The following is a 115343-nucleotide window of genomic DNA, read 5'->3' as shown; positions in this document are numbered from 1 at the left end:
GTCGCGGTGCGGGGAGTCCCACACACCGAGAAGGGCGGTCGTGAGGGCACGGCCGAGATTTTCGGGTTCGGCCGCGTAGACGGGGGCGAGGACGTCGCGCGGATCGACCGGCAGCGCGATGGACGCGGTGAACAGCTGCAGCTTGGTGCCGAAGTAGTGGTGCACGAGCGCCGGGTCCACCCCTGCACGGGCCGCTACCGCACGCACCGTCGTCTTGTCGAAACCGTTGGCGGCAAACAGTTCCCGGGCGCTCGCGAGGATGTCGCCGCGCGCGCCCGAGTTCCCGGGACGGCGGCCGGGGCGCCGCGTCCCGGCCTCGCTCGTCACGGGGTGCGACGGCGCAGCGTCGCCGCACCGAGTGTGAGGGCCGCGGCGGCGAACGCCGCGACGACGATCAGATCCCGCACCATGACGGCGGTGACCCCCGGATTCACGGTGATCTCCTGCAGCGCCTCCACCGCGTAGCTCAACGGCAGTGCGTTGCTGATCCAGCGCAGCCAGTCGGGCAGATCGTCCCGGGCGACGAGCAACCCGCACAGCAGGAACTGCGGAATGACGATCACCGGCATGAACTGCACGGCCTGGAACTCGGTGCGGGCGAAGGCGCTGCACAGCAGCCCCAGGGAGACCCCGAGGACGGCGACGAGAACCGCGACGACCAGCACCCACAGCACGGATCCGGCGCTGGTGACGTCGAGCAGCCAGAAGGCCACCACGCATGCGAGACCGGCTTGGACGGCCGCCGCGAGCGAGAAGGCGCTGCCGTAACCGGCGAGCAGGTCGAGTTTCGTCAGCGGTGTGGTGAGAAGCCGTTCGAGGGTGCCCGAACTGCGTTCGCGTTGCATCGCGATGGAGGTGACCAGGAACATCACGACGAACGGGAGGATCCCGAGCATCGTGACGGCGATCCGGTCGAACAGCGAGACTCCGCCCGGGCCGGTGGGCGCGTTCTGGTACATGAAGTACAGCAGCGTCATCAACAGGCTCGGGACGAGCACGATCATCGCGACGGTGCGATGGTCGGCTCGCAGTTGACGCAGGATGCGGGTGGTCGTGGTGGCATAGATGACGGCGCTCACGGTCGTGCTCCCGTCCGGTTCCGGATGAGTCGGAGAAAGGCGTTCTCGAGGCCCGTTTCCCCTGTCTGTTCGCGCAGCTCGGCCGGGGTCAGCTGGGCCACCAGTCGGCCTTCGCGCAGGAGGACGAGCTCGTCGCAGTGGCCGGCCTCGTCCATGACGTGGCTCGACACGAGCAGGGTGGTGCCGCGGTCGGCGAGTGCGCGGAAGTGTTCCCACAGTTCGGCGCGCAGCAGTGGATCGAGTCCGACGGTGGGTTCGTCGAGCACGAGCAGTTCGGGATCGCCCACCAGCGCACACGCGAGCGACACCCGGCCCATTTGACCGCCGGAGAGGGCCGCCGTCCGGTTGCCGGCGTGGTCGGTGAGCCCGACCGCCGCGAGGGTGTCGGCGACCGCGGCGCCCTTCCGCCCGTAGAGGGAGGCGAAATAGGAGACGTTCTCGGTGACGGTCAGGTCGGGGTAGACGCTCGGCGACTGGGTGACGTAACCGATGCGGCGGCGCAGTTCGGCGCTGCCCGCGCGCAGGCCCAGCACCGTGACCGTGCCGGATTCGACGATCTGGGTGCCGACGATCGTGCGCATCAGGGTGGTCTTCCCGCAGCCCGAGGGGCCGAGCAGTCCGGTGATCGCCCCGCGCGGGACGCGCACGCTCACGTCCTCGAGAGCTCGATGGGTGCCACGCCGAACGTGCAGATCGCGGATGTCGACAGCGTCGGAGATGTGGTCGATGGCCATGATCCACTCAATTCATCGAGTGTTGAAATCATCCTTGGATGAATTGTGCGCCTCACGTCTCGATCCGGTCAACCCCCGCGAGCGTCGCCAGTGGCCGACGGGAGCTCCGACGTACCATGAGTCCCATGAAGCACACGCGTCTCGCCCTGGCCGTCACCGCAACATCACTGGTCCTGGCGGGATGCTCCGCCGGTGCCGACGAGCCCGCACCCTCCCCCGCCGTCTCGGTCGACACGCCGACGTCCTCGGCTCCCGAGACCACCACCTCCGACGAGGTCCCGCGCGACGCGCGCGAGAAGGTCTCCCCGGCCGGAGAGGGCGCAAAACTCACGGTCGTCGACATCCGCACCGGACGTCACGAGGGCTTCGACCGCGTGGTCTACGAACTCGGCGGCGAGGGCACACCGGGGTGGCGGGTCGGCTACGTCGACGAGGCACTCCAGCAGGGCAGCGGCAACGAGGTCCCCGTCGCCGGCGACGCCGTGCTGCAGGTGCTCATCGACGGCTCGGCCTATCCGTTCGACAGCGGTGTCGAGCAGTACGCCGGCCCGGATCCCGTGCTCGCCGATGCCGGCGGATCCGTGGTGGAGGTCAGCGGGTCCGGCGTCTTCGAAGGTGTCACCCAGTCGTTCATCGGCGTCGCCGCGCACGGCACGCCGTTCTCGGTGTACTCCCTCACCGGACCGACCCGCGTGGTGATCGACGTGGCTCGCTGACGCCTCGTCCTGTCGTGGTGCGAGCCTAGGCTTGACCTCGAGCGCACTCGAGGTCCTAGCCTCGGCTGCGACCCGAGGAGGCCGACACCATGAGCATGGAAGTCACCGCGTGGAACGCGATGTACAACGCGATGCACGCCGAGAGCGACCGCAGGCCGTTCTCCCGAGCGAGCCTACGGCGGATCGCCGAGTTCGCCCGGCCGCACCGCCGTAACATCACCTTCTATCTCGTCCTGAGCGTGACCATCGCGGCGCTCGGCGTCGCGACACCGGTACTCGCGGGCCGGGTGATCGACGCGATCGTCGACGGCGCCGCGGTCTCGGTCGTGGTGCTGCTCGCGGTGATCATCGCCGCGATCGCACTGATCGAGGCCGGCCTCGGGATCGCGAACCGCTGGTTGTCGGCGAGCATCGGCGAGGATCTCATCCTCGATCTGCGCACCACGGTCTTCGACCACGTGCAGCGCATGCCGGTCGCCTTCTTCACGAGAACTCGTACGGGCGCGCTCGTCTCGCGCCTGAACAACGACGTCATCGGTGCGCAGCGTGCCTTCAGCGACACCCTGTCCGGCGTGGTCGGCAACATCGTCACCCTCGCGATCACCCTGGTGGTGATGATCGGGATATCCTGGCAGATCACCCTTCTCGCACTGTTGCTGCTCCCGATCTTCGTGATTCCCGCCCGGCACATGGGCGCCCGGCTCGCGCAGCTCAGCCGGGAGGCCGCCAACCACAACTCGGTGATGAACACGCAGATGACCGAACGGTTCTCGGCTCCAGGCGCCACCCTGGTCAAGCTGTTCGGCCGTCCGGCACAGGAGTCGAGGGAGTTCGCCGTCCGGGCGACGCGGGTCCGCGACATCGGCGTGCGCACCGCGATGCTGCAGAGCGTGTTCGTCACCGCTCTGACACTCGTGTCCGCACTCGCGCTCGCGCTCGTCTACGGCCTCGGCGGTTTCTATGCCCTGCGCGACCAGCTCGATCCCGGTTCGGTGGTCGCGATGGCGATGCTCCTCACGCGCCTGTACTCGCCGCTGACGGCGCTGGCCAGTGCCCGCATGGACGTCATGAGTGCGATGGTGAGCTTCGAGCGGGTCTTCGAGATCCTCGATCTGAAGCCGCTGATCGAGCAGTCGCCCGATGCCCGGCCGGTGCCCGACGGTCCGGTCTCGGTGGAACTCCGGGATGTCACCTTCGCGTATCCGTCCGCCGACAAGGTCTCGCTCGCCTCCCTCGAGGAGGTCGCGGTGCTCGATTCGCGGGGCGGCGAAGAGGTGCTGCGCGACGTGTCGTTCCGCGTGGAACCGGGCCGGATGGTCGCACTGGTCGGATCGTCCGGCGCGGGCAAATCGACCATCGCACAACTGATCCCGCGATTGCACGATGTCGATTCCGGCGCCGTGCTGCTCGGCGGAGCGGACGTCCGCGAACTGACCGCCGACTCGATCCGCGCGACAGTCGGGCTGGTCACCCAGGACGGTCACCTGTTCCACGACACGGTCCGCAACAACCTGCTGCTCGCCCGCCCCGAAGCCGGCGAGGACGAACTGTGGGACGCCCTACGTCGCGCACGCCTCGAGCCCCTGATCGCGTCGTTGCCGAACGGACTCGACACGGTCGTCGGCGAACGCGGCTACCGGCTCTCGGGTGGTGAGCGTCAGCGGCTGACGATCGCGCGACTGCTGCTCGCCCATCCGCGGGTGGTGATCCTGGACGAGGCCACCGCCCATCTCGATTCGACCTCGGAGGCCGCTGTGCAGGAGGCGTTGACCGAGGCGCTCGAGGGTCGCACGTCGGTGGTCATCGCGCACCGCCTGTCGACCATCCGCGCCGCCGACGAGATCCTGGTCGTCGAGGCCGGGCGCATCGTCGAACGCGGCAACCACGACGATCTCCTGGCGGCGGGCGGCCGCTACGCGGAGCTGTACCGCACGCAGTTCGCCGATTCGGGACCGAAGGTATCGGTGGGAACCCCCATACTCGACGCATGAGCGCCGGGACGTCGACGGTGCCACCGCCGACGTCCCGGCCGAGTGGATCGGCCGGCGGTCTCAGTCGCGGTATCCGCCGCGACCACCACGATCGTTGCGGTCGCTGCGGTGCGTGAAGTCGCCGGAGCGGCCGCCACGGCTGTCGCCGTACTCGCGCTTGCCGCCACGATCGCGCTTGCCGTGATCGCGACGGTCTCCCCCGCGTCGATCGTCGCCGCGACGGTCGTCGCGTCCGCGATACGAGCTGGGACGTCCGGACGGTGCGCCGGAGTCGGGCTGCAGCTGGATGAGCACGCCCGAGATTCGGGTGGAGCGCAGCGCGTCGAGGGTCTGCGGCGACAGATCCTTCGGCAGCTCGACGAGGCTGTGATCGGCACGGATGCTGATGTGCCCGAAATCGCCGCGGCGCAGTCCGCCCTCGTTGGCGATGGCACCGACGATCGCACCGGGCTGCACGCGGTGACGCTTGCCTACGGCGATGCGGTAGGTGGTCATCTCCTGGCCGTCGCGACCGACCTTCGGCCCGTCGTCGAAGCGACGCGGCGGACGCTCGCGCGGTTCGCGCTCGCGGCGCGGCGGTGCGACCGGCTCGGGTTCGGCCTCCATGAGGAACGACTCGCCGTCGCGAGACAGCACCGCCAGCGCGGCCGCGATGTCGGCGAGCGGCACGTCGTGCTCACGCTCGTAGTCCTCGATGAAGGTGCGGAACAGCTGCAGGTGATCGGAGGCGAGCGCCTCGGTGATCGAGTCGTTGAACTTCGATACGCGCTGGGCGTTGACGTCCTCGACGGTGGGCAGCTGCATCTCGGCGAGCGGCTGGCGGGTGGCCCGCTCGATCGCCTTGAGCAGGTGACGCTCGCGCGGAGCGACGAACAGCAGCGCGTCGCCGGTGCGGCCGGCGCGGCCTGTGCGGCCGATGCGGTGGACGTACGACTCGGTGTCGTGCGGGATGTCGTAGTTCACGACGTGGCTGATGCGCTCGACGTCGAGACCACGCGCGGCGACGTCCGTCGCGACGAGGATGTCGAGGGCGCCGCTCTTGAGCTGGCCGATGGTGCGCTCACGCTGGGCCTGCACGATGTCGCCGTTGATCGCGGCGGCCGAGAAGCCGCGGGCACGCAACCGCTCGGCGAGGTCTTCGGTGGCCTGCTTGGTCCGGACGAAGATGATCATCGCCTCGAACGACTCGACCTCGAGGATGCGGGTCAGGGCGTCGAGCTTGCGCTGGTGCGACACCAGCACCCAGCGCTGGGAGATGTTCGAGGAGGTCGTGGTCTTCGACTTGACCGTGATCTCTTCGGGGTCGTTGAGGTACTGCTTCGACAGCCGGCGGATCGCGCCGGGCATCGTCGCGGAGAACAGCGCCACCTGCTTGGTGTCCGGGGTGTCGGCGAGGATCCGCTCGACGTCCTCCTGGAAGCCCATGGTGAGCATCTCGTCGGCCTCGTCGAGCACGAGGAATTCGAGCTCCGAGATGTCGAGGGTGCCCTTGGAAAGGTGATCGATCACACGTCCGGGGGTGCCGACGATGACCTGGGCGCCGCGACGCAGCCCCGACAGCTGCACCCCGTACGCCTGGCCACCGTAGATGGGCAGCACGTGCAACCCGGGGATGTGCGCCGAATACTTGCCGAAAGCCTCTGCGACCTGCAGCGCGAGCTCGCGCGTGGGCGCAAGGATCAGCGCCTGCGGACGCTTCTTCGAGGTGTCGATGCGGGACAGGATCGGCACCGCGAACGCGGCGGTCTTGCCGGTGCCGGTCTGAGCGAGACCGACGACGTCCCGTCCCTCCAGCAGCGGCGGGATGGTCGCCGCCTGGATCGGCGACGGGGACTCGTAGCCCACATCCGAAAGCGCTTGCAGCACACGGGCATCGATGTCGAGATCGGCGAACGTGGGGGTGGCGTTTTCGGCGTCGGGGTCTTGCACAGTATCACTCATTTGACCTGCAGTTTATCGGATGAGCGTCGCTGACCTCGAATCATCGGCGCCCCGACCTCCCTCCGGCACCCTCGAGTCGCCGGTCCGGAGCCGTCGCGGCGAGGTGTTTCGCCCAGCGTCGCAGCGCGGGCCGCACCGGTGGATATTCGAGCCCGTGCCTGCGCGCGAACGCAGTGGCCGACGCCGTCGGGTACGTGTCGGTACTGACGAAGCTCAGCGTTTCCTTCTGCGCCCCGGTGAGCCACGCCGGCAGGATCCGCAGCGCGACGACGGGAACGAGACGACGCGGCGCGGGCACACCCAGCTCCCCCGCGACCAGGGCGACGAGTTCGGGCAGCGCCGGCGTCGCGTCGTCGAGAACCCAGTACGCCTGCCCCGCGGCCTGCGGGTCCCGCGGCACGAGCGCCAGGAACCGTGCGAGGTGGTCGACGGTGACGACGGGCACCACGGTGCCCCGGGAGCCGGGCACCGCCCGCAGCTGCCCGCGGGACAGTTGCAGCACGAGTTCCGCCAGGCCCAGGTACTGGTCGGCCTCCCCCGTCCGGGAGTCGCCGATCACGGTGCCGGGATTGACGACGGTGAGCGGGACGTTCAGCGCGGCCGCGAGCGCGCGCACCACCGCGTCGGCTTCGATCTTGGACGCTTCGTAGGCGCCGAGCCTGCCGTAGATCCGGCGCCGGTGACGCGGCGGCCACGGCACCGGCATCGTCGGATGCGCACCGACGCGATACCCGCTGACGTGGATCAGCCGGCGCGCCCCGGACGCGGCGGCGAAGCGGGTGATCTTCTCGGCCAGAACGACATTCACCGCGCGCGCCGCCTGCGGTGTCATGCCGAAGGCGAACGCGGCCGCGAGGTTGTGGACGTCGCGCACCTCCGGCACCGCCGGTTCGAGGGAGATCTCCGCGGCGTCGGGATCGAAGAGGTGAACCGAGAGCCGGTCGATCGGCACGCCGTCGCCCGCGAGCCGCTCCCGGAGCCGGGCCCCGGATTCCGCCGAGCGCACGACCGCGACGATCCGGCCGTCGTCCGGTCCGGTGAGCAGTTCGCGCAGCAGCCCGCGGCCGATGAAGCCCGTCGCGCCGAACACCACGGTTGCCCCGTTCGTCGCTGCCCCGTTCATCGTGAGGCTCCGATCAGGTCGAGCACGACGGCCTTCGCCTCGTGCAGCGGGGCGGTGTCGCGTCGCGCCCGCGCAACGACGGTCGCGCCTTCGACGAGACCGACGATCGCACCCGCGAGCGCTGCCGGGTTCGGCACGCCGTCCCGGACGAGGAGCTGCTCGAGGACGACCCGCCACGACTCGTACACCCGGGCGCAGCTCTCCTGCAGCGCGGGGTTCTCGGCGGCGGCGTCGACGGCGACGGACGCGACCGCGCAGCCGGCCGCGAAATCGGAGCGTTCGAGCCGGGCAGCGAGGTCGTCGAACACGGCCGAGACGACGGCGCCGGCGCCCCGGCCGTCGGCGATCAGCGACTCGAGCAGGCCGGTGAACTCCGCGCCGACCCGGTCGAGGGCGGCGACGACGAGCTCGTCCTTGCCGCCGGGGAAATGGAAGTAGAGCGAGCCGCGCGGTGCCGCGGCGCCGGCGGTGATGTGTGCGAGCCCGGTGCCGTGGTAGCCGCGGGTCTGGATGAGTTCGAGCGCGGTGTCGATCATGCGCGTCCTGGTTCGCGCTCCCTTGGTGGTCACGCCAAAATAATAGACCGGTCTACATATTTTAGGTAGGGGCCACACCGCCGACGGGCGTCGATGTGTGCGTTGGCACACTGAACGAGTTCTCGTTGCAGACCGAAAGGACGACCCGGTGTCGGAGCCCGTCAGCATTCCCACCCACTGGTACAACATCGCCGGCGACCTGCCTGTCGCTCCGCCGCCGCACCTGCACCCCGGCACGAAGGAACCGATCACGGCGGACGACCTCGCCCCGCTGTTCGCGAAGGGCCTGATCGAACAGGAACTGTCCACCGAGACGGACATCGAGATCCCCGAACCCGTCCGCGATGCCTACCGCAACTACCGCACCACCCCGCTGATCCGGGCGCGGTCGTTCGAGAAGGCCCTCGGCACCCCGGCCCACATCTACGTCAAGTACGAGGGCGTGAGCCCGGTCGGCAGCCACAAGGTCAACTCCGCGGTCGCGCAGGCGTACTACAACTCGATCGACGGTGTCACCCGGCTGACCACCGAGACCGGTGCCGGGCAGTGGGGTTCGGCCCTGTCGTTCGCGTGCGCGAAGTTCGGTATCGATCTCGAGGTGTGGCAGGTCCGCGCCTCCTACGACTCGAAGCCCTACCGCCGCTTCCTCATCGAGACCTACGGCGGCACAGTACATCCCAGCCCGTCCGACCTGACGGAGGCCGGTCGCGCCGTCCTTGCCGAGCACCCGGACACACCCGGCTCGCTCGGCATCGCGGTCTCGGAGGCCGTGGAGGTCGCAGTGAAGGACGCCGCCGCCCGCTACACCCTCGGCAGCGTGCTCAACCACGTGGTGCTGCACCAGACCGTCATCGGCCTCGAGGCCGTGGAGCAACTGCGGGCCGCGGGTGAGGACCAGGCCGACGTCGTCTTCGGTTGCGCGGGCGGCGGTTCGAACCTCGCCGGCCTGTCGTTCCCGTTCCTGCGCGAGGTCATCCACGAGCGGGCGACCACGCGTGTCGTCGCCGTCGAGCCCGCGGCGTGCCCGTCGATCACCCGCGGCGAGTACCGCTACGACCACGGTGACATCGCGGGTCTGACCCCGCTGCTGAAGATGCACACCCTCGGCCAGTACTTCATCCCGGATCCGATCCACGCCGGCGGGCTGCGATATCACGGCATGGCGCCGTTGCTCAGCCACACCGTCGAGCTCGGCTACGTGCAGGGACAGTCCGTGGCACAGACCGATGCCTTCTCCGCGGCGGTGCTCTTCGCCCGGAACGAGGGCATCGTGCCGGCGCCGGAGTCGTCGCACGCGATCGCCGCGGCCGCGGAGTACGCGCGGGGCCTCACCGAACCCGAGGTCATCGTGATCGGCCTGTCCGGCCACGGCCAGCTCGATCTGCCCGCCTACCACTCGTACCTGTCGGGCGAGCTCGACCGAGATCCCCCCGGTCCGTCCGGGCGGTGAGTGCTCGCCCGCCCGGGCGGACCGTCCCATACTGGAGGTGTGGGGTACGCCACACGCGAGGAGGCAGGCCGGCGACTCGCCCGGTCGGCCGGGCACCTGCGCGACGCCGACCCGGTGGTCCTCGCACTACCTCGCGGCGGCATTCCCGTCGCCCGTGAACTCGCCGCAGCCCTCGATGCGCCCCTGGACGTCCTCGTGGTGCGCAAACTGGGCGTGCCCTGGCATCCCGAACTCGCGATGGGCGCGATCGCCGAAGGACCGGGTCCCGGAACCGCCGGGGAATCGACCACGCAGGACGCCGTCTTCCGGGTCCTCAACGACGACGTGATCCGGCGCGGGCGGATCGCCCCCGAATCCGTGGCGGCCGTCGAGCGACGCGAGCTGGCCGAACTGGCTCGACGTGCCGATTGCCTGCGTGCCGGTCGCACCCGGGTGCCGCTGGAGGGCCGCACGGCGATCGTCGTCGACGACGGCATCGCCACAGGTGCGACGGCCGCGGTGGCATGCCTCGCCGCGCGCGCCTCCGGAGCGACCCGGGTCGTCCTCGCGGTGCCGGTGGCCTCCCCCGACGCACTGCGCCGGGCCGGCCGGACGGCCGACGAGGTGATCTGCCCGTGGACGCCGGTGGACACCGACAGCGTCGGCGCCGCCTACGACGACTTCCATCAGCTCGGCGACGACGAAGCGATTCTCCTTCTCCGAAATACTGGTACTTCCGGTACCGGGAAATCCGACGAGACGATCCGATAGTGGCAATCCTCGTTACCGGCGGGTAGCATTGTTACCTGGATCACTGCCTATCGGACTGTAAAAAGGGGGCAAAGCGGTCCGAGGGTAATGCATTTCCCAACGACGTGTGATGCAATGCACACCGACAGCACCTAACGATGGAGGGGTCACAGTGAGTGAGATTGCCGTACCACAGTCGTTCTCGATTCCCGAGAACACGTCGATGGCCGACAGCGTCTTCCGGCACGAGAAGGAGTCGCCTGAGTTCGTGCCGTTTGAGCGACTGGTCGACGGCAAGTGGGTTCCCGTCACCGCCCGCCAGTTCGCATCCGAGGTGCGCGCCGTGGCGAAGGGCCTGATCGCGTCGGGTATCGAGCTCGGCGACCGCGTCGCGGTCCTGTCGGCGACGCGCTACGAATGGGTCCTGCTCGACTACGCCATCTGGGCCGCGGGCGGTGCCACCGTGGCGATCTACGAGACGTCGTCGGCCGACCAGGCCCAGTGGATCCTCGAGGACTCCGGGACCAAGCTGCTCATCGTCGAGAACTCCGGTCACGTCGACACCGTCCGCGAGGTCGCCGAGAACGCCCCGACCGTGCGCGAGATCCTGCAGATCGAGCCGGCGCCGGGCGGCAAGAGCGCGGTCGACGAGCTCATCGCACGCGGCGCAGCGGTCACCGACGAGCAGGTCGAGGAACGGCGCAACTCGGTCACGGCCGAATCCGCGGCGACCCTCATCTACACCTCCGGCACCACGGGCCGGCCGAAGGGCGTCCAGCTCAAGCACCGCCACTTCGCCTCGGAGTCCGCAGCCTGCGGCCTGGCCCTGCCCGACTCGATGCACGAGGGCCAGCGCACCCTGTTGTTCATCCCGATGGCACACGTCTTCGCGCGCCTGATCTCGTTCGCGGCATTCGACAGCAAGGTCACCGTCGGTCATACCTCCGACCTGACGACGCTGCTCGACCAGTTCGCGGTCTTCAAGCCGAACTTCATCCTCTCGGTGCCCCGCGTGTTCGAGAAGGTCTACAACTCGGCGAAGCAGAAGGCCTACGACGGCGGCAAGGGCAAGATCTTCGAGAAGGCCTCGGAGGTCGCGATCGAGTACAGCAAGGCCCTCGAGAACGGCGGCCCCGGCCTCGGCCTGAAGATCCAGCACTTCGTCTTCGACAAGCTGGTCTACGGCAAGCTCAAGGCCGCGCTCGGCGGCAACGTCACCCGGGCCGTCTCGGGCGGCGCCGCACTCGGCGCACGTCTCGGCCACTTCTTCCGCGGTGTCGGCGTCACCATCTACGAGGGTTACGGCCTGACGGAGACCACCGGCGGCATCATCATGAACACCCCGGCCGCCCAGAAGATCGGCACCGTCGGCACGCCGTTCAACGGCTGCGCCGCGAAGATCGCCGAGGACGGCGAGCTCCTCCTCAGGGGCCCCCAGGTGTTCGACGGCTACTGGCAGAACGACAAGGCCACCGACGAAGCCATCCGCGACGGCTGGTTCCACACCGGCGACATCGGTGCGATCGACGAGGACGGCTTCATCTCGATCACCGGCCGCAAGAAGGAACTCATCGTCACCGCGGGCGGCAAGAACGTCGCCCCGGCCGTCCTCGAGGATTCGCTGCGCGCCCACCCGCTGATCAGCCAGGTCATCGTGGTCGGTGATTCCAAGCCATTCGTCGGCGCGCTGATCACCCTCGATCCGGAGGCGCTGCCGGGCTGGCTCGAGCGACACGGTCTGCCGGCGGAAACCACGGTCGCCGATCTGATCAAGAACCCCGACCTGATCGCCGAGATCGACGAGGCGGTTGCCGAGACCAACAAGAAGGTCTCGAAGGCCGAGGCGATCCGCAAGTACCGCCTCCTCGAGACCGATTTCAGCGTCGAGAGCGGCGAGCTGACCCCGACGCTCAAGCTCAAGAGGAACATCATCCACGACAAGCACGGCGCCGAGATCGCAGCGATCTACAACTGAGGTTCCACACCGTCGACCGGGCCCCTCGTCACCGCGAGGGGCCCGGTCGTTTCTCGGGGAATCTGGGAATCCGGCCGGCCACGTCGCCCACGAACGCGGCAATATCCGAAGTCACCCTGCGATGTACGGGTTCGTGCAACAGGTCGTGCCCGGCATCGGAATACTCGCACCACTGTGCCCCGGGCAGCGACGACGCCCACTCGCGTACCGGGTCGATGGGGGCCAGTCGGTCGTCGACGCCGTGGACCAGCAGGACCGGCAGGTCGCTCGCGCCGAGCGCTTCGGCCGTCTCCGGCAGGGCCGCGGTGCGCGGCGTACCGCACAGCACGACGCCCGCGAGGCGGCTACCACCGGAGGGATCGGCATCCAGCGCCGTCAGGACCGTCGCCGCCCCCAGCGAATGGCCCATCACCACCAGCGGCAGACCGGACTCGGCGGCGAGGCCGGTGAGCACGCCGAAGTCCTCGGCGTGGAACTCGACGTTGCCCGGTGAGCCGGGTTCTCCTTCGGAGAGCCCGTGTCCGGCGAGGTCGAGTCCCCACCACGCGATGCCGTGGGCGGCGAGGCCGGAGGCGAAACGGTGGTAGTGCCCGGTGTGCTGCCCGAAGCCGTGCGCGAACACCACACCGGCTCTCGCGTCGTCGACGGTCCGGCACCGCCAGTGGACCCGGCCGACCGACCCGGGGAAGAACGTCAACGGCATGGCCTCATTGTGGCCGGAGCCGGAAGGTCACCAGCAGCCGCCCTCACCGCGATAGGTGGGAACCTCGGTGCGTCCGTTCTCGTCGACGAGGTACACCCGGTCGAACCTCTCGCACAGTTCGCCGGCCTTCGCGTGGCGGAACCACACCCGTCCCCCGACGGGGATCGACGCCGCAGCGCGACCGCGCACCGGGGTCTGCACCTCGCCGGCACCTTCCGTCCCCAGCAACTTCAATCCCGCAGGACGGACCGGGCGCGGCACCCGCGAGGCGCCGGTCGGGCCGGACGCGATGTACCCGCCGCCGAACAACGTCGTGACCGACGGTGACGGTTTGCGTACGGCAGGCAGCGCGAAGAACATCGACGGGTTCGGGGTGAACGCCCGGTAGCCGTCGAACAGTGTGGGCACGTACAGCCCCGATCCCGCGGTGGCCTCGGTGACGACACGATCGGCGGTGGTCACCTCGAGCGAGCCGGTTCCGCCACCGTTGACCAGTTCGAGGTCACCCACGACCGCACGCACGGCCTCCACCACGGCGCGGCGGCGCGAGGAGAGATCCCGCGCCGACAGTCCCTTGACGAGCCGTACCGGCAGCGACGAGTCGGGCAGGCCCGCGATCTGGGCCTCGTAGAACATCACTCCGACGACGTCGAATCCGGCGGCGTCGGCGCGACGGGCCAGGCCGGAGGCTGCCTCCGGGTCGCGCAGCGGAGAACGGCGCACACCGAGATGGAGCGGACCCACCCGCAACGACGCATCGATGTCCAGGCAGACCTTCGTCCGGAAAGTGTTCTTCCCCAAAGCCGTACGGATGATGTCGAGGTGCTCGGCCGAATCGACCATGAGCGTGATCGCCTGCACCGCGTCCGGCGACACCGCGAGTTTCCCGAGCGCCGCCCGGTCGACCGTGGGGTAGCCCATCAGGATGTCGCGCGCTCCGTGCTCGACGAGCCACAGCGCCTCCCGTAGCGAGTACGCCATGATGCCGCGAAAACCGCCGCGGGTGGTCAGTTCCGGGCCGAGGACCTCGGCGAGGACGGCACGACAGCGCACCGATTTGCTCGCGACCCGCACGGGCACACCGTTCGCGCGGCGGATCAGGTCGTCGGCGTTGCGCCGCAGGGTGGGCAGATCGACGGCGGCGAACGGCGGGTCGAGGTCGGCCGTCGCCGCGTGCACCCGGTCGAGGGCGGCGTCGTGAACGGAAGCAGCACGGAGCACGGGCGATCCTTTCGAAAAGGTCGGGTCGGGTCAGGAACGTTCTACGGCACGGGTCGCGATGATGTCGGCGACGACTCCCAGTTCGGCCGTGGCCGCCTCGCCGTCGCGATCGACGAGCCACCGGAGCACGACGCCGTCGAGCACGGACAACGACAGTCGTGCGAGCGTCGAAGTGGGCAGCGACCATTCGACGCCGCACCGCTCGGCGCAGGTGTCGAGGAACAACTGGGCCTGCTTGTCCATCAGGCGGTACTGCTCCACGGCGATGTCGCCGCCGGCGGGACTGCCATCGGTGCGCTGCCGGAGCGAGTAGGCGGTGATCTCGTAGGTGAGGGTCTGCAGCCCCGGCGTGGATTCGATCGTCGACCACATGGAGCGAAGGCCGGTGTGGAGCATCGAGCGGAGACAGTCGACGCCGCCGGTCTGCTGCGCGTCCTCGGGCACATCGAAGGCCGCGTGCATGGCTCCGGCGAGTTCGCCGACGACGGCGTTCGCCATGGCGACGACGAGGGCTTCCTTGCTGTCGAAACAGTAGTGGACAACGCCCAGTGACACTCCGGCCTTCTCGGCGACGGCGCGGACCGTGACGGCTCCGACTCCCCCGCCCTCCGCCAGTTCCAGTGCTGCTGCCACGAGTTGGGCGCGGCGCTCGTCAGCAGGCAACCGATTCGGCATGACCCTGATGGTAGAGGTCGGGAAAGGTTCACGAGCAGGTGTTGACTTGGACGCTTGTCCAGGTCGAAGATGAGGCATGGCCACCTGGCACAATTGGGCTCGCACCGAGAGTGCGGCACCTCGCCGTTTCGAGACCCCCGGCAGCACCGACGACCTCGCGCGCGTCGTCGTCCGCGCCTCCGAGCAGGGCGAACATGTCAAGGCCGTGGGCGCCGGGCACTCGTTCACCGGCGCGGCCGTCACCGACGGCACGCTCATCTCGCTCGACCGGATGTCCGGTCTCGTCGCGGTGGAACCGTCGGCCACCGGCGCGCGCGTCACCGTGCGGGCGGGGACGCGACTGCGCGGCCTGGGCGACCTGCTGTGGGCACAGGGCCTCGCCGTACCGAATCTCGGCGACATCGACGTGCAGTCCGTCGCCGGCGCGATCTCGACCGGCACCCACGGCACCGGCGCGACCTTCCGCGGACTGGCAGCAGCCGTGTGCGGCGCGACGATCGTGCTCGCCGACGGCCGGATCGTCGACTGCTCCCCCGAGCACGAGCCCGACCTGTTCGAGGCCGCCCGACTCGGCCTCGGCGCCCTCGGCGTGCTCGCGACCGTGACGCTCGATTGTGTCCCCGCATTCCGCCTGCGCGCAGAAGAAGCCCCCTCGTCGCTCCGCACCACACTCGATGTCCTCGACGAACTGCGAAGCGGTGTCGACCATTTCGAGTTCTACTGGTTCCCACACACCGACGGCGTGCTCATCAAACGCAACACCCGCCTCCCCGGTGAGGCACCGGTGCAGCCGGTCGGGCGGGTGCGCACCCTCCTCGACGACGAACTGCTCTCCAACGGCGCCTTCGCACTCCTCCAGCAGGTCGGGACGCGGGTTCCCGCCACCATCCCGGCGCTGAACCGGGTCGCGTCCCGGGCGTTGTCCCCGCGCACCTTCGTCGACCGCAGTTACCGGGTGTTCGCCTCCACCCGCCGGGTGCGGTTCCGGGAGATGGAGTACGCGCTCCCCGCCGAGCACCTTCCAGCGGTTCTGCGCGAGATCGATGCGTGGCTGCAGCGCACGGACGTTCGTGTCGGTTTTCCGGTGGAGGTGCGGTTCGCGCAGGGCGACGATGTCTGGTTGTCCACGGCGCAGGGCCGCGATACCGCCTATGTGGCCGTGCACCAGTACCATCGGCGCGACCACACGCCCTACTTCGACGGTGTCGAGCCGATCCTGCGCGCCGCGCAGGGACGCCCGCACTGGGGCAAGCTCCATTCCCTGACCGCGGACGCTCTACGCGAGCTCTACCCTCGGTTCGACGACTTCCTCGCCGTGCGCGACCGCGTGGATCCGCACCGCACCTTCACGAACCCGTATCTGCGCCGCGTCCTGGGCGAATGACGCCCGAGCCGACTCACCCGGACGGACTCAGAGGAAGGCGGCGTCCCACGAATTGCGCCGGAGCACATCCCGTTCGGCATCGGTCAGACCGAGCTGATCCTTCAGCCCTGCGAGGTTGTCGTCGACGTAACCACCGAAATAGGCGGGATCGTCCGAGTGCACGCTCACCGACAGGCCCGCCTCGAGCATGCGGCGCAGCGGATGGTCGGCGAGCGTATCCACCACGCGGAGGCGGACATTCGAGAACGGGCAGACGGTGAGGGGAATGCTCTCGTCGACCAGGCGCGCGACGAGTTCGGGATCCTCGAGCGAGCGGATGCCGTGGTCGATGCGCTCGGCGCCGAGCAGATCGAGCGCCTGCCGAACATACTCCGGAGGTCCCTCCTCCCCCGCGTGCGCGGTGATGTGCAGCCCTTCGGCCCGCGCCCGCGCGAAGACGTCCTCGAACAGTGACGGCGGGTGACCGACCTCCGCCGAGTCCAGGCCGAGAGCGATGATCGGCGCACCGAGGCGCAGCAGTTCGCCGAACACCTCATGCGCTTCGGGCACGGGGCGATCGCGCACGATCGACGCGATCATCGCCGCATCGACCCCGAACTCCCGGTGTGCCCCGGCGACCGCGTCGGAGAGCCCGGCTACGACCTCTGGCAGCGGGACACCGCGCGAGGTGTGGGCCTGCGGATCGAAGAAGAACTCCGCGTGGGTGACACCCGCCCGCGCCGCACGAGCGAAATAGGCGCGGGCGAGGTCGGCGAAGTCCTGCGCGGTGCGCAGGACCTCCATGTTCGCGTAGTACAGGTCGAGGAACGACTGCAGATCGGTGAACTCGTAGCGGCTGCGCAGATCGTCGAGATCGCGATAGGGCAACTCGATGCGGTTCCGCTCGGCGAGGGCGAGGATCAGCTCGGGTTCGAGCGTGCCCTCGATGTGTACGTGCAGTTCTGCGAACCCGTCGGTCACCTGATCCTCGTCATCTCTCGTTCGGTCTTTCAGCGACCCTTCCACACCGGAGCTCAGCGACCCTTCCACACCGGAGCTCAGCGACCCTTCCACACAGGGGGTCGCTTCTCGGCGAATGCGGTGGCGCCTTCACGCGCGTCCTCCGAGGTGAACACGGGCGCCATGATCTCCATCTGCTTCGCGAATGCTTCGTCGCTCGACCAGTCGGCCGAGCGGACGATGATCTCCTTGGTCGCCGCCACGGCGAGCGGTCCGTTCGCTGTGATGCGCTCGGCCAGTTCGAATGCACCCTCGAGTGCCCCACCGGGTTCGGTGAGACGATTGACGAAACCGTATCCGTAGCCTTCCTCGGCGGTGAACGCGTCCCCGGTGAGGGCGAGTTCGAGGGCCTTCTGGTAAGGGATGCGCGACGGCAGGCGCAGCAGGCCACCGCCACCGGCGACGAGGCCGCGCTTGACCTCCGGGATGCCGAACTTCGCGTCCTTCGCGGCGACGACGAGGTCGGTGGCCAGGACGAGTTCGGTTCCGCCGGCGAGGGCGAATCCTTCGACGGCGGAGATGAGCGGCTTGCGCGGCGGCGCCTCCGTGAAGCCGAGACCCTTACCGGGCACGACCACGTTCTCGCCTGCGACGAACGCCTTGAGGTCCATGCCCGCGCAGAAGTTGCCGCCGGCGCCGGTGAGCACACCGACCGACAGGGAGTCGTCGCTGTCGAGCTGGTCGACCGCCTCGGCGAGCGCGTGGCTCACGGCGGCGTTGACGGCGTTGCGCGCCTCGGGTCGGTTGATGGTGATGACGAGAACGCGATCGCGTCGTTCGAGCAGGACTACGTCGGACATGGACACACCTCTCCACTACGAAAAATGCCGGTTCATCGGGTTACAGGCTGTATACCGGACGGGAACCCGTTGCAGGGTTCACGACACCCGGACGGCGATCTGATCGACGAAGCCCTCGTCGTCGATGCGCACCTGATCGCCCGTGCGGAACCAGCCGTCCTCCGTGAACGTCTCGTCCGTGGCGCACGGATCGCGCCAATAGCGGCGGGCCACGCTCGGTCCGCGACAGAGCAGTTCGCCGACACCGTGTTCGGCATCGGGCCCGAGCAGCGCGATCTCGATCCCTCCGAACGGCACTCCGACACTGCGGGGATGGCGGGAGCGGTGTTCCGAAGGCAGCAGCAGACCGATCCCTCCCGTCTCGGCGACTCCCCAGCCCCGCACACACCGCGAGGTGGGGAAAGCTGCGCGGAGGTGCCGCCACGGTGCGCGGATCACGCGCGATCCCGAGACCACGACGGTTCCCCCGGAGGCGAGGGTGGGCAGCAACTGGACGCTGCATCCGACCGCCGTGGACAGCGGCGCCGTCAGCACGGTCCGTACGCCGTCGCCGACGAGATCCATTGCGTGGGCGACGGCCTCGATCGTCGACAGCACGTTGGTGTTCGTCAGTTCGACGCCGCGCAGTCCACCACCGGCGACGCGCACGTAGTAGAGCACCGCGAGCTCGTCCGGTGACGCACCTCCGTCGAGGAAGGCGACACCGTCGGGCAGATCGGAGTCCAGGGTGAGAACCGCACCGCTGTGGACCCCGATCTCCGCCGTTTCCTCGGGGCTGCAGCTCGGGTCGGGGAGCACCGGAACACCTCCGGCAAGGACCACGCCCAGGAACCCGATCAGCCAACGGACCCCGTTCGGCTGACAGACGACCACCCGGTCGGTGGGGCCGACCCCCTGATCGAGGAGACCACCGGCGACGCGGGCGGCGGCGGCCCACAGTTCGCGGTAGGTGAGTGCGCGGCCGCATCGGTCGACCACCGCGACGCGGTTCGCGAAACGCAACGCACTCCGATCGAGCAGCTCGGCGATGCACGGCTCCAGGCAGTCGTACTGGAGGATGCCGCTGTCGCGGCGAGTGACCCGATCGTCCCGGAGCCAACGACTCCCTGCCGGAATTTCCACTACGGCCACCGACATGCCACCTCCCACCCGGCGTGCGTGCCTGCACTATATGGCGTGGATCACAGCCATGTGAGGAAACGGCGGGTCACGGACAACCGGGGAAGGTGCCGCAGGGTGGTCGCTGGAACGTCCGTCAGGCGCTCGCTGCCGCCGAACGCTCCTCGGCGGCACGCTGTTCCTTCTGGCTCGCGGGACGGTCGAAGGCGAGCGCGGCCACGAGCCCGATGAGCAGGATGCCGGCGGGAAGCCACAACGATTCGGCCATCGCCGCGGCGAACGGTTCGTGCAGGGGCTCCGGCAGGACGGAGCCGGACGTCTCCATCTCCGGCGCCCCTCCTCCCCCGCCGACACCGTTGGCGCTCAACCGCGCCGCCATGATCGCACCGAGAGCGGCACTCCCCATCACCGCGCCCACCTGACGCGTCGTGTTGTACACACCGGAACCCGCCCCGGCCCGGCTCGGTGCGAGACCGTTCGTCGCGGTGGCCGAGAGCGGCGACCAGATGCCCGCGTTCGCCACCCCGATCAGGGCGATCGGCAGCAGCAACTGCCAGATCTCCGCGTCGGGGGTCATCACCAGCGCGAGCCAACCCAGCCCGATCGTGAGCAGCGAGAAGCCGGTACCGGCGATCAGCCGCGGATGGACCCGGTCGACGAGCCTGCCCACGAGCGGCGCGAGCACACCACTGAAGACCGCCATCGGCACCATGAGCATCGCGGCGCCGGTCGGGCTCAGACCGCGCACCGACTGGGCGTAGAACATGATCGGCAGCATGACGCCGGTGATGGCGAAACCCATCGTCGCGATACCGATGTTCGCCAACCCGAAGTTGCGGTCCCGGAACAGCGACAGCGGTACGAGCGGTTCACCGCGGTTGCGCGACTGCTGGACGACGAACACGACGAGCAACACGATGCCCAGTCCGATCAGCACCCACACGCGGGCGGTCCACTCGAACGAGTTGCCCTCCTGGATCCCGAACACGAGGCAGAACAGGCCGGCGCCGCTGAGCAGCATGCCGAGCACGTCGAACCGGTGCGGGCTCGTGGGCAGCACCGGCACGTACCGCACTGCGAGCGCGAACCCGACGATCCCGACGGGCACGTTCACGAAGAAGATCCATTCCCAGCCCAGCCCGTCGACCAGGACACCGCCGGCCAGCGGCCCGACGAGCGTCGCGACCCCGGCCACGGCGCCCCACAGGCCCATCGCGGTCCCGCGCCGCTCACGCGGGAAGATCCGGGTCACCACGGCCATGGTCTGCGGCGACATGAGCGCCGCGCCGAATCCCTGGAACACGCGGGCGACGATGAGCATCTCGATCGTCGAAGAGAAACCGCACCACAACGACGCGATCGTGAACAGCACCAGCCCGCAGAGGTAGACCCGGCGCTGACCGAAGCGGTCGCCGAGGCGGCCCGTCACGAGCAGCGGCACCGCGTAGGCGAGCAGATAGGCGCTCGTGACCCACACGACGGCGGCGATGTCGGCCCCGAAGGTCCGCATGATCGCCGGGTTGGCGACGGCGACGATCGTGCTGTCCACCAGGATCATGAAGAAGCCCAGGCACAGAGCGCCCAACGCCGCCCAGCGGGCACCGTCGGACATCTCCACCGCCACATCGGACCCGCGTTCGCGCGTGTCCACCCCGCTGTCGTCGCTCACCGGACCTCTCCCCTCGTCGGCGGTCTACGGTAGCGGGGTGGACCCGCACATCTCGAGCATCGCCGCCCTCGCGTGGTGTCGTGCACTGGGCCTACCCGACGGCGCACTCGTCGAACCCGGGTGCGTGACGCGTGTCGACGACTCGTTCCGCGACGTCCGACTGCTCGCCGTGGGGCGCGCCACCGCGATCGTCGGACCCGACGCCGCGGTCTCCCGCCTCGCGGCCGAACCCGACCCGGCCGAGATCGATGCCCCGAACGCCGAGCTCGTCGTCGCAGGCCACGCGGGTCGCACGGAGATCCTCGCCCTGTGCACCGACTGGATCGACGCGACACGCGTCGAGAACCCGCTCATCTCCGACGACCCCGAGGACCTCGCCGAACTGCTGCGGTGCTGCCCGCCCGACGACGTCACCGAGGCCGAACTGTCGCCGACCGGGCCGTCGCGCGTGTTCGTATTGCTCGACGACGATCACCGTCCCCTCGCCGGCGCGGCCTACAGCGAACTCGGGTCGTTGCTGGCCGATGTGCGGGTGCTGACGACACCGCCGGCGCGCCGGCTCGGGCTCGCCTCGACGGTCGCGACGCTGGCGACCCACGACGCGCTCGACGCCGGACTCGTCCCGCTGGCCCGCATGCGCCGCGACAACCGCGGTGCCCGGACGGTCGCGGCGGTGTCGGGATACGACATCTGGGGAACCCTCGTGACGGTTCGGGTTCCCCCCGGGAAGTGACGAGTGTGCACGGAAGGATGCGTAGGTGACCGAGAACAAGTACGTCGAGCCGGGTGCGGAGTTCGCCCGCGACACCAACTACATCCGAACCCGCATCACCGCGGACGGGCGCGACGGCTATCCCGTCGAGTCGGGGCGGTACCGGCTCGTCGCCGCCCGGGCGTGCCCGTGGGCCAACCGCACCCTCATCGTGCGGCGGCTGCTCGGTCTCGAGGACGCTCTGTCGCTGGGACTGTGCGGCCCGACGCACGACGAGCGCAGCTGGACGTTCGATCTCGACCCGGGCGGGGTCGACCCCGTCCTCGGCATCCCGCGACTGCAGGACGCGTACTTCGCGCGATTCCCCGGATACGACCGCGGCATCACCGTCCCGGCCGTCGTCGACGTGCCCACCGGGCAGGTCGTGACGAACGACTATCCGCAGATCACCCTCGACTTCTCCACCGAGTGGACGCAGTTCCACCGCGAGGGCGCCCCGGATCTGTATCCCGAGGAGCTACGAGGCGAGATCGACGAGGTGGCCGAGCTCGTCTACCAGGACGTCAACAACGGCGTGTACCGGTGCGGTTTCGCCGGTTCGCAGGAGTCCTACGACAAGGCCTTCGACCGTCTCTTCGCCCGCCTCGACTGGCTCGAGGAACGCCTCGGGGCGCAGCGCTATCTCGTGGGCGAGACCATCACCGAGGCCGACGTGCGCCTGTTCACCACGCTCGTCCGGTTCGATCCTGTCTACCACGGGCACTTCAAGTGCAACCGGAACCGGCTGGCGGACTTCCCGGCGCTGTGGGCCTACGCGCGCGATCTGTTCCAGACACCCGGCTTCGGCGACACCATCGACTTCGTTCAGATCAAGCAGCACTACTACCTCGTGCACACCGACGTCAATCCCACGGGCATCGTGCCGAAGGGACCGGACCTGTCGAACTGGCTCGATCCGCACGGCCGTGAGGCGCTCGGCGGGCGGCCGTTCGGGGACGGCACACCGCCGCCCCCGCCGCGTCCGAGCGAGGTAGTCCCCGAAGGGCACGGCACGGTCGCCCGCTGATCCCCTGCGACGCTGACCCCCTGCGACGGTTCCTACGGCCGGCGGGGCCGGTAGGTGCCGATCGTCCAGTACACACCGTGCGGGTCTCGGCAGGTGAACCCGTGCGATCCGTAGTCCTCGTCGCGGAGTTCGACGGTCACGGTCGCGCGGACCGCCGGGTCCTCCGCCTGCGCCGAGGCGAGCACCCTCTCGTACAGGGCATCGACGGTGACGTCGTCGGGAAGCACGAGATAGGCGGCGCCCCTGTCGGCGTGCTGGTCGAGCGGCGACCCGCGACCGGTCGAGCCGAGCATGACCCCTCCGCCGTGCGGCCAGAGCAGGGCTGCGTGGTCGACGCGATCCCCTTCCCCGTAGACCTCCGCTTCGGCGAACCCGAGGGTGTCCACGAGGAAACGGATCGCGCCCCGGGCGTCGGTGTAGGCGAAGCACGGCCACACCGTGTCGACGGTGGGTGTGAGGGTGGTCGACTGCTGCGTGGAATTCGTTGTGTTCGTCATGTCTCCGAGTGTCGGCCCGGAACCCCCCGGTCGTCTTGGACGAATGGGAACACCTCGTCCTCGAGCCACCGCGACGGCGGGACGCCCGCCAGATCGCGCCAGTCGCGGGCGAGATGCGCCTGGTCGTAGAAGCCGCACTCGGCGGCGACATCGGCGAGGCGGCGGCCGGGGTCGGCCCGCAGCATCCGTCGCGACCGGTCGAAGCGCGCCACCCGGGCCACGTCCTTCGGGGACAGTCCGAACTCGGCGGCGCACCGGTTCGCGAGGTGTCGCCTGCTCCATCCGAGTTCGTCCGCAACAGCGCGGACCGGGCGAGCCGGGTGCGTCACGAGCAGGTGCCAGGCGTGGACGAGGTGCCCGTCCGGACTCGTCGACCGTGCGGCGACCAGGCGGCGGGTGAGAATCCGGTCGAGGACGGCGAACCGCTCGTCCCACGATTCGACCGCGGAGATCCGGTCGAACAACTCCCGGCCGTCGGCGCCGATGACGTCCTCGAGATCGACGGCCCACGGCCCGAGCGCGGCGGCGGGCACACCCAGCAGGGCGCGCGCACCCGCGGGGGTGAGCGCGAGTTGGATCCCGTGCTGCCGGCCGTGGTGGACGATGGGCACCGGTTGCGTCGACAACCCTCCGGCGAGCGCATCGAAACGTTCCGGGCACCGTCCGTCGCCCCGCGAGAGTTCGACGGGTTCGGAGATCGTGAGGATTACGGTGACCTCCGGAGAGGGCATACCCAGATGGGTCCCCGACGGGAAACCGTCGAGCCGATACCCCTCGTACGACCGTACGTAGGGTGTCAGCAGGGGTGTCGGACGCCGCCTGGCGCCGTCAGACTCACCGACTGCGGACCCGGTCATGGCACCAGCGTAGTGAGAGCAGTCCGGAAGACAAGAGCACCGGAGAACAGGGGCACGATGAGCAACAAGGCAGGCGTCGCAGAGGCCTTTATCGTCAAGATGCTGGACAACGGCGCGAGGCTGCAGGGCCCTGCGGTGGCCAAGTACGTCGATCTCATGCGGCGCTCGCACCCCGACGAGTCCCCGGCGCAGATCATCGAGCGGCTCGAGAAGCAGTTCCTGCTGACCGTCACCGGCAGCGGGTCCGCGGCGGGCGCGACCGCAGCCTTCCCCGGCATCGGGACACTCGCGGCCATCGGCGCGGTCGGCGCCGAGACGGCCTTCTTCTTCGAGGCGTCCGCGCTGCTCACCCTGGCCATCGCATCGGTGCACGGGATCGAACCCCACAACCACGAGCAGCGCCGCGCGCTGGTGCTCGCCGTCTCCCTCGGTGACGCCGGCCGGGAGATCGTCGCGACCGCGACCGGCGCGTCGCTGCGCAACTGGCCCAAGGCGCTGACCACCGGCGCGGGCGGCACCCAGCTGAAGACGCTGAACAATTCCCTGGTCAAGAAATTCATCCGCCGGTACTTCGCCAAGCGCAGTCCGCTGCTGATCGGCAAGCTCGTCCCCGCTGGTATCGGCGCCGCGATCGGTGGCGTCGGCAACCGTGCGCTGGGCAAGCGCACGATCCAGAACGCCCGCGACGCCTTCGGTCCACCGCCGGCCGCGTGGCCCGTCGCACGTCCCGTCCTCCCGGCGAGCGGAGAGGCACCGGCGCTCGACACCGGTGTTCCGGTCCCGAAGGACTGACCGTGACGGCCGACGGGAAGGTGTTCGTACGGGAGTCCGGTGCGGGACCACGCACCGTCGTTCTGCTGCACGGCTTCTCCGATCACGGCGGTACGTGGTGCAAGGTCGCGCCGGCGATCGCCGAACGGCACCGGGTGCTCGCGGTCGACCTGCCCGGTTTCGGACGTAGCGCGCAGCACTGGGAGACCCCCGTGCTCGACCACTATGTCGACGTCCTGGCCGACCTCGTCGACGACGTTCCCGAACCGGTGTCGCTGGTCGGGAACTCGCTCGGTGCGGTCACCGCACTGGTGTTCGCGTCGGTCCACCCGTCCCGGGTCGACCGCGTGGTGCTCGCCGACATGCCGGGTCTCGCCGGGATCCCCCGGTGGTGGACGCAGGGTGCACGCATGCCGGTCGAACTGTCGCGCCTGCTGCCCGCTCCGGTGATACAGCAGGCCATGGGTGCCCTGTACGCGCGGGCCGCCGTGCACCGGCGCGGCACCTTCGACCGGGCGGCGCGCACGGCGTTCGCGGCGAACTACGCGACCCGCGAGCAGGTCGACACGCTGCTGACCGTGGGCCGGCACGCGATCGGTGAGCTCGGCCGACTGCCGATCCCGGAGATGGTGCACGCCCTCGACATGCCGGCCCTGCTGGTGTGGGGTGCACAAGACCGGTTGACGCCCGCTCACGCCGCACGACGGGTGCAGGCCGGCGGCCGGAGACGGGTGGTGATCATCCCCGATGCCGGGCACTGTCCTCAGCTCGACGCGCCCCGCGAGTTCCTCGACGCCGTCCTGCCCTTCCTCGACTGACCCGTAAGCTCACGGCGACCGCGGCACCAGCCGCACCCATATCTCGACGACGCGGGGGTCCGAATCCGTGACAGCACCGTCAACGCAACCGCCGTACGGCACACCCGATCCCCGGGTGCCCTCGGGGGCACCGGGGGCACCGGGGGCACCGGGCGCGGGGATCGCCGTCCACGGCCTGAACAGGACGTTCGGTGACCACACGGCCGTATCGAATCTGTGGTTCACGGTGCCGCCGGGCTCGATCACCGGCTTCCTCGGACCCAACGGATCGGGCAAGACCACCACCCTCGGCATGATGCTCGGCCTCGTCCGGCCGAGCGCCGGGAACGCCTTCGTCGACGGCGTGCCGTTCACCTCCCTGCAGCAGCCTGCACAGGTCGTCGGAGCGGTGCTCGACGCGCGCAGCGCCCACCCCAAACACCGGGCGCTGACACACCTGCAGATCTACTGTGCCGCGATCGGCGTGCCCGACGAACGGGCGAGGCAGATGCTCGACCTCGTCGGCCTGGGGTCGGTCGCGCGGCGTCGCATCGGGGAGTTCTCCCTCGGCATGCGGCAGCGACTCGCCCTGGCGACGGCCCTGCTCGGACAACCGCGTTATCTCGTGCTCGACGAACCGGCGAACGGACTCGACCCCGAGGGCATGGCCTGGCTGCGCGACTTCCTCCGCGCATTCGCCGCCAACGGCGGGACCGTGCTGATCTCGAGCCACATCCTGCGGGAGATCGAGCAGATCGCCGACCGCCTCGTGATCATCGCGAACGGTCACCTGGTCGCGGAGACCTCGATGACCGATCTGCGCGACGCCTACCGCTCGCGGGTGTTCGCCGCGGCCTCCGACCCGGCCCGCCTCGCGACCGCACTCGCCGCGGCCGGGCACACCGACGCGCAGGTGCAGCAGGACGGACGGCTCGCGGTCGTCGGCGTGACTTCCGACCGCATCGCCGAGATCGCCGCGACCGCGGAGGTGACGCTGTTCGGGACGAGTGTCGAGCACGTCGATCTCGAGCAGGTCTACCTGGCGATGACGGCCGGTCGCTACGCGGCCGCGCCGGTCGTGCAGTATCCGGGGCACGGAGCCCACCATCCGCCGGGCGGGCGGTATCCGCAGGGCCCGCAGTACCCGAGTGCCCAGCAGCACCCGCAGGCCCAGCCGTATCCGAACGGCCAGCAGTATCAGCAGTACCCGACCGCACAGCAGTACCCGAACTCACAGCAGTACCCGCAGTCGCAGTGGGGACAGCCGAACCGACCGCCGACCGGGCAAGGAGGTCCCACCGCATGACCGCGCTTCTCACCGCCGAGTTCCGCAAGGTCCTGAGCCTGCGCTACTGGTGGATCCTCGGCATCGCACCGCTGCTGGTGGGACTGTTCTGCGGGGCGCTGACGCTGCCGGTCGCGCGGCAACTCGAACTCGGCTTCGGTGACGGTTTCGCCGAGGCCGTCGCCGCCGCGGTCGGCATCTCCCTCTCGTTGTCGCTGGTGTTCCTGTTCGCCGCGATCTTCGGCGCGGTGGCGACGGGCAGCGAGTTCGCGCACCGAACGATCGTGACGACCTTCCTCACCGCGCGGGGACGCGACCGGGTCGTCGGCGTGAAGTTCGCGACCGTCGCCGTGATCGGGCTGCTGTACTGCATCGTCACGGAAGTCGCGGCGGCCGCGACGCTCGTGTTGTTCGGTGGGGGCTTCGACGGTGCCGACCTCGGATCGGTCGCCAAGGTGATGGGCATCGGTCTGTTCTGCGCGCTGATGTGGTCGCTCATCGGAGCGGGGCTGGGTCTGCTCACACGGTCGACGACGGGCAGTGTGCTCGCGATCTGCGCGTGGGTGCCGTTCGGGGAGCTGATGGTCTCGGTCGTCCTGCACGGTCTCGGTCTCGGCGCGATCGCGTCGTACCTGCCGGCGCAGGTGACCTGGTACGTGCTGTTCTCCGCGGTGTCGATGCCCGAGGACGTGACACTCGAGATGACGTGGCCGGCGGCCCCGCTGCTCCTGCTCCTCTGGACCGTGGTGCTGGGCGGCCTCGGCTGGTGGCGCGCCCGCACCGCCGACGTCGTCTGACACGTTCGATCACCTGCGTCACCGGCCCTCCCCGAGCGGCTTCGACGTGCCCTGTCGGCGCTCGGCGCTAATGTCGGTTCGATGGCACACGACCCGATTCCGCGCTCGCCGGGATGGATTTCCCGGCTCGTCGCCGAATGCCTGAAACACCGCAGAACAGCCGTCGGGGCGCTGGCCGTCACCGTCGTCGCCGCCCTGATCGACATCACCTTCCCACTGCTGACGAAGGTCGCGGTCGACAGCGCGACCGGGCAGGGCGACGTGCCCGCCGACGACCTGCGCCTGATCGGGCTGGCCGCGGCTGCGATCGCGGCAGGTGCGGTGATCCGGTTCGGCTGCCAGTACGGGCGCCGCATGCTCGCCGGACGCCTGTCGCTCGACGTGCAGCACGACCTGCGGTTGCGCCTGCTCGGCTCACTCCAACGTCTCGACGGCCACGGTCAGGACCGCATCCGCACGGGTCAGGTGGTCTCGCGGTCCATCACCGACCTGCAGCTCGTGCAAGGGCTGCTCGCGATGGTGCCGATGTCGGCGGGTGCGCTGCTGCAATTCGTGCTCGCGCTGGTGATCATGACGACCCTCTCGCCGCTGCTCACGCTGGTCGCGGTGGTCATCGTCCCGATCATCGCGGGTCTCGTGCGGGTCGTGCGCCCGAGGCTGTTCGCCGCGACCTGGTCGGCGCAGCAGCGCGCGGCCGATCTCGCCCAGCACGTCGAGGAGACGGTCACGGGCGTGCGGGTCGTGAAGGGATTCGGGCAGGAATCGCACGCGGTCGACCAACTCGAGGAGCACGGTCGCAGGCTGTACGCGGAGCGTCTGCGTGCCGCCCGGATCAACGCGTGGTTCTCGGCGCCGATGGGTGCGATCCCGCAGTTCGGGCTCGTCGCCACCATCGCTCTCGGCGGCTGGCTCGCCCTCGAGGGCGGAATCACCGTGGGCACCTTCGTGGCGTTCACCGCCTATGTGGCGACGATGACGGGGACGACCCGCACCCTCTCGCAGGTCGTGATCATGGCGCAGCTGTCCCGCGCCGCCGTCGAGCGGGTGTACGAGGTGATCGACACCGAACCCGACGTCGCCGATCCCCCGCATCCCGTCGAACTGCCCGACGGTCCGCTCGGGGTGCACCTGGAGGACGTGACGTTCGGCTTCGACGACGACCGGGACGTACTGCGCGGCCTCGACCTGGAGATCGCGCCCGGCGAGACCGTCGCGATCGTCGGCCCGGCCGGGTCGGGCAAGACCGTGCTGTCGCTGCTGCTCCCCCGCTTCTACGCGCCACACCGCGGGTCGGTGTGCCTGACCGCGGACGGCCGCGACATCGACGTCGCCACGCTCCGCGCCGACGATCTGCGCGGGGCGGTCGGCCTCGTCTTCGACGAGCCGTTCCTGTTCTCCGACACGGTCGCGTCCAACATCGCGCTCGGCCGGCCCGACGCGTCGGACGACGAGATCCGCACCGCGGCCGCGGCGGCACGCGCCGACGACTTCGTCGAGGCCCTCCCCGAGGGTTACGACACGGTCGTCGGTGAACGCGGCCTGACACTGTCCGGTGGGCAGCGGCAGCGGGTCGCGCTGGCGCGGGCACTGCTCGTCGATCCGCGGGTGCTGATCCTCGACGACGCGACCTCTGCGGTCGACGCCGAGACCGAGGCTGCGATCTACGGCGCGTTGCGGGCGGGTCGGCGCCGCACGACCCTCGTGCTCGCCCATCGGCGGTCGACGCTCGCACTCGCCGACCGGGTCGCCGTGCTCGACGAGGGACGCATCGTCGACATCGGGACGGTCGACGAACTCGAGGAGCGCAGTCCCATCTTCCGGCGTCTGCTCTCGACCGACGACGACGCCGCACCGGCACCGGAACGCCCGGTTCCCGCCGGTGAGTTGTGGCCCGAGGAACCGGACGACGATGAGCCGTCCGGTACCGTCCGGAATCCTCCGGCGGTCGGTGGAGGTCGCGGCGGACCGGCGGGCAGTGGTGGCCGCGGCGGGCCGGTGTCCGGGGCGCTCGGCGCGGTGGCCCCGACCCCGGAACTGCGCGCGGCCGTCGACGCGCTTCCCCCGGCCACCGAGACCCCCGGACGCGATCCGGCCCTGCGGTCCGAGGCCCTGCGCCTGCCCGACCCGCAGTTCCGATTGTGGACGACGCTGCGCCCGGTGCGCGCACTGCTGGCGATCGTCGTGCTGTGCCTGGCGGTGGAGTCGCTGACGAGCATCGCGTTCCCGTCGCTGGTGCGGTACGCCGTCGACCGCGGGGTGACCCCGGGCGATCCGTCCCGGCTGTGGCAGGCGACCGCCGCGGGTGTGGTGCTCGCGCTGCTCGGCTGGTTCGTGGTCGCGATCCTCACGGTGCTCACCGCGCGGGCGGGCGAACGGGTGTTGTTCGGGCTGCGCGTGCGCTCGTACGCGCACCTGCAACGGCTCGGGCTCGACTACTACGAACGCGAACTGTCGGGCCGGATCATGACGCGGATGACGACCGATGTGGACGCGCTGTCGCAGTTCATCCAGACCGGCCTGTCCACCGCGGTCGTGGCGGTGCTGACGCTCACCGGTATCTCGATCGCGCTGATCGCCACCGATCTGTCGCTGGCCCTGGTAGTGCTGGCGGTGCTGCCCGTGCTGGTCGGCGCGACCCTGTGGTTCCGGAAGGTCTCCGGGACGGCGTACGCGCAGTCCCGCGAACGCATCTCCCTGGTGAACGCGGATTTCCAGGAGAACGTCACGGGTCTGCGCGCCGCCCAGGCCTACCGCAGGGAGGAGACCGCGGCGCGGCGGTTCGCCGAGCGCGCGGAGGCCTATCGGCGCAGTCGCCTGCGGTCGCAGCGGGCCATCTCGCTGTACTTCCCGTTCATCACTTTCCTGTCCGATCTGGCGCTCGCGGCGGTCGTCTTCGTCGGCGCCCGCGAGGTGGCGTCGGGCGCGGTCGGCCCCGGTGTGCTGATCGCGTTCGTGCTGTATCTGAACCTGTTGTTCGCACCCATCCAGCAGTTGTCGCAGGTCTTCGACGGTTACCAGCAGGCGCGGGTCGGTCTGCGCCGGATCGGCGACCTGCTGCGGACCGAGAGCTCGCTCGAGTCTGCCGAGGAGGGCACGGTCGCCATCACCGGGCACCTCCGCGGCGACGTCGACCTGCGGCAGGTGGGCTTCCGGTACAGCGAGGCCGACCGTGACGCGTTGAGCGATGTGGACCTGTCGATCCCGGCCGGTTCGACGGTCGCCCTGGTGGGCCGCACCGGTGCCGGGAAGTCGACGGTCGTCAAACTGCTCGCCCGGTTCTACGACCCGACCTCCGGTTCGGTGCGGGTGGACGACACCGATCTGCGCAGTTACCGTCTGCGCGACTATCGGGGCCGGCTCGGGGTGGTGCCGCAGGAGGCGCACCTGTTCACGGGCACGGTGGCGACCAACATCGCCTACGGCCGGCCCGAGGCGACGCGCGAGGAGATCGAATCGTCCGCGCGCGCCGTGGGGGCGCTGGACATGATCGCGGGACTCGCCGGCGGCATGAACCATCCGGTGGGTGAGCGCGGTCAGGGTCTGTCGGCAGGGCAGCGTCAGCTCATCGCACTCGCGCGCGCCGAACTGGTGGACCCCGATCTTCTGTTGCTCGACGAGGCCACCGCGACCCTCGATCCCGCCACCGAGAAGGCGGTGCTCGAGGCGGGTGCGCGGGTGGCCCGCTCGCGGACGGCCGTGGTGGTGGCGCACCGTCTCGCGACCGCCGCACGCGCCGATCTCGTGGTGGTCGTCGACGACGGCCGTATCGTCGAGTGCGGGCCCCACGACGAGCTCCGCCGAGCGGGAGGTCTGTACACCACTTTGTGGCAACTCGCTACCGGTGGTCTCGTTCCGGAGGAGCCCGAGGTCCTGCTCACTTCGACGACGGAAGGATCGAACATGAGATCGTCCTCACGTTTGTAACGGGGTGCGCGCTGCGCCGATGCACCTTAGAGGGAATAATCGGCTCTCGAGAACCGTCATCGATGGAGACCCCATCGCACCAGATTGTGAGGTAGCCCACCGACATGCGCGGTCAGTTCGGATCGTCACATGCCACGGGCTAGCCTCATATTCACAGGCGCTCCGATCGGGTACCGAAGAAAGAAACGAGGCGAACAACTGCCGTGAGCAGCAGCTCTACATCACAGTTCGGACAGAACCAGTGGTTGGTTGACGAGATGTACCAGCGCTTCCAGGACGACCCTTCGTCCGTGGACGCGAGTTGGCACGAATTCCTCACCGACTATTCGCCGGAAGCCGCGGTGGCCGGAGGCACCAACGGCTCCGACACCGCCACGACCGAGAAGCCCGCGCCGAGCACAGCATCTGCGCCGAGTTCCTCCGCTTCGGCCCCCACCAAGCCTGCACCGAAAACCGAGACCGCGTCGGCGAAGCCCGCACCGCAGGCCGAGGCCGCGCCGGCCAAGCCTGCACCGAAGGCGGAGACCAAGCCTGCGACGCAGCCGAAGGCCCAGGCCGCGCCCGCGAAGCCGGCTCCCAAGCCCGCCGCGGCCCCGTCGGGCCAGGCCACCGAGGAGAAGAAGGTTCTGCGCGGCGCCGCTGCTGCCGTTGCGAAGAACATGAACTCCTCGCTGTCGATCCCGACGGCCACCAGTGTTCGCGCGGTGCCCGCGAAGTTGATGTTCGACAACCGCATCGTCATCAACAACCACCTCGCCCGCACCCGGGGCGGCAAGGTCTCGTTCACCCACATCCTCGGTTACGCGATCGTCCAGGCGGTCAAGGCGTTCCCGAACATGAACAACCACTTCGCCGAGGTCGACGGCAAGCCGAACCTCGTCGTGCCCGCGCACACGAACCTCGGTCTCGCGATCGACCTGCCCGGCAAGAACGGCCAGCGTTCGCTGGTCGTGGCGGCCATCAAGAACTGCGAGACGATGAACTTCGCGCAGTTCTACTCGGCCTACGAGGACATCGTGCGCCGCGCCCGCGACGGCAAGCTCACCGGCGACGACTTCTCCGGCGTCACGATCTCGCTGACCAACCCGGGCGGTATCGGCACCGTGCACTCGGTCCCGCGTCTGATGCAGGGCCAGGGCGCGATCATCGGCGCCGGCGCCATGGAGTACCCGGCCGAGTTCCAGGGTGCGTCCGACGCGCGGCTCGCCGAGATCGGCATCGGCAAGCTGCTGACGCTCACCTCCACCTACGACCACCGCGTGATCCAGGGCGCGGAGTCGGGTGAGTTCCTGAAGAAGATCCACGAGCTGCTCATCAGCGACGACTTCTACGACGGCATCTTCCACACCCTGCACATCCCCTACGAGCCGGTCCGCTGGCGCAAGGACGTGCCGGAAGGTCTCGTCGACAAGCACACCCGTGTGCTCGAGCTCATCGCCGCCTACCGCAGCCGCGGCCACCTCATGGCCGACACCGATCCGCTGCAGTTCGTGCGCGACAAGTTCCGGTCGCATCCCGATCTCGACGTCACGACCCACGACCTGACGCTGTGGGATCTCGATCGCGAGTTCAATGTCGGTGGCTTCCACGGCCGCCCGAAGATGAAGCTGCGCGACGTGCTGTCGGTGCTGCGCGACGCGTACTGCCGCCACGTCGGTGTCGAGTACACCCACATCCTCGAGCCCGAGCAGCAGCAGTGGCTGCAGGAGCGGGTCGAGGCGCACCACGTCAAGCCGACGGTCGCCCAGCAGAAGTACATCCTGAGCCGCCTCAACGCCGCCGAGGCGTTCGAGACGTTCCTGCAGACCAAGTACGTCGGTCAGAAGCGCTTCTCGCTCGAGGGCGCCGAGTCCGTCATCCCGATGATGGACGCGATCATCGACCAGGCCGCCGAGCACACGCTCGACGAGGTCGCCATCGCGATGCCGCACCGCGGTCGCCTGAACGTGCTCGCGAACATCGTCGGCAAGCCGTACTCGCAGATCTTCTCGGAGTTCGAGGGCAACCTGAACCCGGCCGCCGCGCACGGTTCCGGCGACGTGAAGTACCACCTCGGCGCCGAGGGCACCTACATCCAGATGTTCGGCGACAACGACATCAAGGTCTCGCTCACCGCGAACCCCTCGCACCTCGAGGCGGTCAACCCGGTGCTCGAGGGCCTCGTCCGCGCCAAGCAGGACATCCTCGACAAGGGCGAGGACGGCTTCACCGTCCTGCCCTTGCTCCTGCACGGCGACGCTGCGTTCGCCGGTCAGGGCGTCGTCGCGGAGACCCTCAACCTCGCGCTGCTGCGCGGCTACCGCACCGGCGGCACCGTGCACATCGTCGTCAACAACCAGGTCGGCTTCACCACCGCGCCGGAGCACTCGCGTTCGTCCGAGTACTGCACCGACGTGGCGAAGATGATCGGCGCGCCGATCTTCCACGTCAACGGCGACGACCCCGAGGCCTGCGTGTGGGTCGCGAAGCTCGCCGTGGACTTCCGCGAGAAGTTCCACAAGGACGTCGTCATCGACATGATCTGCTACCGCCGCCGCGGTCACAACGAGGGCGACGACCCGTCGATGACCCAGCCGGCGATGTACGACGTGATCGATACCAAGCGCAGCGTCCGCAAGAGCTACACCGAGGCCCTGATCGGCCGCGGCGACATCTCGCTCAAGGAAGCGGAAGACGCCCTGCGCGACTACCAGGGACAGCTCGAACGGGTCTTCAACGAGGTCCGCGAACTCGAGAAGTACCCGCCGGAGCCGTCGGAGTCGGTCGAGCTCGACCAGACCCCGCCGAAGCGTCTCGACACCTCCGTCGACCGGCCGGTGCTCGAGCGGATCGGCGACGCCTTCGCCGAGGCGCCCGAGGGCTTCACCGTCCACCCGCGCGTCAAGCCGGTGCTCGAGAAGCGTCGTGAGATGTCACGCAACGGCAAGATCGACTGGGCGTTCGCCGAGCTGCTCGCGTTCGGTTCGCTGGCCGAGGAAGGTGCCCTGGTGCGCCTGGCCGGTCAGGACTCGCGTCGCGGCACGTTCACGCAGCGCCACTCGGTCATCATCGACCGCAAGACGGGCGACGAGTACAACCCGCTCGCCTCGCTGGCCAACCAGGCCGGCAACGGCGGCCGCTTCATGGTCTACGACTCGGCGCTGACCGAGTTCGCGGGTCTGGGCTTCGAGTACGGCTACTCGGTGGGCAACCCCGACGCGCTCGTGCTGTGGGAGGCGCAGTTCGGCGACTTCGTCAACGGCGCGCAGCCCATCATCGACGAGTTCATCTCGTCCGGTGAGGCCAAGTGGGGTCAGCTCTCCGACGTCGTGCTGCTGCTGCCGCACGGCCACGAGGGCCAGGGTCCCGACCACACCTCGGGCCGCATCGAGCGCTGGCTGCAGCTGTGCGCCGAGGGTTCGATGACGGTCGCGGTTCCGTCGACCCCGGCGAGCTACTTCCACCTGCTGCGCCGCCATCACCTCGACGGCATCCGCCGCCCGCTGGTGGTGTTCACGCCCAAGTCGATGCTGCGCAACAAGGCCGCGGTCAGCAACATCGAGGACTTCACGCAGGGCAAGTTCCGCTCGCTGCTCGAAGAGGTTCCTTACGAGGAGGGCACGGCCGACCGGTCGAAGGCCACTCGTGTGCTGCTCACCTCCGGCAAGATCTACTGGGAACTGCTGGCGAAGAAGCAGAAGGAAGGTCGTGACGACGTCGCGATCGTGCGCATCGAGCAGCTGTACCCGGTGCCGCGTCGCCGCATCGCCGAGACGCTCGAGCAGTACCCGAACGCCACCGAGTTCTTCTGGGTCCAGGAGGAGCCGGCGAACCAGGGTGCCTGGCCGTTCCTCGGCCTCGCGCTGCCGGAACTGCTGCCCGACAAGCTCAGCGGTATCAAGCGCGTGTCGCGTCGCGCGATGTCGGCACCGTCGTCCGGCTCGAGCAAGGTCCACGCTGTCGAGCAGCAGGAGATCATCGAGAAGGCCTTCGGTCGCTAGAAGCTCCGTTTCGGATCCTTCGGGTCCTTGACGGTTCTCATGTGAGCCGGGTCGGTTCGTCCCCGCGAGGGGCGATCGACCCGGCTCACGCCTTTTTCCGGTGTGTTTCGGACCGGGCACGACGGGCACCCTCCGGAGGACCCCCGATCGTGTCCTGCGAGGAGCTACCGATGGCAAATCCGACCGTGGCCGACTACCTGTTGCACCGCCTGCGCGCGTGGGGGGTGGACCACGTCTTCGGATATCCCGGCGACGGCATCAACGGGATCCTCGCCGCCTGGACGCGCACCGGCAACGATCCGGTCTTCGTGCAGTCCCGGCACGAGGAGATGAGCGCCTTCGAAGCCGTGGGCTATGCGAAGTTCACGGGCCGGCCCGGGGTGTGCATGGCGACCTCCGGCCCGGGCGCGATCCATCTGCTCAACGGCCTGTACGACGCGAAACTCGACCACGTTCCGGTGGTGGCGATCGTGGGCCAGACCGACCGTTCAGCGATGGGCGGGTCGTACCAGCAGGAAGTGGACCTGCACACGCTGTACAAGGATGTGGCGTCGGCGTTCGTGGAAACGGTGACGGTGCCCGAGCAGTTGCCGAACGTCCTCGACCGGGCGATGCGCACCGCCATCGCGTACCGCACTCCCACGGCAGTCATCATCCACGGCGACGTGCAGGAACTCGAGTACTCCCCGCCCGGCCACGAGTTCAAGATGGTGCCGTCGAGCGTCGGCTTCGACCGTCCCCGGATCACACCGGACGACGACGCGATCCGGCGGGCCGCGGAGATCCTCAACGACGGGGACAAGGTGGCGATGCTCGTCGGCAGCGGCGCCCGCGGTGCGCGGGCGCAACTCGAGCAGGTCGCGGATCTGCTCGGCGCCGGGGTGGCGAAAGCCCTGCTGGGCAAGGACGTGCTGTCGGACGAGTTGCCATGGGTCACCGGATCGATCGGGTTGCTGGGCACGCGGCCCACCCACGAGATGATGACCGGCTGCGACACGCTGCTCATCGTCGGTTCGTCCCTCCCCTACAGCCAGTTCCTGCCCGAATACGGCCAGGCCCGCTGCGTGCAGATCGACGTCGACCCGAACATGATCGGGATGCGCTATCCGAACGAGGTCAACCTCGTCGCGGATGCCGCCGCCGCGCTCGACGCGCTCGTCCCGCTGCTGCAGCGCAAGGAGGACCGGTCGTGGCGTGAGGGCATCGAGCAGAACGTGCAGCGCTGGTGGCAGACCATGGGACAGCAGGCGGAGGTCGAGACGGAGTTCGTCAATCCGCTGCGGATGTTCGCCGAGGCCTCACCGCGACTGCCGGACGATGCGATCGTCACCGCCGACTCGGGTTCGGCCGCCAATTGGTATGCGCGCCAATTGCAGTTCCGCGGTGACATGCGCGGTTCGCTGTCGGGCACCCTCGCGACGATGGGTCCGGCGGTGCCGTACGGGATCGGCGCGAAGTTCGCGCATCCGGGTCGTCCGGTGGTCGCGTTCGCCGGCGACGGGGCGATGCAGATGAACGGCATGGCCGAGCTGATCACCATCCAGCGGTACTGGCAGCAGTGGACCGATCCGCGGCTCGTCGTCGCGATCATCCACAACAACGATCTCAACCAGGTCACCTGGGAGATGCGTGCGATGGGTGGGGCACCGAAATTTGCGGAGTCCCAGTCGCTTCCGGACGTCGACTACGCTGCCTTCGCGCGCAGTCTCGGGCTGGGCGGCGAAACCGTGAAGTCCTCGGACGAGATGGGCTCGGCCTGGGATCGCGCGCTGGCCGCGGACCGTCCGACGGTGCTCGACGTGTACACCGATCCGGACATGCCGCCGATCCCGCCGCACGCGACGTGGGAGCAGTTCACCGATGTCGCCAAGGCCGTGCTCGCCGGTGACGAGAACCGTTGGGGCTTCGTGAAACAGGGCGTCAAGACGAAGCTGCAGGAGTACCTTCCCGGAAACGATCGCTGAGAAACCCCCGTTACCTTCTTCGTAGTCCCGCACCGCGGGACCACGGTCGCCAAGTTCGGTATGACTTCTTGCCCCTGTCTCTCGAATGATCCGGGGGGTGGTGTCGCCGAACCTGGTGACGTCGATGGACCGCTGATAGGGACACGGCCACCGGATTTGCGGTAGGTCTCTTCGTAACGTGGGTGCCGGGTATCGACGTCGGATCGGTGACCGTCCGGAGCGGAACGAAAGGCACGCTTCATGGACCCGACCTACGCCGTGTTCTGCGGCATCGACGTGGGCAAAGGCGAACACCACGCCGTCGGACTCGACCCTTCGGGCACTCGACTGTTCGACAAAGCCCTGCCCAACGACGAAACCAAACTGCGGACTGTGTTCGACCGTCTCGCCGAACACGGCCCGGTACTGGTGATCGTCGACCAACCGAACACGATCGGCGCTCTGCCGGTCACCGTGGCCCGAGCCTGCGGCCACGCCGTGGCGTACCTGCCGGGATTGACGATGCGCCGCGTCGCCGACCTCTACCCGGGTCAGGCCAAAACCGACGCCCGAGATGCGTTCATCATCGCCGACACCGCCCGCACGATGCCGCACACGCTGCGCCGGGTCGATGTCGGTGACGAGGCCCTGGCCGAACTCGGGGTACTCGTCGGATTCGACGACGATCTCGCCGGTGAGGCCACCCGCATCAGCAACCGCATCCGCGGATTGCTCACCGGAATCCACCCCGCTCTCGAACGCGTCCTGGGCCCCAGGATCGCGCATCCGGCCGTGCTCGAAATCCTGTCGCGCTGCGGTGGACCGGTCGGTATCCGCAAGGCCGGCAAGCGCCGGCTCACCACACTCGCAACCAAGCACGCTCCGCGAATGGGCACCCGTCTCGCCGAGGAGATCCTCGCCGCCCTGGATGCGCAATCTGTGACGGTGCCGGGCAGTGCCGCCGCCGAGATCGTTCTGCCGAAACTTGCAGATTCTCTGAAAGAAGTTCTGCAGCAGCGCAAGAGCATTGCCGAGGATGTCGAGAGGATGCTCGACGACCACCCTCTTTCCCAGGTCCTGATGTCGATGCCCGGCGTCGGCATCAGGACTGCAGCCCGCGTCCTCCTCGAGGTCGGTGACGGTTCCGCGTTCGCGTCTGCGGCACACCTGGCGGCCTATGCCGGTATCGCCCCGGTGACTCATCGTTCCGGGTCGTCGATCCGTGGGGAGCACCCCGCCCGATCGGGCAACCGCAAGCTCAAACGGGCGTTGTTCCTGTCCGCATTCGCCGCGTTACACGATCCGACCAGCCGCGCCTACTACGACCGCAAACGCGCCGAGGGCAAGAAGCACAACGCCGCCCTGATCTGCCTTGCGCGGCGGCGCTGCGACGTCCTCTACGCCATGCTCAAGAACAAGACCTTCTACCGGTCCCCAATCGCAGAAGCAGCATGAGCACAGACCACGAGTTGGGGCTTGACCCGTTGTTAGCGCACTTGCTTCGCCAGATGGATCAGCGCATAGCCGCCCGGAGTCGGAGTGCGGTGCGTTTCCTGATACCCGAATCGGGAGTAGAGCCGCAGGTTGCCGAGGCTGCGCTCACCTGTGAACAACTGCAGATCAGTGATCTGCTCAGGTAGTCGCTCTTCCACCAGTTCGAGCAGTCGACTGCCCCGGCCCTGGCCTTGCATGTCCGGGGCCACGACCAGCCTTCCCAACTCGGCGGTATGAGGCTCCGTCGGAGAGAGATACACGCGCACGGCGGCGACGAGACGTTGGGAGTCATCGCGCAACCCGAACGCGAGCACGTCGGGCTGCGTCAGCTCACTCACCAACTCGTCGAGGGATTGCATCAACGGGGGAAGGTTCACGTCGTCGTGGGCCTGCGCCTCAGTCACATATGCAGCACGCTGCAACGTCAGCAGCTCACCCGCGTCCCCACCTGACAGTGTCACAACGGATTCCATGCATGTCGATTATTCCAGCCCCTACCGGACCGCACTTCAGTGGCATCCCCGGTCGGTTGACATCAACATAGGGACACCCCCCGGCCGGAGCAGCGTCACCGGCCGATGAGTGGAGCGAATGTGCCGCCAGCGCAACGCCGGACAGCGCCGCGATGGCCAGTTCGACGAACTCGTCGCGGGTGAGTTCGGGATCGCGTAGCCACGCGATGGTCGTGTCCTCGACGAAGGCCACCCAGCCGCGCACGGCGAGCCGCACGGCGGGCGTCGGCTCGATCCCGATGGCGGGCAGGTGCGCGACAGTCCGGTCGACGAGCGCTGTGCGGGTGTCCTCGAAGGCCGCCCGCATGTCGGGGTCGCCGCTGGTGGCGCCGCGCAGGATCGAGACGTACATGTCGCGGCGCCGGGTGACGTAGTCGACGTACGCGACGAGCGTGCCGCGCAGCATCTCGATCGGTTCGAGACCTTCGTCCGGTGCGGTGTACTCGACGAGATCCTGGCCGACGCATCGCACGAGTTCGACGTGGTAGTCGTGCTTCGAGGCGAAGTAGTGGAACAGCAGCCCCTTCGAGACCCCGGCCCGGTCGGCGACCTCGTCGACGGAGATCTGTTCGAGGGGCCGGTCGGCGAGCAGTTCGAGACCCTGTTCGATCAGCTGGGCCCGGCGTTGGGCGGGACCGAGGCGGGTCCGGCGGGGTCCGGGACTGTCGTCTGTCACGTCCACCATGCAAACACCGTTATTGAATTATGGTCAACAAGTGTTGACCAGGTCACTGGAACGCTCTAACCTCAAGTACATGAGTCTTCCGGTTACAGATACCGTCGCCGACGCGGAGATCCGTCAGGTCGACACGCTGATCATCGGCAGCGGGTTCGCCGGGCTCGGTGCGGCCATCCGACTGTCGCAGGCGGGCAAGGACTTCCTCGTGCTCGAACGCGCCTCCGAGGTGGGCGGCACCTGGCGCGACAACACCTACCCCGGCGCGGCGTGCGACGTGCCGTCGAACCTGTACTCCTACTCGTTCGCCCTCAACCCCGGCTGGACGCGCTCGTTCTCGCCGCAGCCGGAGATCCAGAAGTACATCCGCTCGGTCGCCGACCGATACGACGTGCGGCGACGCACTGTCTTCGGGTGCGACGTGCAGACGGCCCGCTGGAACACCGCGACGCACCGCTGGGACGTGGCCACCACGCGCGGGAAGTACAGCGCCAAGGTCGTGATCTCCGCGGTGGGCGCCCTGTGCGAGCCGTCGCTCCCCGACATCGAGGGCATCTCCGGTTTCGAGGGCGAGATCTTCCACTCGGCACGGTGGAACCACGACGCCGACCTCGCCGGCAAGCGCGTCGCGGTCATCGGCACCGGCGCCTCCGCCATCCAGATCGTGCCGGCCATCGCCGGCACCGTGGGCCATCTCGACGTCTACCAGCGCACGGCACCGTGGATCCTCCCCCGCTTCGATCGCGAGTACACCGCTCCCGAGCGGTTCGCCTTCCGGTTCATCCCCGGCTTCCAGCGCCTTTCACGCGCCCTGCAGTACACCGCCCGCGAGACGCAAGTCGTGGGTCTGGCCAAGGCGCAGGCCTTCATGAAGCCGCTCGAGCTCGCCGCGCGCATCCAGGTCCGGCGGCAGATCCGCGACAAGGAACTGCGCCGGAAGGTCACGCCGAACTACGGTATCGGCTGCAAGCGCATGCTGATCTCGAACAACTACTACCCCGCACTCGACCGGCCGAACGTCGACCTCGTCACCGACGGCATCGCCCGCGTCACCCCGCGCGGCATCGTCACGAAGGACGGCACCGAACGCGAGGTCGACGCGATCGTCGTCGCGACGGGCTTCCACGTCACCGACTCGCCGACCTTCGCCGGCATCTTCGGCAAGGAAGGCCGTTCGCTCGCCGAGGTCTTCGACGAGACCGGCATGCGGGGGTACAAGGGCAGCTCGGTCGCCGGATTCCCGAACCTGTTCTTCCTCGTCGGACCGAACACCGGACTCGGGCACACCTCGATGGTGTACATGATCGAGTCGCAGCTCGAATACGTCGTCGACGCCGTTCGCACGATCGATCGCAACCGCATCGGCACGGTCGAGGTCCGCGAGGACGTGCAGGACGAGTACAACCGCGACCTGCAGCGCGCGATGCGGTCGAGCGTGTGGAACAACGGCGGGTGCGCGAGCTGGTATCTCGACAAGCACGGCAACAACACCACGCTGTGGCCGGGATTCACCTTCGAATTCCGCCGTATCACCCGCAGATTCGACCTCGAGGCGTACCGTAGCGTCGCCGAATCGGATCTCCCCGTCGCCACCGACCGTCCCGCGCAGGAGCGCACGTCCCGAGAGGCAGCAGTTCGATGAGTGATGTCGCAGGCCGGGTCGTCGTCGTCACGGGCGCGGGTTCCGGGATCGGCCGGGCCCTCGTCCTCGCCCTCGCGGCCCGAGGCGCCCGCCTGGCGATCTCGGATGTCGACACCACAGGGCTCGAGGAGACCGCGCGTCGCGCACGGGAACTCGGCGCCGAGGTGAAGGCCGACCATCTCGACGTCACCCAGCGCGAGAAGGTCCTCGAGTACGCCGAGCAGGTCGCCGCCCACTTCGGCGCGGTCCACCAGGTGTACAACAACGCGGGCATCGCCTATCACGGCGACCTCGAGCGCACCGAGTTCAAGGACATCGAGCGCGTGATGGACGTCGACTTCTGGGGAGTCGTCAACGGCACCAAGGCTTTCCTGCCGTATCTCATCGCGTCGGGCGACGGCCACCTGATCAATGTCTCGAGCCTGTTCGGTCTGCTGAGCATCCCGGGTCAGGCGGCGTACAACTCGGCGAAGTTCGCCGTGCGCGGCTTCACCGAGGCGGTGCGGCAGGAGATGCTCGTCGCGCGGCATCCCGTGCAGGTCACGTGCGTGCATCCCGGTGGTATCAAGACCGCGATCGCGCGCAACGCCGCCGTCCCCGACGGCGACGACCAGGCGACCTTCGCGGAGTTCTTCGACCGCAAGCTCGCACGCACGACCCCCGAGGACGCGGCGAAGACCATCCTCACCGGTGTGCGGAAGAACAAGGCGCGTGTACTGATCGGCGCCGATGCGAAGCTGCTCGACGCCTTCGTCCGCGTTGCCGGACCGGCCTATCAGCGTGTCGTCGCCACCGTGACCTCCCGGGTCGTGCCGAGGGGATAGGCTGCGGCATGCCTCCGACACCGCAGTTGTCACCGCGGGTGGCGCGTACCGCCCTGCGTCCTCTCTTCCGTGCCCTGCTGTCGCCGCGCTGGTCGTTCGCCACGCAGCGCCGGTTGCTCGACCTCGCGGCGCCGTTGCAGTTCCTCCCGAAGGACACCGTGGTGCGCCCGATCCGTCTGGGAGGACGCCCCGCCGAGCGGATCACGGTGGGCGCCACCGAGCGGACCACGGCGATCCTGTACCTGCACGGCGGGGCATACACCGGCGGGTCGCTCGCCACGCACCGCTCGCTCGCGGCGCATCTCGCCGCCGCGTCCGGAGCGGCCGTGTACGTCCTCGACTACCGGCTCGCGCCCGAGCATCCCTATCCGGCGGCGTTGAACGACGCCGAGGCGGCCTATCTCGAACTCGTCAGCGAGCACGGCTTCGAGGTGTCGAGCATCGCGATCGCCGGCGACTCGGCCGGCGGTGGCCTCGCCGCGGCCACCACACACCGGCTCGTCGACCGTCACGGGATCACCCCGCCGGCGCTCGGATTGTTGTCGCCGTGGACCGATCCGGCCGCCCGCGACCTGCCTGACGTGAACGACGTCGTTCTGAACAAGGGCTGGGTGTATTCCTCGGCCGAGGCGTATCTCGCCGGAGGCGATCCCACCGATCCCGGTTACGCGCCCATCCACGCCGATCCCACGGGTCTGCCGCCGACGCTCATCCAGGTGGGCACCGCGGAGATGTTCCACCCACAGGTGCGGCAGTACGCCGAGAAGCTCCGGGCGGCGGGCGTCGAGGTCACCCTCGTCGAACAACCCGAGTTGTGGCACGTCGCGCCGTTGCAGGCGTCGCTCGTTCCCGAGGCCGCCGCGGCGATCTCCGACTTCGGTGTGTTCCTCCGCGACCGGATGGGCACCCGCGCGGGCTGAGTACTCGCGGGGTGCCGTTCACGCTCCGGCGTGTTCGTCGATCCATTCGCGGGCCACGGTCTCGGGATCGTCTCCCTCCTCGACACGCGCACGCAGTTCGGTGAGATCGCTCGTGGTCAGTTCACCCGCGATGGTCCGCAACGCGTCGAGTTGTGCCTCGTCGAGGGTGCCCTTGCGGAAGACCGGGACGACGTTCTGGGCCGGCAGGACCGGGGCGGGCGCATCGTCGGCGTTCGTGTCGTCCTGCGGGCTGCGGTCGGGTGCGTCGGGCACGGTGCTCACGGGCGAATCCGCGTCGATCTCCGCGAGGGCGGACGACGTCGTGGTGGTTCCGACGACCGTGTCGGGTTCCGACGCGACGGCGACGGACTGTGCATCCTCGATCCGTCGCACCTCGCGCGGGCGGCAGTCGGTGCGTTCGAGGGCGGTGAGTCCACCGGCGGTGTCGAAGTCCTCGGTCACCGCGAAGGTCAGGTCGGCGCAGCGGCCGGCGAGGTCGGCCACGCGGCTCACCGACCATTGCGTGAGCCGTTCGCGGTCGGCGAGCAGCACCGCGCGGTCCTGCGCCGAGGCGTAATCGGAGATGGTCAGTTCGTCGGGCAGTGCGCGCGCCAGCGCTTCGAAGACGTCCTCGGCGTCGGTCGCGTCGGCACCGGGATCGTAGGACGCGAGCAGCCGTCCCGTGTAGCCGGGGATCAGCGTGAGATCGGCGGCGTCGAGCGCTGGGGTCGGATCGGCGACACCGGAGCGGACCTGCACGTCGATCCCGCTACTGCGCAGCGCTCCCGCGTACAGCTGCGCGAGCAGTTCCTCGTCGGGCCGCTCCCCCGCCCCGACGATCACCGTCGTCGACGGTGCCGCCTCGTCGAGAACGGGCGACGCACACCCCTGGAGCACGGCCGCCGCCGCGCATGCGGTGAGCACCGTCGCCGCGACCGGCCGGATCCGTCTCGCTTCGTTCGCCACGGCGGTCATTGTCGCCCACCGGTGCGCCACGGTCCGCACGTGCCCGACCGTCCGGCCCGCCGAGACGCCGAACGCCCCGGTCCGGAACCCTTGTGCGGTTCGGATCGGGGCGTTCGGTGCGATCTCGCCGGGAGCGAATCCCTAGTCGGTGACGCCTTCGGCCTTCGCCGCGGCCGCGACGGCCTCGGCGACGGCGGGCGCCACGCGCGGATCGAGCGGGCTCGGGACGATCTTGTCCGCAGCCAGTTCGTCACCGACGACCGAGAGGATGGCCTCGGCGGCGGCGAGCTTCATGCCCTCGGTGATGCGGCGGGCACCTGCGTCGAGAGCGCCCTTGAACACACCGGGGAAAGCCAGCACGTTGTTGATCTGGTTCGGGAAGTCGCTGCGACCGGTCGCCACGATCGCGGCGTGCTTGTGGGCGATGTCGGGGTGGATCTCCGGATCCGGGTTCGACATCGCGAAGATGATGGCGTCGTCGGCCATCGTCGCGACGATCTCCTCGGGCACGGTGCCCGACGACACGCCGAGGTAGACGTCGGCGCCGTCGAGCGCCTCGGCGATGCCGCCCTTGCGGCCCTCCGGGTTGGTGCGGGAGGCCAGATCGGCCTTGATCTCACCGAGATCGGTGCGGTCGGAGGAGGAGATGATGCCCTTCGAATCGAGCACCACCACATCGCGCGCACCGGCGGCGAGCAGGATGTTCGTGCACGCCACGCCGGCAGCTCCGGCGCCGGAGATCACGATGCGCAGGTCGGCGATGTCGCGGCCCTGCACCTTCACCGCACCCTTGAGGGCGGCCAGGGCGACGATGGCGGTGCCGTGCTGGTCGTCGTGCATGACCGGGCAGTCGAGCGCCTCGATGACGCGCTTCTCGATCTCGAAGCAGCGCGGAGCCGAGATGTCCTCGAGGTTGACGGCGCCGAAGGACGGACGCAGCCGGATGAGGGTCTCGACGATCGCGTCGGGATCGGTGGTGTCGAGCACCAGCGGGATGGAGTTCAGGCCCGCGAACTTCTTGAACAGCGCGGACTTGCCCTCCATCACCGGCAGCGAGGCACGTGCGCCGATGTTGCCGAGACCGAGGACCGCGGTGCCGTCGGAGACGACGACGACCAGGCGGTTGGTCCAGGTGTAACGGTCGACGAGGGTCTCGTCGGCGGCGATGGCCCGGCAGACCTGGGCGACACCGGGGGTGTATGCAATGGACAGATCGCGCTGGTTCTCGAGCGGCGCGGTCAGTTCGACCGACAGCTTGCCGTCGACGTGACTCGAGAAGATCTCCTCGTCCGTCAACTCGAGCTTCTGAGGGGTAGGTGCATCAGACACAATTGACACGATGACACTCCTGCGTGTTCCGAGTCGACCTCTGGACTCGGTTGCTGCGAAAACACCGCAGTTCGATGCATCTCACACACGTGCATGCATCGAGTTGCAGCGCTTCGCCAAGGACATTGGATTGAAGCTTCCGGGCGCGATCACGACTGCCGCTGTACAACGCTGTACGGCTTCCGGAACGTGATGGAGCCGGGGCGGGTGGCCCTGGCATCGAGCCCTGGGTGATCTAGCCCTGGGTGGGTCTGCCATCCTTCGTCCGATTCCGGGGTATTCCGGCTTTCGGATTGCCGCAAGTTTGCCACCTTCGCAGACGAACAATCAAATCGGCATCGATTGCGAAGGTCTCACGGTTTTGTCGCCTCACCTGTGAGTTTACGTGCCGTGAACACCGCGCCGCGGGCGCACCGCGATGAATTTCCGCAGTTACACGATGGCTACCGACGGGTAGCCGAGACGGCACTCGGGGCCGTCATCCCCACCACTGAGTGATCATCAGAATCGATGCAGTGAAGATCACCACAACGCTCGACAGGAGTGCTGTGCCACCCGAGCGTCGATCCGCCGTCACCTGGGCGATCACGGCCACGAGCGCGGCGACGACGTGCGCGGCGACCGAGGTGGCGCCCGGGCCGGGGAAACCGCGGTCGCCGGCGAGGTACTGGGCCCCGCACACCACGAACGTCAGGACCAGCACCGCCCCGCACACCACACCGGAGAGAGCGCGGAGGGCGCGGACGGGCAGACTCGCGCGGCGCGATGCGGGTTCGTACGGATCGGCGTAGTACCCCTCGTCCGGGTAATACGGTTCGTTGTAGTACTCACTGTCGTAGTAGTTTTCGTCGTTCGGCGACCCGTACTCCTCGTCCGGATACCGCGCACCCCGTCGCCTCATCCCTCGAGCACCTCCACACCGGTCGCGCAGTCGAGCAACGCCTCGTACGCCGCCGGAGCCGTGGTGAAGCTGCCGAGCCTGATGGTCTTGTTGTCGCCGTGATAGTCGGACGATCCCGTGACGACGACCCCGAGCGACCGCGCGAGATCGCGCATCGTCCGCACATCCTGCTCGTCGTGATCGGGATGATCGGCCTCGACACCGCCGAGCCCGAGTTCGGCGAGTTCCTCGATGTGGTCGAGGGCGAGGAGCCGCCCACGCGCACGTGCCCGGGCGTGCGCCACCACCGGCACACCGCCCGCGGCCGTCACCATCTTCACGGCGTCGGCGAGCGGGGTATCAGCCTTCGGTACGTAGTAACGGCCGCGCGGCGACAGCAGCTCGGTGAAGGCGTCGGCCACCGTGGGCACCACACCGGCGGCGACGAGCGCCCGCGCCAGATGGGGCCGGCCCGCGGCGGGGCCCGCCTCGGCGAGCACTGCGTCGATGTCGATCGGCAGACCATCGTCCGCCATCCGCACACCCATCGCCCGGATCCGCGACACCCGTTCACCACGGAGCCGCTCGAGTTCGGCGACGAAGACCGGATCGTGCGGGTCGAACAGATAGGCCAGCAGGTGCACGGCGACCGGGGCGCCGTCCTCCCCGCGTCCCGTGCAGGACATCTCCATTCCCCGGACGAGACGCAGGCCCGTCGGCAGGGCCGCTGCGGCCTCGTCCCATCCCGCGGTCGTGTCGTGGTCGGTCAGGGCCACGACGTCGAGACCCGCCCGGGCAGCGGCACGGACCAGTTCCGCGGGACGGTCGGTGCCGTCCGATGCGGACGAGTGGGTGTGGAGATCGATACGCACGCCACCAGTCTGTCAGGTCGGCGGGCTAGCATGATTGGAGCTGCCCCGCCCGGTCCCCGTCGACGGGCGACCGCCGCGCCGCGGGCCTGCGACCGGGCCGCGTCCCAGCGGCATGCCGTGAGGAAGGACAACATGCCGCACCAGCCTTCTCGTGCCACCCGTCGCGGCCCCACTCCCCCGGTCCCCACCGAGCAAGCGGTGGTCGACTGCGCGGTCTACGTCGACGGGCACCGCCTGCCCGGCCGCTACAGCCACACCGAGGCGGTGGCAGAGGTACGTCGGCGCGGTACGGGATTCGTGTGGCTCGGGCTGCACCACCCCGACGAGAAGCAGATGACGAACGTCTCGCACACCTTCGGACTCCACGAGCTGATGGTCGAGGACGCCGTCCACGCCCACCAGCGCCCGAAGCTCGAGCGCTACGACGACGTGCTGTTCCTGGTGCTGCGCACCGTCAGTTACATCGAGCACGAGTCGGTGACGACCACCAAGGACATCGTCGAGACCGGCGAGATCATGTTGTTCACCGGCCCCGACTTCATCGTGAGCGTGCGGCACGGCGACCACTCCGAGCTCTCGCACGTGCGCAAGCGCCTCGAACGCGACCCCGATCATCTGTCCCGCGGTCCGGCGGCCGTGCTCCACGCGATCGCCGACCACGTGGTCGACTCCTATCTCGCCGTCACCACGGCCGTGCAACCCGACGTCGACGACATCGAGGAACTCGTGTTCACCCCCGACACGCGGATCGCGGTCGACCAGATCTACATGCTCAAGCGCGAGATCGTGCAGTTGCGCCGCGCCGTCGTGCCGCTCGCCGAACCACTGCAGCAACTCATCCGGGCGCCGGGCAACCCGATCCCGAAGGACGTCCGGCGCTACTTCCGCGACGTCGCCGACCACCACACCACGGTGTCCGACCGCATCGCGGCCTTCGACGAGACGCTCGGCACGCTGCTCGACGCGGCGATCGCGAAGGTCACCGTGCAGCAGAACACCGACATGCGCAAGATCTCCGCGTGGGTCGCGATCGCCGCCGTGCCGACGATGATCGCCGGGATCTACGGCATGAACTTCGATCGCATGCCCGAACTGCATTGGCAATACGGCTATTACGTCGTGCTCTCCGCGATCGTCGCGATCACCGTGGGACTGTTCGTCACCTTCAGGCGCAACAACTGGTTGTGACCACCGAACTCGACCGCCCCTCGACACGCGCTGCGCAGGCTGCGCGATCTCCTCGGCGCCACGTGCTCGCCGTCGCCCTCGCGCTGATCCTGCTGCAGACGATCCTCCGGACCGTGGTGGCCGCGACCGGCGAGTTCTACTGGGACGACCTGATCCTCGTCGGGCGCGCGGGGTCGTATCCGCTGCTGTCCGACGCCTTCCTGCGGTACGACCACGATGGTCACCTGATGCCCGCCGCCTTCCTCGTGGCGGGGATCGCCACGGCGATCGCGCCGCTGGAATGGTGGCCGGCGGCGGCCTCGCTCGTGATCGGTCAGTTGCTCGCCTCGCTGGCGGTGCTGCGGGTGCTCTGGTTGCTGCTCGGCCCGCGACGCGCTCTGTGGGGACCGTTGCTGTTCTATCTCCTCACGCCGCTGACGCTTCCGGCCTTCGCGTGGTGGTCGGCCGCGCTCAACGCGTTGCCGCTGCAGGCCGCACTGGCCTGGGTGGCGGGAGATGCGCTGCAGTACAGCAGGACCGGCCGGCGCCGTCATATCGTGAGCGCCCTCGTCGTCACCGCTGTGGCGCTGGTGTTCTTCGAGAAGTCGGTCCTCGTTCCGTTCGCCGCGTTCGCGACGGTCGCCCTCGCACACCACGTCGACGGACTCGTTCGGCCGATCCGCAGCACGTGGGCGCAGGCCCGGCCGTTGTGGCTCGGCTCGGCGGCCGTGCTGGTCGTGTGGGCGGTCTGTTACTCGACGATCGTCGAATCCCGGTTCGGGATCCCGCCGTGGTCGATGGTGGCCGGGTTGACCCATCACGGCATCTCCTACGGGCTGTTGCCGTCGCTGCTCGGGGGTCCCTGGGAATGGGAGCGGTGGAATCCGAGCCCGCCCTGGGCCGATCCCCCGCTCGTGCTCGTCGTGGTCGCGTGGCTCGCTGTCGCGGGCGCCGCAGCGTGGACGGTGCGCCGGCGACGGCGGACCGGGCCCGTGTGGTTCGCTGTGATCGCCTACATCCTGGCCTCGCTCGCGGCGATGATCAGCACCCGCTTCGGTCCGGAGACCACCTACGAACTCGCGCGCACTCTGCGCTACTTCGCCGACTCCGCCGTGGTCGTCGCGATCGCCGCGGCGCTGATCCTGCGCGCCCCGCGACGAGGCACGACGTCCCGTCCTCGTGCCGTGCGTGCGGCCGCCTGGACCTGCGCGGCCGTGTTCACCGTCGGCTCCCTGTGGTCGACCGTGACGTTCGCGCGCAGCTGGTCGGACAATCCGACGGGCGATTATCTCGGGGCGGCGAAGGCGGCGCTCACGGCCCGGCCCGACGAGCCCGTGCTCGATCACCCGGTGTCGGTATGGATCCTGCTGCCCGTCACCTACCCGCACAACCTGGTGGGGTCCGTCTTCTCCGCGCTGCCCGTCCGGTCCGACATCCGCAACCACGCGACCGACCTGTGGGTCCTCGACGATCTCGGTCACCGCACTCCTGCCGACCTGTTGCCGCTGCGCCTCGTCCCGCCCGGCCCCGAGCCCGACTGTGGCCATCGCGTCACCACCGACGCCGTCACGGCCGTGCCGCTCGATTCCCCCGCGGGCGACTGGGAGTGGACCGTGCAGGTGAACTACCGGGCCTCCGCCGACGGCACGATCGACCTCGGCTTCCCCGGCCGCGCATCCGTTCCGGTCCCCGTCACCGAAGGACTCGGGACGGTGTATGTCCGCGTCTCCGGGGACGGGTCGGCGTTGCAGGCGCGCTCGTCCACCCCCGGCACGACCGTGTGCCTCGGTGCCGGATCGCTCGGAGTGGTCGTGCCGCGGGGGTGACGGCGGGCCAGCGTGGCGCGTCCGAGCGCGCGGTCCGTGAGAACCGGGACGGTCACAGACGTGCTTGCGCCCGGCGCGGGTCGCTCAGGTCGATGCCCGCTTCCTCCCACGCCTCGCGCAGCGCTTCGGTTCCCTTCAGCCGCTTCCAGGCCGCTTCGGTACCGGTGATCGGGCGGGCCTCGAAGAAGTGGACCGGATCGGAGGGCTCGGGCAACTCCAGCGACGGCACGTCGGCCGCCTCGAGCAACACCGCGGTGAACGGAGCACCCGGCCACAGCGGTTCCCCGAGATCGAGCAGGGCGTCGTCGGTGAGGACCACACCCTCCACGGCGGGCAGCGCCGCGAGCACCGCGAGGGTGCGGTGGACGCCGGCGGTGACGCCCTCGTCGTCGCGCAGGCTGAGCACCAGTTCGGCACGCGGCCCGCGCGTCGGGTCGGCCACCATGTCGGTCGGGTCGCCCATCGGGTGCCGGGAGCACCCCAGGGTCGCGTACCGCAGGAGCTCTGCACCACGGAAGCGGAGGACCTCGATCGGTTCGAGACCGAGGAAGGTCACCGACGCCGATTCCGGCTCCGGATCCCCCGGCACGGTCAGATGCTCGGTGAGGTGGCTGCGGACGGTGGCGAGAACTGCGTCGGTCACCCCTGCAATGTAGTCCCCGTCCCCGCACATGCGGTTCACACCCGGACCTGTGCACCGCGCGGTACCGTCGACGCGTGGCTCGCGACACCGGTTTTCCGGTCTCCGATGCCGGCGACGATTTCGCCCGGCAACGCCGGCGCGCCGAGTACGCCCGGCTGATCGCATGGCTGCGCCGCGAACCGGCCGACGTCAACACGGTGCTGCCCTTCGACGACGTCGTCGCAGCCCTCGGACGCCTCGGTGAACGGCGACTCGGGTTGCAGATCATCGAGGTCGCCTCGATCGTCGGCAGCGTCGACCGTGCCGACGACTTCGACCGTCGTTTCCGCCCCACCTCGGCACGCCTGCGCGCCAGGTGGGAACGCATCGCGGCCGCGCGGCGGCGCGGCGAGGCCATGCCCCCGATCTCCGTGTACCGGGTGGGACCGATGCATTTCGTGCAGGACGGGCACCACCGTGTGTCCATCGCCTACGCGCAGGGCGACCGCACCATCGACGCCTACGTCACCGAGATCACCACGAAGGTGCCCGCGGAGGGCATCACCGCCCGTCCCGATCTCGTGCGCAAGGACCACTTCAGGATGTTTCTCGGCCGCGTTCCCCTGCACGGCGCGGCCCAGGACACGATCCGCGTGTCCGACCCGTGGGGATACGCCGAACTGGCCGAGGCCGTCGAGGCGTGGGGTTTCCGCTTGATGCAGGATCTCGGCGAGTACCTCACCCGCGAGGAGGTCGCGCGGCGCTGGTACGAGGAGGAATTCGTCCCCGTCGTCGCGATGGCCCGGGAAGCGGGGATGTTGCGCTCACGCACCGACGCCGAGGTGTATCTGTGGATCGCGAGCGAGCGGTACCGGCTCGTGCGGCGGCACGTGTGGAGCGAGGAGATCGTCGACGAGCTCCGTAGCCGCGCACCCCGCTGACGGCTTCGGTGGATCCGACCCCGTTTTCCGGGGTCGGATCCACCGAAGCCGGTTTGTCAGAGGGTGACGTTCGCGCCGGTCTCCTGATCGAACAAGGCGATCTTCGCCCTGTCGAACCACAACTGCACGGTCCCGCCCTTGGTGGCCTGCGATTCCACCGACAATCGCGCGACCAGCGATTCGGCCGACATGTCGGCACCGGCGTCGGCGGCGAGTTCGTCGAGGTCCTTCGAGTGCACGCCCGGCCCCTCGGCCGTGAAGTACGCGAACTTGTCGGAGCCCATCGACTCGAGCACGTCGACCTCGGCGGAGAAGGTCACGCCCGTCTCCCGTTGGGTCGGGTCGAGCAGGTCGGTGTCCTCGAAGTGCTCCGGACGGATACCGACGACCACCTCGCGCGACGGATTGTTGCGACGCACGGTCTCCCATCGCTCGTCGGGCAACCGGAACTCGCCGAACGAGGTGCGGATCGAACCGTTCTCGATCTGCCCCGGAACGAAGTTCATCGACGGCGATCCGATGAAGCCGGCGACGAACAGGTTCCGCGGATGGTCGTACAACTCCTGCGGCGCCCCGACCTGCTGCACGATCCCACCGCGCATCACGACGACGCGGTCGCCGAGCGTCATCGCCTCGGTCTGGTCGTGCGTGACGTACACCGTCGTGGTCCCGAGACGCTTCTGCAGGCGCGCGATCTCGGTGCGCATCTGCACGCGCAGCTTCGCGTCGAGATTCGACAGCGGCTCGTCCATGAGGAACGCCTTGGGGCTGCGCACGATCGCACGACCCATGGCCACGCGTTGCCGCTGACCGCCCGACAGGTTGGCGGGCTTGCGGTCGAGATGCTGTGTGAGATCGAGGATCCGGGCCGCCTCGTCGACCTTGCGGGCGATCTCGTCCTTGGACACCTTCGCGAGGGTGAGCGGGAACGCGATGTTGTCGCGCACCGACATGTGCGGGTACAGCGCGTAGGACTGGAAGACCATCGCGATGTCGCGGTCCTTCGGTGCCCGCTCGTTGACACGCTCACCCGCGATGCGCAGCTCGCCGTCGGAGATGTCCTCGAGACCGGCGATCATGTTGAGCGTCGTGGATTTTCCGCACCCGGACGGGCCGACGAGAATGATGAACTCGCCGTCGGCGATCTCGAGATCCACGTCGCTGACGGCCTTCGCTCCGTCCGGATATTCCTTCGTCACCTTGTCGAGCACGATCTCGGCCACGATAGTTATCCCTTCACTGCGCCGGAGGTCAGTCCGGCGACGATTCGACGTTGGAAGATCAGGACGAACACGATGATCGGGATCGTGATGACGACGGCCGCCGCCGCGATCGAGCCGGTCGGTTCCTCGAACTGCGATGCACCCGTGAAGTTCGCGATCGCGGCGGGTGCGGTGATGGACCGCTCGGTGGAGGTCAGCGAGATCGCGAACAGCAGGTCGTTCCAGCAGAAGATGAACACCAGGATCGCCGCCGTGATGATGCCGGGAGCGGCGAGTGGGGCCACGACCTTCCGGAACGCCTGACCCGGTGTCGCGCCGTCCATCTTCGCGGCCTTCTCGAGTTCCCACGGGATCTCCTTGAAGAAGGCCGACAGGGTGTAGATCGCGAGCGGTAGCGAGAAGGTGATGTACGGCAGGATCAGCGCCGCCCACGTGTCGAACAGTCCGAGGCCACGCATGATCTCGAACAGCGGGCTGACGAGGGAGATCTGGGGGAACATCGCGATGAGCAGCGCCACGCCCACCAGAATCTTCTTACCGGGGAAGTCGAGCCGGGCGATCGCGTAGGCGGCCATCGTCCCGAGGATCACCGCGATGACCGTGGCGATCAGGCCGATGCCGATGGAGTTGATCAGCGCGCTCGTGAACGCGTCGGTGCGGAAGATGCCGCGGTAGTTGTCGAGCGTCCACTGCTGCGGGATGAACCGGCCGTCCTGGATGGTGCCGGGCGGCTTGAACGACAGGCTCGCGATCCACAGCACCGGGACGAGTGCGTAGAGCAGGACGATCAGGTTCACCGCCGACCACGACAGGGTCCGTTTCCTGGTCTCGGCCATCATCGGCCCCCTTCGTCCGAGCCGGGCGCGGATGCACCGAACAACTTGATGAACACGAACGCGATGATCGCGACGCACAGGAAGATCAGGACGCTGATCGCCGACCCGATGCCGAGGTTGAAGGCCCGGAACAGATTGTCGTAACCGAGGATCGACACCGATCCGGTGCCGTTGGCACCGCGGGTGAGGACATAGATGTTGTCGAAGATGCGGAAGGCGTCGAGCGTGCGGAAGAGCAGGGCGACGAGGATCGCCGGTTTCATCAGCGGCACGATGATCCGCACCAGACGTGTCCACGCTCCGGCGCCGTCGACCTGCGCCGCCTTGAGCAGATCGTCGGGGACGAGTGCGAGGCCGGCGAGGAGCAGCAGTGCCATGAACGGCGTGGTCTTCCACACCTCGGCGAGCACGATGATCGCCAGGGACGGGATCTGGTCGGTGAGCGGGGCGCTGCCGTCGGGCAGCAGGTTCGCGAGATAGCCCGTGCCCGGGGTCCACGCGTAGTACCAGCTGTAGGCGGCGGCGACGGTGACGATGCCGTACGGGATCAGCACCACCGTGCGCACGATGCCCTTGCCGACGATGGTGCGGTGCATGACGAGTGCGATCGCGAGGCCGAGCACGAACTCGATCGCGACGGAGACCAGGGTGACGAGCGAGGTGACGATGAAGGCCTGCCACCAGAATCCGTCGCTGAGCACCGCGACATAGTTCGACAGTCCGACGAAGCGCCGTTCGTCGGGGAAGCGCAGATCGTAACGCTGCAGACTGAGCCAGACGGCGTATCCCACCGGATAGGCCGTGACGGCGAGCATCACGATCGCGGCGGGTGCGACGAGCAGCAGACCGAGTCGCCGTTCGGCCTTCTTCCCCTCGGACAGCGCTGCTTTCGTCTTCGTCGACGGTTCCTTCGGGGTCTCGTCGGTCGGTGTCGATTCGACGGCGGTCACGGGATCAGTCCTTCCGAATTGACCGCCTTGCGCACCTGCTCGGCGAGTTCCTCGACGGTGCGGGGCGGATCGATCTGGTCGACCGGGTTGAGGGTGGCCGTCACCAGTGTCGAAATGCTCTGGTAGGCCGGTGAAGCGGGACGCACCGCGGCGTTCTCGAGACCGGCGCGGACCTCACGCCAGGCCGGATAGGCCTCCTGGAAATCGGGGTCGTCGTACAGCGCCGCGAGCGTCGGCGGCACGCCGCCACCGATGGCGTTGTTGCGCTGGTTCTCCTCGTTGCGCAGGCACTGCATCGCTTCGAACGCGAGATCCGGGTGGGTGCTCGTGCGGGCGACGGCGATGTTGAACCCGCCGATGGTGACCTGGGCGGGCTCGCCGGGGATCACCGAGGGGTACGGCGCGGGAAGGAAATTCTGCTCACCGTCGACGGTGAGGACCGTGTTGCCGGTGTTCTCCGAGGTGACGTTGCCGTTCTCGTCGATGAAGGGCAGGGCCCCCTCGTTCTCCATGATGCCCGGCAGGACGAACGGCCAGTTGACCTGGAACGCGGTGCGCCCGCTCTCCATACCGAGACGGACGGCCGCCTCGTCGGCCTGGTTCAGGGAGGGATCGGCGCCGGGCGCGGTCGCAACGCGCTTCATGATGTCGAGCGCGGTCACCGCCGCGTCGTTGTCGGTGAGGGTGACGGTGACACCGTCCTCCCCCACCACCGAGCCTCCGGCGCTCGAGAGCAAGGTGTTGAACCACACCATCAGCCCCTCGTACTGCCGGCCCTGCACACCGATCCACGACGGCCGGCCCTCCTCGGCGAGGCCGCTCGCAATCTCGATCATCTCGTCCCAGGTCTCCGGAGGTTGCCCGTCCGGCATGAGATCCTTTCGGTACCAGAGCAACTGGGTGTTGGTGTTGAGCGGTGCGGCGTACAGCCGGTCCTGCCAGGTCGCCGATTCGAGGGGACCTTCGAGGGTGCCCTCGGAGACCGCGGCTGCAACATCGTCGGACAGCGGCAGCGCCCACCCGGCCTCGGCGAACTCGGCCGTCCACACGACGTCGAGGGTCATGAGGTCGAGCCCCGGGTCGTTACCCGTCAGCCGCCGCGCCAACTGCAGTCGCTGGTCGTCGGCGTTCTTCGGAAGTGTCCTCTGCTGCACGCGATATCGGCCGCCCGCCTCCGCGGTGCACACCTCCGCGGCCTGCGCGTACTGCTCGGCACCGTCGGCGGCCGTGTAGAAGGACAGGACGACACCCTCGTCGTCGCTGCCGCACGCGGCCAGCCCCGACGCCAAGAGCACAGCAGCCGCGGAAGCTGTGACCGCTCGGCTCGTCCGCCGGCTCTTGCCCGACCGTCTCATGCGTGACTCCGCTCGCATCGGGGACCTCGTGATCCGACGATAACGCCCGTACCGGCCAGCCGTAGCAAAACGAGCAGGGCGTACATCCGGAACGGAATCGGCACGACGACGAGGTCAGAAGGAGGTCCCCGAGAAGGGCGCCTGGGGCCAGGAGAACAGCAGGTCAGCGGTGTCGACGGCCTCGGGCCGGTGCACCCGGGCGCGCCCCGCGTCGACCATCCGGTGCCAGCCCTGCCGGCCGAGCAGGAGCGCACCGAGGTCGGCGATGTCGATCATCAGGTCGGCCGGTCCCGCGGTGCGCGCCACGCCGTCGGCGGAGATCTCGAAGACACCGGCGTTGTCGGTCAGCACCGGATCGGTCACCTCCACGGTCACCGAGCCGAAGCCTCGGTAACTCCGCGCCGACAGCGCCCGATCGAGGTCGAGGATGCGCAACCACGTCTCGTCCGAGACCGAGCGGAAGTGCACGGCACGCGCGTCGCCGAGCATGAGCGGGAGTTGGTCGTCCTGCGGAAGTGCCGCGAACCGCAAGGTGTCGACCAGGTCGAGGTCGAGCAGGAACCGGATCAGGCCGGCGTACGCCGCGGGCGAGGGGGCGAAGAAGTCGTCGACCACGACGGTGCGGTTGCGACTGGTGAACCACCCCTGCGTGTCGACGGGGTGGTACCGGACGAAACCGTCCTCCTGTCCCGGTTCGCCGTGCACCGCCACGTACATCGGATCGGTGAGCGAGTCGGCCCGCCACCGGCGCGAGTTCCACCAGTACTCCGACCGATCGATCATGCCGGGGCGCGGCGGCAGATGACGGGAATGGATCTGCGCCAGCACGTCCCACGCCTCCGGATAGGTCAGCAGACGCACCGCTCCGGACTCGGGCACGTCGGGACGCAGTGCGGCACCACGCACGTCGACGTCGACGGACACCGAAGTCGAGGCGACGCCGTAGCCGAACCGGCCGTAGATGGTCGCTTCGGAGGCACGCAGCGTCGCGAGGATCTCACCGCGGTCGCGCGCGTCGCTCAACTGCCGGTGCACGAGTCCGGAGATCACGCCGCGACGCGTGTGGGTGGGCAGCACACCGATGTGGGTGACCGCCGCGTGCGGCACCCGGGCGCCGCCGGGCAGGGCGAGATTTCCGCTCGTGGCGTCGACTGTCCCGACGAGCATGCCGTCGAGGAAAGCACCCCACGTGCGGCCGGCCTCGAGGTAGCGGCTCACCGTCCCGTCGGGAACCTCGGGCCACGAGGGCAGACCCACCATCGCCGTGCGGAACAGCGCGGACGCCTCCCGCAGTTCGGCTTCCGACTCCAGAACTCTGATCTCCGGTTCCGTTCGCTCACCCATGGAACGACACTATCGACCGCGAACTTGCACCGCGGGTGAACGGCCGTGACGTTCGGTACACCGGCTCCGGGCGGGTAGGTTTCCAGCGTGCGACGCGAGTGGGATCCAGCAGACACCGGGGTGCTGCAGCTGCCCTCCGGCCGACTCGTGCGGGGACGCGGGATGCGCAGACCGGTGTTCGGCGAGCCGTTTCCCGACTTCGGGGTGTATCTCCTCGGCCGCCCCCCGGCAGCACCGTTCGAATGGGAGTCGCGGTGGATCCACTGGCCCGACTTCCGCACGCCACGCGACCCGGAGGACGCTCTCGCCATCCTGTACGAGGCGTGGATCCGCGCGGGAAGACAGCGGGTGGAGATCGCGTGCGGGCGTGGACGCGGCCGCACCGGCACCGCACTGGCGTGCCTCGCCGTCCTCGACGGGCTCTCCCCGGAGGAGGCGGTCGACTTCGTTCGGCGGCACTACCATCCGCGCGCGGTCGAGACGCCCTGGCAGCGCAAATTCGTCGCGCACGCGAAGGCGCATTCCTGACAGCTCAGTTCTTCGTCCGGGCGAGGTCGACCTCGGCGGCCGAGACGGCACGTTCGGCGGCGACCACCCGCTTCTTCGCCTCGGCGGCGGCGCGGCGCGCGAAGGTGCGTTGCTGCTCTGCGTGTTCGAGCTTCGCCCGCAGCTCGGCGACCTCCTCCTCGTGACGGGCCAGCTCCTGCTCTGCCGCCGACGCGGCTTCGCGCGCTTCCTCGGCCGCGTTGTGCGCCGAGTCGAGAGCGGCAGCGGCCTCGTCGATCTCCGCCTCGCGAGCCGCCTGGTCCGCCTTCTCGCGCTCCGTGGGTTCGCGCTCGCCCTTGCTCTTGCGTGCAGACTTCCCCGCTGCCGTCCGGTCGTCCTCGTCGTCCTCCTCCGACCCTCCGCGGACGACGGTGAGCGGCATCGCCGACAGGTCGCCGAAACCGTCGGACTCGACGATCGCGTCGAGTCGGCCCTGCCGGACCTGCTCCCCGATGCCGGGATCCGACAACGCGGCGTTGAGGGTGCGCCCCACCTCACGCAGTGCGCTCTCCGAGACGGTGCGGCCGCGGTCGGCGGCGAGCCGACCCGCGTCGCGCTCGAGCGCGGCGACCACCCGGCGACGCTGCTCCGACAGTTTCCGCATCTCGCTGCCGGACAGTCGTCGTTGCGCGGTGCGCAGGGCGGATCCGATGTCGAGCAACGCCGCGAGTTCGTCGGCCCGTTCGCGGGCGAGCAGGTTGACCATCCAGGCCGCGACCGTCGGTTTGCGCAGTCTGCCGATGGCCGCCGTCAGCTCGCGGTCGCCCGCTTCGCGTGCCTGCGCCGCGAATTCGGAGCGGGCCGCCACGAAGTCTCCTGGGTCGAGGCCGTAGAGGGCATCGGCCACCGAATCGAGGTCGGGCATGGGATCGACAGTAGTGGCGCGAGGCCGATCACGACGAGTGCCGTTCTCGGCGAACACGCGACCGCGAGACGATCAGATGGCGAGCTTGGCGAGGATGTCGCGCGCCTTCTCGGCGGTGGGCGGCTGGCACAGCACGTCGTAGCGGCCGGCGACGAGCTGCATGGTGGACGAGAAGTCGCGCTGACCGCGGGTCGCGGCGTACGGGATGCTCGCCGAGATGAGGCCGAAGATGATGCCGCCGACGAGGCCGACGAGCAGCGGGCCGAGGAAGTCGGTGGAGAAGATGCCGAGCAGGAGACCGAAGAACACGCCGAGCCATGCGCCCGAGACGATGCCGCCGCCGATCACCTTCGGCCACGTGAGCCGACCGGTGACCCGTTCGACCTGCATGAGATCGACACCGACGATGGTGACGTCCTCGACGGAGAAGTTCTGATCGGCCAGGTGGTCGACCGCCCGTTGCGCCTCGGCATAGGTCGGGTACGAACCGACGGGCCAGCCCGTGGGAGGTGTCGGCAGACCGGGTACCTGGCGACCGGGTCCGAGGGGATTCGTCATGTCGTTTCGGCTCCTTCGCGATGCGCGCCGACGGTCGCGGCGCCGGTCTCCATTCTGCCTCGACGGGGACCGGCACGCCGCGATGGTTCGCCCGATATGTTCTTTTTCCTGGTCGTTCCCGTCAGGAGGCCGGCGGCTCGAACTTCTGGGTGCGCTGCAACCCCGCGGCCCGGCCCTTCGCGGAGATCACGAGGGCCATCTTCCGGCTCGCCTCGTCGATCATCTCGTCGCCGAGCATCGCGGCACCGCGGGCGCCGCCCTCGGCCGAGGTGTGCCACTCGTAGGCGTCGAGGATCATCTCGGCCTTGTCGTAGTCCTCCTGCCGGGGGCTGAAGACCTCGTTGGCCGCGTCGATCTGGCTCGGGTGCAGCACCCACTTGCCGTCGAAGCCCAGGGCGGCGGTGCGCTGCGCCGACCGGCGGAAGGCGTCGACGTCGCGGATCTGGAGGTAGGGGCCGTCGATGGCCTGCAGCCCGTGCGCACGCGCGGCCATGAGGATCGTCATGAGGATGTGGTGGTAGGCGTCGCCGACGTCGTAACCCTCGGGCTGCTCACCGACGACGAGGGTGCGCATGTTGATGCTCGCCATGAAGTCTGCCGGACCGAACACGAGTGTCTGCACGCGCGGGCTCGCCGTCGCGATCTCGTTGATGTTCGTCAACCCGATGGCGTTCTCGATCTGCGGTTCGATACCGATCCGTCCCGCCTCGAGACCGTGGGCCTTCTCGACCTGCGTGAGGAGCAGGTCGAGCGCCTTCACGTGGCTCGCGTCGGGCACCTTCGGCAGCAGGATCGCGTCGAGATTCGCGCCGGCACCACCGACGACCGTCGCGACGTCGAGATAGGTCGCGTCCGTGGTCCAGTCGTTGACGCGCACGACCTTGATCTGGTCGCCCCAGCCGTCCTCGTTCAGAGCTTCGACGATGGTGCTGCGGGCCTGCTCCTTGGCCAGCGGCGACACCGCGTCCTCGAGATCGAGGAAGATCTCGTCGGCGGGAAGGCCCTTGGCCTTGTCGATCATCTTCCGGCTGCTGCCGGGAACCGCGAGTACCGATCTTCGGGGCCTGAACGAAAACGACATGACCTGACCAGACCTCCGAGTTCCGGGAACAGCGTGGGCACGCTCTAGCCTGGCAATCATGGCAGCAGTGAGCAAGGTCTTCGTCGCGCGGCTGGCCGGACTGGTCGTTCTCGGCCCCGACGGCGAGTCCATCGGCCGCGTCCGCGATGTCGTGCTGACCATACGAGTGGGACGTCAGCCGCCTCGTGCGCTGGGGCTCGTCGTCGAACTGCCCACCCGCAAGCGGATCTTCGTCCCGATGCTGCGCGTGACCGCGATCGAACCCGGTGCGGTCACCCTCGTCACCGGCAACGTCAGTCTGCGCCGGTTCACCCAGCGGCCCTCGGAAGTGCTCGCCCTCGGTCAGGTCCTCGATTCGCGTGTGCGCGTCGACGACCCGGAGCTGCCGGACCTGATGGGTGTCGACGCCGTCGTGGTGGATCTGGGGCTCGAGCTCATGCGCACCCGCGACTGGGTCGTCGCCCGCGTGGCGGTGCGTCGCCATCGCGGCCGGCTCGCGCGCCGCTCCCCCATCCACATCGTGGAATGGCCGCACGTGCACGGACTCACCCAGCAGGCACTGTCGATGCCCGGACAGGGTGTCGCGCAGTTGCTCCTGCAGTTCGAGGACATGCGCCCGCCGGACGTCGCGAACGCCCTGCGCGACCTGCCGATCAAGAGACGCACCGAGGTCGCCGCGGCGCTCGACGACGAACGCCTCGCCGACATCGTGCAGGAGCTGCCCTCCGACGACCAGACCGACCTGCTCACCCAGCTCGGCCTCGACCGGGCGGTCGCGGTGCTCGAGGCGATGGATCCCGACGACGTCGCCGACCTCCTCGGTGAGCTGCCTGCGACGGATGCCGAGTCGTTCCTGCAACGCATGGACCCCGAGGACTCCGAGCCGGTGCGCCGCCTGCTCGAGCACTCCCCCGACACCGCCGGTGGTCTGATGACCCCCGAGCCGGTCGTGCTGACGCCGGCGACCACGGTGGCCGAAGCGCTCGCCCGCGCCCGCAATCCGGATCTGAGTCCCGCCCTGGCGTCGATGGTCTTCGTCGTGCGGCCGCCCACCGCGACGCCCACCGGCAAGTACCTCGGCTGTGTCCATCTGCAACGATTGCTCCGGGAACCGCCTGCGAGCCTGGTGGGAGGGGTCGTCGACGACGACCTGCCGCGCCTGGCCCCCGACGACGCCCTGACCACCGTCACCCGGTACTTCGCGACGTACAACCTGGTCTGCGGTCCGGTGGTGGACGACGAGGGGCACCTGCTCGGCGCGGTGAGCGTCGACGACGTGCTCGACCATCTGCTGCCGGAGGACTGGCGCGAGGAGGACATCGAGGATGAGTGACCGCAGCACGCAGGGCCGCTCGCGCCTCGAGACCCCACAGGCGTCGAGGTTCCGCTTCAACTTCGACGCCGAGGCGGTGGGCCGGGTCAGCGAGTCGATCGCCCGGTTCCTCGGAACGGGCCGTTATCTCGCCATCCAGACGATCGTCGTCATCGTGTGGATCGCCCTCAACATCGCCGCGGTCGGACTGCAGTGGGATCCCTATCCCTTCATCCTTCTCAACCTGGCCTTCTCGACGCAGGCCGCCTATGCGGCGCCGTTGATCCTGCTGGCGCAGAACCGGCAGGAGAACCGCGACCGCGTATCTCTCGAGGAGGATCGCGCCCGCGCCGAGCAGACCAAGGCCGACACCGAGTTCCTGGCACGCGAACTCGCGGCTCTGCGACTCGCGGTGGGTGAGGTCGCGACCCGCGACTATCTGCGTCGCGAACTCGACGATCTGCGCGCCCTGCTGATCGACGACGAGAACGAGGACGACGCCGGCACTCCACGCACCCGCGGGCCCCGTCACTGAGGGACCCCGTCCTGTTGTCCGGCACGCCCCGTTGCACACAACCCGACACCCTTCTGTAACCTTCGTCACATCAGTCGGACGGACGATCGGAGGAGGGTGATCGCGTGCGGTGGAAGGTCGCGCTGGCGATGCCGGTGATCGTCGCTGCCGGACTCGCGGCGACAGCGTCGTCGGCGACGGTGGTGGCGGAGACGACGTCCGCCGAGACCGAGCCGAGCGCCGCTCCGGCGGTGGGCGTGCTCCCCGGCGAGGTGCGCGAGGCGCAACCGCTGCGCAGCCCGAGCGACCCGCTCACCCAGCTTCCGCCCGATGCCGTGGCCGCGGCAGGGGGTGCGGCGGCCCTCGGCGACGGGCCGCTCGCGATCCCCGAACTCGTCTTCTACGCCTATCGCGCGGCCGAGATGCAGCTGGCCATCGACTCTCCCGAGTGCGGCCTGCCGTGGAATCTGCTCGCCGCCGTCGGGCGCCTGAACTCCGGACACGCGGACGGGGGACGCACCGACATCCTGGGCACGCTGACCGCGCCGGTCGTCACCCCGGAGGGGCTGCTCGGGCCGATGCGCCTGGCCCCCGCGGTGTGGGAGCAGTACTCGGCGGACGGCAACGCGGACGGCACCGCCGATCCACAGAACATCTTCGACGCGACCCTGGCCGCCGGTGCCCGGATGTGCGCGGAGGGCGGAAACCTGCGCGAGCCGGACGGGGAGGCGCGGGCGGTGGCGTCGGTCGATCCGTCACCGGACTATCTGGCGAATGTCCGGCACTGGTCCGGTGCGTATTCGAAGGCCGCCGAGGTGGCTCCCGCCGATCTCGCTCCGATCCCGGCGCGGCCCGTTCCGAACGCCTCGGATGTCGCGGCCGCCGCGCCGGCTCCGGCGGTCACCGCGCCCGCTCCGGAGGCGACACCTCAGCCGGCCCAGCAAGCGCCCGCCGACACTCCGGCTCAGCAGGCACCCGAACAGAACATCCCGGCTCCGCCGCCGATGCCGGAGTTGCCCGAACTCCCCTGCCTGGTGCCCGCCTTCTGCGAATAACTCCCGGCACACACGTGAGGTGACGCCACGCACGACACGCGTGTCGTCATCTTTTTCTTTCACCCCACCCGACCCACCGGACCAGCACGGACGGGCCACAGCAGTACGCATACGACCCCGTTACATCACGTTTGAGTAACGGAAAGGCATCGAATGCTGTAACCTCGGCCCGGCACGTAACGAAGGTGTCTCGTTCCGAGGCACCCGAGGGAGGGTTATCCATTGGGCCGCCACGCCAAACCGTCGGATTCGAAGCTTCGGCGAAATTCCGTCATCGCGATGACCGGACTCGTTCCGGTCGGACTGGTCGCCGCAGCCGCGACCACCGCGGGTGCGTCGCCGCGAGCGCTGATGGGTGCAGCTCACCACGAGACCGAGCCGACGGCGTCGTCGACCGACTCGGCCGACCTCGCGAACGCGATTCCCGAAGCGGTCGCCGCCGTGCAGACGATCATGCTCGAGCCCGAACCGGCACCCGTGCGCACCTTCAAGGCCGCCCCCCAGCCGGAACCCGAGCCCGAGGTCCTCCACGAGGGCCCCCTCGGCATCCCCGGCATCAACTACGCCGCCTACCGCAACGCCGAGCGCATCCTCGCCGAGGAGAATCCCGCCTGCGGCATGCACTGGACGCTCCTCGCCGGCATCGGCCGCGTCGAGTCCGGACACGCCAACGGTGGTCATGCCGACGCCAAGGGCAACCTGCTCGAGCCCGTCATCGGACTGCCGCTCAACGGCAGCCTGCCCGGCCAGGCCGTCATCCACGACACCGACGGCGGCGCCCTCGACGGCGACACCGTCTACGACCGTGCGGTCGGGCCGATGCAATTCATCCCCACCACGTGGAACCAGTACGCGGGCGACGGCAACGGCGACGGGGTCTCCGATCCCCAGAACCTGTACGATTCGACGCTCACCACCGCGAAGTACCTGTGCGACGGTGGCCTCGACATGCGCAACCTCGCGCACTCGACGAAGGCGATCCACCGCTACAACAACTCGATGGCCTACGTGGCGAACGTGCTCGCCTGGTCGACGGCCTACTCCACCGGCATCGACCCGAGCCCCGCGGATCTCCCCCGCATCCACTGAGGTCCGGAGAGGGTCGTCGGGTCACCCCGGACCGAAGGCGGTCGTCGGGTCACCGTCGACCCGTATCCGGTCGCGAGCGGCGTGCCGCCTACCATGGGCGTCATGGCAGTCAGTGAGTCCGACGTCCGCAGTGCGCTCGCACGGGTCCAGGACCCGGAGATCCGCAAGCCCATCACCGATCTCGGAATGGTCAAGAGCATCGAGATCGGCGCCGACAGCAGCGTCGATGTGGCGATCTATCTGACCACCGCCGGGTGCCCCATGCGCACCGAGATCTCGGAGCGCGTCACCAAGGCCGTCGCCGACGTCGCCGGCGTGGGCGAGGTCCGGGTGACCCTCGACGTGATGAGCGACGAGCAGCGCACCGAGCTCCGCAAGTCGCTGCGCGGCGACTCCACGGAGCCCGTCATCCCGTTCGCCCAGCCCGGTTCGCTCACGCGCGTCTACGCGGTGGCCTCCGGCAAGGGTGGTGTCGGCAAGTCGTCGGTCACCGTCAATCTCGCCGCGGCGATGGCCGCGCGCGGACTGTCGGTGGGTGTGCTCGACGCCGACATCTACGGTCACTCGATCCCCCGCATGCTCGGCACGTCCGCCAAGCCCACGCAGGTCGAGCGGATGATCATGCCGCCGATCGCGCACGACGTGAAGACGATCTCCATCGCCCAGTTCACCGAGGGCAACACCCCGGTGGTGTGGCGTGGCCCGATGCTGCACCGCGCGCTGCAGCAGTTCCTCGCCGACGTCTTCTGGGGCGACCTCGACGTCCTGCTCCTCGACCTGCCGCCCGGCACGGGTGACGTCGCCATCTCCGTCGCGCAGCTGATCCCCAACGCCGAGATCCTCGTCGTGACGACGCCGCAGCAGGCAGCCGCCGAGGTCGCCGAGCGCGCCGGTTCCATCGCGCTGCAGACGCGTCAGCGCATCGCCGGCGTGGTGGAGAACATGTCGTGGCTCGAGCTGCCCGACGGCACCCGAATGGACGTCTTCGGCAGCGGCGGCGGTCAGGCCGTCGCCGAGCGGCTCACCCGCGCGGTGGGCGCGACGGTGCCGCTGCTCGGCCAGATCCCGCTCGACCCGGCAGTGCGCGAGGCCGGCGACTCCGGTACCCCGATCGTCCTCGCGGCGCCCGACTCGGCGCCCGCGGTGGCGCTCGAGGAGATCTCCGACAAGCTCGCCGTGCGCAGGCGCGGACTGGCCGGCATGTCGCTGGGAATCGACACCACGCGTCACCTGTAAGAACCCGATATCGATCGAGCCCCCGCCGTGCTTCACGGCGGGGGCTCGATCGTAGGAAAGCTGTCAGGTGGCGTCGGGATCGATCGGCGGCTTCTCGTCCGGAGCGAGCGGCTTCGACAGGTTCGGCCGGGCCGCGCCGTTGGTGGGCGTTCCCGGAGCCGCCGAGGACGGCTTGTCGAAATTGCCGGTGAGAATCGAGTCGTCGCCGTCGAGCAGATGCTTCGTGATCACGGCCCGCGGTGTCATGCCGCGCAGCTGGTTCAGCTCGGACAGCGGTTGCCGCAGGTCGTCGAACTCCGGTCCGAATTCCTGCTCGAGCTGGTCGCGCGCACCCGTGGCGTAGTCGCGTACCTGACGCAGCGACTTGGCCACCCACGAGACGGCGCCGGGGAGGCGCTCCGGGCCGAGGACCACGAGGGCCGCCACGATGAGTACCAGGAACTCGCCCCAACCGATGTTGCCGAACACGCATCCAGGGTACGTGGTCTCGTCCGGATCGCAGCACCTACGTGGAAGGTCACATCACACGGCTGGGACGTTCTGTCCGAGACAGGGGCCGCTCAGTCGGAGACTGGGGTGACCTCGACGTCGACGAGACGGCCGTTGCGCACGAGCTGGACGGTGATCGGTTCGTCGATCTCCTGCTGCTGGACCGCCACGACGAGCTCGTCGGCGCTGGTGACTTCGCGGTCGCCGACCTTGACGATGACGTCGCCCTCGACGATGCCGGCGCGCTGGGCCGGGCTGTCCTGACGGACGTTGGCGACCTCCGCGCCGCTCGCGACGTCGTTGACCACCGAGCGTGCGTTCACGCCGATGTCGGGGTGCCGCATCTCGCCGGTGCGGATCAGCTCCTGCGCCACCTCGGTGACGTCGTCGATGGGGATCGCGAAGCCCAGGCCCACCGAACCGCCGGTCTCCGACTTGATCGCGGAATTGATACCGATCACGCGACCCTCCATGTCGATGAGGGGGCCGCCGGAGTTGCCGGGGTTGATCGAGGCGTCGGTCTGGACGGCGTCGATCACCGCGTCGGTGTCGGTGCCCTGCCCGCTGAGCCGCATGGGCCGGTGCAGCGCGCTGACGATGCCGCGGGTGACGGTCTTGCTCAGGCCGAGCGGCGAACCGACCGCGACGACGTCCTCGCCCACCTGGACGTCCTCGGAGCGGCCCAGCTCGGCGACGACCAGGTTGTCGACGTTCTCGACGGCGAGCACGGCCAAGTCGGTCTTGATGTCGCGTCCGACGATCGAGGCGGGCACCTTCGTGCCGTCATCGAAGGTGACCTGTACCTTCGCATCGGGATTGCCGGCGGCCATCGAAACGACGTGGTTGTTGGTGACGATGTAACCGGCACCGTCGATCACCACGCCCGAGCCGGTGCCGGCGTCGCCGCCGACGGTGGTCTGGATGGAGACGACCGCGGGCAGCACGGTGTCGGCGACACGCGCGACCGCGCCGGTGGGCAGTTCCTCGTCGGGACCCGACTGGCTCAGCGTCACTCCGCGACTGGTCAGCGAACCGTTGTCGGCGGTCGCGAGCGCGACGACGAGTCCGCCGACCATGCCGATCACGACAGCCACAGCGGCCAGGGTCGCGAGTGCGCGGGGTTGGACGCGGCGGTCGAACAACACCTCACGCAGGGTCAGTCCGGGAGCCGGAGGAAGTTCCTTCTCCTCGGTCTGCCCGGCCAGGGGCGGACCGAGCCGCACCGCTGAGTCGGGGTCGCGCCAGGGATCGGGTTCGGTGTCGTCCTCGGTCTCGGCCGCGGGCTGCGAAGGGGGACGCTGGAGCGTCTCGTCGACGTCGGACGGCCGTCCGTAGGCCTCGGCCAGGATCGCATCGGTCGGAGGTGCCTGCTGGACGCGCGGGTCGACGACGCGGGGATGGGCCGAGGAGTCGAACGATCCCTCGGCGCCGGCCGGGCGCCCGAAGACACGGGCCGATGCCGGGTCGACGGTGGGCCGGTAGACGGGCCGCGGTTCGAGACGGGGAGCGTCGTCGGGGCGCGCGATCGCTCCGTCGGGGAGACCCGACGAGGCGTTGCCGGACGAGCCTCTGCCGGACGAGTCTCCGCCCGAGGAGTCCTTACCCGACGAGGCATGGGGCAGCTCGTCGTCGCGACGACGATCGTCGCCGCCCCGCCGTCCGGTGTGCTGCGCAGATTCGGCCGTCACGCGTGCCCGTCTCCCCCGTCTAGGTCCGTCACGCAGCCCAGTATCACCGATGGCATCGGATCACCTGTTACCGCCCGTCCGGTCACCGGCGCCGGAGAATCGACCAGCGGCGCGCGGCGAAGCCTTCCTCCGCCTGAGGGCGCGGGGTCGGGTCGCACAGGTGGGACGGGATGTTGCTGAGCGTACCGCGCAGTGAACTCGGCATACGCGGTATGTGATCGGCAGCGGACCGCAGTGCGTGGCGGGCCTGCTGCTGGGCTTCGACCTCGGCGGCACACTCCGGACACATCGACAGATGCTGGGCGGCCCGCATGTAGGCCGCCATGCGCAGTTCGCCGTCGACGAATGCGGCAATTGCCTCGCTGGCGAGGTGTTCCGTGGAGCCGAATCTGCGAGGTGGTTGCACCATCGTCATCACTACCTCCCGGCGGCTACCCCGCATCGACGCGACCGTTTTCGACCTTTCCATGCTCGCGCAGGTACTCGCGGAGTGCCTGGCGGCCTCGGTGGATACGACTACGCACCGTACCGAGTTTCACCCCCAGTGTGGCACCGATCTCCTCGTAGGACAGACCTTCGATGTCACAGAGCACCACCGCGGCACGGTACTCGGGTCCGAGCGAGTCCAGAGCGGACTGCAGGTCGGCGCCGAGACGCGCGTCGTGGTAGATCTCCTCGGGGTTCGGCCCTGCGGCCGGTACACGATCGTAGTCCTCCGGGAGCGCTTCCATCCGGATGCGGTTCCGGCGGCGCACCATGTCCAGGAAGAGGTTCGTGGTGATGCGATGCAACCAACCCTCGAAAGTGCCGGGCTGGTAGTTCTGCAACGACCGGAAGACGCGGATGAAGGTCTCCTGCGTGAGATCCTCGGCGTCCTGGGCGTTGCCGGAAAGACGGTAGGCGAGGCGGTAGACGCGGTCGCCGTGCTCACGAACGAGTTCGTCCCACGACGGCATGGCCGCGTGGTCCCCGGTGGCGTCGAACGCCGCGGTGCCGCTCAGGTCCGCCTCGAGCGCCGAGGCGTCGTTCTCGGGAACAGTGTGGGCTCGGGTCATGTGGATCGGTGGATCCTCCTCGTCGGGACCGCAGTGGTACTGGCTTCAGGGCCTATCAACACTCGATCTGCAGGGAATATTCCTTCACAGGAGCGTTCCCCGAGAGCGGTGCGTCCTCGAAGTCGTGAACCGGTGCGATCGTCCGGTTCGCCGATTGTCAGTTTTCCTCGCGGCGATGTGGCCGCCGTATGAGTAACCTGAAACGTCCCTGAGAAAATCGGTTCGGGCGTGGTCATCCGCCTGAATCACACAACTGGCGGCACCTCTCCGTGCGCGCCTGCCTGCGCGAACGAATCGCCGAGGATAGCCTCAGTGAGGTGCAGACCAACGCCGATCGCATCCTGACCCACGCCGAGAACATCGTCGTCGAGGACGACGAGCTCGCCGCGGCGCGTGACCGTGCCGAAGATCTGGGCGCCGACCCGGTGTCCCCCTCCGTCGGAGCCGCCCTCGCGATGTTCGCCCGCATGCTCGACGCCAGGACGGTAGTGGAGATCGGGACCGGTGCGGGTGTGAGCGGACTGTGGTTGCTGCACGGCCTCCGCGAGGACGGCGTGCTCACCACCATCGACAGCGAGCCGGAGCATCAGCGGGCCGCGAAGATCGCCTTCCGCGAGGCGGGTGTCGTGGCGTCGCGCACCCGGCTCATCAACGGCCGCGCGCTGGACGTGCTGCCGCGACTCGCCGACTCCGGCTACGACATGGTCTTCGTCGATGCGACCCCGGCCGACCATCCGCACTTCGTGCGCGAAGGGGTGCGTCTGCTCCGGCCGGGTGGGGTGATCGTGCTGCACAACGCCCTGCTCGACGGACGCGTCGCCGACCCCGCTGCCCGCGACGCAACGGTGCTCGCGGTGCGCGAGGCGACCCGCGCGGTGTCCGACGACGAGCGTCTCGCTCCGGTGGTCCTGCCGCTCGGCGACGGCCTGCTCTGCGCGGTGCGCCTCAGCTGATCCGCGCAGCCGCCTCCGGGCGGGCAGCACGCTCTCAGATCCAGATGCCCTTGCCGATGGCGACGACACCGCCGTTGCTCACCGCGAACCGCTGACGGTCGCGCTCGAGGTCGACGCCGATGATCTCGCCGTCGCCGACGACGACGTTCTTGTCGAGGATCGCTCGTCGCACGACCGCACCCTTGCCGATGCGCACACCGGGCATGAGCACGCTGCCCTCGACGGTCGCGCCGTCGTCGACCATGACGTTCGAGCTGAGCACCGAGTTGCGGACCGTGGCGGCCGACAGGATGCTGCCGGCGCCGACGATCGACTCCTGCGCCAGACCGCCCTGCACGAACTTCGCAGGCGGCAGGTTCTCGGCGGCACCGCGGATGGGCCAGCGCCGGTTGTAGAGATTGAAGATCGGGTGGACCGACACGAGGTCCATGTGAGCGTCGTAGAAGGCGTCGAGCGTACCGACGTCGCGCCAGTAGGCACGATCGCGTTCGGTCGCGCCCGGGACGACGTTGTCGTTGAAGTCGTAGACGTGAGCCTCGCCCCGCTCGACGAGCGCGGGGATGATGTCGCCCCCCATGTCGTGGTCGGAGTCGGGATTCTCCGAGTCGGCCCGCAGCGCCTCGACGAGGACCTTCGTGGTGAAGACGTAGTTACCCATGGACGCGAACGTGACGTTGGGGTCGTCGGGTGTCCCGGGCGGATGAGCGGGCTTCTCGAGGAACTGGGTGATCCTGCCGCTCTCGTCGCTGTCGATGCAGCCGAACGCGAATGCCTCGCTGCGCGGGACGCGGATACCGGCGACGGTGACACCGGCGCCCGACTCGATGTGCTGGCGCACCATCTGCTCGGGGTCCATCCGGTACACGTGGTCGGCGCCGAAGACCACGATGTACTCGGGATCCTCGTCGTAGACCAGGTTGAGCGACTGCAGGATCGCGTCGGCGCTGCCGGTGTACCAGCGTGGACCGAGCCGCTGCTGGGCCGGCACCGGGGTGATGTACTCACCGGTGAAGCCGGAGAGGCGCCAGGTCTGCGAGATGTGCCGGTCGAGGGAGTGCGACTTGTACTGCGTGAGAACGCAGATGCGCAGGTAACCGGCATTCACGAGATTGCTGAGCACGAAATCGATGAGGCGGTATGCGCCCCCGAACGGCACTGCCGGCTTGGCTCTGTCCGCGGTCAGCGGATACAGACGTTTGCCCTCGCCGCCGGCGAGAACGATTCCAAGCACATGGGGCTGGCTCCTCACACGCTTCAACCTATCCCCCGACCCAGGCCGCCGCCAGCGAAGCGCGATCTCGACGCCCTTCGGAGTGTCGGGGCCGGGTGGCCGGAACCTGCGCGGCCCGCTACTTTGAGGCGGTGAGGGTGGCAATGATGACGCGGGAGTATCCGCCTGAGGTGTACGGCGGGGCCGGGGTCCACGTCACCGAACTCGTCGAACAACTGCGTCGACTGGTCGAGGTCGACGTGCACTGCACGGGCGCACCGCGCGATACCGCGTTCGTGCACTCCCCCGACCCGGCACTGCGCGATGCCAATCCTGCCCTGACGACCCTGTCGGCCGGGTTGCGCATGGCGCACGCCGCGGCCGGAGTCGACGTGGTGCACTCGCACACCTGGTACACCGGGCTGGCCGGTCATCTGGCCGCCGAACTCCACGACGTCCCGCACATCCTCACCGCGCACTCCCTCGAGCCCCGACGGCCGTGGAAGGCCGAGCAACTCGGGGGCGGTTATCGCATCTCCTCCTGGTCTGAGCGCAACGCCGTCCGGTACGCCGACGCGATCATCGCGGTCAGCGACGGGATGCGCCTCGACGTGCTCGACGCCTATCCGTTCGTCGATCCCGCTCGGGTCCACGTGGTGCGCAACGGGATCGACACCACCGTCTGGCATCCGGGCCCGGCCGAGCCCGGCCACGAGTCCGTCGTCACCCGCATCGGTCTCGATCCGGATCGTCCGATCGTCGTGTTCGTCGGCCGCATCACCCGGCAGAAGGGCGTCGGGCACCTGATCGCCGCGGCGCACCATCTCGACCCCGACATCCAGCTCGTCCTGTGTGCCGGCGCGCCCGACACCCCCGAGATCGCCGCGGAGACCGAACGGGCGGTGACCGCCCTGCAGGACGCCCGTGACGGGGTGCACTGGGTACGCGAGATGCTGCCCACCGAATCGGTCCGCGAACTACTCTCGATTGCAACGGTTTTCGTCTGTCCGTCGGTGTACGAGCCGCTGGGGATCGTCAACCTCGAGGCGATGGCCTGCGAGACCGCCGTGGTGGCGTCCGACGTCGGAGGCATCCCGGAGGTCGTGCAGGACGGGGTCACCGGGCGACTGGTGCACTACGACGCCTTCGACACCGAGACCTACGAGCGTGCGCTCGCCGATGCGATCGACGACGTCGCGCGCGACCGCGACCGTGCCGCCCGGTGGGGCCGGGCCGGACGCGACCGCGCTGTCAACGAGTTCTCGTGGGCGCAGATCGCCCGCCAGACCGTCGCCGTCTACCAGCAGGTGCTCACGACGCGCTAGGTTCGTCGGCCGTCTCGACCCGTCGCCACGAGGTGACGGTGACCGAGACCGTCACCTCGAACGGATCGGGCAGGGAGGCCAGCAACTCCGCACGCCGGTCGGACGTCACATGATGGGCGGACGGTCCCATCCCCGCGACGAGACCGAGCGCCTCGCACGGGAGTGCGGCCGTGAAGCGCACGTCCGTCCGTCCCGTTCGCTCGAAACGTCCCGACAGCGCGGACGAGAGCCGCTCCGTCTTCCGGTCGTCCACACTCACCATGCCGGGCAACGCGACCAGTTCGCGCAGATGCTCCGAGGTGGGTGTAGCAACGACGAGCGTGCCTCCGGGGACGAGCACGCGATGACTCTCGGCGGCGTTGCGGGGCGCGAACACCGACAGCACGTGGGTGAGCGATGCCGACTTCACAGGCAGTCGTTGCCACGCATCGGCGAGGATCGCTCCGGTCCGGGGATGACTGCGGGCGACGCGCCGCACCGCGGGCTTGGAGACGTCGAGCCCGATGCCGCGCGCCGCCGGCAGGGCGTCGAGCACGGACGCGAGGTACTGCCCCGTACCGGCCCCGACCTCGAGGATCGCAGCGCCGGCGGCTGCGACTACCGCATCGGTGTCCACCGTATCGGCGGTGTCGAGGCATGCGTCGGCCACCGCGCGCCGGATCGGGTCGTAGTGCCCGGCACCGAGGAAATCGGCGCGGGCCGCGATCATGTCGGCGGTGTCGCCGGTGAACGGCGTCGAACCGCCGGCGAGCAGCGACACGTAGCCCTGGCGTGCGACGTCGAAGCTGTGCCCGCGATCGCACACCACGACGTTGTCGTCGAGGTCGAGCGCGGACTCGCAGTGAGGGCACGCGAGAAGATCGATCACGTCGGCGAGCATCGCGCCTCCGATCCTGCTCTCAGGACGACACCGGGCCCCGCGCGCCGAGGAGCGCGGGGCCCGGAGTGCCCTGAGAGGGGCCGATCAGCTGGTGACACTCTTGAGTTCGTCGCCGAGTGCCGCAGCCTCTTCCGGCGTGAGCTCGACGACCAGACGTCCGCCGCCCTCGAGTGGAACCCTCATGACGATTCCTCGTCCCTCTTTGGTTGCTTCGAGGGGACCGTCCCCGGTCCGGGGCTTCATGGCCGCCATCCTCTGCTCCCTCCAAATCTGCACCCGACCGCCGGGCGCGTGGGTTACCGTGTGGTTGCATCGCCGGTCGCGGCGACGCGCACCTTCTCATTCTTCCCTATCCGGAATACGTGCGCGTAGCTGACTCCTGGGTAAGACACTCCTCCGGGTTCTACGAGTCGAGTGACACCCAGCACGATTCGAGGTGATCGTCGACCATTCCGGTAGCTTGCATCAGCGCATACGCAGTGGTAGGGCCCACAAAACGGAAGCCGTGACGCTTCAGCTCACGGGCCATCGCCGTGGACTCCGGCGTCACCGCCGGAATCTCCTCGACCGTTACCGAACGTCGCGCGCGTCGCGGCGGTGCGAACGACCACAGCAGCTCGTCGAGATCGGTGGACAGTTCGAGCACGGCCCGCGCGTTGGCGATCACCGCCTCGATCTTGCGGCGGTTGCGCACGATGCCGGAGTCGGCAAGCAACCTCTCGACGTCGGCCTCCGTGAAGTGGGCGACCGCCTCGACGTCGAAGCCGTGGAAAGCCGCGCGGAAGGCCTCCCGCTTGCGCAGGATCGTCAGCCACGACAGTCCCGACTGGAATGCCTCGAGGGAGAGCCGCTCGAACATCTCGTCGCGGCCGTGGAGCGGCCGACCCCACTCGTAGTCGTGATAGTCGCGGTAGAGCGACGAACCGGGACCGTCGACGGCCCACGGGCACCGCACGCGGTCGTCGGTATCGGTTACGGGACCCTGCCCGTCGGTATCGACCACGGGACCCTGCCCGTCGGTATCGACCACGGGACCCTGCCCGTCTGCCGTCATCGTGACTCCCCCGTCGACTCCGACGAAGCCCGCTCGGCGACGTTCTCCCCATCGACGTCGGCTGCTCCGACGTCTTCTGCCCCGCCGCCCTTTCCGGTGCCGTCGCCCTTTCCGGTGCCGTCGCCCTTTCCGGTGCCGTCGACCGGCGGCTCCTCTGCGCGGGCCTCGGCGTCGGCGAGGCGGACCCGCAGATCGTCGACCTCGCGGGCGAGACGATCGAGCGCCCAGTCGACCTCGCTCATCTTGTAACCCCGCACGGTCTGTTGGAACCGCAGGTCGCGGATGTCGGTGCCGGTGACGTCGGTGGCCGGCAACACCGTGACGGTGGTGCCCGGAGGCAGCGGCGCCAACGTCTCGCCCCGGCCGAAGACGGCGCTCGCGACGAAGAACAGCACCGCGGCGACGCCCGCCATCACGAGCACGTACAGCAGAACCGTGAGCATGCTCCGATCTTGGCACGAGCGGCCGACACCGGCCGGGACCGGTGCCGGACGGTCGGGTCAGCCGGTGACCGTCGCCATCGGGGGGCGGTCGGTGAGATCGACGGAGGTGTCGAACGGCACGAACGCATCGCCCTCCACCAGGAACTGGGTGAGCGGCGCACCCGAATCGGGGATCCCGCAGCGCGCGAGCATCGTGCCCACGATCTGCCGGCTCATCGCACCGAGTTCGGACAGCGGCCGGTTGCGGTGCTTGCGGACCCCGAGGTTGACCTGCGCGATCGCGTGGAGACCGAACCGGTCGTAGGTGTCGAGCAGCAACCCGATCTCCACCCCGTAACCCGGTGCGAACGGGACCGACTCGAGCAGTTCCCGCGTCCCCGCGTACTCACCGCCGAGCGGTTGCAGCACGCAGGTCAGCTCCGGTCGCAGTGCCGCGAGCAGCGGCCGTGCGACAAGCTCGGTGACGCGGCCACCGCCGTGGGCGTCCTCGCCCCCACCGGTGCGCAGCGGGCGCCGGTAGTACCCCTTGACGAGGTGCACACCGTCGCCGAGCAGCAGGGGTCCGAGCAGTTTCGGCACGAAGGCCGGATCGGGATCGATCAGATCGGAGTCGACGAAGGCGATGATGTCGCCGGAGGTCGCCGCGAGCGACCGCCACAGCACCTCCCCCTTGCCGGGGACCGGTTCGATGCCCGGCACCGCTTCCTCCCTGGACATGACACGGGCACCCGCCGCCCGCGCCCGGGTGGCGGTCTCGTCGGTGGAACCCGAATCGAGGACCACCAGTTCGTCCACGAGACCACCGAGCAGCGGGTGGATCGTGTCGATCACACTCGCGACGGTCTCCTCCTCGTTGAGGGCGGGCAGCACCACGGTCACTGTGCGGCCGGCCTTGGCCGCGATCAGCTCGTCGATCGCCCAGGCGGGCCGATCCCAGCTGTTGGCTTCGTTCCACGTGCGTGCAGGTGCACTCATGCCAACCCCCTCACCGTGCGCGCCGGCGGGCGTGTGCCCGCGATCGCCGCGACCATGTCGACCACCCGACGTGTGGCTGCCACCTCGTGTACCCGGAACATTCGTGCGCCGGCCGCTGCCGCCAGAGCTGTCGCTGCCAATGTGCCCTCCAACCGGTCGGCGAGTTCGACTCCCAGAGTCTCCCCCACGAAGTCCTTGTTGCTCAGCGCCATAAGCACAGGCCACCCGGTTTTTACAAGAACGTCCACGTGCCGCAACAGAGCGAGTCCGTGATGGGTGTTCTTTCCGAAATCGTGGGTCGGGTCGATGAGGATCGAGTCGCTCGCGACGCCGGCGCGGGCGGCGGCATCCGCGGCCGCGACGACCTCCCGCACCACCTCCCCGACGACGTCGGTGTACCGCACACGGTGCGGGCGGGTGCGCGGGACGGCGCCGCCCGTGTGGGAGCAGACGATGCCGGCCCCGAGTTCCGCGGCGACCGCGACGAGCTCGGGATCGGCACCGGCCCACGTGTCGTTGATCAGATCGGCGCCTTCGCCCACAGCGCGACGCGCGACCTCGCTGCGCCAGGTGTCGACGCTGATGAGCACATCCGGATAGCGCTCGCGGATCGCGGCGACGAACGGCACGACGCGCCGGATCTCCTCGTCGCTGTCGACGACCTCACCCGGGCCGGCCTTCACCCCGCCGATGTCGACGAGGTCGGCACCCTCGGCCACTGCGCGGTCGACGGCCGCGAGCGCCATGTCGTCCTCGAAGGTCGCTCCCCGGTCGTAGAACGAGTCCGGGGTGCGGTTGACGATCGCCATGACGAGCGCCCTGTCGGTGGCGACGGGGCGCCCGCACAGGGTGGACGGTGCCGGACCGGGACGGGTCACGGGGGTCTGCTCGTCGACATCGGTCGCGGGGCCGCTCATGATCCCATCCTGACATGCTCAGCGACCGGGCAATTCTCCTCGCGCGACGCCGTCGACGAAGCCGTCGAAGATCGGCCGGTAACCCTCGCTGCGACTCGCGAGGACGTACACCTCGTCCTCACCGGTCTCGCTGTAGCCCTGCTTGCGCAGATCGACCTTCCTGCTCTTGAAGGTCGTCGTGTACTCGAGCTCGTCGACGATGCGGACGAACAGCGGAACCGCGTAGTCCGGCAACGCGTCGTGCAGCGACTTCGCGAGCGCCGCTCCGTCGAGCTCGGCGCCCTCCTTCAAGGTGATCGCGGCCATCCCGGTGCGGCCGTCGGCCCCGTCGACCTCGACGCCGTAGACGACGGCCTCGGCGATCGTCTCGTGCGACGACACCGCGGCTTCGACCTGCGTGGTCGCGACGTTCTCGCCCTTCCACCGGAAGGTGTCGCCGAGCCGGTCGACGAACGCGACGTGCATCCATCCCTGGTTGCGGACGAGGTCGCCGGTGTCGAACCAGACGTCGCCGTCGGAGAACGCGTCGCGGAGCAGCTTCTTCTCGGTGGCCTCGGGATCGGTGTACCCGTCGAAGGGTGCGCGGGAGGTGACCTTCGCGAGGAGCAGTCCGACCTCGCCCTTGCCGACCTTCTTCAACCGGCCGTCGTCGCCGCGACGTGCCTGGCCCGAATCGGGGTCGTACTCGACGACGGCGTAGGGCAGCGGGCAGATGCCGGCGGTGCGCTTCTGGTCGAGCGCGTTGATGAAGGCGATGTTGCATTCGCTCGCACCGTAGAACTCCGCGACGCGGTCGATACCGAAGCGTTCGGTGAACTCGTCCCACAGTTCTGCGCGCAGACCGTTGCCGACGGCGAGGCGGATCCCGTGGTCGGCGTCGTCCTCCCGCGGCGGCTGGTTGAGCAGGTAGCGGCAGATCTCGCCGATGTAGATGAAGGCCGTGGCGCCGTTGCGCTCCGCGTCGTTCCAGAAGTTGGACGCCGAGAACTTCCGGCCGAGCCCGAGCGTGGCGCCGGCGGCGAGCACCGAGGACAACGCGACCGTGAGGGCGTTGTTGTGATAGAGCGGCAAGCAGGAGTACAGGACGTCGGTCCGGCGCAGGCGCACGCCGAGGCTGCCCAGGCCCGACATCGATTTCAGCCACCGGAAGTGCGTCATGCGGCTGGCCTTCGGCAGTCCTGTCGTGCCGGAGGTGAAGATGTAGTAGGCCGTCTCGGACGCTTGCAGCTCCTCGGTGACTGCGGGATTCGACGCGTCGGCGTCGCGGGCGGCGGTGTCGAGATCGTCGAAGCGCAGCACGGTGCGGGCCTGCGGCTCGCCACCGAGAGAGTCGACGGCCTCCTCGCACTCCTCCCCGATCACGAGGGCGGCGCTGTCGAGCAGCGACAGGCTGTGCTCGAGCACCTCACCACGCTGGTTGATGTTGAGCATGCCGGCGGCCGCACCGAGCTTGACCGCGGCCAGCGCGACCAGCAGGGTCTCGGGCCGGTTGCCCATGAGGATGCCCACGACGTCGCCCATGCCGACACCGCGATCGGCGAGCACCGCTGCGTACCGGTTGACCTGCGCGTTGGCCTCGCCGTACCCGATGGAGGCTCCCTCGAACCGGATGAAGGGCCGCTCCGGGTGACGCTCGGCGAGCTTCTGGAAGACCGACCCGATCGTCTCGCGGGCGGTCGGCTTCCGGGTCATCCCGGCTGCTCCGCGCAGCACGATGGAGAGATCGGTAGCCATCCGGGGCAGTTTCGAGACGAGTCCGGGCAGGGACACGACGGGGACATTGCCTCGATCGGATCGAGTGGTCACGACAGATTTCCTCACGGCGACGTTGGGGACGGGCGGGCTCGCTCGGGCGACACCCACGGCGTTCCCCCGAACTTACCGAAGAGTAGATAAGCGCGCGGCGAAGTGGAACACCTCAGACCGTCGCGTACGGCGCAGCGCAACGGTCGAGCGCGTCGGCGAGGTCGGTGGTGACCGCGAGACCGTCGAGTGCGCGTTGCGCGACGAAGCCGGTGTCGACCATCGACCCGAGCCAGCCGAGCAGGCCGTCGAAGTGGCCCGTGGGATCGAGCAGGACGACCGGCTTGTCATGCATACCGAGATACCCCGCGGTCCACGTCTCGAACAGTTCCTCGAGGGTTCCGATGCCGCCGGGCAGGGTCAGGAAGGCGTTGGCGCGGTCCTCCATGATGCGTTTGCGCTCGCGCATCGTCTCGGTGACGATCAACTCGTCGGCGTCGACGTCCGCGACCTCGCGGTGCACGAGTGCCTTCGGAATGACCCCGATCGTGTGCGCGCCGGCCGCGCGGGCCGCCTCGGCGACCGCGCCCATCATCGATACGTTGCCGCCGCCGGAGACCAGCTGCCAGCCCCGTCGGCCTATCTCGGTACCGACAGCGGCGGCGAGTTCGAGGAACTTCTGGTCGACAGGGCCCGACGCGCAGTACACACAGACCGACAGAGCTTCGGTTACCATCCACTCCCATTTCCGTACAGTTCGTTCTCGTCCTCGCCGCGATGCGCCTCGAGGATGATGTCCACCGTCTCCTCGACGCTGTCGGTGACGAAGAGCAGGTCGAGGTCGGCGGGCGAGATCTTGCCGCCGCGGACCAGGGTCTCGCGCAGCCAGCCCACCAGACCGTTCCAGTACTCCGAACCGAACAGCACGATCGGGAACTGCGTGATCTTGCGGGTCTGCACGAGGGTCAGTGCCTCGAACAGCTCGTCGAGCGTCCCGAAACCCCCGGGCAGGCACACGAACGCCTGCGAGTACTTCACGAACATCGTCTTGCGCGCGAAGAAGTACCGGAAGTTCAGGCCGAGATCGACCCACTCGTTGAGGCCCTGTTCGAAGGGCAGCTCGATCCCCAGTCCGATCGACAGTCCCCCGGCCTCGCTGGCACCGCGGTTGGCCGCCTCCATCGCGCCCGGACCGCCACCGGTGACGACGGCGTATCCGGCGTGGACGAGTGCGGCGCCGAGCTCGCGGCCGATCTCGTACTCCTCGTGACCGGCCGGGGTGCGCGCCGATCCGAAGACGGTGACGGCGCGGGGCACCTCGGCGAGCGCACCGAAGCCTTCGACGAACTCGCTCTGGATCCGCAGCACACGCCACGGATCGGTGTGCACCCAGTCGGACGGGCCGCGGCGATCGAGCAGCCGCTGGTCCATCGTCGTCGCCTCGCGGGCGAGAGAGCCGCGCAGTTGCACCGGGCCCTGGTGCACGACCTCGCGCCGGGAGCCGCGTTCGGAGGAGGAGTTGTCGCCGGACATGGCGGCCACGTTATCGGGTGAGATAGGAGCGCAGAACGGAGGTCACCTCGGTGATCCGCCCGACCTCGACGTGCTCGTCGCGCTTGTGCGCGAGGTTCGGGTCGCCCGGCCCGTAGTTGACAGCCGGGATCCCCAGCGCGGCGAACCGCGAGACGTCGGTCCAGCCGTACTTGGCCCGGAACTTCCCGCCCGCAGCCTCGACGAGCGCCGCCGCGGCCGGGTTCGACAGTCCGGGCAGCGCGCCGGGTGACATGTCGGTGAGTTCCATCGAGATCGCGAGACCGTCGAAGACCTCGCGGACGTGCGCGAGTGCGTCGTCGGGGCTGCGATCCGGGGCGAACCGGAAGTTCACGTCGAGCGCAGCGGCGTCGGGCACCACGTTGCCGGCGACACCGCCCTCGATGTGCACGGCCGACAGTCCTTCCCGGTACACACAACCGTCGATGTCGACCGACCGTGCCTCGTAGCGGGCCAGACGGTCGAGCACGGGAGCGAGCTTGTGGATCGCGTTGTCGCCGAGCCAGGAGCGCGCCGAATGCGCCCGCACACCGTCGGTCGTGATGCGCACCCGCAGGGTGCCCTGGCAACCGGCCTCGATCTCACCCGAGGTGGGTTCGCCGAGGATCGCGACGTCCGCGTCGAGCCAGTCGCGCAGTTCGGTCTCGATCCGTCCGAGCCCGTTGTACGCGGCCGCGATCTCCTCGCAGTCGTACATCACGATCGTCAGGTCGTGAGCGAGATCGGTGACGGTCGCCGCGAGGTGCAGGAAGACGGCGTCGCCGGCCTTCATGTCGGAGGTGCCGCAGCCCCACATCAGGTCGCCGTCGCGCCGCGACGGCACGTTGTCGGCGATCGGGACGGTGTCGAGGTGGCCGGCGAGCATCACACGGCTGCCGAGTCCGCGGTTCGTCCGCGCCAGGACACAGTTGCCGTTGCGCACGACCTCGAAGCCGTCGGTCTGCTCGCGCAGGGCCGTCTCCACGGCGTCGGCGATGAGCGTCTCGTTCTGCGACACGCTCGGGATGTCGACGAGCGCGGCGGTCAGTTCGACGGGGTCGGCGTGCAGGTCCAGCTGCGGTACGGGCATACCTGCACGATACGAAACGCGCCTGCTCCTCAGACCCCGCACACGATTTTCTCAGGGGGGACACAGGCGCAGGACCGCCTCGCGTACGCTTCTCACCCGTGAGTGCACACGGAGCATCAGCAGTAGGCATCGCGAACATCACGGAGGACGGGACCGTCCTCGACACGTGGTACCCGGCACCCGCCCTCGGCGAGCCGAGCGAAACCGGAACGACGCGACTCGAGGGCACGGACATCCCGTCCGATCTCGCCCTGCTCGCCGGTCACGACGAGGCGCGCGAGGTCCAGCAGGTCGTGGTGCGCACCGACATCGCGGACCTGTCGAAGCCGCCCGTCGACACTCACGACGTCTACCTGCGCCTGCACCTGCTGTCGCACCGTCTCGTCCAGCCGCACGGGCTCAGCCTCGACGGCATCTTCGGCATGCTCGCGAACGTCGTGTGGACCAACTACGGCCCGTGCTCGCTCGAGAACTTCGAGACCGTGCGCTCCCGTCTGCGCATCCGCGGACCGGTGACAGTCTTCGGTGTCGACAAGTTCCCCCGCATGGTCGACTACGTCGTTCCGGCCGGTGTCCGCATCGCCGACGCCGACCGCGTCCGCCTCGGTGCGCACCTCGCGTCCGGCACCACCGTGATGCACGAGGGCTTCGTCAACTTCAACGCCGGCACGCTCGGCAACTCGATGGTCGAGGGCCGCATCTCCGCGGGTGTCGTCGTCGACGACGGTTCCGACGTCGGTGGAGGCGCCTCGATCATGGGCACCCTCTCCGGTGGCGGCAAGGAGGTCATCTCCGTCGGCAAGCGCTGCCTGCTCGGTGCGAACGCGGGCGTGGGCATCTCGCTCGGCGACGACTGCATCGTCGAGGCCGGCCTGTACGTCACCGCCGGTACCAAGGTCACCGGCCCTGACGGCACCGTCGTCAAGGCCGCGACCCTCAGCGGCGCGTCCAACCTCCTGCTGCGACGCAACTCGGTGAGCGGCGCGGTCGAGGTCGTGCCGAACAAGGGCAGCGGAGTCGAACTGAACGCGGCTCTGCACGCCAACGACTGACTCTGCACCCACAACAGATTCGGAACCGAGAAACTGTGAGTGAAACCCAGCGGCCCGCGTCCGAGGCCGAACATCTCGGGAGCGGCCTGAAGGTCCGCCATCTGACCATGATGGGACTCGGCTCCGCCATCGGCGCGGGCCTGTTCCTCGGTTCCGGAGTGGGTATCGCCGCAGCCGGTCCGGCCATCATCGTCTCGTACCTGCTCGCCGGCGTGATGATCATCTTCGTGATGCGCATGCTCGGCGAGATGGGTGCCGCGCTGCCGGTGAGCGGTTCGTTCTCGCACTACGCGCGCATCGGAATCGGCCGCTGGGCCGGATTCAGCATGGGGTGGCTGTACTGGTTCATGCTGATCATGGTGCTCGGTGTCGAGATCACCGGTGCCTCCGCGATCGTGCAGTCGTGGCTGCCGGGCGTACCCCAATGGGTGGTCGCGCTGGTGTTCGTCACCTTCTTCGCGGTGGTCAATCTGGCGAGGGTCGCCAACTTCGGTGAGTTCGAGTTCTGGTTCGCGGCACTGAAGGTCGCGGTCATCCTCGGGTTCCTGGTGATCGGCATCCTGCTCGTGTTCGGTCTGCTTCCGGGCACCGAACCCGTCGGCACCACGCACCTGCTCGGCGACGGCGACGGTTTCGCGCCCAACGGGATCGCCGGTGTTGCGGCCGGTCTGCTCGCGGTGGCCTTCGCGTTCGGCGGCATCGAGATCGTCACGATCGCCGCGGCCGAATCGAAGGATCCGGAACGGTCCATCGCGACGGCCGTGCGCAGTGTCGTCTGGCGGATCTCGGTCTTCTACCTCGGGTCGATCTCGATCATGGTGCTCGTGCTGCCGTGGACCGCGGCGAGCGGTGAGACCTCCCCGTTCGTCTCGGTGCTCGACATCGCCGGCATCCCCTACGTGTCCGGCTTCATGGAACTCGTCGTGGTGATCGCGCTGCTGTCTGCGTTCAACGCCAACGTCTACGGCACCTCCCGCATGGCCTACTCGCTGGCACGCGGCGGCGACGGACCGGCCTGGCTCAGTAAGCTCACCCACCACGGAGTGCCCCGCAACGCGGTGCTCGTCTCGGTGTTCTTCGGCTTCGTCAGCGTGTGGCTCAACTGGCTGCTGCCCGACACCATCCTCGGGATCCTGCTCAACGCGGTCGGATCGGCGCTCATCGCGATCTGGTTGTTCATCGTCGTCTCGCATCTGCGGCTGCGCCGCAAGTTCGAGCGCGAAGGCACCATCCGCCTGCGCATGTGGCTGTTCCCCTATCTCAGCTGGTTCACGCTCGCGATGCTCATCGGCTTCATCGTGCTGATGCTGTCCGACAGCGCGGCCCGGGTCCAGCTCGCGTCGACCTTCGTGCTGTTCCTGATCATCACGGCGCTCGGCTTGCTCTGGCACCGCACCCACGACGACAAGATGGTCAGCCACCCGTCCGATCGGCCAGCGCAGTGAGCACGAGCTCGGTGATGTCGAGCGGATCGCTCGTCCGGTAGCTCACCCCTCCGGTCGCCGCGGCGATCTGCTCGAGGGTTGCGGTGTCCACGTCCTCACCGAGTCCGATCGTCACGATCCGTACCGGCCTGGACGGATCGTTCTCGTTCGAGAGGACCGCGAGCAGTTCGTCCTTCGACATCGCGGAACCGTTGTCGGCGCCGTCGGTCACCACGACGACACTGTTGGCCGCGCGCGGATCGTAGCTGTCCTGCACGTACCGGAAGGCCGCGAGGATCGTGTCGTAGAGCGCGGTGGTCTCGTCGGCCGTACCGGCCATCTGCGCGACGAGCGAGGTGAGCAGGTCGCGTTGGGTACCGTCGTCCACCACCGCATCGAAGCGCCGGATCGGTGCCGCCACGATGTAGTCCCCCGTTGCCTCGGCGCGGTCGTTCGGCAATGTGGCGTAGTCGCTCACTCCCCCACCGAAGAACCACAGGCCCGCTGAGACGTTCCCGGGCAGGACCTCGTTGGCGGCGGTCGCGGCGCGCCGGACCAGTTCGATCCGACTCTCGTCGCCGAGATCACGGTTCATCGACGCGGAGACGTCCACCGCGAACACGGTGCGCACGGGAAGCGCCTGCAACGCCCACACGTTCATCGCCTCCTCGGCGACGGTCTCGTCGTCGAGTTCGAGCACCGGCACCGCTCCCGCACCGCGGCCGTCGGGCAGGGGTCGTCCGCCTCCGTCCCGGAAGCCGTGACGGGTCAGCCTGTCGAGTCCTTCGGACGTGTGCAGCGCGTCGGTCAGCGCCGTGGCGGCCGCCGCCGCGGCGTCGTGCCGTTCTCCGCGCGCCGTCACGACCACCGGATAGTCCACGAGCAGCGTCCCGGTGGCGGGTACCTCGATGCCCAGTTCGCGCTTGTGGACGCTGCGATAGGTCTCGACCTGCTGTTCGGTGCTCACCACCGTCCCACCATCGGCGACGGTCTCCTCGAGCAAGGTCGATCCGGTAGGTACCTCCTCGTCGCGAACCCCCTCCCGCTCGGCGAGCGGCGCCATGACGGGACGGACCGTGCCCATCGCGACGGGATCGTCGGCGGCCTCGGCCAGCACGGCGCGGATGGCACCTGCCGCGGGACCGGAGCGCAATGGATTGCCGAAGACGAGACCGGGATCGGACAGGGCCTCCTGCCAGTCGGCCGCCGGTTCGACGGTGCCCGGCGCACCCGCGATCACGAGCGGCGTGGTGGCCAGCGGTGTCGACACCGTGCGCACCGGGCCCGTGGCGGTCTCACCCGCCCACGACGCCCACCAACCGCCCGCCGGGAGCCACAGGTCGGGAACGTCGTCGGTCGCCAGTCGCGCCGACACCTCCCCCGGTTCCTGTTCGACTACCTCGAACTCCGTACATGCGGATACCGAGGTCCCCTCGATCACCGGTGCGAGGTCGGCGGTGACCGCCACGGTGTAGCGCTCGGAGTCGTCGCACCCACTCCGTCGCTCCACGAACAGGAAGGCGACGGATCCGGCAGCGAGGACGAGGATCACGGCGACGACGAACCAGCGCGCCCGACCCCCGCCCGGCCGTGCATCCCCACTCACGCCGCCACGACGGCTCGGCGGATCCGACTCGGACGGTCCGGACTCCCCCGCCATGCGTCGGCCCCCTCGTGCTCACTCCGGGTGACGACCCTCGGTCGCCCGAGACCGATGATATAGACCGGCACGCCTCGGGAAGCCGAATCCGACGCGATATCAGCCCTGTTCGGAGCTCTCCAGTTCGAGTCGTCGAGCGATCAGCGCCGCCTGCAGCTGGCGCAGTCCGGAGGGCCGGGTGGGATCGAATCCGGTGAGTTGCGCGACCCGCTTGAGGCGGTAGTCGACAGTGTTCGCGTGGATGTGCAGGGTCTTGGCCGTGAGCTGGCGGCTCAGGTCGTGGGCGATGTGCGTTTCCAGCGTCTCGACGAGTTCGGGTGATTCGTCGAGCGGGTCGAGGACGCGTGCGAGGTGACGGCGCGCCGGTCCGGGCCGCGTGAGCTGGTATTCGAGGGCCAGATCCTGCATACCGTAGGCCCCGACCGCACGGCCGAGCCGTCGCACCAGATCGAGCAGTTCGTGGGCCTGCTTCGCCGCGGTGGGCACCTCCCGTACGGGGGCGTGGACGAGAGCGATCGTGACGGACACGCCCGCGACGGTCTCGATGCGCTGCCGGAATTCCTCGATCGTCTCGGTCGAGGGCGATTCGGGGAGCAGGACGGTGCCGCCCTCGGGGCCGAGCATCGCGAGGTGGCGGCCCTCGCAGATCGCCTCGAGTTCGGTCTCGACCCGGCGCAGGGTGCGCCGCGCGACGACCTCCGGCCGCACGTGCGGATTGCGTTCGTCGGGATGTCGGGTGAGCGAGACCGCGAGCACGGTGTAGGTGTCGGCGAGCACCAGCCCGGAGCGTTGCGCCACGGCCGCGGCGTCCTGCCCGCTCAGCAGCGCGGCGACCAGTTCCTGCGCGGCGACGTCGCGTTCACGGCGGATGGCGTCGAGTTCGGCGACGAAACCGGTGGTCGCGGCGACGGTGACCTTCTCGAGCAGCGCCATCCACAGGCGGGACGCGTCGGCGACGGAGGAGACATCGCCCTCCCGGGCCCGATCGGTGACCAGCTCCCACCCGAGACGGATGCCTTCGTGATAGATCCGGAGCATGTATTCGAGCCGGAAGCCGGCGCGGGCCCACTGGGCTGCGCTGCTGCGCAGGTCGGCGAGTTCCGCGTCGGAGGGTAGTTCTCCGGAGTCGAGGAGATGGATCGCGATGCGCAGGCAGCGCACGGTGACCTCGGTGACGTCACCGCGCAGCGATTCGCCCGGTCGCAGCGAACACGGCGCCACGTTGTCGGCGAAGTGCGCCACGAGTTTGCGAGCCACGGCAGGCAGATCGCGCAGCGGAACGGACGCGGGCTTCCCGTCCACCAGGAAGAGCGGAGCGTTGTCACCGTCCCCCCGACGATCGTGCCCGGTCACCCGGACCTGATCCGTTACAGACATCCCTCGAACCCCCATCGAAGTGAGTAGATCTACATACGGTGCAGTCGAGAATCCGCCTCGCAGTGTGACACATGCAACCCCTGTGACCGATTTTCCACGAAGTTCCGGTGACAGGAACCTGCCCGCGGGCGCCCCCCACCGACCCTGTCAGCCCAGTTTCTTCTTCTGCACCTTGCCCATCGCATTGCGTGGAAGGTCACCCACCACACGCACCTCCCGGGGCCGCTTGTGCACGGAAAGCTGTTGTGCGACCAGGTCGATCAGTTCCGACCCGTCGACTTGGGGGCCGTCGGCGGCGGGCACCACGAACGCGACGATCCGCTGACCGAGGTCGTCGTCGGGCAGGCCCACCACGGCCACCTCCCGCACCGCGGGATGACCGAGCAGAACGGTCTCGATCTCCCCCGCACCCACCCGGAACCCACCGGTCTTGATCAGATCGGTCGACTCGCGACCCACGATGCGGTGGAATCCGCCCTCGTCGACGGCCGCCACATCGCCGGTGACGAACCATCCATCCTCGGTCCACGCGGCCGCGGTGGCCTCCGGCCTGTTCAGGTAGCCGTCGAAGAGCATCGGTCCACGCACCTGCAAGACGCCGATGCTCTCCCCGTCGTGGGGCACGTCGCGGCCCTGCTCGTCGCGCAGGCGCGTCTCGACCCGGGCCACCGGCGTGCCGACCCAGCCGGGACGGCGCTCGCCGTCGACGCGCGTGCTGAGCGTCAGCATCGTCTCGCTCATGCCGTAGCGCTCGATCGGAACCAGTCCCGTGAGCTCACGCAGTCGTTCGAAGACCGGCACCGGCAGCGGCGCGCTGCCGGAGACGAGCAGTCGCGCGCCGCTGAGCGCGCGGGCGGAGTCCTCGTCCTCGACGACGCGTGTCCACACCGTCGGCACCCCGAAGTAGAGGGATCCCTGCGCTTCGGCGTAGGCCTGCGGAGTGGGCTTCCCGGTGTGGATCAGCCGGCTGCCCACCCGCAGGGCTCCGACCACACCGAGCACGAGTCCGTGCACGTGGAACAGCGGCAGCCCGTGGACGAGCGTGTCGCGCTCGGTCCAGGCCCACGCCTCGGCGAGCGCGTCGATGCCCGCGGCGATCGCCCGGCGGCTCAGCAGCACACCCTTCGGAGCGCCGGTGGTCCCGGAGGTGTAGAGCACGAACGCGATTCGCGCCGGGTTCGGCTCGGGCAGGTGATGCCAGTCGCGGGCGTGCAGGCGGACCGGCAGGCCCGGCAACTGCGGAACGTCGGGATGCTGCACCTCCGGCGCCGGACCGAGCCAGGCCTGCGCGTCCGAGTCCGTCAGGATGTGGGCGAGTTCGGCGGGCCCCGAGTCCGGTGGCACCGGCACCACGGTCGTCCCGGCGAGCAGGGCACCGGTCACGGCGACGACGGTGGTCGCGCTCGGAGTCGCGAGCACGGCCACCCGATCGGCGCGCGCCACCCGCGCCGCGACGGCGGTGGCCGCGCCGAGCAGATCGCTGCGGGAGAAGGTGTGGCCGTCGATACGGACGACGTCCGGGAGATCGTCGCCGCGCGCGACGGCCAGCGGATTCAGCGAACGAAGCAGTGCAGACACGACAGCCACGATTCCATATCGATGCCGCAGCCTCGCGGGGGCGGTCGGGTGTGGCGGTCAGGTGTGGATGTCGCCGCGCGCCGCGGACATCGATGTCCGCGCCAGATGTGCTGGGGGAAGCACGGTGGCCAGGACCGCGCCCAGCAGCATTCCGATGAGGACGGCCACGCCGTGCGCATCGCCCGCGATCACGAGGACCACACCGAGAAGGAAGGTCGCCGCGGAGGCGACGAGCAGCGAGCGTGTCGCTCCGACGACCGGCCACAGTCCCGCGAGAGTCGCGGCCGCCGCGAGCGTCGCGCCGGTTGTTCCCGCGCCGTCGGACGGGAAGACGAAGGTGGTGAACAACCCCCACAGCACCTGGCCGACCAGGAACAACCCGAGTGCGCGGTACCACCCCCACACCCGCACGATCGCGATGGCGACCACCGCGAGCAACAGCAGGTTCACGACGGTGAGGAGCACGCCGCCGTCCTCGATCAGACCTGCGGTGAGGACGCGCCACCACTCCCCCGAGTCCCGGGTGCGGACCGGCTGCCGCCGGAAGGCGTCGAGCAGTCCCGGGAAGACCAGTCGCGCGAGCGAGGCCACCGCGACCACCGACCACAGGATCGTCGCCGCGACCGGCGGAGGCCACCAGAACGATCGCGTCGTCGCGTGCGCGGAACTTCCCGCATGGGAGCGTGACGCGCTCACCGCAGCGGTGGCCACCACGGCGACGTAGAGCACCCACAGCAGCGGATCCTCACCGGACGAACTCACGGGGCCAATCTACCGGCGAGCTGCTCGCTGAGCGGTGCGTCGGCGCGCTCTATCGGCGCAGTCGGGCAGCGGCGGCGTCGATGGCGTCGTCGGTCGCGGTGAGCGCGATCCGGACGTGCAGGACACCTCCGGGACCGTAGAACTCGCCGGGTGCGACGAGGATGCCGCGGTCGGCGAACCAGTCGACGGTCGCGCGGCATCCCTCACCGCGCGTCGCCCACAGGTACAGGCCCGCCTCCGAATGGTCGACGGTGAAGCCGGCGCCGCGCACGGCCTCGAGGAGCACCTCGCGACGCTTGCGGTACTTCTCGCGCTGCGCGTTCTCGTGTTCGTCGTCGTTCAGTGCCGCGGTCATCGCGGCCTGGATCGGCAGCGGCAGCATCATGCCGGAGTGCTTACGGACCTCGAGCAGGTCGGCGACGAGGTCGGCGTCGCCGGTGACGAAACCGGCCCGGTAGCTCGCGAGATTGGAGGTCTTCGACAGCGAGTGCACCGCGAGGAGGTTGGTGTGGTCGCCCCCGCACACGTTCGGGTGCAGGATCGACAGGGCCTCACACTCCCAGGTGAGCCCGAGATAACACTCGTCGGAGACGACGATCGCGTTGCGGCTGCGCGCCCAGTCGACGACCTTGCGCAGGTGGTCGGGTCCGAGCACCTTGCCGGTGGGGTTCGACGGCGAGTTCACGAAGACCAGCGACGCGACCTCGGGGCCGAGGCGGGTCAGCCCGTCGGCGCGGATGATGCGGGCACCGGCGAGCAGCCCGCCCACCTCGTAGGTCGGGTACGCCAGTTCGGGGATCACGACGAGATCGTCGGCACCGAGGCCGAGCAGCGACGGCAGCCAGGCGATCATCTCCTTGGTGCCGATCGCCGGCAGGATCGCCGAGTCGTCGAGACCGGTGATGCCGTAGCGACGTTCGAGCGCACCCACGGCCGCCCGCCGCAGTTCGGCGGTGCCGTGCGTGGTCGGGTAGCCCGGCTCCTCCGCGACGGAGACGAGCGCCTCCCGGATCACGGGGGCGACCGGGTCGACCGGTGTGCCCACCGACAGGTTGACGATGCCGTCGGGATGCGCCGCTGCCTTCGTTTTCGCGTCGGTCAGGGAATCCCAGGGGAAGTCCGGCAGGCTCTTCGCCACCGAACGGCGGACACGCGTGCTCACGAAAGTTCCACCGGTCCGTTCGTCACTCTTCGCCCATGGGAGGGAGATTCTTGACGAACGGCGGGTCGTAGTCGACCTTGCCGAGCTTCGCGGCGCCACCGGGCGAGCCGAGATCGTTGAAGAAGTCGACGTTGGCCTTGACGTACTCGGACCACTCGTCCGGGACGTCGTCCTCGTAGAAGATCGCTTCGACGGGGCACACGGGCTCGCACGCACCGCAGTCGACGCACTCGTCGGGGTGGATGTACAGCATGCGACCGCCCTCGTAGATGCAGTCGACGGGGCACTCCTCGATGCATGCCTTGTCCAACACGTCCACGCACGGTTCCGCAATCGTGTACGTCACTGCTGTTCTCCCTGCCTCTCTGTAAGCCCGCCGACCTGCGCGGTCTCGCCCGAGCGGGCACCCTCGGCGCCCACGGTCCTCCAGTATCCCCCGTGCCCGTGCCACACACCGGAGTAAGGGTCCCCTACTTCAGAGTGCAGACCGTCGAGGCGGGTCAGCCCGCGGTGACCGGGAGCTCGATCGGCGTGTACGCGGTGGTCCGTTGGCGCGCCGGCCGCCCGATGCCCTCGGCGATCGCGACCAGTTCGGCGACGGTCTTCTCCGAACCGTGCTGCGAGCCCGCCATGCGCGAGATCGTCTCCTCCATGAGCGTGCCGCCGAGATCGTTCGCCCCGCCCTCGAGCATGGCCTGCGTCCCGGCGACACCCAGCTTGACCCAGCTGGTCTGGATGTTGTCGATCCGGCCGTGCAGCATGACCCGGGCGAGGGCGTGCGCGGCACGGTTGTCGCGCATGGTCGGGCCGGGACGCGACGCGCCGGCCAGATAGAGCGGCGACGACTGGTGCACGAATGGCAACAGCACGAACTCGGTGAATCCGCCCGTGCGGTCCTGGATCCCGCGGATCACCTCGAGGTGGCCGACCCAGTGGTGCGGCTGGTCGACGTGCCCGTACATCATCGTCGAGCTCGATCGCAGGCCCACCTCGTGCGCGGTGGTCACCACCTCGATCCACTCGGCGGTCGGGAGCTTGCCCTTCGTGAGCACCCACCGCACCTCGTCGTCGAGGATCTCCGCGGCGGTGCCCGGGATGGTGTCGAGCCCGGCCTCACGCAGTTCGGTGAGCCAGTCCCGGATCGACGTGCCGCTGCGCGCGACACCGTTGACGATCTCCATCGGCGAGAACGCGTGGACGTGCATCGACGGCACCCGCGCCTTGACGGCGCGGACGAGATCGGCGTAGCCGGTCACCGGCAGTTCCGGATCGATACCGCCCTGCATGCACACCTCGGTGGCGCCGGCGACGTGCGCCTCCCACGCCCGGTCGGCGACCTCGCTCGCCGAGAGGGTGAACGCGTCGGCGTCGCCCTTGCGCTGCGCGAAGGCGCAGAACCGGCAGCCGGTGTAGCAGATGTTGGTGAAGTTGATGTTCCGGTTGACGACATAGGTGACGTCGTCGCCGACGGTGTCGCGGCGCAGCTGGTCGGCGAGCGCCACGAGTGCTTCGAGACCGGCGCCGTCGGCGTTGGCGAGGGCGATGTACTCCGCTTCGGTGCAACCGCCCGGATCCCGTTCGGCGGAGCGCAGCGCCGAGAGCACGTCGCTGTCGAGCCGCACCGGTGCTGAGGCGCCCAGCTGGAGCACCTGTTCGCGGACGGTCTCCCAGTCGCCGAAAGCGCTCCCGAGATCGGACCGGCGCTCGGTGTTGCGTCCGGTCACGTCGATCTCGGAGTTCAGATCGACGCGACCCGACGACTCCCAGTCGATGTCGGGTTCCTGCCAGGGCAGTCCGGACGGGATCACCTCGCGCGCGAGGCCCGTGGCCGGATCGGCGAGGGCGTGCACGTGCGCGGTGATGCGCGGATCGATCCACGGCTGCCCGGCGAGCACGTACTTCGGCTGCGCGGCGATCCGCTCGGTGAGCTCGAAGCCGGCCTCGGAGCTCAGGCGCGCCAGGGTGTCGAGATTCGGCCAGGGCCGTTCGGGGTTGACGTGATCGGGCGTCAACGGCGAGACACCACCCCAGTCGTCGACACCCGCCCCGAGCAGCGCGCGGCACTCGTCGAGCGAGACGAGATTCGGCGGGGCCTGGATGCGCATTCCCGGCCCGAGGACGAGCCGCGCGACGGCGATCGCGGCGAGGAACTCGTCGAGATCGGCGTCGTCGTGCTCGCGCATCGCGGTGTCGTCCTTGGCGCGGAAGTTCTGGACGATTACTTCCTGGATATGACCGAATGCCTTGTGCGACTTACGGATCGCGTGGATCGATTCGGCACGCTCGGTGAAGTCCTCACCGATGCCGACGAGGATGCCGGTGGTGAACGGCACCGCGAGTCGGCCCGCATCGGTGAGCACCCGCAGCCGCACCGCCGGATCCTTGTCGGGGCTGCCGTAGTGGCACTGCCCCTTCTCGGTGAACAACCGTTCGGAGGTGGTCTCGAGCATCATGCCCATCGACGGGGCGACCGGCTTCAGCCGCGAGATCTCGGCCCAGCTCATCACCCCGGGATTGAGGTGCGGCAGCAGACCGGTCTCCTCGAGGACGCGGATCGCCATCGCTCGCACGTAGTCGAGGGTGGAATCGTAGCCGCGCTCGTCGAGCCACTGCTTCGCTTCGGGCCACCGGTCCTCGGGCCGGTCGCCGAGTGTGAACAAGGCTTCCTTGCAACCCAGTTCGGCTCCCTGACGGGCGATCTCGAGGATCTCGTCGGGTTCGAGATACATGCCGTGACCCTCGGCGCGGAGCTTGCCGGGGACGGTGACGAAGGTGCAGTAGTGGCATCGGTCCCGGCACAGCCGGGTGATGGGGACGAAGACCTTGCGCGAATAGGTGACCGTGCCGGGTCGACCCTCCGCGAGAAGGCCGGCATCGCGCACCCGCGCCGCCGACGCACAGAGATCCTCGAGATCGGCACCCCGGGCCTGCAGCAGGACCGCCGCTTCGTCGACGTTCAGTGCGACCCCGTCGCGAGCCCGACGCAACGCTCGACGCATTCCCGAGGGAGTCGCCGTGGATCGGTGCGCAGCGCCGGGACGCACGGTGGGGGTCGGGAGCATCGCGGACTGCGGGGTGTCGTCTGCGGAATCGGTCATGGGCCCGATCATGCGCCTACGAGCACCCCCATGCCACTTCGGGGTCTATCCGCGCGGGTAGTCGTCGTCCGCCGGGACTTCGCGGGACTGCTCGTAGGTGTCTGCCGGGTCGGCTTCGAGGGGCACGTCCGAAGGCAGGTCGTCGGCAGGATCGTCGTAGACGGGAATGGCCTGCTCGAGCCGGTCGGCCTCGGAATCGTTGTCGGACTGGATCTCGATGCCGAGCGCATTCGACTCCGTCATTGCGATCTCCTCCTGATAGGGCCCGATCGTGAGATCGGATCGGGCGAGTCCGGCCGGGTTCTACGGATCCCAGCCTAGCGTGGAACCGGACACGGGGCCCGATGGAGCAGGAGGTGCGGGTGGAGGACGACGAGAGTTCGCCGGCGGGGTCGGCCGACAACACGGCAGCGACGAGCGTGGTGATGAGGGAACCGTCGTGGCGGCCGAGCCCGAAGGCGCGTGTGCTGTGGGCCGTGAGTGCAGCGCTGATGTGGTTGCCGCTGGTCGTCGCGCAGGTCGTGTGGGTGCTCGTCACGCCGGTGGGCGCCGGGTGGCACGTCGCCGCCGCGGCCGCGACCGTCGTCCTCGGTGGACTGCACGTCGCGGTGGTGCCGGTCTGGCGATACCGCGTCCATCGCTGGGAGATGGACGAGACCGCGGTCTACACGCGTTCGGGTTGGTGGACGCAGGAGCACCGCATCGCACCGATCTCCCGGATCCAGACCGTCGACACCGAGCGTGGACCGCTCGACCGGTGGCTCGGCCTGACCACCGTCACCGTCACCACCGCCTCGGCGGCGGGTGCGGTGGAGATCGTCGGGCTCGACAGCCGGGTCGCCGACGAGACCGTCGCTCGCCTGACCGCACTCGCGGCGAGCTCGGAGACGGACGCGACATGAACGACGCCCTCGTGGCCGGGACGGACGAGGAGGTGCCGTGGTCGCGTCTCGATCGCCGGATGCTGCTGATCCACCCGATCGAGGAGATCCTGCGCCTGCTGCCCGTCCTCGCAGGCTCGTTCGTCATCGGGTCCACCAGCGGCAATCCCGTGTGGGGCCTCGCGGCGACGGGCGTGCTCGTGCTGGTCGGTCTGCTGCGCTGGTTCACCACCACCTACCGCGTAGGACCAGAGCACGTCGAACTCCGCCGCGGCCTGCTGCAACGACGCGAGTTGTCGATCCCCCGCAGCCGCATCCGGTCGGTGGACGTCGAGCAACGCCTCCTGCATCGCGTGCTGGGCCTCGCGGTCGTGAAGATCGGCACGGGTCAGAGCGGGGGCGCCGATCGCAACCGGTTCGAACTCAACGGCCTTCCGATCGCAGCAGTCCCCGAGCTCCGTGCCGTTCTCCTGAGGGGTGGGCAGCAGGACGACGTGCCGGCCGAGACGACCTCGACCGCTGCCGTCACCGAGCGTCAGCTGGCGCGATTCGACCCGGCCTGGGTGCGCTACGCGCCGTTCTCCACGACGGGACTGCTCGCCGTCGCGGCCGTCGCCGGTGCCGCCTTCCAGTTCGGGCTCGGCCGGTCGATCGCCGAATCGCAGGTCGTCCGCCGCGCGGTGGAGACCGCGGAAGACCTCGGCCTGGTGGTCGCGCTCGTGATCCTCGTGCTGGTCGTCGTGCTCGTCGCCAGCCCGGCCGCGTGCGTGCGGTACCTGCTGCTCTACGGCGATCTGCGGGTGACCGACGACCAACGGGTCCTGCGCATCGCGCACGGCCTGCTCACGACCCGTCACACCACCCTCGACCGGGCGCGGCTGCGCGGGATCGCGCTGCACGAACCGCTGGCGCTGCGGCTCGTCGGCGCCGCACGGCTCGACGCCGTCATGACGGGCAGAACCGCGCAACAGGGCGGTTCGTCACTGGTCCTGCCGTCGGCGCCCGACGGGGAGGTCCGGCGGGTCGCGGCCGAGGTGCTCACCGGGGGGCTGCCGCTCGACGTTCCGCTGCGCAGTCACGGTCCCCGTGCCCGGCGTCGCCGCTACACGCGGACGCTGTGGCCGGTGGCCGTCGTGGTCGCCGCCGGGCTCGTCGCCCTGAGCGTCACCGACCGGCACGTGCCGTTCGCCGTGATCGCCACGGTGGTCGTGGTGCTGGTCGCGGGGGCGTGCGCGCTGGCGCAGGACCGCTACCGGGGTCTCGGCCACGCCGTCGTCGACGGACATCTCGTCGCCCGCAGCGGTTCGATCGACCGGCAGCGCATCTGTCTCGATGCGGACGGTGTGATCGGCTGGACGGTGCGGCAGACCCTCTTCCAGCGCCGTGCCGGTCTCGCGACCGTCGTCGCGGCGACGCCGGCGGGTGCGGGACGCTACGAGGTGATCGACATCCCCGTGGACGAGGCGTGGGCGCTTGTCCGCGAGGTCACACCGGGTATGGGAGAAGCATGGATCGACCGATGAAGCCGACATCCGGCAAAGGCCCCCTGCACGGCACTCCCCCGGCGACGCTGGCCGAGCTCGACGACGCGCTCGTCGACTGCCACGCGTGTCCGCGGCTGGTCGCATGGCGTGAGCAGGTCGCGCGGGAGAAACGGGCGGCCTTCCGCGACGAGGAGTACTGGGGCCGGCCCGTCCCGGGCTTCGGCCCGGCCGATGCGTCCCTGCTGATCGTCGGGCTGGCGCCCGCCGCGCACGGCGGGAACCGCACAGGACGGATGTTCACGGGCGACCGGTCGGGCGACGTGCTGTACGCGGCCCTGTACGACGCGGGACTGGCGTCGCAACCGACCGCGACGCACATCGGCGACGGCCTCGAACTGTTCGGCACGCGCATCACGTCGCCGGTGCACTGCGCGCCACCGGCCAATCGCCCCACCGTCGTCGAACGCGACACCTGCCGGCACTGGCTCGAACAGGAACTCGACCTGCTCTCCCCCACGCTGAGGTCGGTCGTCGTGCTCGGCGGGTTCGGGTGGCAGGCACTACTGCCGGTCCTGTCGGCGGCGGGGTGGACGATTCCGGTTCCCCGCCCCAAGTTCGGGCACGGCGCACATGTGCTGCTCGCTGCCACCGAGGCGCGGGAGCACCCGTTGCACCTGTTCGGTTGCTATCACGTCAGCCAGCAGAACACCTTCACCGGCCGGTTGACGAAGGAGATGGTGACCGAGGTGCTCAGGGACGCGGCGCGGGCTGCGTCCCTCCCACTGCCTGGGTGATCTCCCTGATGCGGGCCGAGAACAGGTAGCCGCCGGCGGGGGCGAGCGCGGCCACGGGCAGCAGCAGGGTCCGCCAGTCGCCGAGCGCGAGCTGGTCGCCGCCCGGACCGCCCACGAGGCAGACGAGGAAGACGACGGCCCAGGCCAGCAGCGGCAGGGTCGCGCTGCGCAGGGATCCGGTCTCGGCGCGGAGGGCCATCACCAGCAGCAGGTTGACGAGGCCGGCCAGCAGGATGGTGATCGGGAAGGGCACTCCGGCGATGTACACGCCGAGATAGAAGACCGACAACAGGGCGCACAGCGCACCGTCGAGCACGAGCAGCGCGACGAGCCCCCGGCGGGGTTGGACGTCCACCGGTGACGCGAGGGGTGCAGCGGTTGCTGGATCGACCGTCATGCTTCGATGGTGCGCTACCGGACGCGCCCGAGCGCAACCGGGGTCCGCGGAACCATCCGCGACCCACGCACGGGACGTCAGGGAACCGGCGGGTATCCGAGCATGGTGAGCAGCGCGCTCTGCTGGTCGGCGAAGGAGTACAGAGCGTGCCAGTAGTCGGCCCGGATCTCGTCGGCGTACGGCCTCAACGACTCCACGAACGCGACGATCTGGTTCTGGACGGACCAGTTGTACATCGACAACCCCCTGACGGTGTGCCTGCGTGGTACGCGAGGACGGGTGACGCGAACCACCCACGGCCTCGTTGATGACTCGGGTCACACTATCCGATGCCGGAGAAGAGGTCGTCCTCTCGTCCCGTGGAGTCGGTCAGGCCGAGCTGCCCGCGCACGAGCACGAAGTGCTCCTGGTCGAAGACGGGCTGGGCGACGAGGTTGGAGAGCACGAACTGCTCGCCGTCCTCCGCGACCAGCACCTGGGTCGTGTGCGCGGCCATCGCGGTCCGCTTCGCGTCGAGAACCGAGCGGACGTCGACGACGGTGGTGACCTCGTCGTCGGGCACGCTCGGCAGTTCGCCGGCCTCCGGTCGGCGCCAGCCGTCGGGCAGCGTGCCCATGGCGGCGATGCCGCGTTCGAGCGCGGACCGTTCGGCGACGGTCCAGTACACCTTCGCGGGGGTCCACGCCGCCCCGGCGGACGGATAGTCCTCGGTGCCGGCCGCTTCGACGGCCGCGGTCACCCGTTCGTGCACCGCGATGTGGTCGGGATGCCCGTAGCCACCGAACGGGTCGTAGGTGACGACCACGTGCGGACGCGTCTCGCGGATCACGGCGACGAGCGCCTCGATCGCCTCGTCGCGGTCGGCGTTGACCCAGGCGCGAGGATTGTCGGCGGACGCGGTGCCCGCCATCCCGGAGTCGCGCCAGTGCCCGGCACCGCCGAGAAAACGCGGTCGCTCGACGCCGAGCGCGTCGAGCGCCCGGGTGAGTTCGAGGATGCGGTATCCGCCGAGCTGATCGGCGCGGTCGGCGGTGAGCTGGGCCCACTCGTCGCCGATCACTTCGCCCTCCTCACCGAGCGTGCAGGTCACGACGGTGACCTCGGCGCCCTCGGCGACGTACCGGGCGATGGTGCCGCCGGTGGTGAGGGTTTCGTCGTCGGGATGGGCGTGGACGAGCAGAAGTCGTCGATCCGCAACGTCGGGGAGAGCTCCCGGAGCATCGGTCACGGTGTGGTCCTTCCCCACAGATGGGCGTCGCCGAGAATACCGGTGGCGACGGCGGCTGTCAGCGAGACGTTCTCGACGCCCGGACCGGCGGCGACAACGGCCCGGTCCTGCAGGATCGGCAGATTCACCGCGAGATCCCACAGCCTGGCCTGCGCGTCGGCGACGACCTTCGCCGGGTCGGTGGTGCCGTTCAGTGCAGCGAGCAGATCGGGTTCGAGACCGGGATCGCACGCACCCGAGAGGTTGCTCGGAGCCTCGAGCTGCGCTGCGAGCGCATCCTCACGTTCCTCGACGTCGTCCTCGTCGAGCGTGGTGGTCGCGGGGTCCGACGACTGTGCCGCCTCCGCCGTCCCGGGGGCGTCGGGCTGCGCCGGGAGGTCGGACTCGGGCACGGTCGGCAGGTCCTCCCCCGCCACGGTGGGTGCTGCGGCCACCGGGACGCATCCGAATCGGGACAGCGCGGCGGTGGCAAGGTCTCCACCGGCACGCATCCAGCCGACGACCGCGTGCACGGTGCCCTCGACGAGGGCTTCGCCGTACAGCTCGTCGGGGGGAAGTTCGTCGACCGATGCGTCGATCCCGGCGCCACGCCACAGGTCGACGGCGGTGCGCGCGACGGCGCGGGCGGTCTCGTCACCCTCCGGCACGCCCACGACCAGCGTCAACGGCACGCCGGCCCGGGCCAGGGTGCCCTCGGGCAGGGCCGGCCCGTCGGGGGTTCTCGGTCCGGGAGTCGCGCTCGTCGGCGCCGCCGTCTCGGATGCCGCCGTCTCGGATGCCGCCGTCTCGGATGCCGCCGTCTCGGATGCCCCCGTCTCCGGTGCAGCGGCCTCCGGCGCTTCGGGGCCGGGTGCGCCGGGGTCCGTCGGCACCGGGGGCACGGCAGGCGGGACGGGTAGATATCCGGCCTCGGCGAGACGTCCGAGGGCCTGCTCCCGGGACAGACGCGCCGGCATCGTGTCGGTGTATCCCGGATCGGACGGCGCGAGCACCTGGGCCCGCGCCCGCACGACCCCGGTGCTGTTGGCCGTGGCGACAAGTCCGAGCAGCTCGGGGTCGAGCAGGTCGAGCATGCCTCGCCGGACGACCGGGTCGGCGAGTTCGGCGGTGCGCGTGTTGAGGGTCAGATCGAGGGTGCGCGGCTGGAGCTGGACGCCGGTCCGCACACCCGGCACGGCGGCGAGCTGCGCCTCGAGAGCGACACCGCCCGCGCTCTGGACCACTTGGGCGTCGTCGCTGCGCACCGATTCGGTCACCTGGGCGTCGGTGCCGGCGCGGCGCATGATCAGTTCGTCGGGTCCGGCCGGGGTGCCCCAGAACCGGTCGTTGCGTTCGAGCAGCACCTCGGCGCGCCCCCGATCGACGTTGTCGACGTGGAATCGCGCTCCGGACACGGGAATCGTCTCGGACAGGCCGGTGGAAAAGCCACCCGGAGTGTCCTTGACCAGGTGGGCGGGCAAGAGATTCGTGAACAGTTCGCGCCAGGCCGGATACGGCTCGCGCAGGGTGACGGTGACAATCTTGCCTCCGCCCGACGATCGGATGTCGTCGATGAGGCGGTAGCCGGCAGGATCGACGACGCCGGGCTGGGTGATCATCTGCCGCCACAGATACCGGAAGTCCTCGGCAACGATCGGCGCTCCGTCCGACCACTGGGCCTCGTCGCGCAGGCGGTAGGTGATGGTGAACGGCGCCTCGTCGGTGACCTCCGCGGACAGCAGCAGCGAGTCGTCCGGAACCCACAGTGCTGCAGCGGGATTCTCCGGATCGGGCACGGCCCGGAAGGCACTCGGGAGCACGAGTTCGGCAACGGCGTTCGCGACGGGCGACTGGTCTGCGAGCAGGTGGGGGTTGAAGCCCGAACCGACCTCGTCGATCGCGACCACCACCGTGCTGCGCTTCGGAGCGGGAGCCGGGGTCGTGGTCGGCTCCGTCTGCTCGATGGGCGGCGGCGGGTCGGCGGTGCAACCGGTGAGGACCAGCGCAGCCACGGCCAGGCCGGCCGTCGCCCCGATCAGTCGGCGACGAGCGCGCGTACGCGACACTCGGGCTCCTTCCGTGAGGCAGGTGGTACGTGGGTGGCCCCGGCCAGCATGCGCTCGCCGGGGCCACCCCACACCTGGACTACTTGTTACGGGCCTTCTCCCGCGACCGCGCACGCGCACGGTCGGTCTGCGAGAGGTGCAGCTTGCGCACGCGCACGTCCTCCGGCGTGACCTCGACGCACTCGTCCGCAGCACAGAACTCGAGCGCTGCCTCGAGGGTCAGCTCGATCGGCTTGGCGAGGGTCTCCATCACGTCGGCGGTCGAAGAGCGCATGTTGGTGAGCTTCTTCTCGCGGGTGACGTTGATGTCGAGGTCCTCGGCGCGCGGGTTGATGCCCACGACGTGGCCCTCGTAGGTGTCGCTGCCCGGTTCGACGAAGAAGGTGCCGCGGTCGGCGAGCTGGATCATCGCGAACGGGGTGACCGAGCCTGCACGGTCGGAGACGAGCGAACCCGTGTGGCGGGCGCGGATCTCGCCGGCCCACGGCGCGTAACCGTGGAAGATGGCGTTGGAAATGCCGGTGCCGCGGGTCTCCGTGAGGAAGTCGGTACGGAAACCGATCAGACCACGCGACGGGATGATGAACTCCATACGAACCCAGCCGGTGCCCTGGTTGGTCATCTGGACCATCTTGCCCTTGCGGTTCGCGAGCAGCTGGGTGATGGCGCCGAGGTGCTCCTCGGGGCTGTCGATGGTCAGCTCCTCGTAGGGCTCGTGGAGCTTGCCGTCGATGGTGCGGGTGACCACCTGCGGCTTGCCGACGGTCAGCTCGAAGCCTTCACGGCGCATCTGCTCGACGAGAATGGCGAGGGCGAGTTCGCCTCGGCCCTGCACCTCCCACGCGTCGGGGCGTCCGATGTCGAGGACGCGCAGCGAGACGTTGCCGACGAGCTCGGAGTCGAGCCGCGTCTTCACCATGCGAGCGGTGAGCTTGTGGCCCTTGACCCGGCCGACGAGCGGCGAGGTGTTGGTGCCGATGACCATCGAGATGGCCGGCTCGTCGACGGTGATGCGCGGCAGCGCCACCGGGTTCTCCGGATCGGCGAGCGTGTCGCCGATCATGATCTCCGGGATGCCGGCCACGGCGACGATATCGCCGGCGACCGCGACCTCGCCCGGCTGCCGCTCGACACCGACGGTCTTGAGCAGCTCGGTGATCTTGACGTTCTTGACGCCGTCGGCGTGCATCCACGCGACGGTCTGGCCCTTGCGCAGCTCACCCTGGTGGATGCGCAGCAGCGCGAGACGACCGAGGAACTCGGAGGCGTCGAGGTTGGTGACGTGGGCCTGCAGCGGCGCCGACGGATCACCCTTGGGTGCGGGGATGCACTCCATGAGGACCTCGAAGAGCTCGTCGAGGTTCTCGGCGTCGGGGACCTGGCCGTTCTCGGGCTGCTTCTTCGAGGCCTTGCCCTCACGACCGGAGGCGTAGAGGACGGGCAGCTCGAGGGCGAGCTCGGCGGCTTCGGCGGCCTCGTCGTCGAGGTCGGACGCGAGGTCGAGCAGCAGGGTCTGGCTCTCCTCGACGACCTCGGCGATGCGGGCGTCCGGGCGGTCGGTCTTGTTGACCACGAGGATCACCGGCAGCGACGCGGCGAGCGCCTTGCGGAGCACGAAGCGGGTCTGCGGCAGCGGTCCCTCGGAGGAGTCGACCAGCAGGACGACGCCGTCGACCATGGACAGGCCGCGCTCGACCTCACCGCCGAAGTCGGCGTGGCCGGGGGTGTCGATGACGTTGATGACCGTGACGGTGCCGTCCGGGTGGTGACGGTGCACCGCGGTGTTCTTCGCGAGAATGGTGATGCCCTTCTCGCGCTCGAGGTCGCCCGAGTCCATGACCCGGTCGACGAGTTCCGCACGTTCGGCGAACGCGCCCGACTGGCGCAACATGGCGTCGACGAGAGTGGTCTTTCCATGGTCGACGTGCGCCACGATGGCGACGTTCCGAAAATCAGCGGTGCTCACGCGATAGCTCTCCTGGCTGTAGTCCGGCCACACGGCACTGGACCCGGTCGGCACCTCGCCCGTACGGCGTTCGTCTCGATGGCCGCGACGCGAGATTGCGAGCTACCTGCCCCGTCCGATTCTCGGCGTGCAGGCACTGCGGCCGTCAATACACTTTACAGGCCGTTCGTCGGTCGCCGCTTCTACCTCATCAGATACCCGCAGGTCGGCGACGATCGGGGTGACGCTCGACACTCCCCCAGGAGACGTAACCGCCGAATCCGGCACCACATGCACCCCTGGGTCCACGAGTAAGGGGATGCTAACCTTCGCCCGCCGGTGATTCGCCGCGCGCTGGACCGTGGAAGGCAGGCGGGACGTATGGGGAAGGTGAAGGCGAGCAAGGTCGCAGGCCTGAAGCCGAAGAAGAAGTGCTGCCGCAAGAAGACGCGGTGCCTCAAATGCCCCGTCGTCGTCATGCGCATGAAGAAGGTCGAGAACGACGGGCTCAGCAAGAAGGAACTGCGCAAGTATCTCGACAAGGCCCGCGCCGCCTGACCACCAGGCGTGCGCCGTATGACCTCAGCGCCGCAGATGTTCGCGTAGATCGGGAATCCACGCACGATCGGCCGGGACGAGATCGACCTCCCCGAGTTCGTCCGCGTCGACCCACCGCAACGCCGCGTGGTCCAGCGGCTCGGGATCACCCGAGACGAGTTCGACCCTGTAGGCACACAACTCGCGACCTCCGGCCAACGGCACCGCGACCCCCAGTCGCTCCGCACCGCGCACCTCGACACCGAGTTCTTCCCTCAGCTCCCGCACGAGCGCCGCCTCCACGCTCTCCCCCGGTTCCGCCTTGCCTCCGGGCAACTCCCACAGGCCCGCGAGGTCGACGGGCCGCGTGCGCTGGGCGAGCAGCACGCGTCCGTCCCGGATGACGGCGCCGGCCACGACGTGCCCGTCGGGCGCCGGTGTACTCGCGGACGATGTGCTTGCAGACATGACGTGCATCGTCCCAGAATGAGTCATGTCCCAGCTGCTGACGGACGGAGAGATCGACGCCGCGCTGGCCGAGTTGCCGCACTGGCACCGCGCGGGACAGTCGCTGGTCCGCACCATCGAGGCGCCCACCTTCCCCGACGCGATCGCACTCGTCGACCGGGTGGCCGTCGTCGCCGAGGAGGCGAATCACCATCCGGACATCGACATCAGGTGGCGGAAGGTGACCTTCGCGTTGAGCACGCATTCCGCCGGTGGCATCACGGAGTCGGATCCGGCTCTTGCGCGTCGGATCGACGAGGAGGCACGGCGCTCGGGTCTGTAGTCACCCGTTCGTCCTGCCCCTCACGTCCCCGGGCCGCGAGGATCACGACGACGTAGACGGCGAGGACACCGACCACGTTGACGGCGCCGAGCCAGGCGAGCGGAGCGGGACGTTCGACATCCCAGATCGAGTTCTGCGCCGTACTCAGTACCCACGGAACGCCGATCAGCGTGACCGCGGCCCAGCACGCGGCGACGATGCGGGCTCCGAGCGACCGCGCCAAGGGTCCGTAGAGAAGCCACAGCAGCAAAGGGACCACCCACACCCAGTGGTGGACCCACGAGATGGGCGAGACGAGCAGGCCGAACAGCTGCACGATCAGCAGCGTGCCGAGACGGTCGCGCGTTCCGTCGGGCAGCGGTTCCAGCGACCGCCACGCCGCGAACGCGAGGACCGCGCAGACCACGACGCCGACCAGCCACACCGGCCCGAGTCCGACGTCCTCACCCGCGAGACGACCCAGCGCTCCGCGCAGCGACTGGTTCCACACCGACACGACCGGCCCGATCCGATCCGCGTCGCCGAAGAGGGACCCGAAATAGGTGGCGGCTTGGGAGCCGAGCACGAGCAGGCTCACCAGGACGGTCCCCACGAAGACGACCGCGGAGAACACCGCCTCGCGCCAGCGTCGCTGCGCGAGGAAGTACAGGCCGGTGATGGCGGGCGTGAGCTTGATCCCGGCGAGCACGCCGACGAGCCCACCCGACAGCCACCACCGGGAACTGCGGGCCGCGAGCATCACGCCGAGGACGAGAAAGACGTTGATCTGGCCGTAGTCGAGGGTCGTGCGTACCGGCTCGGTCCATATGCCCGCAGCCGTCCACAGCATCGCGACACCGACCCACGACCGGCTCCGTGCCCGCGCGTCCACGACGAGTTCGAGCGAGATCCACACGACGGCGAACAGCGCCGCGACCGTCAGCAGCTGCCAGGCCACGCCCAGGATTCCGAACGGGATCAGGTGCAGGGGCAGGAAGACGAGCGCGGCGAAGGGCGGATAGGTGAACGGCAGGGGGAAGTCGGGGGTGTCCTCCGAATAGGTGAACCCGTAGAGGTCGCCCTGCAGCAGAGCGGCCGATCCGTCGACGTAGACGTGCAGGTCGACGAGGTTCATGCCGTTGGGAGTGATGAATCCCCAGGCGATCCGGACGACGACGGACAGCGCCAGTAACGCCGCGCACCACCACATCCGGTGCGAAGGAAACCCTCGTGGCACTGCGGTGCGGCCTCTCCCGTCGAACGTCCGTCCGGTGAACCGGACCCGGCGAAGGAGATTACCGTTCCGATAGGCATGCAAACGAACCGGAGTTCACTCCCGTAACGATTTCATCTACAGTCACAATCTTCTCAGGTCGAACGCGTTATGTTCGACAGGATCCGAGGGACGGAACACCCCGTGGTTAGAATCCCGAACCAGCGATGGGCGCGCCGTTCCGAAACGGCAGGCTTGTCCCGTGTGCGGGGGGTCCATAGAGTGTCTCCTCGAGCCGTCAGCATCCGGTCGTTCGTCCCGAACAACCGGATGCTTCAACGACAAGGATGGGGAACAGTGCTTCGTACTCGAGGAATGCGACGGGCGCTCACGCTGTGCGCACTCGCCGCCACTGCGGGATTGGCCGTGCCTACGCAGGCCGTCGCGCAACCGGCGCCACCCGTACTGCCGGACCTGGCAGGGCTCATCGAACTGCCCCAGTTCGAGATTCCCGCTGATCTTTCCGTAGAGTCGTTGACCGACCTGCTCGCCGGGGTCCGGGCGAACCCCGAAGAGGCCGAGGCCCTGGCTTCCCTCGCGCCCGCGATCATCGGTGCGGCCGCGGGCCCCGCCGATGTCGCCGACGCGGCCGACGGCAAGAACGACCTGCTGGCGCAGGCCAAGGAACTGCTCGCGAACTCCGAGCTCCCCGAATCGGTGAAGAGCACGCTCCAGCGCGTCATCACCTTCCTCGATGGCAGCGGCGGCGGCGGACCCGAGATCCCCGAGCCCGGCGCCGTGGTGATCTCGCAGTTCCTCTACCCGACTATCGGCAAGGGCTGCATCGGCGACAGCCAGGACTCCGTGGGCACCGCCCTCGCGGTCGCGGGTCCGTCGCACCTTCCCCCTCCCGGACCGGGCGCAGGCCAGACCGGCTTCGTCTTCACCGCGCTGGGCACCGCACCCGCCGCCGGCGAACAGCAACAGCCGCTCACCCTGAGCTGGGTCAACGTCTCCAACGGACGCACGGGCACGCAACCGCTCACCAACGACGCGAAGATCAACCCCGACGGCCCGACCACGCTGAGCGCGATCGCCGACACCGGTTCGGGTCAGGTCCTTGCCGTGATCTCCGGTGGAATCACCACGCAGGACGAGGGCGCCGATCCGCGTTCGTGCACCTTCCTGCCCACCGTGGGTCTCGTCGCCGTTCCCTGATTCACGTACTCACCGAAGGCCGCCGGGAGTTTCTCCCGGCGGCCTTCGTGTCTTCCCCCGTCGACGCCGGGCGTGATAGACCGGAGCATGGCCTTCACCGCGTCGCGCATCCCGTCGAAGCAGCGTCGTCTGCGGCACCCGGCCGGCGCCGCGTCCGTGAATTCCCGCCGCTCACTCCTCTCTCACCGCTCGATCCTGTCGATCGCCTCGGAGCGGTCGATCCTGTCGATCGGTTCCTCGTACTCGATCCTGTCGATCGGTGGCTGCGGGTCGGTTCTGTCCATCGGCTCCGTCGGGTCGTTCGGTTCGGCGTTGTCCTCACTGTCGTTCGCGAGTCTCGGCTCGGCACTGTCCGGCCTGTCGCGCTGGTCGCTGCTGGCGTGGCGCGGCGATCATTCCGCGCCCGACGAGCATCCGCCGCTCTCGATCACCGTCGACGAATCCGAGCCCGACAAGCACTGTCAGTCCTGACACCGGACGCCGGTCGAACGGCCACGCAGGACCGGACGGCGGGAGGGTACTAGGGATCGACGGCCCTGCCGTGTTAGACACGATGGCAGCGTCGTTCGTATTGCGCACAAATTGTCGTTGTAGGCCGCGTCACCCCGGCCCCGGACCGAGGAGCCGCATGGCCGTTGAGACACCGCTCTCCACCCGGGAGGTTCCTGCCCCGCGCGGCATCGTGCCGGTCCTCGCGACCGTCGGTATCAGCGTCGCGCTCATGCAGACCCTGATCGTCCCGATCCTCCCCCGACTGCCGGTGCTCGTCGGCGCGACTCCCGAGGACACGTCCTGGGCCGTGACGGCGACTCTGCTCGCCGGCGCGGTGGTCACCCCGATCAGCGGTCGCCTCGGCGACATGTTCGGCAAACGCCGGATGCTGCTGACCTCGCTCTCGCTGATGGTGCTCGGTTCGGCGGTCTGCGCGCTCGCGGCGACCCTCGTCCCGCTCGTGGTCGGGCGGGCGCTGCAGGGCGCCGCGATGGGCGCCATTCCGCTCGGGATCGCGATCCTGCGCGACGAGCTGCCCTCCCGACGACTCCCGGGCGCCATGGCCACCATCAGCGCCACGATGGGTGTGGGCGGTGCGATCGGGTTACCGGCCGCGGCCTTCGTCGCCCAGGCGACCGACTGGCACATGCTGTTCGTCGCGTCGCTGGTCCTCGGCCTCGTCGGTATCACCGCGATCCTGTTCGTCGTGCCCGAGTCGTCGCACCGCAATCCGGGACGTTTCGACATCGCCGGGGCGCTGCTGCTCTCCGTCGCCCTCGTGTTGTTGCTGCTGCCGGTCACCAAGGGCAACGACTGGGGTTGGACCGCCCCGGCCACCCTCGGGATGCTCGCCGGGGCACTCGTGGTGTTCGTCGGCTGGGGCCTGTACGAACTGCGGATATCGCGTCCGCTCGTGGACCTTCGATTGTCGGCCCGCCGACCGATCCTCATGACGAATCTCGCGTCGGTCGCGATCGGCTTCTCGATGTACTCGAACATCCTGGCGTTCCCGCAGCTGCTGATGGCACCGACGGAGACCGGCTACGGCTTCGGGCAGACGATGGTCACCGCCGGTATCGCGCTCGCCCCCGCGGGGCTCGTCATGATGGCGCTGTCCCCCGTCTCGGCGCGCATCACGACGCGGTTCGGCGCGCGCGTGACCCTCGGTTGCGGCACGGTGCTCGTAGGCCTCGGATACCTGATGGCGTACGTGCTGTACCAGGAGGTCTGGCACATCGTCGGCGCGTCGATGCTCATCGGCGCCGGCATAGGCCTCGCCTACGCCGCGATGCCCGCACTCATCATGGGTGCCGTGCCGCTACGCGAGTCCGCCGCGGCCAACAGCCTCAACACCCTGATGCGGTCCATCGGCACGACGAGTGCCGCAGCGGTGGTGGGCGTGATGCTGGCAGTGATGACCCAGCGCATCGGCGACTCCGTGGTGCCCGCACTCGAAGGGTTCCGCGCCACCTTCCTGGTGGCGACGGGGGCGGCGGTGGTGGGACTGGTCTTCACGATCCTCATCCCGCCGCCGGGCCGCTCCGTGCGACCCGTCGACGACACCCGACCGGATCGCTAACTGCCCGGCAGTCCTGGGTCGGAACTCGGTGCGCTGCCGGCGAGCGACCACTGGCCGTAGTCGGGCGTGAGCACGTGGTTGATGTCGACGCCGATGCCGTCGATCCGAACCTCGCCCGGAATCTGGTGCAGGTTCGCCCGCGGATGCACGTAGCCCTTGGGCGTGCCCCAGTCGTGCTGCCAGTAGAAGGACCCGAGGGAGACCGCCGACGCCCAGTCGATCGTCGGCGAGTTGGCATACACACCGAGATTTCCAGCGCCGACCACTTCCTGCCAGCCCAGCAGGTACGGCACGACCTGGAGCGTGAACTGCTCGAAGGTCGGGTTGTCGTCGATCGAGGCGTAGATCGGCCGGTTCTCCGGGCCACCGGCCGCGTAGTGGAGGTCGAGGCCGCGCCGGGCGTGCTTCAGCCCCGCCTCGTAACCACCGAGCCAGTCGGCGGTCGCGGCCTTGCCGTACTGGTAGCACGAGACCACTTCGAGTCCGCTGTCGAGCAGCGCATCCGCTTCCCGTCCGGTGAGCGGCTTGGCGCGCATCCAGGCGGCATCGGGTCGTGCATCGGACACGTACCGGATGGCGCCGATATGGCCGGCGGCGCGGATCGACGACGGCGACGGTACGGCGGCCGAGTAGTCGATGATGGTCCCGAGCACCGGGCGTCCCTGAGCCAGACCCGGTGCGCCGAGCGCAGAGATCAACGCGACGCCCGATCCGAGCGTCGCGTACCGCAACATGTCCCGCCGCGAAAGGCTCATCGCAACCTGTCCTTCGTATTGCCGTCTGTACGTCCGCCGTATTGCATCACAATCACAGGCGTCCCACCGGCCACACCGAGAATTCGACAGGTCGCGGCAGGCGATATCCGCAACGGCGCTACGAGGTCAGCGGCCGGACAGTTCGGCGAAGAAGGCCGGCACCAGGGAGACGTCCTCGACCGTCCGCACCGTGGAACGGACACCGAGACCGTGCTCCTTGAGCAGATCGCACAACCCGTCGCCGTCGACGAGATCGATCGGCGGGGCGCCGTGCCGGTGGGCTTCGGCGCGCGCGTCCTCGGTGAACGATCCGGTGGCGACGAGCAGACCCTTCTCGCCCCGCCCGACCATCGCGGCGCGGAACTCGCGGACCACGTCGGCACCCGCCTTCTCCGGTGCCCGCAGGAAACGGAAGAACACCGAGAAGCTCAGCAGCGATACGCGCAGGACACCGGCGCCCTCGACGTGACCGGTGCCCTCGGGAGCGTGGGATCCGCCCGGGGCCGGAATCGTCAGGGTGGTGAATCCGGCCGCGCGCAGTACCGCGGTGGCGAGCCGTTCGAAACCGTCCTCCGACAGGTCGGCGACGGCACCGAGGACGGGTTCGCGCCACAGTTCGGGATCCTCGGGGGCGGCTGCGAGCGGCACGACCTGGGCACCCTGCGAGACGTTCCGCACCATGCGCTTGCGACGCTTCTCGGCCGTGTACGCGACCTGCATGGGCTTGATCTCCGACTCGCGCACGGCGCGGCCACGGTCGGTCACGCTCCACACACCGCGGCGGGTATTCGACAGCAGACCCATGCCCTTGAGGTAAGTCCGGGCCCAGGCCAGCCGGTATTCGATCTCCGTTCCGGGGCCGTCACCGTGGAGTACCGCCTGTGCGGCCTCGGACAGTCCCGTCCGGGAGATCACGGCGGAATCGATCTCCTCGATGACACCGGATCCGCCGAGTTCGATCACCGCCTGCACGGTCGGCCAGAGAAGATCCGTGTACGGCGGCAACGTGGCCTCGTCACCTCCGGTGTTCCGGACGGAGTTTCCGATCGCGTTCCGGCGCTGCACACCTTCCCCTAACGTCGCGGCCGTGCGGCCGCACTATCAGTCCTGCACGTAGGCAACAACCCTATCCGATGCACGGTCCCCGTCCGTGGGTGTGGGATCGGGCGCGCCGAATCACGAACCGATCGCCCTTCCTGGTCCTACGATTGCCCCACAGAAGAATCGCCTCCACCGAAGCGAGTCGTCATGCAACGTCCGGCGCCTGTCGACCTGGCACACCATCCGCATCTCAGTGGCCTGTTCGCGCCTCAACGCGAGGAAGTGGACGTCCGCGAGCTGGAGGTCCACGGGGAACTGCCCGCAGATCTGCACGGAAGCTATCTCCGCAACGGACCCAATCCGCGCTTCGACCCGATCGGTCACTACGTCTACCCGATCGACGGCGACGGCATGGTCCACCGCGTGCAGATCGCCGGGGGCACCGCGCGCTACACGAACAGGTTCGTGCGGACCCCGCAGGTCGTCGCGGAGGAGAAGGCCGGTCGCGCGCTGTGGGCCGGCATCACCGATCCGTACTTCCCTCCCGAGGAGGAGGTCGGGCCCGACCTGGCGAACACCATGCGCGAGCTGCCGGACATCAACATCGTCCGGCACGGCGGGCGGCTCATGGCGATGGCCGAAGCGGCGCCACCGTACACCTTGGGTTCCGACCTCGAGACGCTCGGACGCGAGACCTTCGACGGAACCCTGCCGGTCGGGCTGACGGCGCACCCGAAGATCGATCCGCACACCGGCGAGATGGTCGCCTTCTGCTACATGCTCGACCCGCCGTATCTGACCTGGTCGGTGGTCGCACCGGACGGGACGGTGACGCGCGCGCCCACCCCGATCGACGGCATGGACCGGCCGTTGATGATCCACGACATGGCACTGACGCCGACCTATGTCGTCCTGGTCCTGGCCCCGCTCGTGTTCGATCTCTCGCAGATCTTCTCCGGCGGGTCGCCGCTCGACTGGAAGCCGGATCTCGGAACGCGTGTCGCGCTCGTCCCCCGCGACGGCGGCGCGGTGCGGTGGTTCTCGACCGACACGTTCTGGATGTGGCACACCGCCAACGCCTTCGACCTGCCCGACGGCGACGTCGCGCTCGACTACGTGGAGTGGGCGTATCCGGGCGCGTTGACCGAGAAGGCAGGTCCGAACCGGTCCGTCCTGCGACGCGCCGTGATCGGTCGCGACGGGGTGACCCGCACGACCCTGCACGAACGAGACATCGAGTTCCCCCGCATCGACGACCGGTCGATGACCCTCGGCCACTCCGTCGTCGCGACCATCGGGCGCAGCAGGTCGCAGAAACTCCCAGCGGGAGCAGCTGATTCGCTCTTCTGGTTCGATGTGGCGTCCGGGACCGAAGCAGTCTGGGCACACGAGACCCTCTCCCCCGGCGAACCCGCCTATCTCTCGGGTGATTCGGGCGGCTACTGGGGCGCGATCGCCACCGACCGCGCGGACATGACGAGTTGGTTCCTCGTCTTCCCCGAGACCGACCCGGCCTCGGGGCCGATCGCGCGGGTCCGTCTGCCGATCCGTGTCCCGGCCGGCCTGCACGGAGCCTGGCTCCCGCCGGACTGAGCGTCGCTCCGGCTAGTTTGGGTGGATGGGTTTCACACGAGCCGAACTCGAGTCCTTCCGCGATGCGGTGATCCCCGATCTCGTCGCGCCCGGTTGCCGCCTGTTGTTCGTCGGCATCAATCCGGGATTGTGGACCGCGGCGACGGGAGCCCACTTCGCGCGGCCCGGAAATCGCTTCTACCCCGCCCTGTTCCGTGCCGGCATCGTCGACCGGCCGATCGACGCGTCGTCCGGTATGAGCGACGCCGACCGCGATCACCTGCTCGAGCGGGGTGTCGGCATCACGAACCTGGCGCCGCGTGCGACGGCCCGCGCCGACGAGCTCACCGACGAGGAACTGCGTGAGGGCGGACGCCATCTGGCGCACGTGGTGGCGGAGTTCCGCCCTCGCGCCGTGGCGGTCGCGGGCATCACCGCCTACCGCGCGGCCTTCGGCCGGCGCAAGGCGAAGGCCGGGCGGCAGGACGACACGATCGGTGACGTCCCGTTGTGGGTGGTGCCCAATCCGAGCGGGTTGAACGCCCACGAGACGGTGGAGTCGCTGGCGCGGGCCTACGCCGAATCGGCCCGGGCGGCCGGCATCCTGTCCTGAACTACCGCTGAGCGCCGAACACCTTGTCGAGGAAGTGGGTGGCGCGGTAGCCGGGCGGTGTGCCCTGCACGACGACCGCCCATCCCTCGGAGTTCTCGGTGCGCAGCGGGAGGATCGCCTGGTACTCCGGGGATTCGTACCAGGACCGGGCACGGTCGACGTCGGGGAATTCGATGATCACGAGGTTCCCCTCGAAGGGTCCTTCCATCCCTTCGGGGTCGACGCCGTGGACGAGGAAGCGTCCGTCGTACGGGGCGAGGGTGTCGTCGATGGTCTCGATGTACCGGACGATGTCGTCGTTGAGGTCGACGTTGCGGAGATGAGCCACTGCGTATGCGTTCATGGGGACCACCCTGCGCCGCGTCGTGCACGGAATCGATTACCCCGGAAGTAATGGTGACCGTTCCCCGCCGGCTCTACTGTCGGGTGCATGACCACGGTCGACACTCCCCACGCCGGCGCCCTGCTGCGGGCATGGCGCGAGCGCCGCGGCCTGAGCCAGCTCACCCTGGCCCATACCGCCGGCATCTCGTCGCGGCATCTCAGCTTCGTCGAGACCGGCCGGTCCCGCCCGTCACGCGCGACCGTGCTGAAGCTGAGCGACCGGCTGGACATCCCGCTGCGCGAACGCAACACCATTCTGGTCGCGGCGGGACATGCGCCTGTCTACCCCGAGCATCACCTCGGCGATATGCCGATGGCGGCGATCTCCGACGCGATCACGCGAATCCTGTCGTCGCACCACCCCTTTCCCGCACTCGTCGTCGACCGGCACTGGACGATGGTCGATTCCAACGACGCCGTCGGGGTGTTCGTCGAGGGGTGCGCTCCGGAACTGCTGGAACCGCCGATCAACGTGCTGCGACTGACTCTGCACCCGCGGGGACTGGCGCCGCGCATCGTCGATCTCGGGCAGTGGCGCGGTCATCTGCTCGCCCGGCTGCAACACCAGATCGGTGCGACCGCCGACCCTGTCCTGCTGCGCCTGTACGACGAACTCGCCGGTTATCCCTGCGACGATCCGGTGGAGGAGATCGAACCGCATTCGCTGGTCGTGCCGATGCGGTTGCGGACCGAGGCCGGCGAGTTGTCGTTCTTCAGCACGACCACCCTCTTCGGGACCCCGCTCGACGTGACGGTGTCGGAACTGGCGATCGAGGCGTTCTATCCCGCCGACGAGGCGACGGCCCGGGTCCTGAACGGATCGTGATCGCCGAATCGGCCGATCACGAACGGTTTCCGCGCTAACGTGGGAGGTGCGCGTCTGCCGAGCGGATCATGCGGAGGACACCGACATGAGCACTGCGAAATGGTGGGTTCTCGATCAGCGGGAGTCCGGCTTCGCCCTCGAACACCGCCCCAGCGGCGACCTCGTACTGATGAACACCGCGACGTCGGAAGAACACGTCCTGCACGGCTACGTGTGGAAGCACTGTCCGCACTTCGGCCTGCAGATCCAGAGCGAGGGCCCACCCCCGTACGGACCGTGGGTGGAGAACCCCGAGGAGTGAGTTTCCCTCACGGGATCATCCGTAGCGGCGTGTGCTCGCCGGTGGCGGTGTCGATCAGCACCGCGCGATCGAGTGTCGCTTCGATGGGCAGCACGTCGTAGACGACCGCGCCCAGACGATCGAGTTCCTCACGCCGGGTTCGGGGACTCAGCGAACAGTGCGGGGTCCAGCGTCCCGGGACGTAGTAGCGGTGCAGGTCCGCTCCCGTCGTCTCCACGACCCGCACGACGCGGTCCTGTCGCTGCACGAGTTCGGACGAGGGGGCGGGCACGAGCGACGCCCGGCCGCGCCGGAACAGTCCGAGCGTGTCGATGTAGACCGGGACCGGTCCCCCGTCGGGCACGCCCTCGAGGGCCGAGACGACGGCGGCCCGGTCGTAGGTCCGCAGTACCGCGTACGACAGGTGCGGCACGTGCTTGCGGTGCGTGTGGGTGAGCAGGGTCGGGATGCCGCTCTCCTCGAGCCGGCCCCACAGGCGCCGGATCGCGCGGTCGGTCTCGGTGTCGAACAGGAGACAGACCGCCAGCGCCATCAGTTGAGTGTGGCGTGCCAGACGAGCGCGGCGGCGAGGGCACCGGCGCCGTTGAGCGACCAGTGCAGGGCGATGGGCGCGAGGATGCTGCCGCTGCGACGACGCAGCCACGTGAAGACGAAGCCCGCGGCGGCGGTCGCGATCACCGCGCCGACGATGCCGGCGATCTGCGCGAGCAGCCCGGCACCGAGGAAGGCGCTGAGGCCGGCGTTACCCGCCGTGAGACCGAACGACGAGGCGACGTGCCACAGCCCGAACAGCAGGGATCCCGCGGCGAAGACCCCGCGTGCGCCCCACACTCGCTCGAGGGTTCCGTGGAGCACCCCGCGGAAGGCGAGTTCCTCGGGGATGACGGTCTGGAGCGGGATGATGATCATCGAGGCGACGAGGGCACCGGAGATCGTGGCGTAGCGCTCGGAGAGGAAGAACTGCCTGGTGAACGGCAGGGCGATGCCGATCGCCACCACCGCCAGGACGAGGGCCACGGCTGCTACCGAGTAGAGCGTCCCCTTCTTCCAGTGCCGGGGTGAGAGGCCGAGTTCCGACCAGCGCATGCCGCGTCGACGCATCATCGCGACCAGCACGCATGCTGCGATCGGCACGGTCGCGATCGACGCCCACGCCGTGGTGAAGTGGGCGATCAGGTTGGTGGTGACGAGCACCGCGATCACGACGGCGAGATCGATCCAGGCGTGGAAACGGGAAAGCCAGGCCAGCGACGGCAGGCGTCCGGTCTCGGGCGAGGGCAACCGTTCGATTTCTACGGTCACGTGCGATCCCTCCGGAAACTCTCGAACATCCGGTCAAGTGTACGGATCGGGGCCTGCCGGCCGCCGTGACGGCGAACACTCCGGCCTCGACTCCCTTGCGGGATTTCCGGTCGTCGGCGACATAAACACGCCGCCGAAAGTCGCGAGACGCAGGTCACATCGAGTTTGCAGGTCGAGTCCGTCACATGCCCCGTTGTCAAGGCCTTGCGCCGGCGCCGCTAACGTGTACGGCGATCACCAGCCCTCTTCCAGGAGAAACAATGGCCGACTTCCTCTACGAGGACCTGCTGCCGATCGGGGAAGACCCCACCGAGTATCGGTTGCTGACCACCGAGGGGGTGTCCACCGTCGAAGGACCCGACGGCCGCACCTTCCTGAAGGTGGAACCCGAGGC

General features: G+C 69.1%; 110 protein-coding genes (2 of these 110 cut by a window edge). 45 read left to right on the top strand and 65 right to left on the bottom strand.

The features are described from left to right. The 3 genes in view from BO226_RS03245 to BO226_RS03235 are tightly spaced (each overlapping or abutting the next) and all read right to left on the bottom strand, a layout consistent with a single transcriptional unit that may run on beyond the window. A protein-coding gene (locus BO226_RS03245; RefSeq protein ID WP_006553927.1) for a TetR/AcrR family transcriptional regulator crosses the window boundary here: on the bottom strand, window positions 1–327 show its 5' portion. The gene continues 285 nt to the left of window position 1, outside the view; only the first 327 of its 612 coding nucleotides appear in the window; the start codon lies at window positions 325–327; its stop codon lies beyond the left edge, outside the window. Next, window positions 324–1079: an ABC transporter permease gene (locus BO226_RS03240; protein ID WP_033097325.1), complete on the bottom strand. Its 756-nt coding sequence runs from the start codon at window positions 1077–1079 to the stop codon at window positions 324–326. Before BO226_RS03240 ends, BO226_RS03245 begins: the two co-directional genes overlap by 4 nt. Continuing rightward, window positions 1076–1813 carry an ABC transporter ATP-binding protein gene (locus tag BO226_RS03235; protein WP_064851497.1) on the bottom strand — a complete coding sequence of 246 codons (738 nt, stop codon included), beginning with the start codon at window positions 1811–1813 and terminating at the stop codon, window positions 1076–1078. The genes BO226_RS03240 and BO226_RS03235 overlap by 4 nt, the downstream gene beginning before the upstream one ends. A 125-nt stretch (window positions 1814–1938) precedes the next feature. Here BO226_RS03235 and BO226_RS03230 point away from each other — a divergent pair, with 125 nt between their 5' ends. Beyond that, window positions 1939–2529, top strand: a complete 591-nt coding sequence (locus tag BO226_RS03230; RefSeq protein WP_039586263.1) for an AMIN-like domain-containing (lipo)protein — start codon at window positions 1939–1941, stop codon at window positions 2527–2529. 89 nt (window positions 2530–2618) lie between these two features. Next, window positions 2619–4520 (top strand): ABC transporter ATP-binding protein, encoded by a 1902-nt coding sequence (locus BO226_RS03225; protein WP_071934588.1) that lies wholly within the window; start codon window positions 2619–2621, stop codon window positions 4518–4520. A gap of 60 nt (window positions 4521–4580) precedes the next feature. Here BO226_RS03225 and BO226_RS03220 read toward each other — a convergent pair whose 3' ends face one another. Genes BO226_RS03220 through BO226_RS03210 form a run of 3 tightly spaced genes read right to left on the bottom strand, consistent with a single transcriptional unit; the run spans window position 4581 to window position 8153 of the window. Then, the gene (locus BO226_RS03220) at window positions 4581–6461 is read right to left on the bottom strand and encodes a DEAD/DEAH box helicase (RefSeq protein WP_071934587.1); all 1881 of its coding nucleotides are present in this window, start codon (window positions 6459–6461) and stop codon (window positions 4581–4583) included. Between the two features lie 40 nt (window positions 6462–6501). Beyond that, on the bottom strand, window positions 6502–7584 hold the full coding sequence (locus BO226_RS03215) for an SDR family oxidoreductase (protein WP_039586267.1): 1083 nt from the start codon (window positions 7582–7584) through the stop codon (window positions 6502–6504). Then, window positions 7581–8153 (bottom strand): TetR/AcrR family transcriptional regulator, encoded by a 573-nt coding sequence (locus BO226_RS03210; protein ID WP_039586269.1) that lies wholly within the window; start codon window positions 8151–8153, stop codon window positions 7581–7583. The genes BO226_RS03215 and BO226_RS03210 overlap by 4 nt, the downstream gene beginning before the upstream one ends. A gap of 115 nt (window positions 8154–8268) precedes the next feature. On the opposite strand from BO226_RS03210, the gene BO226_RS03205 reads away from it, so the two are divergent. From BO226_RS03205 to BO226_RS03195, 3 genes are all read left to right on the top strand, one after another. After that, entirely contained in the window at window positions 8269–9570 is a 1302-nt protein-coding gene (locus BO226_RS03205; RefSeq protein ID WP_071934585.1) for a TrpB-like pyridoxal phosphate-dependent enzyme, read from the top strand. Between the two features lie 39 nt (window positions 9571–9609). After that, on the top strand, window positions 9610–10320 hold the full coding sequence (locus BO226_RS03200) for a phosphoribosyltransferase (RefSeq protein ID WP_024103477.1): 711 nt from the start codon (window positions 9610–9612) through the stop codon (window positions 10318–10320). A gap of 151 nt (window positions 10321–10471) precedes the next feature. Then, window positions 10472–12274 (top strand): AMP-dependent synthetase/ligase, encoded by a 1803-nt coding sequence (locus BO226_RS03195; protein WP_019288095.1) that lies wholly within the window; start codon window positions 10472–10474, stop codon window positions 12272–12274. A gap of 28 nt (window positions 12275–12302) precedes the next feature. Here the strand turns inward: BO226_RS03195 and BO226_RS03190 are convergent, their stop codons facing one another. Genes BO226_RS03190 through BO226_RS03180 form a run of 3 tightly spaced genes read right to left on the bottom strand, consistent with a single transcriptional unit; the run spans window position 12303 to window position 14873 of the window. Then, on the bottom strand, window positions 12303–12977 hold the full coding sequence (locus BO226_RS03190; protein WP_019288094.1) for an alpha/beta hydrolase: 675 nt from the start codon (window positions 12975–12977) through the stop codon (window positions 12303–12305). A gap of 27 nt (window positions 12978–13004) precedes the next feature. After that, window positions 13005–14198, bottom strand: coding sequence for an alanine racemase (locus tag BO226_RS03185; RefSeq protein ID WP_006553919.1), 1194 nt, complete (start codon window positions 14196–14198; stop codon window positions 13005–13007). A gap of 30 nt (window positions 14199–14228) precedes the next feature. Further along, window positions 14229–14873, bottom strand: coding sequence for a TetR/AcrR family transcriptional regulator (locus tag BO226_RS03180; RefSeq protein WP_024103473.1), 645 nt, complete (start codon window positions 14871–14873; stop codon window positions 14229–14231). Window positions 14874–14949: 76 nt separating this feature from the next. Here BO226_RS03180 and BO226_RS03175 point away from each other — a divergent pair, with 76 nt between their 5' ends. Further along, on the top strand, window positions 14950–16257 hold the full coding sequence (locus BO226_RS03175; protein WP_033097315.1) for a D-arabinono-1,4-lactone oxidase: 1308 nt from the start codon (window positions 14950–14952) through the stop codon (window positions 16255–16257). Window positions 16258–16284: 27 nt separating this feature from the next. Here BO226_RS03175 and BO226_RS03170 read toward each other — a convergent pair whose 3' ends face one another. The 4 genes from BO226_RS03170 to BO226_RS03155 form a co-directional block, all read right to left on the bottom strand. After that, the gene (locus BO226_RS03170; RefSeq protein ID WP_019288092.1) at window positions 16285–17217 is read right to left on the bottom strand and encodes an adenosine deaminase; all 933 of its coding nucleotides are present in this window, start codon (window positions 17215–17217) and stop codon (window positions 16285–16287) included. Window positions 17218–17294: 77 nt separating this feature from the next. Next, a complete protein-coding gene (locus BO226_RS03165) occupies window positions 17295–18056 on the bottom strand; it encodes a crotonase/enoyl-CoA hydratase family protein (protein ID WP_024103470.1) in 762 nt (253 codons plus the stop codon). A 78-nt stretch (window positions 18057–18134) separates the two neighbouring features. Continuing rightward, entirely contained in the window at window positions 18135–19178 is a 1044-nt protein-coding gene (locus BO226_RS03160) for a class I adenylate-forming enzyme family protein (RefSeq protein WP_006553915.1), read from the bottom strand. 133 nt (window positions 19179–19311) lie between these two features. After that, complete coding sequence (locus BO226_RS03155; RefSeq protein ID WP_024103468.1) at window positions 19312–20787, bottom strand: MFS transporter; 1476 nt, start codon at window positions 20785–20787, stop codon at window positions 19312–19314. 94 nt (window positions 20788–20881) lie between these two features. Between BO226_RS03155 and BO226_RS03150 the strand changes: the two genes are divergently transcribed. Next, a complete protein-coding gene (locus BO226_RS03150; RefSeq protein WP_024103467.1) occupies window positions 20882–21577 on the top strand; it encodes a hypothetical protein in 696 nt (231 codons plus the stop codon). 25 nt (window positions 21578–21602) lie between these two features. Beyond that, window positions 21603–22622 (top strand): glutathione S-transferase family protein, encoded by a 1020-nt coding sequence (locus BO226_RS03145; protein WP_006554330.1) that lies wholly within the window; start codon window positions 21603–21605, stop codon window positions 22620–22622. A gap of 32 nt (window positions 22623–22654) precedes the next feature. Here the strand turns inward: BO226_RS03145 and BO226_RS03140 are convergent, their stop codons facing one another. Beyond that, window positions 22655–23119 carry a VOC family protein gene (locus BO226_RS03140; protein WP_006554329.1) on the bottom strand — a complete coding sequence of 155 codons (465 nt, stop codon included), beginning with the start codon at window positions 23117–23119 and terminating at the stop codon, window positions 22655–22657. After that, window positions 23116–23976, bottom strand: coding sequence for an AraC family transcriptional regulator (locus BO226_RS03135; RefSeq protein ID WP_033097311.1), 861 nt, complete (start codon window positions 23974–23976; stop codon window positions 23116–23118). Before BO226_RS03135 ends, BO226_RS03140 begins: the two co-directional genes overlap by 4 nt. A gap of 57 nt (window positions 23977–24033) precedes the next feature. Here BO226_RS03135 and BO226_RS03130 point away from each other — a divergent pair, with 57 nt between their 5' ends. From BO226_RS03130 to BO226_RS03090, 8 genes are all read left to right on the top strand, one after another. After that, complete coding sequence (locus tag BO226_RS03130; RefSeq protein ID WP_006554327.1) at window positions 24034–24768, top strand: hypothetical protein; 735 nt, start codon at window positions 24034–24036, stop codon at window positions 24766–24768. Between the two features lie 2 nt (window positions 24769–24770). Beyond that, window positions 24771–25565, top strand: a complete 795-nt coding sequence (locus BO226_RS03125) for an alpha/beta fold hydrolase (RefSeq protein ID WP_071934584.1) — start codon at window positions 24771–24773, stop codon at window positions 25563–25565. A 226-nt stretch (window positions 25566–25791) separates the two neighbouring features. Continuing rightward, window positions 25792–26850, top strand: coding sequence for an ATP-binding cassette domain-containing protein (locus BO226_RS03115; RefSeq protein ID WP_373922194.1), 1059 nt, complete (start codon window positions 25792–25794; stop codon window positions 26848–26850). Then, complete coding sequence (locus BO226_RS03110) at window positions 26847–27626, top strand: ABC transporter permease (RefSeq protein ID WP_024103462.1); 780 nt, start codon at window positions 26847–26849, stop codon at window positions 27624–27626. The genes BO226_RS03115 and BO226_RS03110 overlap by 4 nt, the downstream gene beginning before the upstream one ends. An 81-nt stretch (window positions 27627–27707) precedes the next feature. Next, window positions 27708–31550, top strand: coding sequence for an ABC transporter ATP-binding protein (locus BO226_RS03105; protein WP_071934583.1), 3843 nt, complete (start codon window positions 27708–27710; stop codon window positions 31548–31550). A gap of 203 nt (window positions 31551–31753) precedes the next feature. Then, the gene (locus tag BO226_RS03100; protein WP_071934582.1) at window positions 31754–35530 is read left to right on the top strand and encodes a multifunctional oxoglutarate decarboxylase/oxoglutarate dehydrogenase thiamine pyrophosphate-binding subunit/dihydrolipoyllysine-residue succinyltransferase subunit; all 3777 of its coding nucleotides are present in this window, start codon (window positions 31754–31756) and stop codon (window positions 35528–35530) included. A 170-nt stretch (window positions 35531–35700) separates the two neighbouring features. Then, on the top strand, window positions 35701–37494 hold the full coding sequence (locus BO226_RS03095) for a thiamine pyrophosphate-requiring protein (RefSeq protein WP_071934581.1): 1794 nt from the start codon (window positions 35701–35703) through the stop codon (window positions 37492–37494). Window positions 37495–37734: 240 nt separating this feature from the next. After that, window positions 37735–38928: an IS110 family transposase gene (locus BO226_RS03090; RefSeq protein ID WP_064257581.1), complete on the top strand. Its 1194-nt coding sequence runs from the start codon at window positions 37735–37737 to the stop codon at window positions 38926–38928. Window positions 38929–38960: 32 nt separating this feature from the next. On the opposite strand, the gene BO226_RS03085 is transcribed toward BO226_RS03090, so the two are convergent. Continuing rightward, window positions 38961–39440 carry a GNAT family N-acetyltransferase gene (locus BO226_RS03085; protein WP_064257580.1) on the bottom strand — a complete coding sequence of 160 codons (480 nt, stop codon included), beginning with the start codon at window positions 39438–39440 and terminating at the stop codon, window positions 38961–38963. Continuing rightward, window positions 39400–40164 (bottom strand): TetR/AcrR family transcriptional regulator, encoded by a 765-nt coding sequence (locus BO226_RS03080; RefSeq protein ID WP_232238044.1) that lies wholly within the window; start codon window positions 40162–40164, stop codon window positions 39400–39402. The genes BO226_RS03085 and BO226_RS03080 overlap by 41 nt, the downstream gene beginning before the upstream one ends. Window positions 40165–40234: 70 nt before the next feature. Between BO226_RS03080 and BO226_RS03075 the strand changes: the two genes are divergently transcribed. The 3 genes from BO226_RS03075 to BO226_RS03065 are packed head-to-tail and all read left to right on the top strand — an operon-like array spanning window position 40235 to window position 43541. Further along, a complete protein-coding gene (locus tag BO226_RS03075; protein ID WP_033097303.1) occupies window positions 40235–41797 on the top strand; it encodes a flavin-containing monooxygenase in 1563 nt (520 codons plus the stop codon). Further along, window positions 41794–42621: an SDR family NAD(P)-dependent oxidoreductase gene (locus BO226_RS03070; protein ID WP_019288078.1), complete on the top strand. Its 828-nt coding sequence runs from the start codon at window positions 41794–41796 to the stop codon at window positions 42619–42621. Before BO226_RS03075 ends, BO226_RS03070 begins: the two co-directional genes overlap by 4 nt. 8 nt (window positions 42622–42629) lie before the next feature. Further along, window positions 42630–43541 carry an alpha/beta hydrolase gene (locus BO226_RS03065; protein ID WP_052040056.1) on the top strand — a complete coding sequence of 304 codons (912 nt, stop codon included), beginning with the start codon at window positions 42630–42632 and terminating at the stop codon, window positions 43539–43541. An 18-nt stretch (window positions 43542–43559) separates the two neighbouring features. Here the strand turns inward: BO226_RS03065 and BO226_RS03060 are convergent, their stop codons facing one another. From BO226_RS03060 to BO226_RS03045, 4 genes are all read right to left on the bottom strand, one after another. Continuing rightward, a complete protein-coding gene (locus BO226_RS03060; RefSeq protein ID WP_071934580.1) occupies window positions 43560–44516 on the bottom strand; it encodes an ABC transporter substrate-binding protein in 957 nt (318 codons plus the stop codon). Between the two features lie 132 nt (window positions 44517–44648). Beyond that, a complete protein-coding gene (locus BO226_RS03055; RefSeq protein WP_071934579.1) occupies window positions 44649–45845 on the bottom strand; it encodes an NAD(P)-dependent malic enzyme in 1197 nt (398 codons plus the stop codon). 469 nt (window positions 45846–46314) lie between these two features. Continuing rightward, complete coding sequence (locus BO226_RS03050; protein ID WP_071934578.1) at window positions 46315–46737, bottom strand: hypothetical protein; 423 nt, start codon at window positions 46735–46737, stop codon at window positions 46315–46317. After that, on the bottom strand, window positions 46734–47588 hold the full coding sequence (locus BO226_RS03045; protein ID WP_006554311.1) for a PHP domain-containing protein: 855 nt from the start codon (window positions 47586–47588) through the stop codon (window positions 46734–46736). Before BO226_RS03045 ends, BO226_RS03050 begins: the two co-directional genes overlap by 4 nt. 132 nt (window positions 47589–47720) lie before the next feature. Here BO226_RS03045 and BO226_RS03040 point away from each other — a divergent pair, with 132 nt between their 5' ends. After that, window positions 47721–48776 carry a magnesium and cobalt transport protein CorA gene (locus BO226_RS03040; protein ID WP_037215783.1) on the top strand — a complete coding sequence of 352 codons (1056 nt, stop codon included), beginning with the start codon at window positions 47721–47723 and terminating at the stop codon, window positions 48774–48776. Continuing rightward, a complete protein-coding gene (locus tag BO226_RS03035; protein WP_071934577.1) occupies window positions 48773–50581 on the top strand; it encodes a hypothetical protein in 1809 nt (602 codons plus the stop codon). Before BO226_RS03040 ends, BO226_RS03035 begins: the two co-directional genes overlap by 4 nt. A gap of 52 nt (window positions 50582–50633) precedes the next feature. On the opposite strand, the gene BO226_RS03030 is transcribed toward BO226_RS03035, so the two are convergent. Further along, window positions 50634–51224 carry a suppressor of fused domain protein gene (locus BO226_RS03030; protein WP_037215782.1) on the bottom strand — a complete coding sequence of 197 codons (591 nt, stop codon included), beginning with the start codon at window positions 51222–51224 and terminating at the stop codon, window positions 50634–50636. A gap of 74 nt (window positions 51225–51298) precedes the next feature. Between BO226_RS03030 and BO226_RS03025 the strand changes: the two genes are divergently transcribed. Then, window positions 51299–52144 carry a hypothetical protein gene (locus BO226_RS03025; protein WP_006554307.1) on the top strand — a complete coding sequence of 282 codons (846 nt, stop codon included), beginning with the start codon at window positions 51299–51301 and terminating at the stop codon, window positions 52142–52144. Between the two features lie 56 nt (window positions 52145–52200). Here the strand turns inward: BO226_RS03025 and BO226_RS03020 are convergent, their stop codons facing one another. The 5 genes from BO226_RS03020 to BO226_RS03000 form a co-directional block, all read right to left on the bottom strand. Then, complete coding sequence (locus BO226_RS03020) at window positions 52201–53367, bottom strand: ABC transporter ATP-binding protein (protein ID WP_024103451.1); 1167 nt, start codon at window positions 53365–53367, stop codon at window positions 52201–52203. Between the two features lie 5 nt (window positions 53368–53372). Further along, window positions 53373–54203: a carbohydrate ABC transporter permease gene (locus BO226_RS03015; protein ID WP_006554305.1), complete on the bottom strand. Its 831-nt coding sequence runs from the start codon at window positions 54201–54203 to the stop codon at window positions 53373–53375. After that, on the bottom strand, window positions 54203–55084 hold the full coding sequence (locus BO226_RS03010; RefSeq protein ID WP_095092079.1) for a carbohydrate ABC transporter permease: 882 nt from the start codon (window positions 55082–55084) through the stop codon (window positions 54203–54205). Before BO226_RS03010 ends, BO226_RS03015 begins: the two co-directional genes overlap by 1 nt. Before the next feature lie 65 nt (window positions 55085–55149). Beyond that, complete coding sequence (locus tag BO226_RS03005; protein WP_071934576.1) at window positions 55150–56508, bottom strand: ABC transporter substrate-binding protein; 1359 nt, start codon at window positions 56506–56508, stop codon at window positions 55150–55152. 114 nt (window positions 56509–56622) lie between these two features. After that, on the bottom strand, window positions 56623–57852 hold the full coding sequence (locus BO226_RS03000) for a GNAT family N-acetyltransferase (protein ID WP_071934575.1): 1230 nt from the start codon (window positions 57850–57852) through the stop codon (window positions 56623–56625). A gap of 87 nt (window positions 57853–57939) precedes the next feature. Here BO226_RS03000 and BO226_RS02995 point away from each other — a divergent pair, with 87 nt between their 5' ends. Further along, window positions 57940–58380 (top strand): protein-tyrosine phosphatase family protein, encoded by a 441-nt coding sequence (locus tag BO226_RS02995; protein ID WP_019288067.1) that lies wholly within the window; start codon window positions 57940–57942, stop codon window positions 58378–58380. Window positions 58381–58384: 4 nt separating this feature from the next. Here the strand turns inward: BO226_RS02995 and BO226_RS02990 are convergent, their stop codons facing one another. The 3 genes from BO226_RS02990 to BO226_RS02980 form a co-directional block, all read right to left on the bottom strand. Beyond that, window positions 58385–59263 (bottom strand): hypothetical protein, encoded by an 879-nt coding sequence (locus BO226_RS02990; protein ID WP_071934574.1) that lies wholly within the window; start codon window positions 59261–59263, stop codon window positions 58385–58387. Window positions 59264–59335: 72 nt separating this feature from the next. After that, entirely contained in the window at window positions 59336–59821 is a 486-nt protein-coding gene (locus BO226_RS02985) for a general stress protein (protein WP_006554299.1), read from the bottom strand. Between the two features lie 121 nt (window positions 59822–59942). Then, window positions 59943–60902, bottom strand: a complete 960-nt coding sequence (locus BO226_RS02980) for an HpcH/HpaI aldolase/citrate lyase family protein (RefSeq protein WP_006554298.1) — start codon at window positions 60900–60902, stop codon at window positions 59943–59945. A 58-nt stretch (window positions 60903–60960) separates the two neighbouring features. Between BO226_RS02980 and BO226_RS02975 the strand changes: the two genes are divergently transcribed. From BO226_RS02975 to BO226_RS02955, 5 genes are all read left to right on the top strand, one after another. Continuing rightward, window positions 60961–62235, top strand: coding sequence for a magnesium transporter MgtE N-terminal domain-containing protein (locus tag BO226_RS02975; RefSeq protein WP_006554297.1), 1275 nt, complete (start codon window positions 60961–60963; stop codon window positions 62233–62235). Further along, window positions 62228–62749, top strand: coding sequence for a DUF1003 domain-containing protein (locus tag BO226_RS02970; RefSeq protein ID WP_006554296.1), 522 nt, complete (start codon window positions 62228–62230; stop codon window positions 62747–62749). The genes BO226_RS02975 and BO226_RS02970 overlap by 8 nt, the downstream gene beginning before the upstream one ends. A gap of 104 nt (window positions 62750–62853) precedes the next feature. Beyond that, on the top strand, window positions 62854–63783 hold the full coding sequence (locus BO226_RS02965; protein ID WP_033097298.1) for a hypothetical protein: 930 nt from the start codon (window positions 62854–62856) through the stop codon (window positions 63781–63783). A 222-nt stretch (window positions 63784–64005) separates the two neighbouring features. Then, on the top strand, window positions 64006–64872 hold the full coding sequence (locus BO226_RS02960; protein ID WP_006554294.1) for a lytic transglycosylase domain-containing protein: 867 nt from the start codon (window positions 64006–64008) through the stop codon (window positions 64870–64872). A 102-nt stretch (window positions 64873–64974) separates the two neighbouring features. Next, on the top strand, window positions 64975–66108 hold the full coding sequence (locus tag BO226_RS02955) for an Mrp/NBP35 family ATP-binding protein (protein ID WP_024103442.1): 1134 nt from the start codon (window positions 64975–64977) through the stop codon (window positions 66106–66108). A 63-nt stretch (window positions 66109–66171) separates the two neighbouring features. Here the strand turns inward: BO226_RS02955 and tatB are convergent, their stop codons facing one another. From tatB to sigE, 4 genes are all read right to left on the bottom strand, one after another. After that, window positions 66172–66576: a Sec-independent protein translocase protein TatB gene (gene tatB / locus BO226_RS02950; RefSeq protein ID WP_006554292.1), complete on the bottom strand. Its 405-nt coding sequence runs from the start codon at window positions 66574–66576 to the stop codon at window positions 66172–66174. Window positions 66577–66668: 92 nt separating this feature from the next. After that, entirely contained in the window at window positions 66669–68285 is a 1617-nt protein-coding gene (locus BO226_RS02945) for a S1C family serine protease (protein ID WP_039586307.1), read from the bottom strand. Window positions 68286–68367: 82 nt separating this feature from the next. Then, the gene (locus BO226_RS02940) at window positions 68368–68700 is read right to left on the bottom strand and encodes an anti-sigma factor family protein (RefSeq protein ID WP_019288062.1); all 333 of its coding nucleotides are present in this window, start codon (window positions 68698–68700) and stop codon (window positions 68368–68370) included. Window positions 68701–68716: 16 nt separating this feature from the next. Continuing rightward, the gene (gene sigE, locus BO226_RS02935) at window positions 68717–69340 is read right to left on the bottom strand and encodes an RNA polymerase sigma factor SigE (RefSeq protein WP_039586309.1); all 624 of its coding nucleotides are present in this window, start codon (window positions 69338–69340) and stop codon (window positions 68717–68719) included. Between the two features lie 317 nt (window positions 69341–69657). Between sigE and BO226_RS02930 the strand changes: the two genes are divergently transcribed. Continuing rightward, window positions 69658–70293: an O-methyltransferase gene (locus BO226_RS02930; RefSeq protein WP_006554288.1), complete on the top strand. Its 636-nt coding sequence runs from the start codon at window positions 69658–69660 to the stop codon at window positions 70291–70293. 34 nt (window positions 70294–70327) lie between these two features. On the opposite strand, the gene glgC is transcribed toward BO226_RS02930, so the two are convergent. Continuing rightward, window positions 70328–71542, bottom strand: coding sequence for a glucose-1-phosphate adenylyltransferase (gene glgC, locus BO226_RS02925; protein WP_006554287.1), 1215 nt, complete (start codon window positions 71540–71542; stop codon window positions 70328–70330). 113 nt (window positions 71543–71655) lie between these two features. On the opposite strand from glgC, the gene glgA reads away from it, so the two are divergent. Beyond that, window positions 71656–72828 (top strand): glycogen synthase, encoded by a 1173-nt coding sequence (glgA, locus tag BO226_RS02920; protein WP_006554286.1) that lies wholly within the window; start codon window positions 71656–71658, stop codon window positions 72826–72828. Here glgA and BO226_RS02915 read toward each other — a convergent pair. The 10 genes from BO226_RS02915 to dapE form a co-directional block, all read right to left on the bottom strand. Continuing rightward, window positions 72815–73708 carry a putative RNA methyltransferase gene (locus BO226_RS02915; RefSeq protein WP_071934573.1) on the bottom strand — a complete coding sequence of 298 codons (894 nt, stop codon included), beginning with the start codon at window positions 73706–73708 and terminating at the stop codon, window positions 72815–72817. The two genes, glgA and BO226_RS02915, sit on opposite strands and share 14 nt — an antisense overlap. An 84-nt stretch (window positions 73709–73792) precedes the next feature. Then, window positions 73793–73960, bottom strand: a complete 168-nt coding sequence (locus BO226_RS02910; RefSeq protein ID WP_006554284.1) for a DUF3117 domain-containing protein — start codon at window positions 73958–73960, stop codon at window positions 73793–73795. A 151-nt stretch (window positions 73961–74111) separates the two neighbouring features. After that, window positions 74112–74762, bottom strand: a complete 651-nt coding sequence (locus BO226_RS02905) for a DNA-3-methyladenine glycosylase I (protein ID WP_230810087.1) — start codon at window positions 74760–74762, stop codon at window positions 74112–74114. After that, entirely contained in the window at window positions 74759–75205 is a 447-nt protein-coding gene (locus BO226_RS02900) for a DivIVA domain-containing protein (RefSeq protein WP_071934572.1), read from the bottom strand. Before BO226_RS02900 ends, BO226_RS02905 begins: the two co-directional genes overlap by 4 nt. A gap of 57 nt (window positions 75206–75262) precedes the next feature. Next, window positions 75263–76180, bottom strand: a complete 918-nt coding sequence (locus BO226_RS02895; RefSeq protein ID WP_006550560.1) for a glucosyl-3-phosphoglycerate synthase — start codon at window positions 76178–76180, stop codon at window positions 75263–75265. Next, the gene (folP, locus tag BO226_RS02890) at window positions 76177–77097 is read right to left on the bottom strand and encodes a dihydropteroate synthase (RefSeq protein ID WP_019288055.1); all 921 of its coding nucleotides are present in this window, start codon (window positions 77095–77097) and stop codon (window positions 76177–76179) included. The genes BO226_RS02895 and folP overlap by 4 nt, the downstream gene beginning before the upstream one ends. 18 nt (window positions 77098–77115) lie before the next feature. After that, window positions 77116–78831 (bottom strand): long-chain-acyl-CoA synthetase, encoded by a 1716-nt coding sequence (locus tag BO226_RS02885; protein WP_232238109.1) that lies wholly within the window; start codon window positions 78829–78831, stop codon window positions 77116–77118. A gap of 184 nt (window positions 78832–79015) precedes the next feature. After that, on the bottom strand, window positions 79016–79576 hold the full coding sequence (locus tag BO226_RS02880) for a TIGR00730 family Rossman fold protein (RefSeq protein WP_006550563.1): 561 nt from the start codon (window positions 79574–79576) through the stop codon (window positions 79016–79018). Then, window positions 79570–80373: a TIGR00730 family Rossman fold protein gene (locus BO226_RS02875; protein ID WP_006550564.1), complete on the bottom strand. Its 804-nt coding sequence runs from the start codon at window positions 80371–80373 to the stop codon at window positions 79570–79572. The genes BO226_RS02880 and BO226_RS02875 overlap by 7 nt, the downstream gene beginning before the upstream one ends. A gap of 10 nt (window positions 80374–80383) precedes the next feature. Then, a complete protein-coding gene (gene dapE, locus BO226_RS02870) occupies window positions 80384–81460 on the bottom strand; it encodes a succinyl-diaminopimelate desuccinylase (protein WP_006550565.1) in 1077 nt (358 codons plus the stop codon). Between the two features lie 98 nt (window positions 81461–81558). Between dapE and dapD the strand changes: the two genes are divergently transcribed. Further along, the gene (gene dapD / locus BO226_RS02865; RefSeq protein WP_006550566.1) at window positions 81559–82512 is read left to right on the top strand and encodes a 2,3,4,5-tetrahydropyridine-2,6-dicarboxylate N-succinyltransferase; all 954 of its coding nucleotides are present in this window, start codon (window positions 81559–81561) and stop codon (window positions 82510–82512) included. 110 nt (window positions 82513–82622) lie between these two features. After that, entirely contained in the window at window positions 82623–83957 is a 1335-nt protein-coding gene (locus BO226_RS02860; protein ID WP_442977404.1) for an amino acid permease, read from the top strand. On the opposite strand, the gene BO226_RS02855 is transcribed toward BO226_RS02860, so the two are convergent. The 8 genes from BO226_RS02855 to BO226_RS02820 form a co-directional block, all read right to left on the bottom strand. After that, window positions 83926–85542 carry a substrate-binding domain-containing protein gene (locus tag BO226_RS02855; protein WP_232238043.1) on the bottom strand — a complete coding sequence of 539 codons (1617 nt, stop codon included), beginning with the start codon at window positions 85540–85542 and terminating at the stop codon, window positions 83926–83928. The two genes, BO226_RS02860 and BO226_RS02855, sit on opposite strands and share 32 nt — an antisense overlap. Before the next feature lie 153 nt (window positions 85543–85695). Continuing rightward, on the bottom strand, window positions 85696–86949 hold the full coding sequence (locus tag BO226_RS02850) for a PucR family transcriptional regulator (RefSeq protein WP_071934568.1): 1254 nt from the start codon (window positions 86947–86949) through the stop codon (window positions 85696–85698). A gap of 171 nt (window positions 86950–87120) precedes the next feature. After that, complete coding sequence (locus tag BO226_RS02845; RefSeq protein ID WP_071936334.1) at window positions 87121–88551, bottom strand: acyl-CoA synthetase; 1431 nt, start codon at window positions 88549–88551, stop codon at window positions 87121–87123. 57 nt (window positions 88552–88608) lie between these two features. Further along, on the bottom strand, window positions 88609–89313 hold the full coding sequence (locus BO226_RS02840) for a rhomboid family intramembrane serine protease (RefSeq protein WP_071934567.1): 705 nt from the start codon (window positions 89311–89313) through the stop codon (window positions 88609–88611). 49 nt (window positions 89314–89362) lie between these two features. Continuing rightward, window positions 89363–90475: a succinyldiaminopimelate transaminase gene (gene dapC, locus BO226_RS02835; protein ID WP_071934566.1), complete on the bottom strand. Its 1113-nt coding sequence runs from the start codon at window positions 90473–90475 to the stop codon at window positions 89363–89365. Between the two features lie 22 nt (window positions 90476–90497). After that, window positions 90498–90821: a ferredoxin gene (gene fdxA / locus BO226_RS02830; RefSeq protein ID WP_006550573.1), complete on the bottom strand. Its 324-nt coding sequence runs from the start codon at window positions 90819–90821 to the stop codon at window positions 90498–90500. Between the two features lie 154 nt (window positions 90822–90975). Further along, window positions 90976–93537 carry a bifunctional FO biosynthesis protein CofGH gene (locus BO226_RS02825; RefSeq protein WP_442977403.1) on the bottom strand — a complete coding sequence of 854 codons (2562 nt, stop codon included), beginning with the start codon at window positions 93535–93537 and terminating at the stop codon, window positions 90976–90978. A gap of 81 nt (window positions 93538–93618) precedes the next feature. Beyond that, a complete protein-coding gene (locus BO226_RS02820) occupies window positions 93619–93816 on the bottom strand; it encodes a hypothetical protein (protein WP_006550575.1) in 198 nt (65 codons plus the stop codon). Between the two features lie 101 nt (window positions 93817–93917). Between BO226_RS02820 and BO226_RS02815 the strand changes: the two genes are divergently transcribed. The 3 genes from BO226_RS02815 to BO226_RS02805 are packed head-to-tail and all read left to right on the top strand — an operon-like array spanning window position 93918 to window position 96732. After that, complete coding sequence (locus BO226_RS02815) at window positions 93918–94475, top strand: PH domain-containing protein (RefSeq protein WP_006550576.1); 558 nt, start codon at window positions 93918–93920, stop codon at window positions 94473–94475. Continuing rightward, window positions 94472–95977: a PH domain-containing protein gene (locus tag BO226_RS02810; protein ID WP_071934565.1), complete on the top strand. Its 1506-nt coding sequence runs from the start codon at window positions 94472–94474 to the stop codon at window positions 95975–95977. Before BO226_RS02815 ends, BO226_RS02810 begins: the two co-directional genes overlap by 4 nt. After that, on the top strand, window positions 95974–96732 hold the full coding sequence (locus tag BO226_RS02805; protein ID WP_019288045.1) for a uracil-DNA glycosylase: 759 nt from the start codon (window positions 95974–95976) through the stop codon (window positions 96730–96732). The genes BO226_RS02810 and BO226_RS02805 overlap by 4 nt, the downstream gene beginning before the upstream one ends. Here BO226_RS02805 and BO226_RS02800 read toward each other — a convergent pair. From BO226_RS02800 to typA, 5 genes are all read right to left on the bottom strand, one after another. Beyond that, the gene (locus BO226_RS02800) at window positions 96689–97129 is read right to left on the bottom strand and encodes a hypothetical protein (RefSeq protein ID WP_006550579.1); all 441 of its coding nucleotides are present in this window, start codon (window positions 97127–97129) and stop codon (window positions 96689–96691) included. The genes BO226_RS02805 and BO226_RS02800 overlap by 44 nt on opposite strands. 77 nt (window positions 97130–97206) lie before the next feature. Continuing rightward, window positions 97207–97365, bottom strand: coding sequence for a hypothetical protein (locus BO226_RS27595; protein ID WP_006550580.1), 159 nt, complete (start codon window positions 97363–97365; stop codon window positions 97207–97209). Between the two features lie 86 nt (window positions 97366–97451). Beyond that, on the bottom strand, window positions 97452–98375 hold the full coding sequence (gene mshB, locus BO226_RS02795) for an N-acetyl-1-D-myo-inositol-2-amino-2-deoxy-alpha-D-glucopyranoside deacetylase (RefSeq protein WP_071934564.1): 924 nt from the start codon (window positions 98373–98375) through the stop codon (window positions 97452–97454). After that, complete coding sequence (locus BO226_RS02790; protein WP_198040602.1) at window positions 98354–100402, bottom strand: ABC transporter family substrate-binding protein; 2049 nt, start codon at window positions 100400–100402, stop codon at window positions 98354–98356. The genes mshB and BO226_RS02790 overlap by 22 nt, the downstream gene beginning before the upstream one ends. A 79-nt stretch (window positions 100403–100481) precedes the next feature. Further along, window positions 100482–102368 (bottom strand): translational GTPase TypA, encoded by a 1887-nt coding sequence (gene typA, locus BO226_RS02785; protein WP_006550583.1) that lies wholly within the window; start codon window positions 102366–102368, stop codon window positions 100482–100484. 360 nt (window positions 102369–102728) lie between these two features. Here typA and BO226_RS27590 point away from each other — a divergent pair, with 360 nt between their 5' ends. After that, the gene (locus BO226_RS27590; protein ID WP_006550584.1) at window positions 102729–102905 is read left to right on the top strand and encodes a hypothetical protein; all 177 of its coding nucleotides are present in this window, start codon (window positions 102729–102731) and stop codon (window positions 102903–102905) included. A 24-nt stretch (window positions 102906–102929) separates the two neighbouring features. Here BO226_RS27590 and BO226_RS02780 read toward each other — a convergent pair whose 3' ends face one another. Further along, window positions 102930–103352, bottom strand: a complete 423-nt coding sequence (locus BO226_RS02780; protein ID WP_024103420.1) for a (deoxy)nucleoside triphosphate pyrophosphohydrolase — start codon at window positions 103350–103352, stop codon at window positions 102930–102932. Between the two features lie 25 nt (window positions 103353–103377). Here BO226_RS02780 and BO226_RS02775 point away from each other — a divergent pair, with 25 nt between their 5' ends. Further along, window positions 103378–103674: a 4a-hydroxytetrahydrobiopterin dehydratase gene (locus BO226_RS02775; RefSeq protein WP_006550586.1), complete on the top strand. Its 297-nt coding sequence runs from the start codon at window positions 103378–103380 to the stop codon at window positions 103672–103674. Here the strand turns inward: BO226_RS02775 and BO226_RS02770 are convergent. Next, a complete protein-coding gene (locus BO226_RS02770; protein ID WP_033097288.1) occupies window positions 103610–104863 on the bottom strand; it encodes a mannosyltransferase in 1254 nt (417 codons plus the stop codon). The two genes, BO226_RS02775 and BO226_RS02770, sit on opposite strands and share 65 nt — an antisense overlap. 378 nt (window positions 104864–105241) lie before the next feature. On the opposite strand from BO226_RS02770, the gene BO226_RS02765 reads away from it, so the two are divergent. The 3 genes from BO226_RS02765 to BO226_RS02755 all read left to right on the top strand — a co-directional run bounded on the left by BO226_RS02765 (window position 105242) and on the right by BO226_RS02755 (window position 108155). Then, window positions 105242–106084 carry an Rv1157c family protein gene (locus BO226_RS02765; RefSeq protein ID WP_019288040.1) on the top strand — a complete coding sequence of 281 codons (843 nt, stop codon included), beginning with the start codon at window positions 105242–105244 and terminating at the stop codon, window positions 106082–106084. 87 nt (window positions 106085–106171) lie between these two features. After that, window positions 106172–106555, top strand: a complete 384-nt coding sequence (locus tag BO226_RS02760; protein WP_006550589.1) for a hypothetical protein — start codon at window positions 106172–106174, stop codon at window positions 106553–106555. A 157-nt stretch (window positions 106556–106712) separates the two neighbouring features. Then, window positions 106713–108155, top strand: coding sequence for an MFS transporter (locus BO226_RS02755; protein WP_019288038.1), 1443 nt, complete (start codon window positions 106713–106715; stop codon window positions 108153–108155). Here the strand turns inward: BO226_RS02755 and BO226_RS02750 are convergent. Together BO226_RS02750 and BO226_RS02745 are read right to left on the bottom strand one after the other, a co-directional pair. Continuing rightward, window positions 108152–108910, bottom strand: a complete 759-nt coding sequence (locus BO226_RS02750) for a DUF1906 domain-containing protein (protein ID WP_024103415.1) — start codon at window positions 108908–108910, stop codon at window positions 108152–108154. The two genes, BO226_RS02755 and BO226_RS02750, sit on opposite strands and share 4 nt — an antisense overlap. A 126-nt stretch (window positions 108911–109036) precedes the next feature. Continuing rightward, window positions 109037–109975 (bottom strand): winged helix-turn-helix domain-containing protein, encoded by a 939-nt coding sequence (locus BO226_RS02745; RefSeq protein ID WP_019288036.1) that lies wholly within the window; start codon window positions 109973–109975, stop codon window positions 109037–109039. A 183-nt stretch (window positions 109976–110158) separates the two neighbouring features. Here BO226_RS02745 and BO226_RS02740 point away from each other — a divergent pair, with 183 nt between their 5' ends. Both BO226_RS02740 and mug read left to right on the top strand, forming a co-directional pair. Beyond that, window positions 110159–111544, top strand: a complete 1386-nt coding sequence (locus BO226_RS02740; protein ID WP_064060637.1) for a carotenoid oxygenase family protein — start codon at window positions 110159–110161, stop codon at window positions 111542–111544. A gap of 25 nt (window positions 111545–111569) precedes the next feature. Continuing rightward, window positions 111570–112136 carry a G/U mismatch-specific DNA glycosylase gene (gene mug, locus BO226_RS02735; protein WP_006550594.1) on the top strand — a complete coding sequence of 189 codons (567 nt, stop codon included), beginning with the start codon at window positions 111570–111572 and terminating at the stop codon, window positions 112134–112136. Window position 112137: 1 nt separating this feature from the next. Here the strand turns inward: mug and BO226_RS02730 are convergent, their stop codons facing one another. Continuing rightward, window positions 112138–112479 carry a DUF1330 domain-containing protein gene (locus BO226_RS02730; protein ID WP_006550595.1) on the bottom strand — a complete coding sequence of 114 codons (342 nt, stop codon included), beginning with the start codon at window positions 112477–112479 and terminating at the stop codon, window positions 112138–112140. A gap of 87 nt (window positions 112480–112566) precedes the next feature. Between BO226_RS02730 and BO226_RS02725 the strand changes: the two genes are divergently transcribed. Then, a complete protein-coding gene (locus tag BO226_RS02725; protein ID WP_006550596.1) occupies window positions 112567–113346 on the top strand; it encodes a helix-turn-helix domain-containing protein in 780 nt (259 codons plus the stop codon). A gap of 85 nt (window positions 113347–113431) precedes the next feature. Continuing rightward, window positions 113432–113647: a hypothetical protein gene (locus BO226_RS02720; protein ID WP_026061451.1), complete on the top strand. Its 216-nt coding sequence runs from the start codon at window positions 113432–113434 to the stop codon at window positions 113645–113647. A gap of 7 nt (window positions 113648–113654) precedes the next feature. Here BO226_RS02720 and BO226_RS02715 read toward each other — a convergent pair whose 3' ends face one another. Together BO226_RS02715 and BO226_RS02710 are read right to left on the bottom strand one after the other, a co-directional pair. After that, complete coding sequence (locus BO226_RS02715; RefSeq protein ID WP_039586329.1) at window positions 113655–114179, bottom strand: 2'-5' RNA ligase family protein; 525 nt, start codon at window positions 114177–114179, stop codon at window positions 113655–113657. After that, window positions 114179–114928 (bottom strand): CPBP family intramembrane glutamic endopeptidase, encoded by a 750-nt coding sequence (locus BO226_RS02710; RefSeq protein WP_228045102.1) that lies wholly within the window; start codon window positions 114926–114928, stop codon window positions 114179–114181. Before BO226_RS02710 ends, BO226_RS02715 begins: the two co-directional genes overlap by 1 nt. Window positions 114929–115209: 281 nt before the next feature. Between BO226_RS02710 and BO226_RS02705 the strand changes: the two genes are divergently transcribed. Next, window positions 115210–115343, top strand: the start of a protein-coding gene (locus tag BO226_RS02705) for a fumarate hydratase (RefSeq protein WP_019288028.1). 1564 nt of this gene lie beyond the right edge of the window; the window shows 134 of its 1698 coding nt (coding positions 1–134); it begins with the start codon at window positions 115210–115212; its stop codon lies off the right edge, out of view.

It is taken from the genome of Rhodococcus sp. 2G (assembly GCF_001886355.1).
GTDB classification, from domain to species: Bacteria; Actinomycetota; Actinomycetes; order Mycobacteriales; family Mycobacteriaceae; genus Rhodococcus; species Rhodococcus pyridinivorans.
Note: the sequence above shows the minus strand (reverse complement) of the source record. Positions and strands in the feature narration are given on the sequence as shown.

Bases quoted from the DNA above. Each gene is read 5' to 3' on its own strand.
- BO226_RS03235 (WP_064851497.1), bottom strand. From the start codon at position 1,813: ATGGCCATCGACCACATCTCCGACGCTGTCGACATCCGCGATCTGCAC.
- BO226_RS03230 (WP_039586263.1), top strand. From the start codon at position 1,939: ATGAAGCACACGCGTCTCGCCCTGGCCGTCACCGCAACATCACTGGTC.
- BO226_RS03225 (WP_071934588.1), top strand. From the start codon at position 2,619: ATGAGCATGGAAGTCACCGCGTGGAACGCGATGTACAACGCGATGCAC.
- BO226_RS03220 (WP_071934587.1), bottom strand. From the start codon at position 6,461: ATGAGTGATACTGTGCAAGACCCCGACGCCGAAAACGCCACCCCCACG.
- BO226_RS03215 (WP_039586267.1), bottom strand. From the start codon at position 7,584: ATGAACGGGGCAGCGACGAACGGGGCAACCGTGGTGTTCGGCGCGACG.
- BO226_RS03190 (WP_019288094.1), bottom strand. From the start codon at position 12,977: ATGCCGTTGACGTTCTTCCCCGGGTCGGTCGGCCGGGTCCACTGGCGG.
- BO226_RS03180 (WP_024103473.1), bottom strand. From the start codon at position 14,873: ATGCCGAATCGGTTGCCTGCTGACGAGCGCCGCGCCCAACTCGTGGCA.
- BO226_RS03175 (WP_033097315.1), top strand. From the start codon at position 14,950: ATGGCCACCTGGCACAATTGGGCTCGCACCGAGAGTGCGGCACCTCGC.
- BO226_RS03165 (WP_024103470.1), bottom strand. From the start codon at position 18,056: ATGTCCGACGTAGTCCTGCTCGAACGACGCGATCGCGTTCTCGTCATC.
- BO226_RS03155 (WP_024103468.1), bottom strand. From the start codon at position 20,787: ATGTCCGACGGTGCCCGCTGGGCGGCGTTGGGCGCTCTGTGCCTGGGC.
- BO226_RS03140 (WP_006554329.1), bottom strand. From the start codon at position 23,119: ATGACGAACACAACGAATTCCACGCAGCAGTCGACCACCCTCACACCC.
- BO226_RS03135 (WP_033097311.1), bottom strand. From the start codon at position 23,976: ATGACCGGGTCCGCAGTCGGTGAGTCTGACGGCGCCAGGCGGCGTCCG.
- BO226_RS03130 (WP_006554327.1), top strand. From the start codon at position 24,034: ATGAGCAACAAGGCAGGCGTCGCAGAGGCCTTTATCGTCAAGATGCTG.
- BO226_RS03110 (WP_024103462.1), top strand. From the start codon at position 26,847: ATGACCGCGCTTCTCACCGCCGAGTTCCGCAAGGTCCTGAGCCTGCGC.
- BO226_RS03105 (WP_071934583.1), top strand. From the start codon at position 27,708: ATGGCACACGACCCGATTCCGCGCTCGCCGGGATGGATTTCCCGGCTC.
- BO226_RS03095 (WP_071934581.1), top strand. From the start codon at position 35,701: ATGGCAAATCCGACCGTGGCCGACTACCTGTTGCACCGCCTGCGCGCG.
- BO226_RS03090 (WP_064257581.1), top strand. From the start codon at position 37,735: ATGGACCCGACCTACGCCGTGTTCTGCGGCATCGACGTGGGCAAAGGC.
- BO226_RS03085 (WP_064257580.1), bottom strand. From the start codon at position 39,440: ATGGAATCCGTTGTGACACTGTCAGGTGGGGACGCGGGTGAGCTGCTG.
- BO226_RS03080 (WP_232238044.1), bottom strand. From the start codon at position 40,164: ATGGTGGACGTGACAGACGACAGTCCCGGACCCCGCCGGACCCGCCTC.
- BO226_RS03075 (WP_033097303.1), top strand. From the start codon at position 40,235: ATGAGTCTTCCGGTTACAGATACCGTCGCCGACGCGGAGATCCGTCAG.
- BO226_RS03070 (WP_019288078.1), top strand. From the start codon at position 41,794: ATGAGTGATGTCGCAGGCCGGGTCGTCGTCGTCACGGGCGCGGGTTCC.
- BO226_RS03065 (WP_052040056.1), top strand. From the start codon at position 42,630: ATGCCTCCGACACCGCAGTTGTCACCGCGGGTGGCGCGTACCGCCCTG.
- BO226_RS03060 (WP_071934580.1), bottom strand. From the start codon at position 44,516: ATGACCGCCGTGGCGAACGAAGCGAGACGGATCCGGCCGGTCGCGGCG.
- BO226_RS03050 (WP_071934578.1), bottom strand. From the start codon at position 46,737: ATGAGGCGACGGGGTGCGCGGTATCCGGACGAGGAGTACGGGTCGCCG.
- BO226_RS03040 (WP_037215783.1), top strand. From the start codon at position 47,721: ATGCCGCACCAGCCTTCTCGTGCCACCCGTCGCGGCCCCACTCCCCCG.
- BO226_RS03015 (WP_006554305.1), bottom strand. From the start codon at position 54,203: ATGGCCGAGACCAGGAAACGGACCCTGTCGTGGTCGGCGGTGAACCTG.
- BO226_RS03005 (WP_071934576.1), bottom strand. From the start codon at position 56,508: ATGAGACGGTCGGGCAAGAGCCGGCGGACGAGCCGAGCGGTCACAGCT.
- BO226_RS03000 (WP_071934575.1), bottom strand. From the start codon at position 57,852: ATGGGTGAGCGAACGGAACCGGAGATCAGAGTTCTGGAGTCGGAAGCC.
- BO226_RS02990 (WP_071934574.1), bottom strand. From the start codon at position 59,263: ATGCCCGACCTCGATTCGGTGGCCGATGCCCTCTACGGCCTCGACCCA.
- BO226_RS02985 (WP_006554299.1), bottom strand. From the start codon at position 59,821: ATGACGAATCCCCTCGGACCCGGTCGCCAGGTACCCGGTCTGCCGACA.
- BO226_RS02980 (WP_006554298.1), bottom strand. From the start codon at position 60,902: ATGTCGTTTTCGTTCAGGCCCCGAAGATCGGTACTCGCGGTTCCCGGC.
- BO226_RS02975 (WP_006554297.1), top strand. From the start codon at position 60,961: ATGGCAGCAGTGAGCAAGGTCTTCGTCGCGCGGCTGGCCGGACTGGTC.
- BO226_RS02970 (WP_006554296.1), top strand. From the start codon at position 62,228: ATGAGTGACCGCAGCACGCAGGGCCGCTCGCGCCTCGAGACCCCACAG.
- BO226_RS02955 (WP_024103442.1), top strand. From the start codon at position 64,975: ATGGCAGTCAGTGAGTCCGACGTCCGCAGTGCGCTCGCACGGGTCCAG.
- BO226_RS02940 (WP_019288062.1), bottom strand. From the start codon at position 68,700: ATGACGATGGTGCAACCACCTCGCAGATTCGGCTCCACGGAACACCTC.
- sigE (WP_039586309.1), bottom strand. From the start codon at position 69,340: ATGACCCGAGCCCACACTGTTCCCGAGAACGACGCCTCGGCGCTCGAG.
- BO226_RS02915 (WP_071934573.1), bottom strand. From the start codon at position 73,708: ATGCTCGCCGACGTGATCGATCTTCTCGCGTGCCCTCACTGCGAGTCC.
- BO226_RS02910 (WP_006554284.1), bottom strand. From the start codon at position 73,960: ATGGCGGCCATGAAGCCCCGGACCGGGGACGGTCCCCTCGAAGCAACC.
- BO226_RS02905 (WP_230810087.1), bottom strand. From the start codon at position 74,762: ATGACGGCAGACGGGCAGGGTCCCGTGGTCGATACCGACGGGCAGGGT.
- BO226_RS02900 (WP_071934572.1), bottom strand. From the start codon at position 75,205: ATGCTCACGGTTCTGCTGTACGTGCTCGTGATGGCGGGCGTCGCCGCG.
- BO226_RS02895 (WP_006550560.1), bottom strand. From the start codon at position 76,180: ATGAGTGCACCTGCACGCACGTGGAACGAAGCCAACAGCTGGGATCGG.
- folP (WP_019288055.1), bottom strand. From the start codon at position 77,097: ATGAGCGGCCCCGCGACCGATGTCGACGAGCAGACCCCCGTGACCCGT.
- BO226_RS02885 (WP_232238109.1), bottom strand. From the start codon at position 78,831: ATGGCTACCGATCTCTCCATCGTGCTGCGCGGAGCAGCCGGGATGACC.
- BO226_RS02880 (WP_006550563.1), bottom strand. From the start codon at position 79,576: ATGGTAACCGAAGCTCTGTCGGTCTGTGTGTACTGCGCGTCGGGCCCT.
- BO226_RS02875 (WP_006550564.1), bottom strand. From the start codon at position 80,373: ATGTCCGGCGACAACTCCTCCTCCGAACGCGGCTCCCGGCGCGAGGTC.
- dapE (WP_006550565.1), bottom strand. From the start codon at position 81,460: ATGCCCGTACCGCAGCTGGACCTGCACGCCGACCCCGTCGAACTGACC.
- BO226_RS02860 (WP_442977404.1), top strand. From the start codon at position 82,623: ATGGGACTCGGCTCCGCCATCGGCGCGGGCCTGTTCCTCGGTTCCGGA.
- BO226_RS02825 (WP_442977403.1), bottom strand. From the start codon at position 93,537: ATGCTCCCGACCCCCACCGTGCGTCCCGGCGCTGCGCACCGATCCACG.
- BO226_RS02820 (WP_006550575.1), bottom strand. From the start codon at position 93,816: ATGACGGAGTCGAATGCGCTCGGCATCGAGATCCAGTCCGACAACGAT.
- BO226_RS02815 (WP_006550576.1), top strand. From the start codon at position 93,918: ATGGAGCAGGAGGTGCGGGTGGAGGACGACGAGAGTTCGCCGGCGGGG.
- BO226_RS02810 (WP_071934565.1), top strand. From the start codon at position 94,472: ATGAACGACGCCCTCGTGGCCGGGACGGACGAGGAGGTGCCGTGGTCG.
- BO226_RS02805 (WP_019288045.1), top strand. From the start codon at position 95,974: ATGAAGCCGACATCCGGCAAAGGCCCCCTGCACGGCACTCCCCCGGCG.
- BO226_RS02800 (WP_006550579.1), bottom strand. From the start codon at position 97,129: ATGACGGTCGATCCAGCAACCGCTGCACCCCTCGCGTCACCGGTGGAC.
- BO226_RS27595 (WP_006550580.1), bottom strand. From the start codon at position 97,365: ATGTACAACTGGTCCGTCCAGAACCAGATCGTCGCGTTCGTGGAGTCG.
- BO226_RS27590 (WP_006550584.1), top strand. From the start codon at position 102,729: ATGGGGAAGGTGAAGGCGAGCAAGGTCGCAGGCCTGAAGCCGAAGAAG.
- BO226_RS02780 (WP_024103420.1), bottom strand. From the start codon at position 103,352: ATGTCTGCAAGCACATCGTCCGCGAGTACACCGGCGCCCGACGGGCAC.
- BO226_RS02775 (WP_006550586.1), top strand. From the start codon at position 103,378: ATGTCCCAGCTGCTGACGGACGGAGAGATCGACGCCGCGCTGGCCGAG.
- BO226_RS02770 (WP_033097288.1), bottom strand. From the start codon at position 104,863: ATGTGGTGGTGCGCGGCGTTACTGGCGCTGTCCGTCGTCGTCCGGATC.
- BO226_RS02765 (WP_019288040.1), top strand. From the start codon at position 105,242: ATGCGACGGGCGCTCACGCTGTGCGCACTCGCCGCCACTGCGGGATTG.
- BO226_RS02760 (WP_006550589.1), top strand. From the start codon at position 106,172: ATGGCCTTCACCGCGTCGCGCATCCCGTCGAAGCAGCGTCGTCTGCGG.
- BO226_RS02755 (WP_019288038.1), top strand. From the start codon at position 106,713: ATGGCCGTTGAGACACCGCTCTCCACCCGGGAGGTTCCTGCCCCGCGC.
- BO226_RS02750 (WP_024103415.1), bottom strand. From the start codon at position 108,910: ATGAGCCTTTCGCGGCGGGACATGTTGCGGTACGCGACGCTCGGATCG.
- BO226_RS02740 (WP_064060637.1), top strand. From the start codon at position 110,159: ATGCAACGTCCGGCGCCTGTCGACCTGGCACACCATCCGCATCTCAGT.
- mug (WP_006550594.1), top strand. From the start codon at position 111,570: ATGGGTTTCACACGAGCCGAACTCGAGTCCTTCCGCGATGCGGTGATC.
- BO226_RS02730 (WP_006550595.1), bottom strand. From the start codon at position 112,479: ATGAACGCATACGCAGTGGCTCATCTCCGCAACGTCGACCTCAACGAC.
- BO226_RS02725 (WP_006550596.1), top strand. From the start codon at position 112,567: ATGACCACGGTCGACACTCCCCACGCCGGCGCCCTGCTGCGGGCATGG.
- BO226_RS02720 (WP_026061451.1), top strand. From the start codon at position 113,432: ATGAGCACTGCGAAATGGTGGGTTCTCGATCAGCGGGAGTCCGGCTTC.
- BO226_RS02715 (WP_039586329.1), bottom strand. From the start codon at position 114,179: ATGGCGCTGGCGGTCTGTCTCCTGTTCGACACCGAGACCGACCGCGCG.